Below are 111,851 nucleotides of genomic sequence, written 5' to 3'. Positions count from 1 at the left end.
TCGGAATAAGGGTTGGAGTCATACGCCAGCGCAACGATATCCAGCCCAGAGGCGAAATCTGGTGCGGGTCGAAACTGGATTGGCTGCCTGTTTTTGCAGGGGATAGGCGGGATCGCCAATAACCGAAGGAGCCGTGCCTGTGCGAGCTCTGGCTGGTACTGTCTCTTCTTCGATGGGAGGACACCTGTCGCCGCGGGCAAGGATCGGAAGCATGAATCTCAAGCAGTTGGAATATTTCATCGCGTTGGCGGAGGAACTGCATTTCGGACGCGCCGCCGAAAGGCTCGGCATGGCGCAGCCGCCCTTGTCGCGGCAGATCAAGCAGATCGAAACCGATCTCGGAGCGCTGCTGTTCATCAGGGGGCGCAGCGGAATCGCTCTCACCCAGGCCGGCGAAAGATTCTACGAACGCGGCTCGTCCCTGCTTGCGGAATTCGACGATATCAAACGTGAAGTGCAGCGCATAGGCCAGGGGGCGGAGGGCAGGCTTCGCATCGGGTTCGTCAGCTCGGCCACCTATGGCATCTTGCCAACCATCCTCAAGTCCTTCCGGGCCGCCTATCCGGAGGTCAATCTGTCGCTGGTCCCGATGAACAACGCGCTGCTGCATCGGTCGCTCATCCGGCGCGAGATCGATATAGCCATCGCCCGTCCTGCACTGGAGGACAACGAGATATTCTCGCGCAATCTGGTCACGGAACCCCTCGTTCTGGCGGCGCCGGATACGACGACCTTGCCGCCAGGCCCGGTGGAGCTGCGGTCGATGCCGGATGTCAATTTCATCCTGTATCCCGAATATCCGCGACCCTCGTTTGCCGACGTGGTCATCAAGGCCTGCGAGAGCCTGGGGGTCGAATTGCGCCGACGCGTATTCACCATGGACATTCAGACCGCGATCGCCCTGGTCGTGGTGGGGGAGGGATTTGCCCTGGTGCCCGCTTCGGTCGGCGCGGTTCAGCGCAATGGCGTTCGCTATCACGAGATCGCGCGTCTTCAGGCCACGACCGGAATCTCGGTCAATCACCGGATCGACGAGCAGAGCATTCACGTCAGGAATTTCTCCACCCTGGCGCAGAAAGTGGCCCGTAAGTTGAAGTGAGAGGCCGGAATTAAATACCGGTCAGGCCTTTGGTTCGCTGCAACCGGATTGCGCGGGTGAAGCAGGCGGCGAAACGCCGCCTCACGGCAAGCGGACAAGGTACGCGCCATCGCCACCTTTCTTCCAGGGTGTCCTGCGAGGGCCCATGGGCACGCGTTCGGACAGGCTTGTGCCGCTTGCCGCAGGGGCACGTTATTTCCTGCACCCTGGAGCTTCCGAAAGCCCGTCGGTCTTGATATGCAATAAATCACAGCTAAAATCGCTGTATTGGAATTTGCGTATCCGGACTGCCGACGATTCTTCGCGCTGGTTCGGGATCAATCGGCAGGCGGGATGAGAACCGCCCGCGCAGGTGCAACGGATTAAAAAACAAAGGGGAACGATGAGCGCAGATCAGATCGCATTGTCGCGGCAGGCCGATGTCTTCAGCCTGAAGGAGGCGTTTCCTCCCTCGACGCGTACATTTCCTCAGATGATGATCCGTCAGGCGGAACGTTTCGGCTGCCGGTCGCTGGTCACCGTGGGTGGAGCAACTCTGAGCTTCGAGGCAACGAAACGACTGGCGGCACGCGCCGGATTTGCGTTGCGCGCCGCAGGCGTCAAGCCCGGCGAAACGGTCGCTGTCATGTGCGGCAACCGGCTTGAATGTCTTCAGATCCTGCTGGGCTGCGCATGGTGCGGCGCCATTGCCGTGCCCATCAACACCGCCTCGCGCGGCGCCCAGCTCGAACATATCCTGAAGAACAGCGGGGCGAAACTCGCCGTCGTGGAGAGCACGCATCTGGCTGTCTTTCAGCGGCTGCCGCAGGAGAGCCTTTCGCTCGAGCGCATCTGGACGGTCGGGGATGTGCCGGCAGACGCCGGTCTCGGATGGCCGCATGGCCCGATACCCGATCTGGATGCCGAGATGGAGGCTCATCCGAGCCTTCCGTCCGATACGGTGGCGGTTCTCTACACATCCGGTACGACGGGCGTGTCGAAGGGGGTCTGCTGTCCGCATGCGCAGTATTTCTGGTGGGGCGTTCATACGGCGGCATTGCTCGGCGTTACCGAGGATGACGTGCTGATGACCTGCCTGCCCCTGTTCCACACCAACGCGCTGAACACATTTTTCCAGGCTCTCCTGACGGGGGCGTCGCTGGTGGTCGAGACGCGTTTCTCCGCCTCCCGCTTCTGGACGAGCCTTGCGGCGCATGGCGCGACCATCACCTACCTGCTGGGCGCGATGGTTCCGATCCTTCTTTCCAGGGATGCTTCCGATACGGATAGGCGGCATGGAGCTCGTATCGCGCTGGCTCCCGGCGTCCCGCCGCATTTTCACGCGCCTTTCACAGAACGTTTCGGCGTGTCGCTGCTCGACGGCTACGGGTCGACGGAGACCAATTTCGTCGTCGGCGCGCTGCGGCACGAACAGCGGCTTGGGGCGATGGGAAGGGCGCGACCGGGTTTTGAAATCGCCGTATTCGACGAATACGACAATCAGGTGCCGGACGGGACGGCGGGAGAGCTGGTCGTCCGGGCGTCGGAGCCGTTTTCGATCGCCACCGGTTATCTGGGCATGGCGGAAAAGACCGTCGAGGCCTGGCGGAACCTCTGGTTCCATACGGGTGACCGCGTCATCAGGGATGCCGACGGTTACGTCCAGTTTCTCGACCGCATGAAGGACGCCATCCGGCGCAGGGGCGAGAACATTTCCTCCTTCGAGGTGGAGCAGGTCCTGATTTCCCACCCGGACGTCGAGAATGCCGCGGTCTTTCCCGTCAGGTCGGAGCTTGCGGAAGACGAGGTCATGGCGTCGATCGTGCTGAAGAAGGGAGCGGTGCTGGGCGCCGCCGACCTTCTCGATTTCTGCCAGCCGCGGATGACGTATTTTTCCGTGCCGCGGTTCGTCGATTTCGTCGATGAACTGCCGCTTACCGAAAACGGCAAGGTCCAGAAGTTCAAACTGATCGAAAGGGGTGTGGCCGACACGACCTGGGATCGCGAAAAAGCCGGCTACACCCTTCTGAGATAGGCACCTGCTATGTGTCCGGGGCCTGTCGATCGGCAGCCCTGGACATGCGGATCAAGGCTTGGAGCGGCCGATGCCGAACAGCTTCCCGTATCGCACGCCATCTTGAGGCAGGCCGAGTTCGTTCAGGACATGCCAGAGCAGTGCGCTGTTGCTCGTCACCACCGGTTTGCCCGTTACCGTCTCGATCTCCGCAATGACCGGCGAAATGTAGATGCCGGCGCAACTGAACAGCAGCGCGTCGCACTGGCGGGTATCGGTCGCTTTCGCGAGATCCAGCCAGGCCTCCGGCAGCAGTGACCCTTGCGCGATCGGCTCCAGGCACTCGATATGCCCTTCGGCGACCACCTCGAATCCCTCGTTGGCGAGATAGGCCTTTTCCGCCTCGACAACGTCTTCCCGGTAGGCGGTGAACAGCGCGATCTTGCGGGCCGAAAGGGTCCGCAATGCCGCTTCCACCGCCTCGATCGTCGTGGTAGCGCGGATGCCGGTTGCCTTCTCGATGCGCGAACATACGTTCTTCGGCCCGGCGATCAGGCTGGCCGCGGTGCAATTGAAGGCGATCAGGTCCACTTTGGCATCCGCGAGCAATTGTGCGTCGCGTTCGAGATTGGCGACCAGATCGATGTCCGACTGCTTGCTTGTGTCACGAAAGGACATGCGCGTGGTGAGGAACTGCACGCCTTCCGGGGCCATGCGCTGCATTTCGAAATCACAGATCCCGCCCGACGGGTACAGCTGGCCGATCCGTGCCCGATATCCGAACCCCAGGCTCATGACCGCCACCGTTCGGGATTGCCGACCAGTTCTTCCGTCAGCATCGGAAAATGGATGTTGCTTCCGGTAAAGGGCGGAAATTTCTCGAAATCAGCCCGCATGTCATGACGCACACCCGAGTTGAGGGCGGCCTCCAAAGCAGCTGCGCTGTCGAAGATCAGGCGGTTGCGCTGCATGTAGTCGACGCGTTCCCACCGCATCCGGTCGCGCCATCCGACCCGCGTGTAGATTTCGATCTCGCGGATGCGTGGAAACGTCTTCATGATCTGCGGGTGGTGGTCGAGATAGTAGTCCAGCCAGGCGTTGAAGTCTTCGGCGGTGCCCGGGTAGTGAACCAGATAACTGCAGGGCTTCTCCGTCCCGTCCGGCCGGTGGACATCGTCCAATACGTCGTAGGGGCGGGCATACATGGCCTGGTGCGTGACCCGCAGTCCCGGAACGTCGCCCAACAACGCCGGGTCGGCCAGCTTCCGGAGGGGACCCTGCGCGGATATGGTGTGCTCGAGTGCTTCGAGCGTGTCGTAGTACAATTGCAGGGCCAGCCGCGGTGACGGACCGTCGTCCGTATAATAGTCGCGAGCCCTGGCGGGCAGGAAGAATAGCCCGCGGCGGAGGTTCGGCAAGCCTTGCACGATTGCGCGGGCCGCCTCAATCTTCTCCGGCGCGAGCTCGAATTGCGGATCGTCCGACTGGACGTAGACAAAATGGCAGAACGGCATCGGGAACTCCTTCCTCAGACGAGAGATTTCAGAGCGATGGCGGGATCTGCCAATGCTTCAGGTGAGGGGCGGGCCGCCGTTTCGACCATCTTTTCCAGAAAGCGGCGATCACGGCCGTTGTCGATCAGCACTCCGCCGGTGACGACCCCGTCTTCGAGCCAGTAGAGGCTGGAGCCCGGCTCGCCGCACGCGCCCCGGACGACCACGTCCGCGCCGGCTTGCCAGAGGCCCACGACCTGGATGTTGCGTTCATGTTGATCGCTCCACATCCACGGCACCTCGCAATGAACGGTCTCGATGCCGCAGATGGTCCTGGCGACGGCTTTGGCCTGCCTGTCGGCGTTGCGCCAGGTTTCCAGCCGCATATGCCGGCCGTAGAGCGGGTTCATGCTCTCCGCCACGTCCCCGACTGCGTATACGCCATCGTATCCGCAGACGCGGCCGTATTCATCCGTGACGATTCCCGAGGCGTGGCCGATCGTGTCCTTCGGCAGCAGTGCGGTATTGGGGGTCATCCCCACGGCCATGAGGATGATGTCGGCCTCCACGGCGAAGCCGTCCCCCAGTTGCACGGAAAAACCACCGGTGTCCCGTGGCCCGATGCGGGTTACCGCGGCGTTCGTCATGATCGTCGCACCGTGCGAACGGTGCAGGTCTTCAAGCCAGGCGGAAGCGGCGGGCGGCAGAATCCGGCCCATCACGCGCGCGCCGGCCTCGATGACCGTCACCTGCCGGCCCAGTGCCGCGGCGGTCGCCGCGACCTCCATGCCGATAACCCCGCCGCCGATGATGGCGATATGCGCGGTGCGACCCAGCTCCGCCCTCAGGACGCGGCTGTGCTCGAGGTTCCGGAGGACCTTTGCGAATTCCGCTCCGGGAATGTCCGGAATGCGAGGGCCGCCGCCTGTCGCCATGACCAGCGTGTCGTAGCGGGCGATGCGCCCGGATGCAAAGCGCGCTGCTTTCCCTCCTGTGTCGATTTCCACGACGGGGTCCGACGCGACGATCTCGATCCGCGTGTGCGCCCATTCTTCCGCGGGACACAGGAACAGGCTGTCCTCGGCGGCCGAGCCTTTCAGCACCGCTTTGGAAAGCGGCGGGCGCTCATAAGGCAGATACTCCTCGTCGCTCGCCAGAATGACGCGTCCGCTAAAACTCTCCTGCAGCAGCTGGCGGGCGAGCTGGCCGCCGGCCTGTCCGCCCCCCACGATCAAAACCGTGTCTTGTCCACCCATAACTTCGCTCCATAAAGCTATGAGATTACGTATTCCGTATACGTTGACGGATGTCAATCTTATATCGACTGGTTTGTCGCGGTCTCGAAGCCCAGGGATTCCTTCCAGTAATGCTGATAGGCCTTCCGGGCGTTGATGAGTTGCTGTTCCATCAGGCTGCGGGCCATGTCCGGCTCGCATGCCTCGATCGCGTCGGCGAGCTTCAGCATCCCTTCGTAGGAAATGCGCCGCCACGGGTCGTAACTCAGGGTCCGGATGCGCATGAAATGCACCGAATCTTCATAGCGGTTGATGGCTGCAACGAGCTGGCGATTGCGGACGTGGCTGTAGATGTCCTGGCGAACCCTGCGATGCACTTCGATATAGGCCGACGAATCGGCACTGCCGACGAGCGTCGCCTTCACCCTGGCCCCCAGTTGCTTCATGGACTGCCCGTCGTTTTCGACGATCATTCGTTCGACCGCGTAAGGCTCCAGGCGAAGGCGGATCTCAATGACGTCGACGATCTCGTCATAGGTGAAATCGGGGAAGCGGAAGCCCTTGGCGGCCTGGACGAGCAGGCCGTCCCGGACGAGCATCGCCAGCGCTTCCCGGACAGGCGTCCTCGAAACCCCGAGGTCCTGGGCGAGGTTGATTTCCTGGAACTTGGTGTCGAGAGGGAAGGCGCCGGATGTGATCCGCTCCTTGAGGGTCGTATATACCTGCTGTCGCAGGTCGGCGACGCGAACGATAGAGTTTTCCATTTTTCTTCCTGGGCATCAAGCCGGCAGCGCGGGCGCGCATTGCTGCGTACCGAATACGTACTGAAGTCAACCTTCCATTGCTCTACGACAGACGGGGCAAAAAGTCACTCTCCCGGTTGCCGCACCATCTCTCCGATCGATGTATTGCCTGCCAATTCATCAATTGTTGAGATGGATGAATATCTGGGCTTGTCATTTCTCAATTCTACGAATACCGTATACGTAAATTTGGAGGCCAAGCGATGACAGATCCCGTTCGACTACATGACCGCTATCCGGAACTCGGGAATGGCAATCTGCCTGTCGCGCCCTACATCGATCCGGCCTATTATGATCTTGAAAAGAAATATCTTTTTAAGCGGACCTGGTTGCATGTCGGACGCGTCGAGGAGATAGCCAGGGTAGGGGACTACGTGGTGCGGGAACTGCCCGTGCTGGATTCCTCGATCATCATTGCCCGGGATCGCTCCAGGCAGGTGCGCGCCTACCACAATGTCTGTTCCCATCGCCTGAACCGCGTCGCCTACGAGCCTGCGGGCAATACGCGGAAGTTCTTCTGCAAGTTTCACGGCTGGGCCTACGATCTCGACGGCAGCCTCAGCGGCGTGCCGGATGAGAAATCCTTCATCAATTTCGACAAGAAGTGCTATGGGTTGACGCCGGTTTCGGTCGATACCTGGAACGGTTTCATCTTCATCAATCTCGACCCCAATCCATCGGTTTCGCTCAAGGATTTCATGGAGCCGATGTATGCCGGCTTCGAGGATTATCCCTTCGAGAAATTCACTGCCTGTTATTCCTGGAATGCCGTGGTCGGCTGCAACTGGAAGGTGGCGCTCGATGCCTTCCAGGAGACCTACCATGTCGGCTATGTCCATGGGCGCTCGATCGCTTATGCGCTGCTCAAGGACGAGGATGGAAACCTGCATCCGATCGACGGCATCTGCGGCACGCATCACCGGCGCCTGTCGATCGCCGGCGATCCGGATACCGTCTACGGAAACCCGCAGGCCGCGACGGCTGCGGCCGATCGCGACGTGGGCCACAATCAGGTCGGCCACAAGATCGCAGCCAAGGCGCTGAAGGTCGCACAGGGCGGGACGAAGCTGGATTTCAGCGACATGAAGCTGCCGGAGAAGCTGAACTGGACGAAGCACTCGACCTGGGCCTTCGATATCAATGTCGTCTTCCCCGACTTTTACCTCTCCTGTCGGCCGAACTATTTCCAAGCGTATAATTTTCGACCGGTCGCCCACAACAAGACGCTGTTCGAGGCGCGGGTTTATTACCCGGAAATGGCGACTTCCGGAGGGCGCTTCTATCAGGAATACATGAAGACCGCGCTTCGGGACGTCCTGCTTGAGGATCTATCGACGCTGGAATCGACGCAGCGGGCTGCGGAGACGGGCGCCAAGCAGGAAATGGTCATCCAGGATTTCGAACTGATGGTGCGCCATCAGGCGGTGGTCATCGACCGCCTCATCGAGGAAGGGTTGCGCCGTGACGGTCAACTGCAGGCGGCGGAGTGATTGCGATGTCGAAGCTTCCCAGTGAATTCAGCCATCTCGAAATCTGGTCCGACTGGTGCTTGCGGACGGAGACCGAACGGAACCTGCGCCGCGTGAGCCTTGGTTTCGAGCCGATCAGCGCCTTTGCGGATGCGATGCTGCCGCATGTCGAGAAGATCTGCGAATGGATCGACGCCCACAGGGTGGAGGACGGCAGCTACGACCCGCAGACGCTGAACCTTTTCTACATGCTGCTGTCGTTGGCCGAGGTGGCGCCTGCCATCGAATCCTACGACCCGGAAGTGGAGGTCGTGGACGGTTACGATACCCGCCTCTTCGTTCCTGACGAGAAGCACAAGCTGCGGCCGGCAATCTGAGAGGGTCCCATGTCCAAGTGCCAGATGTTCTCGTTTGTCGAGAACCTGAGTGAAGTCGTTCCAGGCGGCCTCTACATGGGGTCCGTGGTCGGCGAGACCATGAGCGTCGGCGCCGTCAATTTCAGGCTGCCGAACGGCCCGTCCGTTCCCGCCAAGGCGCACACCCATGGCGAGGAGGCCTCGCTGCAGTTGCGGGGCGGCTGCACGGTCAATCTTGGCTGGAGCGTGACCGAGCCCGATGCCAGTGTCGAGATGGAGGAGGGGACCGTGATGATTATGCCTGCCGAGCAGGCGCATTCCGGGGTCAACCGGTTCGATGGCGAAGGCTCTTGCCTGCGGCTCAACGTGGTGACCCCACCACGGGCAGAATATGGCGCCAAGGGCTCTGCGAAGGTGTTCTATCCGGTAGACAACAAGGAGAACGCCGATGCCTGATGGTTGCCAGGTCTCCCAGACGGGTTTCGCTCGACAGCCGTTCCATACGGAAGGCCGTGATCTGATCGTCGACATGGTGCGCATGGCCGGGGAAAGCCGGGAGCCCGCCGGACCGGAGGAAGTCGTCGCCGTTCTGGAAGGCACCGCGCGCATCGATTGCGGTGACGAGAGCTTCCAGCTGCCGGCCGGTTCCGGCCTGCTGATCGCCGCGGGCCTGCCGCGCCGCTGGGATATCGAGGGCGAGGCGCTGGTGTACCGGGTGCGCACGCGATGACGATCGAGGAGCTTGAGGCGCGCATCGAAAAGCTCGAGGCGCGCGCCGACATGGACGCATTGATGCAGCGCTACGCTGCGGCTGCCGATCGCAAATACACGGCGCTGGGACAGAAACAGCCGCCGGAGGCGGTTGCCGCCGCCGCGCGCGACCAGGCGGAATGTTTTACGGTCGACGGCCGCTGGTCGGGCGGCGGCTTTGGCGGAGACCTGCAGGGCCGCGCGGCGATCGCTGGTTTCTTCGAAACCAGCCCTTGGTTGTTCACCGCGCATCACTATGGCGCGCCGTCGATGGACATTGCGGGCGACGGCGCGCAAGTCCGGTGGCGCCTGCTCGAAATCGGCATCCGGGAGCAGGACGGCAAGGTTCTCCTGCTGACCGGCGCCGTTTCCCAGCACTGCCGTCGGACCGGCGAGGGCTGGCGGATCGCGCAGATGGCTTTCGAGAGCCTGCATGCGATCTGCCTGGCCGAATTGCCCACGGAACTACGTTGCCTCATACCCGCTGGCGAGGTCCTTTCATGAACATCCAATCGTGCCTTCCCAAGGGGGCGGGCTTCAGCGTTGCCGAAAACAAGTGCCGGATCGTCTCCAACGAGGCCGTCAATGAGGAATACCGGCTGCTCATCGCAGAGGCCGACGACGTGGCTCTCTCGGCGCGGGCAGGGCAGTTCTTCCATCTCCTCTGTCCCTCGGTGGGTGGCGAGAAGCCGTTCCTGCGCCGGCCGATGAGCATCTACAGGGTGGACCCGGAAGCCGGCCGGATCGGCTTTCTCTACAAGGTGACGGGCAAGGGCACGCGAGCCCTTTCAAGTCTCCGGCCGGATGACACGATCGATGCGATGGGGCCGCTCGGGCAGGGGTTCTCCCTCCCGTCGGGAGTGCGGAATGTCCTGATGGTCGGCCGTGGCGTCGGGCTTGCCACACTCGCTCCGCTGGCGCGGCTCGCAACGAAATCCGAAGCGGCCGTGACCGCCGTGCTCAGCGCCAGGCGCAGGGATCTCCTGATGTCGCGTCAGGAACTCGAAAACGCCGGGGCGCGCGTGATCGAAGTGACGGACGAGGAAGGCACTAGCCAGCCCGAGACGCTGGAAGCGTTGCTCTGCGACCTGCATGCTCAGTTACCCTTCGATTTCGCCGCGACCTGCGGATCGAACCGCCTGTTCCAGCTCGTGCGGTCGCTCTGCGCGGAATGGAACATTCCCGGAGAGACCGCGCTCGAGGCGTTCATGGGATGCGGCACGGGCATGTGTTACGCCTGCGTCGTCCCGACGATGGATGCCAATGGCAAGGAACAGTACCGGCGCGTCTGCTGGGACGGTCCGGTTTTCCCCATATCGGAGGCTCTGGGATGGTAGATCTTTCCGTTTCGATCGGCTCGCTGAAGCTCGCCAACCCGATCATGCCCGGGTCTGGCACGATGGCCGAGGGACTTGCCGACATCATCGATCTCGACGGGCTCGGCGCGATCGTCCTCAAGACCATCACGCCGGATATCCGGCAGGGTACGCTGACGCCGAGGGTCGCCGAGTTCAATGATGCGACGCTGTTCTCCATCGGTATTCCGAGCAAGGGTCCCGATTACTTCCTCAACAATACGCTTCCCTTCTACGGCCGTTACAAGGCTCCGGTCGTCGCAAGCGTTTCCGCCGACACCGTCGAGGATTTCGGCACACTGGCGGCCTACATCTCGGCGCCTTCGATCGCTGCGATCGAAGCCAACATCTCCTGCCCCAACCTTCGCGCCCACGGCCGCGCCTTCGGAATGGACATCGAGGCGACGGCGGGAGTGATCGCCGCCATGAAGCGGGCGACGGACAAGCCGGTCTGGGCGAAGTTGACGCCGAATGTCGGCGACATCGCCGCCTTCGCAAAGGCCGCCGAGCAGGCGGGTGCCGACGCGATCGTCACCGGCAATGCGATTCTGGGCATGGCAGTCGATGCGGAACGCATGCGGCCGCGGCTCGGCAATGTCATCGGCGGCCTGACCGGCAGCGCGGTGAAGCCCATCCTGCTGCGCATGGTGCATCAATGTGCGCAGGCGGTGGATATCCCGATCATCGGCTGCGGCGGCATCACCAACGGCGAGGACGCCGTGGAATACATGCTGGCGGGTGCGACCGCCGTGCAGATGGGCACCGTCAATTTCGTGCATCCGGGAGCGATGCCGGAAGCCGTCGGCTGGATCGAGGGCTATTGCCGCCGGCATGGGGTCGAAAGGGTCCGGGATCTCACCGGCGCGATGAGCGATACGCATGCCGGCCAGCCGAAGTTGAAGGTGACGCAATGAACGCCATCGAGCTCAATATCTGGACCGATCTCTGTGGCATCGACGAGGTGGGGGAAGGGGAGGCCAAGGCCTTCCTCATCGGCCCGAAGCGGCTATGCGCCGTCAACGACGGACAGAATTTCTTCGTCGTCGACGACCTGTGCACCCATGGCGTGGCCTATCTTTCCGAAGGATACTGCGACACGGAGGAATGCGTGCTCGAATGTCCTCTTCACGGCGGTCTGTTCGACTACCGGGACGGCAGTGCGCAAGGCGATCCGGCCGAGAAGCCGGTCAGGTCCTATGCCGTTCTGGTCGAGGGCAATCGCGTCAAGGTGAAGCTATGACGCGCCGCATCACCATCATCGGCGCCGGGGGCACGATCGCCATGCAGGGCGCTCATGCCTTCGACTGGATCGATTATGGCGACAGCGGAATCATCAATCCGGTGGATCGCGTCGTCGCCGGAATGGATCTGGGGCTCGCGGATATCGGGATCGATCTTTTTCCTTTCCGGATGCTGCCGGGAACCGGGATGACGGCAACGGATTGGTTCGATCTCCTGGAGGCAATCAGGGAGATCGCGGCGACCGGCAAATGCGACGGGATCGTGGTCACCCACGGGACGGCGACACTGGAGGAGACCGCGTTCTTCCTCAAGCTGACGGCGCCGGGGGGCATTCCGATTGTCGTATCCGGCGCGCAGCGGCCGCCGAATACCGCATCGAGCGATGCCGTCGCCAACTTGAGGCAGGCGGTTTCAGCCGCTGCGGCGGCGCCCGGCGGCGTCTACGTGGTGATGAACGGCCAACTGTTCGATGCAAGGGATGTCACGAAGACTGCAAATCACGCGCTCGATGCGTTTGAAGCACCGGAGTTCGGCCCACTGGGTCGCATCGAGGCCGATGGGTCGCTCTCGCTACGCCGCAGGGGGGCGGGAACCGCCGTGCTGTTTCAATCGCTGACGGTCGCCCCTTCGGCGCTTCCCCGCGTCGACATCGCTTATTCCTACAGCGGGGCTGACGGCACAGCGATCGATGCGTTCGTCGAGGCCGGCGCCAAGGGCATCGTCAGCGTGGGCTTTGCACCCGGCCGGTCCACGCCGGCGGAGCGGGCCGCCTTGATCCGCGCGGTGCAAAAAGGGGTAACGGTCGTCCAGAGTTCCCGCGCGCTGCGCGGGACAGTGCCTGTCCAGCCCTATAACGTGGATGCCGGAATACTGGGAGGCGGAGACCTCTCACCGACAAAAATTCGCATTGTCCTGATGCTGGCGCGAGGCTGCGGAATGACGCACGGGGAAATTCAGGCACTCCTGCAGGGAAGGATATGAACGACATCGAACCATAGAGTAATTTTAAACTTAAAATTTGACAGGGCCGGGCATCGTGCATAGGCTTCTGTCCAATAGAAAAGCGGTGCGAAGACATCGCTGGGGACGAAATATCCGAGAGATCGAAACCCGCAGGTTCTGCCTGCGTCGTGGCGCTGGATCTTGAAACGGTTTTAAAAAGGTGAGGTCTACAATGAAGTTGAGAAGCTTGATGGCGGCTCTGGCCGTGGCCTGTTTTGCCATGGGCTCTGCGAAAGCGGAGAATTTGGTAATCGGAGTGGGAACCGACGCGGCCTATACTCCCTTCTACCTTGCGCTTGAGCGGGGCATCTTCAAGAAGCACGGCCTTGACGTGCAGTTCCTGAAATTTTCCAATGGCGGCGAAGCGGTCGATGCCGTCGTCGCCGGCCAGGCCCAGCTCTCCGGCGCCGCCGAGCAGACGACCATGATCCGCATGGCCCGCGGCGCCGACCTGCGCCCGACTGTGATCTATGAAGAATCCGGCAGCTATATCAAGCTCGTGACCAAGCCGGATATCGCCGATGTCAAGCAGATCAAGACTTTCGGTGTCGTCAAAGGCAGCGTCAGCGAATATTCCGCCAGCCTGGCGATGAGCAAGTTCGGCGTTGATCCCTCCACGGTGAAGATCGTGCCCGCGGGGCCGCCGGAACTGCCGGCTCTTCTGGCCCGTGGCGATATCGACGGGTATTTCGCATGGGAGCCATGGCCGAGCATCGGTATCCGGCAGGGCGGCAAGGCGCTGCTGACCAGTGGCGACGTCGGTTATGCCTACACCATGTGGCTGACGGCATCCGGCGCCTGGCTCGACAAGAACATGGGGACCGCGAAGTCGGTGGTCGCGGCGCTGACCGAGGTCAACGCGCAGATCACCGCGGAACCCGACAAGGCCGCGCAGGAATTCCAGGCGATCACCAAGCTTCCTGCTTCCGACACAGTCGGCTTTCTGAAGACGACGAAATGGGATGTCCGCCCGTTCACGGAGCGGGACTATGCCAGCTTCGACAAGATCGTCGACTTCATGGTCTCCCAGAAGATCTCGGCGACCAAGGTCGACTTCCGCACCGCGATGCAGAAAGGTCAGGTGAAGTGACATGGCAAAGGGTGTGGGCATAACGCTCAAGAACGTCGCAATTACCTTCGACAGCCATTGCGTGGTGGCGGGGGCGAATCTCGACATTGCGAAGGGAGAGTTCGTCTGTCTTCTGGGACCGAGCGGCTGCGGCAAATCCACCCTGCTCAACGTCATCGCGGGCTTCGTGCCCGCGACTGGCGTCGTCACGGCCGGCGGGCACCAGGTGAAAGGGCCGGGCGTCGATCGTGGCATCGTGTTCCAAAGCTCGGAAGCATTGTTTCCCTGGCTTACCGTCCGCGAGAACGTCGAATACGGCGCGCGCATCCGCAAGGTCCCCGCCCGGGAAAGGCAGGCTGCCGCCCTTGAATACCTCGCCATGGTCGGCCTTTCCCATGCAGCAGACAAACTTCCCAGCCAGTTATCGGGCGGGATGCGCCAGAGAGCGCAGATCGCCCGGGTCCTGGCGAACGAGCCCTCCGTCATCCTGATGGATGAGCCGTTCGGCGCTCTGGACGCCCAGACGCGGGAAATCCTGCAGCGCGAGGTCGCCCGTATCTGGCGGGCGACCGGCACGACCATCGTTTTCGTCACGCACGACATTTCCGAAGCCGTGCTTCTGGCGGATCGCGTCGTGACGATGACCGCGGGGCCGCGCGCGACCATCAAGAACATCGTACGCGTCGATATGGAGCACCCCCGCGACCTGGCATCGCCAAGAGCGCTGGAAATCGAAAAGGCCCTTCGCGAAGACATTTCGGCGGAGGTCGGACGGACGCTCAGGGCACAGGGACTGATCTCGGAGAACGTAGCATGAGCACCACAGAAAGCGCCTCGACGGACTTTGCCGGCAAGACGGGATACTTGACCATGATCCAGTCCGTAAAAAGCCTGTCTTCATCCTATCTGCCCGGAGCCTTGTCGGTTCTGGCCGGTATCCTGTTGTGGCAGCTTGCCAGTCTTGGCATTTCGCCGCTTTTCCTGCCTTCGCCCTCCGATACGGCGCGAGCCCTGATGGAACTGGCCGGTGACGGAACGCTGCAGACCTCGGTCGTGGCATCGGCTTTCCGTATTCTGGCGGGATGGGTCGCGGGCGTCGTCATCGGCATACCGCTTGGCATATTCATGGGGATGCTGCCGATCGTGCGCCGCATCTTCGATCCGTATATCGAGTTTTTCCGCTTCATCCCGCCGATCGCCTTCGTCACGCTCGCCGTGATCTGGCTGGGGCCGGGAGAAATCTCGAAGATCGCTCTCATTTTCTATACGACGGTCTTCATCGTGACGCTGAACACGATAGCGGGCGCCAAGGCGACCCTGGAACTGCGGCTTCAGGCTGCGTCCGCGCTGGGCGCCAATCGCTGGCAGACGCTGATGACCGTGGTGGTGCCGTCGACAGTTCCCTTCATGGTGACGGGCGCACGGATTGCGATGGGCAATTCGTTCCTGACGATCGTTTCCGCCGAGATTGTCGCGGCCCAGGAGGGGCTGGGGGCGTTGATCTGGAACGCGCGCAATTTCGGGCGCACGGACTGGGTTTTTGCCGGCATCATCGTGCTCGGCCTGCTTGGCCTGTGCTTCGACCGGATCTTGCGCTTCGCAACCGCCAGGTTCCTGAGCCGGTACCAGATCAAGCACTGACCTGACCGAATGGATTTTCGCATCCGACGAGGGATGTCACCGAGCTGCCCGGCAGTCGCCGGGCGCGTACCCGTATGGGCAGATATCAAGTACGTTGCCATTCGCCGACCCCGGAGGCGAGCATCTCGTCCACGGCATCCATCGAGGTATCGCGTCAGACCTAGCAAGTATTGGACAATGCACGTCTGGCCCGCCACGATTGCCTGACATGGCGATCAGCGCGGATGGAAATTGTGACAGCGACCATAGACCGAATCGAGACCTTCATCGTCGATATTCCAACGATCAGAGGGCACGTTCTCTCCATGGCGACGATGAAAACCCAGTCCGTGGTGCTGGCGCATGTGCGCTTTTCCGATGGCTCTGAGGGATGGGGCGAGGGGGCTTCGATCGGAGGCCTGTCCTACGGTCCCGAAAGCGTCGAGAGCATCAAGGCGGCAATCGATTCCTATGTCGCACCGGTCCTGCTCGGATTGGACGGCAATCGCATCGCGGCGGCTTCCGCCTTGACCGCGCGCATGGTGAAGGGAAATCACGCCGCCCGGGCGGCCGTGGAGACCGCGCTGTGGGACGGACTTGGCCGGCGGGCGGGGCTGTCCGTCGCGCAACTCTTCGGCGGCCGGGTCCATGATCGTCTTCCGGTGGCCTGGACGCTTGCTTCCGGCAACAGCCAGACGGATATAGACGAAGCCGAACGGATGCTCGAAAACCGCCGCCATCGGGACTTCAAACTCAAGATCGGCAAGCGCTCCGTCAAGGATGATCTCGCCCATGTCGGCCTGATCGCCCGTGCGGTCGGCGACCGCGGAACGATCCGGGTGGATGTAAACCAGGCCTGGAGCCTGTCGGACGCGCGTTATGGCGCCCGCGGCCTCCAGGAGATCGGTTGCGTTCTCCTGGAGCAGCCGGTGGTGCGCGATCGTGTCGGCGACCTCAAGGCATTGACCGACGGGTATGAGATCGCGGTCATGGCGGACGAGGTGCTGCAAGGCCCGGCCGACGCCATGCGGGTGGCTGCCGAACGCGCCGCCGATGTCTTTGCCGTCAAGGTATGCCAGTCGGGCGGGTTGGCACCGGCGGCGGAAGTCATCGCCATAGCCCGCGCCGCCGGTATCGGCCTTTACGGCGGGACGATGCTGGAAAGCGGTCTCGGCAGCGCCGCCGCCCTGCAGCTTTTCGCCACCGTGCCGGAAATGACGTGGGGCACGGAATTGTTCGGGCCTCTGCTACTGGTCGACGAAATCCTTGCCGCCCCCCTGCGGTATGACGATTTTTCAGTCTACGTTCCGGAAGGGGCCGGCATCGGCGCTGAACCGGACTCGGACAAACTCGACTTCTATCGCCGTGATCGTGCGCGTAGCGTCGGTGCTCCCATGGCCGTTTCGGTATCCCGCTAACGCTCGCGGTCCATGGTATCGGCGTTCGCCTCCAGGAGGCGAACGCACGAAGCTCCAACCATGGCTGTTTGGATTCAGTCGCGTCGGGAGATATTCCCGGACGATCCAGGGACTGCTTCCAGCTCGTTCTTTCACAAACAGAAAGGCGCCGCGCTACAGCATCGGCCCGAAAATCGGAATCGCTTTTCGGGCCGATGCGTAAATTCAATAGGTTAGAGCGCCGTGCGTCCGAAAAGACGCACGGCGCTCTAAGGCGCGACGCCGATATCCTGATCGATGAAGATTGCCGGACCGGTCACTCGGCCGCGACGGATTGCGCTTCCGATTGCCGTTTCAAGGTGAAGTCGAAGCGCACATACAGGTCCGTGTCGTCACCCGGCCGTGCGGGCAGGAACTTGGTGATCAGGCTGTCCTTGACGGCAAAGACCGAATCTTCGTTCAGCCAGGCGCTGTCCTCGTCGAAAATCTGGCTGACGAGCGTGCGGTAGCCATCCTTTGCGAGAATGAAATGCAGGTGACCGGGGCGGTTCGGGTGATGCCCCATGTAGCGCAGCAGTTCTCCGGCCGTCTCATTGTCCGGAATAGGATAGGGAACCGGCCTCAGCGCCTTCAGGGAGAAATGGCCGTTCTCGTCGGTTTCGAACCGGCCGCGCAGGTTGTAGTCCGGCTGGTCGGGATCGTGGTTCTCATAGAGGCCGTTGGGAGCGTCTTCCCAGATATCGAGGATTGCTCCGGCCAGCGGGCGGCCTTCGCCGTCGCGGACATAACCTTCCACGAGCACCGTCTCCTCGCCGTCGAAATGCTTCTGCACGGTGGAAGCGCCTTTCGGCAGCACGGGTGGATTTTCCCGGTAGAAGGGACCAAGAACCGTGGATTCGCTTTCGGTGCCCTTTACCGGGTTGGAAAGCATGTCGACAAGCACTTCGACGCCGAGGATATCGCCGAGAAGGATGAATTCCTGCCGCTTCTCGTCACAAACTTCGCCGGCGCGGGCGAGGAACTGGCAAGCGTCGATGAATTCGTGATGCTGTAGCTTCACCTCGCGACAGAAGCCATGCAGGTGCCTCAGCAGCGCGGTCATGATCTCTCGCTGCCGCTCGGTAATGGGACCGTGGCGTCCGAGTGACGCGATGACCACATCGGTGACATTTTCAATGGTGACGTTGCGCACGTTGCCTCCTCCTTCGAGATAACTGAAAGCCGTCTCCTTCGGCTTCTGATGAAAAACATTCACCCTGCCGCGGGCATCGCCAATGCTTGCTGGGGTATGGATCGATACCCGCGAGGGCGCCCGATAGCGTGGTATTGCAGAAATATGCTCCATCTGCGCGCATGCCGTCACTGGTGAACAAACCCTGACGCTGGCCGGATCGATGAAGCCCTGCCGGAGGAACCGAATGCTCGCTACCCTGCAACGGATGAAATCCCGTCTGAACGAAACCCCTCATCTTCTGCGGCTCGGCAGACTTTTCAGCGAAACCGTGCTGATCGAAATCTCCGGCGAGGAATTCTACCTCACGTTCCGGGACGGACGGCTTGAAGCCATTGTCGAAGGCCCAAGCCGCAAGACGCCCTGGCGCTTTGCCCTGCGAACGGACGCGGAAGCCCTGGCGAAATTCTGGGAGCCACGCCCGTCGCCTGGCTTCCATGACATTTTCGGGCTCGTGAAGATCGGCCGCGGACGGATCGACGGAGATATCCTCGTTCTCGTGAAGAATCTGAGGTTCTTCAAGGAATTCATGGCACTGGCGCGTGGCGGAGAGCAAGAATGACATTCGAACCGATCATCGGACGCTACCTGAACATCACGGTCGCTGGCCGGGAGCAACGCATTTACGTGGAGAGCGCCGGCGTGGGGATTCCGGTGATCTGCCTCCACACGGCCGGCGCCGATACGCGTCAATGGCGCCACATATTGAACGATGCCGACCTGGGGCAGGGATACCGGTTTTTTGCGTTCGACCTTCCATGGCACGGCAAATCATTGCCGCCCGAGGGCTTCGAGACCGAGGAATATCTTCTGAGCACCGACGTCTATCTGGAGACCGTTCTGGCGGTCGTCTCGGCATTGAACGTGACGCGCCCGATCCTTGCCGGATGTTCGATGGGCGGGCGGATCGCGCTTCAACTCGCTGCGCTTCATGCGGATCGCTTTTCTGGCTTCGTGGCCATCGAGGCTTCCGACTTCCAGCCTGCCTGGTACGATATCGACTGGTTTCATCGGCCGGATGCCCATGGCGGCGAAATGGGGGCCGCGCTCGTTTCCGCCAATATCTCACCCCATGCGCCGCCGGCCGAGCGGTGGAACACGCAGTGGATGTTCATGCAGTCCGGGCCCGGCGTCTTCCGTGGCGATCTTGCATTTTATACGCAGGACCGGAGCCTGGTCGACAGGCTGTCCCTGATCGACACGCGCGTTACGCCCGTTCACATCCTGGTCGGGGCCTACGACCTGACCTGCACGCCCGAGGATGCGCGCCGGACCGCTGACGCAATCGCCGGCGCGACGCTGACCGTGATGGATGAGCTTGGCCATTTCCCGATGTCGGAGCATCCACGCGCCTTCCGGCCCTATTTTGTCGGCGCGCTCGAGAGGACGAAGGGCACGCGCTGAGAAGCCTCAGGCGCGTTTCAGGGAGCTTCGTTCAGGGCCGTCTTCTTCGCACTTCCCTTGCTGCTGTTCCTGTCACCGGTTCCGCGCTTGAAAAATTCGGCCGGCAGGTTGTTCAGTCCGAGCAGCCAGTCGATGAAATGCCGCGTCGGCGTGGAGACGGATTTCACGGTCGGCCAGACGATATAAAAGGACGATCCTGTCCGCACGGGGCGCATGAAAGGCCGCACCAGCCGTCCGGAATCCAGTTCGTCGTGCAGGATGTCGATCTGGCCTATGGCGAGACCAAGTCCGTCGCGCGCCGCGCCATAGGCCAGCAGCGAGCTTTCGAAGATCATGCCGGGTCCGTCCGGCAGTTCCACGTCGGCGGCATCGGCCCAGAGGTTCCATTCCCGGCGACGATATTTCGCATGGAGAAGCATCGCCCGCGAAATATCCGAGGGGGTGCGAAAGCCGTTGAAACGTTCGGCATATTCCGGGCTGCAGACGACGTCGATCGTCTCGTCGAAGAGCTTGCGGCTGCGGGCATCGCCCCATTCCCCCTGGCCGAGCTGGAAGGCGAGGTCCAGATGCGTCCCACGGAAGTCCAGCGGCTGCACGGTCGTATCCAGGCGCACCGAATGACCCGGAAACGCGTCATAGAACCGGCTCAGCCGGGGCGAGAGCCAGTAATGCACAAGAGTCGGGTAGATGCGCAGATGAACGACCTGCTCGCGTTCGCTTTGCAATACTCGATGGGTGGCCAGTTCGAGATCATGGAACAGGCCGATGATCTCGCGGCTGAAGGAACGCCCCACGTCGGTCAGCTTGACCGAGCGCGCGCCTCTTTCGAACAGCTGTACGCCGAGATAGTCCTCCAGAACCGTGATCTGACGGCTGATGGCGACCTGGCTGATGCCCATGTAGTTCGCAGCGGCGGTGAACGTGTTGTATTGGGCGGCGATGGCAAAGGCCCTGAGCGGATTGAGCGGCAGGTTCCGGTACTTCTCTGCCATAACTTTTTGTTTCCCATGCTAGACTAGAGACATCATTATCGCCGCCGCCCTCTTCGGTCAAAGTGAGATTGACGAATGCGGAGGGACTGGGAAGAGATGGATTTCAAACTGACCGAGGAGCAACAGATCTTTTTCGATTCTGTCCGCAGGTTTGCTTTGTCCGAATTGGCCGAAGGAGCGGCCGAACGTGCCAATGCGAGCGAATATCCCTGGGATGTGGCGCGGCAATTCGCGGAGATGGACCTTCTGGGGATCGCCTTTCCCGAGAGTGACGGCGGCATGGGAGGTTCGCTTGTCGATGCCGTCCTGGCGATCCGCGCGGTCGCGGAGGTCTGCCCCAAATCCGGCGATGTGATCCAGGCCTGCAATTTCGGCCCGATCCGGACCTTCGTCGAATACGCCACGCCCGAGCAGAAGAAGCGGTTCCTGCCGTCTCTCCTTTCCGGCAAATCGCTGATCTCGCTTGGCATGTCCGAGCCGGGCGCCGGATCTGCGGTGACCGAGCTTACCACGTCGCTGACGCAGGATGGCGACGGCTGGCGGCTCAACGGGTCCAAGATATTCGGCACCAACAGCGTCGAGGCGGGCGTCTACCTCGTTTATGCCCGTTTCGGGGCCGGTACGCATGGCATCGGATCGGTGTTGGTCGAGCGCGGCATGGAAGGGTTTTCCATCGGCAATCCCTCCGAGTTCATGAACGGCGAATCCTGGGCGCCGCTCTTCTTCGACAATGTCTTCATTCCGAAGGAGAACATCCTGCTCGGCGAGGGCGGCTTCAAGAAGCAGATCTCCGGTTTCAACGTCGAGCGTCTTGGCAATTCGGCGCGCGCGGTGGCGGTGGGGCGTCATGCCTTCAATCTGGCGCGCGAGCATGCGCTGGTGCGCAAGCAGTTCGGCCGGCCGCTGGCCGAGTTCCAGGGGCTGCAGTGGAAGTTTGCGGACATGGAACTCAAGCTCTCGGCTGCGGAGCTCTTGCTGATGCGGGCGGCGGTGAACGCGGCGGATGCGCCGAACGGTCTGCCCTCGGCGCAGGATACCGCGCTGGCGAAGCTGGCCTGTAACGAGGCGGGTTTCTTTGCCGCGAACGAGGCGGTGCAGATCATGGGCGGGCTCGGCTTTTCCACCGAAAGCACGGCGCAATATTGTCTGCGGCGCACCCGCGGCTGGATGATCGCCGGAGGTTCGCTGGAGATCCTGCGCAACCGCATCGCCGAGGGTATTTTCGAGCGCCGTTTCGATCAGCGCGGAGACCGGAAGTGAGACGTTATGACGACGAGGCCCTGCGCAAGGCCCTGATCGCGCCGGAAAGCGTAGCGCTTGTCGGCGTGTCGGGCTCGGCGGGGAAGCTGACGGCCCGGCCGCTGGAATTCCTCCAGCGCAACGGCTGGCAGGGCCGGATTTGTCCGGTCAACCCGACGCGGGACGAGATCGCAGGGTTGAAAGCCTGGAAACGGGTCTCCGATATCGAGGGCGGGGTCGATCACGCCTATATCCTGCTCAACGCCGAGCCTGCGCTGGAGGCGCTGGAAGACTGCGCGAGCGCCGGGGTGAAGGTCGTTTCCGTTCTGGCCGACGGCTTCGCCGAGGCGGGTGAAGAGGGGCGCAAACGTCAGGAGCGTCTCGTCCGTCTCGCGGAGGAGGCGGGCATCCTGCTCGTCGGGCCGAACTCGACCGGCGTTGTGTCGACCGCGTCCGGTTTCATCTGCACGACAAATGCGGCTTTCAAGGCATCCGATATCGGTAAGGGGCGGCTTGCGGTCCTGTCCCAGAGCGGCAGCGTGATCGGAACGATGCTTTCGCGCGGCCAGGCCCAGAATACCGACTTTTCGGTGCTGATCTCCACGGGAAACGAGGCTGCAGCCGGCGTTGGCCGAATGGGCCAGCTGCTGCTCGACGATCCCGGTACCGACGGATTCATCCTGTTTCTGGAGACCATCCGTGACCGCGAGGCGTTGGAACTGTTCGCCCGGGGTGCCCATGCGCGCGGCAAGCCGGTCGTCGCCTATATGGTCGGCCGCAGCGAAGAGGGGCAGGCGCTTTCGGTCTCGCATACCGGAGCGCTGACAGGGGCGGCGCGCTCTGTTTCGGCCTTCCTGCGGTCTGTCGGCATCCGGGAGGTCGAATCCTTCGATTCGCTGATCCCCGTCGCGCGGACGCTTTCGCACAGCGCGCTCAAGCCCGGGCGGCCGCGTGCGGTGACCGTGGTCTCGACCACCGGCGGTGGCGGCGCGATGGTGCTTGACCAGATCGCGCTGCGCGGCGTGCCCATTGCGGGCCTGTCGGAGGCCTCGCGCGCTTCGCTTTCCGCACAGGGAATTCCGCTGGGACATGGGAAGCTGGTCGACGTGACACTGGCGGGCGCGCGCTACGAGCCGATGAAAGAGGTGATCCGCACGCTTTCCGCCGATCCGGCCACCGGGCTTCTGCTGGTGGTGATCGGCTCCTCGGCGCAGTTCAATCCCGAGCTTGCGGTGGCGCCCATCGTCGATGCAAAGGCAGAGGTCTCATCCGATGCCGCCCCGGTTCTGGCCTTTCCATTGCCGCATGCGCCCGAGAGCCTTGCCATGCTCGAAGCGGGCGGCATTCCCGCGTTCCGCACGGTCGAAGCCTGCGCCGAAACCATCGCGATGATGTTCGATCCGTTGCCCGCGCCTGTTGACGCGAAGGATTGCGAATTGCCGGCCGAAGCGGCGGCGCTGATCGCCACGCTGGCGCCCGGCACCCAGGATGAGGTGACCTCAGGCCGAGTAATGCAGGCACTTGGGGTTTTTGGACCGGCGTCGACGCTGCTGGACCCCGAGGCGGATCTGCCCGACGATATCGGTATCGCCTATCCCGTGGTGGCAAAGCTCGTCTCCCCCGATCTCCCGCACAAGACCGAGGCTGGAGCGATCCGTGTCGGCGTGCCCGACCGGGCGGCGCTGATCGAGGCGATCAAGGCGATGAAAGCCTCGGCGGAGGCATATCGTCCCGGCTATCGCCTGCAAGGCATTCTGATGCAGGAAATGTGCCATGGGCTGGGTGAGGCATTGATCGGCATTTCCCGCGATCCGGTGGCCGGTCCGATGCTGACGCTCGCCATGGGGGGCGTGATGACGGAGATCTATCGCGACAGCGCTGTTCGTCCGGCGCCCGTCGATCTCGCGACGGCCCGGTCGATGATTGCCGAGGTCAAGGGTTTTGCCTTGTTTTCGGGCTATCGCAACCGGACGAAAGGCGATCTGGACGCGTTGGTGCGGACGGTGGCTGCCGTTTCGAGACTTGCCGCGGCCGAACAGATCGGCGAGGCGGAGATCAATCCGATACTCGTCAGGCCGGAAGGAAAAGGCGTAGTCATGCTGGACGCTCTGCTGCATGTGGGAAAGTCCCACGCTTAAACAGGCCTGACCGATTCCGAGGAGGGAGCCGGCACGACCTTTGCAGATGGACAAAATGGGAGGGAGGAGATGGTCATCAGTGATATCCGCGATCTGCTGGGCGGGGCGCTGCTTGTCCTGATCGGCGGCGCGACTGCGATTGCTGCTCAGCAGTACGGGATCGGCAGTGCGACGAATACGGAGCCGGGCTTCTTTCCCATGATCCTGGCCTGTCTGCTGCTTTTGGTCGGTGCAGGAGTGATGCTGTCGGCGCTGGATTTTCGGGGCACGAAACCGAAGGGGGATTCCCTGCGGTTCGACCTGTGGCATCTGTGGTGCCTTGTCGTGGTTGCGGGCGGCTTCGCCCTGTTCGGCCTGCTGCTGCCGGTTGCGGGGCTGTTCGTGACCTGTTTCGTCGCCATCGCGGCGATCGGTTTCGGTTCGCGGCTGCTGACGCCGGTCGGCGCGCTGACGGTGGCGCTGGTGCTTGCGGTCGTGGCGGTCGTTCTGTTCCGTTACCTGCTGGACCTTCAGGTGCAGGCCTGGCCGTGGGGAGGTTGAACGAAAATGTGGGATAATATCGTTCTGGGTTTCAGCGCGGCTGGAACGCTTGTGAATCTTGGCTATGCGCTGGCCGGCGCGCTTCTCGGTACGCTGATCGGGATCTTGCCGGGGCTTGGTCCTCTGGCCACCATAGCGATCCTCCTGCCGTTCACCTACGGGCTTGAGCCGCTTTCGGCGCTGATCATGCTGGCCGGAATCTACTACGGCTCGGCCTATGGCGGATCGACTACAGCCATCCTGATGAGCCTGCCCGGCGAGACGGCGTCGACCGTCACGGTGCTCGATGGCTATCAGATGGCGCGCAAGGGCCGTGCCGGGGTGGCGATCTCGACGGCGGCCATCGGATCGTTCGTCGCGGGCACCATCGGCACGCTGCTGCTTGCAGCCTTTGCGACGCCTCTTACCCGGGTCGCGATCGGTTTCGGGCCCAGCGAATATTTCTCGCTGATGACGCTCGGCCTTGTCGGTGCGGTCTCGCTCGCGTCGGGCTCCATGCTGAAATCGGTGGCCATGGTGATTCTCGGCCTGCTGCTGGGGCTGGCTGGAACGGACTCCAACACGGGCGTTCAACGGTTCACCTTCGGGTTGCCGCAGCTGTGGGACGGGATCGACTTCATCGTCCTGGCGGTCGGGCTGTTCGCGTTCGGCGAGATCTATTCGACACTGGCCGACCGCAAGGTTCCCGACTCAAGTGCAAATCCGATCAACAGCCTGTGGCCGAACCGGGAGGACTTCCGCAGGATGATCGCCCCGATCCTGCGCGGCACGGGCATCGGTTCGCTTCTTGGCGTGCTGCCCGGGGCCGGCATCTCGATGTCCTCCTTCATCGCCTACAGCGTCGAAAAGAGGGTTTCGCGTCATCCCGAACAATTCGGCACCGGCGCGATCGAGGGGGTGGCGGGGCCTGAATCGGCCAACAATGCCGCCGCGCAGACCGCCTTCATTCCGACACTGACCCTCGGCATCCCGGGTAGTCCCGTGATGGCGCTGATCCTGGGCGCCTTGATGATCCACAACATTCAGCCGGGACCGAACGTCATGAGTTCCCGTCCGGAACTGTTCTGGGGGCTGGTGGCTTCGATGTGGATCGGGAACCTGATGCTGGTGCTGCTGAACCTGCCGCTGGTCGGCATCTGGGTCAAGCTGCTCAGCGTGCCTTACCGGCTGCTGTTCCCCGGCATCGTCATGTTCAGCTGCATTGGCGTCTATGCCTCGGGTTTCGCCTCGTTCGACCTCTATATGACGGCTGTTTTCGGGGTGATCGGGGTGATCCTGAAGATACTTCGCTTCGAGCCGGCGCCTCTTGTCCTGGGCTTCGTGCTCGGTCCGATGCTTGAGGAGAACTTCAATCGCGCCTTGGTCCTCTCCGACGGTTCGCTGATGACATTTGTCGATCACCCGCTGCCCGCCGCCATGCTGGGGGTCGCGGCCCTTCTGATCCTGCTGATGGTCTTGCCGAAGTTTCGCGCCAATCGCGAAACGATGTTCGCCGACGAGTGAAGGTCGCAGGACGAGTATAATGGCACGGCCCGGTTTTCCGGGCCGTGCCCGTTTCATTTCACGGTATCGAGGAAGGTGAAGGATGCATTCGTCCATTCGGTTTCTGGCTGCGGACAGACCCTGGCTTCTCCTGGTGCACGGGATGTTGACCAATGCGCGGCATTGGCTGCCGAACCGGGACAGCCTCGGCCGGGTCTTCAACCTGGTGCAGGTCGATCTGCCCGGCCATGGCCGCAGTCCGGCCCCGGCCGACCCCGCAACGATCACCGCGGCGAACCTGATCGGGCGGCTGGATGAAATTCGTGCGGGGCTTGGTATCGCCCGCTGGTATGTTTGCGGGCAGAGTTTTGGTGCGGGACTGACGCTGAACTATGCGCGGCTTTATCCCGAACGGGTGATAGCCCAGGCCTTCACCAACGCACGGGTGGTTCTGCGACAGAATGACAGCCCTGCGGAAGCCGCGGTTCGGGCCGAACGGTTGGAGCGCCTGCGTCGGGACGGCGCGGCCGCGCTCAGAAGCGAACATTTCCATCCGCGCTTCGCAAGGCGCTTTCCGCCTGATCTGCGCCTGATCTTGAGTGAGGATGCCGACAGGATCGACTTGCCGACCTATATCCGGTTGGTTGGAGAGGTGATGCCGGCGCTCTCGCTGAGAGGTGTTCCGGATTCGGCCCCCACGGTTCCGACCTTGCTGATCAATGGCCGCCATGAACGCGTCTTTCAGCCTGTCCGGGAGGAGCTTGCCGCACTCTGGCCCGATCTTTCGATCGCCGATATCGATGGCGGCCATTCCGTCAATGTTGAAAATTCGACCGGTTTCGAAAATGCCCTGCTGGATTTCTTCGTAGGCCATCTTCCGCTTGGGTCTCACCGGGGTACTCATAACAAAACATTTGGCATAGGTGATGGGAGCCGAGTTGAACCCATGCCACCAACGGGCCTATCCATGGAAGCAGAGGAGACGGGGAGGCGGGTATGGCGACCGTCCACCGATCATGGGGGGAGTATGAACAGGATCGAACGGTCACAGCTGCAGATATGGCAAGACCATCTGCGTGCGAACGAGTTGACCTATCAATTCAGCCCGGATGCCGGCAAGGCGGTCTTCTATCCGCGCCTGGTCTGCCCCCATGGCGGGACTGCTCCGCTGGAATGGCGCGTCAGTTCCGGCCGCGGCACCGTCTATTCGATCTCATGCGTGCATCCCGTGAAAGGTGATCCCTATCCGGTGGCGCTGATCGATCTCGACGAGGGTTTTCGCATGATGTCGACGATCGAAGACGCGCTCGGCGACCCGCAGGAAATCGGGCGTCGCGTTCGTGTGACCTTCCGCCCGGCCGAAGGTGATGATGCTCCGCCGCTTCCGGTTTTCGTCTGGGAGGATGCGCAATGAACGTCTTTCCGAAGCGTGGCGGCAGCGCCATTGTCGGTGTCGCCGAAAGCGATCTCGGCGTCGTTGCGCCGGGCACGACGCCTCTCGACCTGATGGGCCAGGCGATCCAGGAGGCGCTTGCCGATTGCGGTCTCAGCCTTGCCGATGTCGACGGGGTATTTTGTGCGGCGAGCCAATTGCGCATGCCGACACTGTCGCTGTGCGAATACCTCGGCATCCGGCCGCGCTATTACGACTCCAGTTATATCGGCGGCGCCTCGTTTCAGAGCCTTGCCGCCCATGCGGCGCTGGCGCTGGAGGCCGGGCTTTGCGATGTCGCGGTCATCGCCTATGGCTCGACCCAGCGCAGCGCGCGGGGCAAGTTCACGCCGCAGCGCGACATGAACGATTATGACGGGCTTTACAATCCGCGCCTGCCGGCCACCGGTTATGCGCTTGCCGCAGCCCGCCACATGCATCTTTACGGCACCACCCGCAATGATCTGGCCGATATCGCGCTGGCCGCGCGGGCCTGGGCACAGAAGAATCCGCGCGCTTTCGATCGCAGGCCGCTGACGCGGGACGATGTGCTGAATGCGCCCATGATCTCTTCGCCGCTGGGTGCGAAGGATTGCTGCCTCGTCACGGACGGCGGCGCAGCCATCGTCATGGTGCGGGCCGACCGTGCGCGCGATCTGCGCAGGAAGCCGACCTACCTGCTGGGCGCGGGCGAAGCACAGGAACATCATTCGATTACCCAGATGCCCGAGCTCACCGAGACCGGAGCGGCCCGTTCCGGCGCGCAGGCCTATGCGATGGCAGGGCTCACTCCCAAGGACATCGACGTGGTGCAGGTCTATGACGCCTTTACGATCACGACGCTGCTTTTCCTGGAGGATCTGGGCTTCTGCCCCAAGGGCGAGGGCGGCCGCTTCGTTCAGGATGGCGCCATCGCACCGGGCGGCGTGTTGCCGGTCAACACCTCCGGCGGCGGATTGTCCTACTGCCATCCCGGCATGTTCGGACTTTTCACCATGGTCGAGGCGGTTCGTCAATTGCGCGGCGAATGCGACGACCGCCAGGTTGCCCATGCCGAAACTGCAATTGCCCACGGAAACGGCGGCGTCCTGGCCGGTCAGGCCACGCTGATCCTGGGCGCCTCATCCACACTCTGACGGAATGGAAATCGACATGACTGCGAAACTACTGAAAGACAAAGTCATTCTTGTCACCGGAGCAGGCCGTGGCGTCGGCCGCGAGATCGCGCTCTGCGCCGCTCGTGCCGGGGCCAAGGTGGTGGTGAACGATCTCGGCGCCTCGCTGACCGGGGAGGGGCGGGATGCGAGCCCCGCGCAGGAAGTCGTGGATCTGGTCCGCGCCGAAGGCGGCGAAGGGGTCGTCAACGGCGACAGCGTCGCCACGGCCGAGGGCGCGCAAGGAGTGGTCGATGCCGCCATTTCGAATTTCGGCCGTATCGACGGCGCGATCCACAGCGCGGGTATCCTGCGGGACGTGATTTTCCACCGCATGACGCCCGAGGATTTCGAGGCGGTGCTGCGTGTCCACCTGTTCGGCGCCTTCAATGTCTCCCATGCCTGCGCGCCGCATTTCAGGGCGCAGGAGAGTGGTGCTTTCGTGCACATGACATCGACGTCCGGTCTGATCGGCTCGTTTGGACAGGCGAATTATGCCGCGGCCAAAATGGGTATCGTTGGCCTGTCGCGCGCAATCTCCCTCGACATGGCCAAGTTCAAGGTTCGCTCGAACTGCATCGCGCCGCATGCCTTCAGCCGGATGATCGAAGCGATCCCCGGAAAAAGCCCCGAGGAGCAGGCCCGCGAAATGGAAAAGCGCCGTACCAGGACCCGCGCCGACCAGATCGCTCCGCTGGCGGCTTTCCTCTGCTCGGATGCGGCGGCGGGGATCACCGGCCAGATTTTTGGCGCACGCGGCAACGAGGTCTATCTCTACAACCAGCCGCGTCCGATCCGCACCATGCACCGCGATGACGGATGGACTGTCGAATCGCTGGCTGAACGGCTGCCGAATGCCTGGGCATCCGCCTTTACCCCGGCCGAGCGCACCAAGGACGTTATCGGCTGGGACCCGATCTGAGGGAGGCGACCGATGGCTTTGAACGTCGATGCTTTGGAGGCCTGGGACTTCCCGCGGCTGGAGCAGGATTATGACGACAAGGACACGATGCTCTATGCCGTGTCGCTTGGCTTCGGGCAGGACCCGCTTGATCCTGCCCAACTCCCCTTCGTCTTCGAGAAAGGGTTGAGGGCGGTGCCGACCATGCCCGCGATCCTCTGCCATCCGGGGCGCTGGACGGCGGACCCCATGCTCGGCGTCACCCTCAACAAGGTGGTGCATGGCGAGCAGCGTGTCTTCCTCCATGGAGAACTGGCGCCCGAAGGACGGCTTTACGCCCGTGCGAAAGTGATGGCGGTCGAGGACAAGGGCGAGAAGGGCGCGGTGATCCATGCCGCGCGCACCATGTTCGATGCTGTCACCAACGAGCCGGTGGCCTCGGTGCTGCATTCGACCTTCTGCCGGGCCGATGGCGGTTTCGGGCGCGACTTCGGCCCTGCGCCGCAGGCAATGCCTTGCCCCGAGCGCGCACCGGACCTGGAAGTCGATGTCGGGACGCGTCCTGAACAGGCGCTGATCTACCGGCTGAACAGCGACCGTAATCCCCTGCATGCCGATCCGGCCTATGCCGCGAAGGCAGGGTTCCACCGGCCTATCCTGCACGGGCTGTGTACCTATGGCCTTGCGGCGCGAGCGCTTCTGCCCACGGTCGCCGGTGGTGACGCGGCGGCGATCCGGTCGGTCGAGTGCCGTTTCTCGCGGCCGGTCTTTCCGGGCGAGACCGTGCGTTTCCAGATCTGGTCGGAGGCCGATCGTGCCTATTTCCGAGCCCGCGTCGAGGCGCGGGACATCACCGTGCTGGATGCCGGCCGCGCGCTGCTCGGTAGCGGCCATCAGGCTCCGGACTATGCGCTGACGGAGGAAATGGCGTGAGCCTGCCCGAAGCGTTCCGCGGCCGCCTGCGGCTGCCTGTCATCGCCTCGCCGATGTTCCTTGTCTCAGGGCATGAACTGGTCGTGGCGCAGTGCAAGGCGGGGATCGTCGGCTCTTTCCCTTCGCTTAATGCGCGGCCCGAAGTCGAACTTCAGGTTTGGCTCACGACCATCCGGAAAACGCTGGCGGCGCATGATGCTGCCAATCCCCGTTCGCCGGCAGCACCCTATGCCGTCAACCTGATCTCGAACAAATCGAATGCACGCTTCGACCATGACGCAGGGGTCTGCGTCGACAACGAGGTGCCGCTGCTTTTGACTTCACTTTCGCCGCCGGGCGATCTGGTCAGGGCCGCGCATGGCTATGGCGGCCTCGTGTATCACGACGTCACCACCGTGCGTCATGCCGAGAAAGCGCTGGAGCAGGGCGTGGACGGGCTGATCCTCGTCTGCAACGGTGCGGGCGGGCATGCGGGTACGGCCAATCCCTTCGCCTTCTATTCCGAGGTCCGCAAGTTCTACGACGGCACGATCGTGCTTGCCGGCGCGATCGGCACCGGCGGCGCGCTTCATGCCGCGCTGAGCCTCGGGGCGGACATGGTCTATATGGGCAGCCGTTTCATTCCCGCAGCCGAAAGCCGCGCGCCGGACGACTATCGCGCGATGGTGGTCGATGCGACGCTGAAGGATGTGGTCTATACGCCGTTCTTCAGCGGCCTGCCTGCCAACTATCTGCGGCAAAGCATCGCCGCCGCAGGGCTCGATCCCGAAGAGGTGGCTGCCGCAAGCCGGGACAAGACGCGCTATCAGGCGGGTGCGCGGTCGGAGGCCAAGGCCTGGCGCGACATTCGCGGGGCCGGTCAGGGCGTGGGCCTGATCGACCGGGTGCAGCCGATGGCCGATATCGCCGATCAGCTTGAACGGGAATGGCTGGCCGCTCAGGCCGCCGATGACGCTGCGGGAGCCGCAAGAGCGGGCTGGCTGCGCAAGGGAGGAAAGTGATGGGCATTCATCTGGAAAAGTCGGAAGGCATCGGCCGCATCACCTTCGATACGGCGGGCCGGCGCAATGCGCTGTCGCCGGAAGAGCGTTACGAGATGGCCGGTATGGTGCGCGACTTGCGTTTCGATCCCGAGGTGCGGGTGGTTCTGCTGCGCGGCGCCGGCGAGGATTTTTGCGCCGGTGCGGATGTCTCGCGCATGGGCAAGGATGCGCAGGGCAGCGCCCGGGCTAGGATGCAGCGCGGCGTATGCGGCGTTGCGCGGGAACTCGCGGCAATGGAGAAACCGGTGATTTCCGCCGTGCGCGGGGTAGCGGTCGGCTTCGGCTGGTCGGTGGCACTGGCCTCGGACGTGGTGATCGCATCGGAGACGGCACGCTTCTCGATGATCTTCGCCAAGCGCGGGCTGGCTCCCGATGGCGGGGCCATCCACTTCCTGATCCGGCATATCGGGCAACTGCGCGCCAAGGAACTTGCCTTCTCGGCCCGCATTCTCGGCGCAGACGAGGCGCTGGGCATGGGGCTCGTCAGCCGTGTCGTCGCCGACGACCGGCTGGATGCCGAGGCGGAGGAATACTGCCGCCAGCTTCTGGCCATGCCGACGCTGGCGCTCGGCATGACGCGGCATCTATTCGAGGTGGCGACGGCGACCGATCTCGACACCTATCTGGATGTCGAGGCCTACACCCAGTCCTTCCTGAACCAGAGCGAGGACTACAAGGAGGCGATCGCGGCCTTCATGGAGAAGCGGCCCGGCGTCTATCAAGGGCGCTGAGGGCAGCGAGATGACCGATCCCGCACCCGACTGGAACGCCATGGCGGAAGAGGATTTCCGCCGGATGCTGCGCGATTTCATCGAGACCGAATGCCCGGCCGAACTGCGTCACTATCCGCACCGCTTTCCCGCCGATGTCTCCATGCCCTGGTACAGGGCGCTGCACCGGCGGAACTTCATCGCGCCCGGCTGGCCGGTGGAATATGGCGGCATGGGCCTGCGTCCCGACCGCCACCTGATCTTCATCGAGGAGATGGAGGCGGCGGGCACGCCCTGGCTGCACGATGCCGGTGTGAGGAACCTCGGCCCCGCCATCATCGCCTGGGGCACCGAGGTGCAGAAGGCGCACTACCTGCCTCTCATGCATTCGGGCGAGCATATCTGGTGCCAGGGCTATTCGGAACCTTCCGCCGGGTCGGACCTCGCTAGCCTTCAATGCGACGGGCGGATCGAAGGGGACCGCATGGTCGTCAACGGCCAGAAGATCTGGACGACCTCGGCCCATGTCGCCAACCATATCTTCGCCCTTATCCGCACCGACCGTACGGGGCCGAAGCAGGAGGGCATCAGCTTCGTGCTGATCGACATGGGCCTGCCCGGCATTACCGTGCGGCCGATCGAGAACCTCTCCGGACATCCCGACTTCTGCGAGGTGTTTTTCGACGATGTCGTGGTGGGCACCGATTGCATCCTCGGGGAGCCGAACAAGGGCTGGGCCGTCGCGCGGTCGCTTCTCGGTTTCGAGCGGATCTGGGCAGGCTCGCCGAAACGCGCCTTCAAGGTGCTCCTGGCGTTGCGCCGTCTGATGGAGGAGCGTGGGTTGCTCGCCAGCGACTATTGGCGCGACCGGCTGGCCCAGGCCATCTTCGATACGCAGGACGCGCAGGACATGTATGGCGGTTTCGCCGATCTGGTGCGCGCCGACGGCAAGGTCGGGGTCGAGATATCGGCGCTGAAAATCTGGTCCACCGGCACGTTCCAGCGTTTGTCGGAACTGCTGCTGGAAGCGGCTGGCAGCGACGCTGCGCTTGCAGGCGAGGGCGCCGCCGATCTGCTGGCGCCCTATTACGAAAGCCGCGCGCCGACGATCTTCGCCGGCACCAACGAGGTTCACCGCAACATTCTGGCGCGCTCGGTTCTGGGCCTGCCGAAGTCCGATTGAGGAGGAAGAGCGATGGCATCCATGGATGCGGATACCGCCGCCCTTCTGCGGGAGGCGGTGGGGAAACATGCGGAACGTACGGCCGATGGCCGTGCCGTCCGGGCGCGACGCAACGATCTGCCGGGTCATGCGCCGGAAACGCTGGCGGTGATGGCCGAACAGGGATGGCTTGCCCTGGCGCTGCCGGAGGATTCGGGAGGTCTGGGTCTCGGCGTGTCCGCCGCCGGTATCGTGGCCGAGGGACTTGCCGGCTGTTTCACGGCCGATCCGTTCCACTCGCTGTTTCTGGCCGGAAGGGTGCTCGTCCATGCGGGTGCTGGCGCCGAATTGCTGGCCGGGCTGGCCACCGCCGAGGCGTTGCCCGCCCTGGCCTGGCAGGAAAACCCTCAAGGGTTCCGATTGGCTCCGCCCGCCACGACTTTCGCCGCAGGCCGGGTGAGCGGACAAAAGGCATGGGTCGCGGGTGCGGCCGGAGCCAGCCATTACATCGTCAGCGCTTCCGGCCCGGATGGGCTGGCGCTCGTGCTGGTCGAGGCCGGGATTTCCGGATCGCAGCTTTCGCATGATTTCCGGGCCGATGGCTCCCCCACGGGGCGGCTGGCGCTGGATGCGGCTCCGGGTACGGTATTGGCAACAGGCAAGGTGGCGGAACGGGCATTGCGCGCCGCGCTCGATGAAACCTCGGTTCTGGTTGCGGCGGAACTCATGGGGCATGTCGACCGGATGATGGCCCTGGTCATCGAGCATCTGAAGACGCGCCGGCAGTTCGGCAAGCTGATCGGCGCCTTTCAGGCCCTGCAGCATCGCGCCGCGGACATGTTCGTGCATCAGCGGCTGGCGCGGGCGGTGCTGGATGCGGGGCTGGCGCGTTTCGACGAACTGAGGGACCCGGTCGCGCGTGGAATGCAGGCTGCCCGGTTGCGCGCCCGGCTGAACGATACCGCCCAGCTCGTCATCCGTGAAAGCATCCAGCTTTTCGGCGCGATGGGCATTACCGACGAGAACGACCTCAGCCTGCATGTGAAGCGCTGCCTCAGCCTGATTTGCTGGCTGGGCAGCAGCGTGGAGCAGCGCGGCTATTACATGGATCTGGCCGAACCTCAGGGTCAGGCGGCCGAAGGGAGAATATAGGATGAACGCAGCAGTCAATCCGGGTGGGCTCGACGCCCTGTTTCGACCGAGGAGCATCGCGGTGATCGGGGCTTCGGACGATCCGCGCAAGATCGGCGGCCGCCCGATCCGCTACATGCTCGAAGCGCAGTCGCAGGTGAAGGTCTATCCCGTTAATCCGACACGCCCGCAGGTCCAGGGGCTGACCGCCTATCCCACGGCGACGGCAATTCCCGAACGGGTCGATCAGGCGATCATCGCCGTTCCCGCCCGGCAGGCCGAAGCGGCGGTCGCCGATGCCTGTGCGGCCGGCGTGCGTTCGATCGTGATGTTCAGCGCCGGTTTTGCCGAAGCCGGGGAAGAGGGCGCGGCCGCCCAGGCGCGCATGATGAAGATGATCCGCGATGCCGGCGCGAGGTTGCTCGGCCCCAATGCCATGGGATCGTTCAATACCGCCGAGCGGATCTTCTCGACCTTTTCGACCGCCATGGATCGCGGCACGCCCGCCGTGGGGCGTGTCGGCATGGTCAGCCAGAGCGGTGCCGTCGGTTCCTATCTGCAAAATCTCGTCATCAGCCGGGGAATGGCGATTTCCAAATTCGTCGCCACGGGCAACGAGGCCGATGTGCAGGCGGCCGAGTGCCTGGAATGGATGGCGCTGGACCCGGATACCGATGTGCTGATGCTCTACATGGAGGGTTGCCGGAACGGTCCGGCGCTCATCCGGGCGCTGCGCATGGCGCGGCAGATGCGCAAGCCTGTCATCGTCTTCAAGGCCGGCCGGACCGAGGCCGGCCAGTCGGTGGCAGCCTCCCATACCGGCGCGCTGGCGGGTTCCGTGCAGGTTTTCGACACCGTGTTGCGTGAGGCGGGGGCCTGGTCATGCCAGACGCTGACCGAGATGGTGGATGTCGCCTATGCCTGCGCGCAGGGCCGCCTGCCGCCGGACAAGACGCTGGCGATCGTGACGGTCTCGGGCGGGGTCGGCGTCATGTCCACCGATGCCGCCATGGAGGCGGGGATCGAACTTCCCCCGGTCTCGGAGGCGACTCTCGCCGAAATCCAGAAGGAACTGCCGCTGGCGGTAGGGCTCAATCCGGTCGACACGACCGCCCAGACCGTGGGCGACCGGGCGATGCTGACCCGCGCGGTGGAACGCGTTCTGCGCGACCGGCCGTTCGGATCGGCGATGCTGTTTTTCGCCAACGCCGGACGCAATGCGCGCGACATGGAGATCCTCTCGGAGCCGCTGCGCGCGCTCAGGGCCGAGTTTCCGCTGACCCAGCTTGCCCTTTGCGTCCAGACCACGCCGGAGTACCGCAAGCAGCTGGAGGACCTGGGCTATCTGATATTCGAAGACCCGGTATTCTGCGTGAAAGCCCTGGCTGCGGCGGCCGAACTGTCGGCCGTGCGCAGGCGGCCGCTGATGCTGCCTGAACTGGCAAAGATCGCTCTCCTGACGTTGGCGCACAGCCCTGACGAGGCGCAATCGAAGGAAATTCTCGCCAGGGCCGGATTGCGCTTCGCCAGGGAAAGCGTCGCTGCAACCCCGGACGAGGCGGTCGCTGCCGCCGAGGCGATGGGCTATCCGGTGGTCATCAAGGTCCTTTCCGCCGAAATCGGCCACAAGTCCGAGGTGGGTGGCGTGGCGCTGAACCTGACGAATGAAGACGCCGTTCGAGCAGCCTTTGCGCGTGTCACGGACAATGCCGGCCGCGCGGTGCCCGAGGCCGAGATCAGGGGCGTCACCGTGGGGCAGATGATAACCGGCGGTATCCAGACCATCATCGGCGGTCATCGCGATCCGACGTTCGGCCCGATCGTCATGTTCGGGCTCGGCGGCATCTATACCGAGGTGCTGAAGGACACCGTGCTGCGCACGGCGCCCGTCACCCATGAGACCGCGCTGGAGATGATCCGCTCGATCCGCACTTTCGCGATCCTCGATGGAGCGCGGGGACAGGAAAGGGCCGATCTCGACGCCATCGCGGATGCCATCGTCAGCGTGTCGCAGTTCATCGCCACACAGGGCCCCGAGGTCGAAAGCGTCGAGATCAATCCGTTCATCGCCTTGTCGAAGGGCGGTTGCGGGGTGGATGCATTGATCCATGTGCGGGGCTGAGACAAGCCACTTCGAGCTTCGTTCCGGACGTATCAGGCATAACCGCAGCTCATGCATTCACAGCCTTATGTCAGTTGCCGGAAGGGCAACGGGGCGGCCTAATTCAAGCCGGTGAGGAGAAAGAGCCGGACGGTCCGGGAAGACGAGGATGCCGGCGGTCCGGCTTTGGGCCGGGCAATACCAAGAATATCAAGGCGGCCGCCCGAAGATGGACCGCAGAGGAGGAGCACTTCATGAAACTGGGATTCAAGACGCTGTTGGTGGCCTGCATATTGGCTTTCAGCGGAGCCGCGCGCGCCGATATCGCTTCGCAATCGACGATCCAGATCGTCGTCCCGTTCAATCCCGGAGGGTCGACCGATCCCTTCGTTCGCTTTCTGGCCGATGAATTGCAGGGAAAGCTGGGCAAGCCGGTGATCGTCGTCAACAAGCCCGGAGCCGGCGGAGTGGTCGGCACCGCCGAGGTCGCCCGCGGCAAGGGCGACGGTTCGACGCTGCTGTTCTCCAGCTCGTCGTTCCTGACGGCCGCTGCCTACAATCCGAAGGCTGGCTACGATCCGGTCAAGGATTTCAAGACGATTTCGGTCATGGGCTTTAACGAGTTCATGATCATCGGCTCGCCGGCAGCCGGGGTGAACTTGCTTGAGGACCTGTTCGCCAAGAACAAGGCCGGGCGCGTCGTCATGTCGACGGCGGGCGTCGGTTCCTCGACCCATTTCGTCGGCCAGATGGTGTCGAACGAACTGGCGCTGAAGCCGCGGGTTCTTCACATGAAGTCTTCGGGCGAGGCGATGATGGAAGTCATCGCGGGCCGAGCCGATTATTATGTCGGCTCCGTCGGTTCGTCGGCTCCCTATTTGAGCAACAATCAGGGCAAGGCGCTGCTCTACCTCGGCAAGGGGCGGCGGACCGAATTCCCCGACGTGCCATCGGCCGCGGAAAAGGGGTTCGAGGAGGTCGAGGCCGCCCAATGGTTCGGTTTCTTCGCACCCGCAGGGATCAGCGATGCAGATGTGACCATGCTGAACCGAGCCGTGTCGGAAATCATGAAATCCGAGAAGGGAAAGAAACTCGCGGTCGACCAGGGCGTACGCTTCGAAGACTGGGATGCGGCGCAGTTCCAAGCGTATATGAGCAAGGAATTCTCCACCTGGCAATCTCTGGTCGCGGCGGGAATGCAATGATCCGGTGGCCGGTGCGTTCCCGCAAGGGCGTGCCGGCCGTCTGCGGCCTGCAACGGCTGCGCGATTGGCGTCCTGCCGGACACCAACTCCGCTCCCGTGACGGGCGTCTTGAGGCTGACGAGGCACGAGATCAGTCTCGTCATCCGTCTCTTTGGGTGGCGTCACCTTACGGGGATGAAGCCGCAGCGCGGAAAGTCCGCCATGGGCGTCAAGCGTCGTTCCGCCGGGTAAGCTTGGGAACGTACCAGACCAGGAGGGCGGCGATCACGATCAGCACGAGGGAGACGACCATCTGGTAGACGGGGTAACTCACATCGCCTTCGGAAACAAAGAAAGCGACGATCACGCCGGCCGCCGACAATATCGCCTGGGCTAAGATTCTGAGCATCAGGTTGTCCTTCCATTCGACAAGGCCGCGAAGGGACGTTGAGGAGACATGCTCCTCCTGTCGGCTGCATCGTCTGCAATCTCCACGCCCCTTTGCGAGAAACATCGCCAGAATGCCGCTTCCGATCGGTGGAGGATTTGACGTACGTCAAGAATGTCCCGCTTTCGATGATCTCCGCGGATTGCGCCGGATCACGACGCGCCTGGAATTCTCGCCCTGGAAGGCAGTTGGACGTCGTGCGAAACGTTTCACCATATCCAGCCGCAATGTTTTCAGTCGCCTTGTCCGAGGCCTTTAGACCGGGCTCCATCGCCGGAGCCGGATTGCTTCAGACGAGTGCACATTGCGGTGTGCTCGTCGCCATCGTCACAACTTGCGGCGGACACGCGTCAGCATCGGTGCGTATTCCATCACGAACAGGCCGAATGAAAGCAGCCAGGCAAGTCCCGCCAGCGCGTAGATAGCGTTCAGATGTTCCGGGAAGAGCGGTGCGCTGGGGCGCAGGATCGCGCACAGCACCATTGCCGCGTAGGATGCGACGGTGGTGCCCGAAGCGGTCAGAACCCGTCCCGTGTGGCCGCGGCTTGCCCTTGTCATGACGGCCAGCATCATCGTCGTCACCGTTCCCACGCTCAGCACATGGATCGCCGAGGTTTCGTCGAAAAGTCCCAGCGCGGCGAGCCCGATGGCGAGGAAACCCATGGGCACGAACAGGTAGGCGACATGCAGGATCGTCACCAGCATTTCCGCAGTCGTCGTCCAGCCCCGCCAACGCACAAGCCGTGCCGCGTGCATGACCGCGGCAAGCCCGGCGATCACCGCGACGAACGATCCGTCGCCGACAACGACCCATGCCGCCAGGGCAGCCACGCCGCAGAGAATCGCGGCCGTGTCGAAGCGGTCATAGGGGGTGGGAAAGTCGGTGCGTCCCGTCTTGTTGATCCAGTTGCGGGTGAAGCTCGGGATGATCCTGCCGCCCACGACGAGGATCATGGCGATATAGGCCGACAGGGCGAGCTTGATCCCAAGGGCGGGGTGCTGGCCGGTGATCACTTCCAGATGAAACAGGGTATTCGCGGCGGACAGGGCGAGCAGGCCGCCGATGACCTTCAGATCTTTCCACTTCCTGCCTGCGATTACTTCCCGGACGCAAATGAAAAGGAGGAGTGGCAGGAATACGCTGTCGACCAGAACAGCCGTGAGATCGCCGACATAGTCGGAGAGGAGGAGGGCAAGCCTGCCGGCAATCCAGACGAGGAAAAGAAAGACGAGCGGCCATCCCGAGACGGGCAGCCGGCCGGTCCAGTTGGGCACCGCCGTCAGCAGGAAGCCCGCCAGCACCGCGCTTGCGTAACCGAACAGCATCTCGTGCGCGTGCCAATGCACGGCGCCGTAGGAATCGGCCATTTCGACCACTCCGGCCAGGCTGCCGATCCACAGGAGCATCGTCGCGATGGCCCAGAGTCCGGCGGACAGGAAGAACGGTCTGAAACCATAGGAGAAGATCACGGGAGCGGTGGGCGAGAGGCCTCTCGGGATACCGCCGCGGCGGCTCCTCTGGGAGGAAAGATCGGTCATGGCAACATTCCTTCAATCGACGCCCGATCTATCTCGCACCGTTGTTTTCCAGTCTTTGCGAAGTCGCAAGCAAACAAGGGAAAGTTTGTTGCAAGTCAAAGAAGACGGCAGGGACCCGTCATAGCTTCTCCTTCGACAGGACGGCGATTAACTCCGCCCTTTGCTTCAAAGGAGAGGCATCATGACTGACAAATTTCAAATAACCAGACGCTCGATCCTGGCCGGTGCGGCATTCGTGGGTGCCATGGCTCCGGTTGTTCAGGCATCGTTCGCCAATGCCGAAGAGGCTGCCCCGACCAAGAAGAACCCGCCGGATCTGTCGGCCCTGCGCCGGGTCAAGGTGGACCTCGTCAAGCCGCCGTTCGTACACGCCCATCCCCAGAAGGCCGACGGCCCGCCGAAGATCGTCGAGTTCACCCTGACGATCCAGGAAAAGAAGATGGTGCTCGACAAGGAAGGTACCGAAATCAACGCCATGACCTTCAACGGATCGGTTCCGGGGCCGCTGATGGTGGTGCACCAGGGCGACTATGTTGAGCTGACGCTGATCAATCCCGATACGAACGAATTGCAGCACAATATCGACTTCCATTCGGCCACCGGCGCATTGGGCGGCGGCGCGCTGACCATCGTCAACCCCGGTGAAAAGGCGGTCCTCCGCTTCAAGGCGACCAAGGCCGGTGTCTTCGTCTACCATTGCGCACCTCCCGGCATGGTGCCGTGGCATGTCACGTCGGGCATGAACGGCGCGATCATGGTGCTGCCGCGCGAAGGCCTGACCGATGGCCACGGCAAGGAGCTGGTCTACGACAAGGTCTATTACGTCGGTGAACAGGACTTCTACGTTCCGCGCGACGAAGCCGGCAAATTCAAGAAATACGACAGCGCCGGCGAAGCTTATGAAGACACGCTCAAGGTCATGCGGACCCTCACGCCGAGCCACATCGTCTTCAACGGCGCCGTTGGCGCGCTGACGGGCGAAAACGCCTTGACCGCCGCGGTCGGAGAAAAGGTTCTGATCGTCCATTCGCAGGCCAACCGTGACACACGCCCCCACCTTATCGGCGGGCATGGCGACTATGTCTGGGCAACCGGCAAGTTCAGCAACGTTCCCGACCGGGATCAGGAAACCTGGTTCATCCCGGGCGGTACGGCCGGCGCCGCGTTCTACACCTTCGAACAGCCCGGCATCTATGCCTATGTCAACCACAACCTGATCGAAGCCTTCGAACTGGGCGCGGCGGCGCACTTCAAGGTTACCGGCGACTGGAACGACGATCTGATGACTTCGGTCGTCGCTCCCACCGGAAGCTGATCAGGCATGGCGGGGCAGGGTGACACCTGCCTCGCCAGTGCCTCCCGAGGGGCGCTTTTCTTACGACGGTTTCGCCTGAGGAGGCGAAGATGCCATGTACGAACCCAAGAACAAGACTCTCGATCCTCCGTACCGCGCTTCCGATCACGCTGATCGCCGCGTTGTCCGCAGGCATCTTCCAGCAGGCGGGCCTCTTCGAACCATCCCTCCGAGAGAACGGGGCTTATGAGCCGCAAACCGTCGTCATACCGCCTCGCACCTACAAATACCGGAGTGACGGCGAGTTCCTGAAAGGTACGGTGGCAGTCGATCCGCCGATGAAGACAGTGGCCGCCGAAAGTCTCACCATTACCAAATACCAGGTCACGGCGGCGGAATATGCCAATTGCGTCATGGACGGAGCCTGCGCTGCCGCCGATGCATCCTCGACCGCCGCCGCCGATATCCCCGTTACCGGCGTCAGCTTCGACGACGCGGTGGCCTATGCCCGCTGGCTTTCGGACAAGACCGGGGATTACTGGACGCTTCCGACGGACGAACAGCTTGCCCAGGCTGCGGGCAAGGGTTTTCCCGACGATGCCCTGGGGCTCGATCCCGACAACAGGAACCCGGCGATCCGCTGGCTGGCCGATTACGAGCGCGAGGCGCGGGAGAGGTCCAAACGCGATCCGGTGCCCAGGCCGTCGGGCGGCTTCGGCGAGAACGAATATGGTCTGGCGGATTTTGGCGGCAATGTGTGGGAGTGGACATCGACCTGTCACAGGCGGGTGCATCTTTACCAGAACGGTTCGGTTCGGGCTTCGGAAGCGATCTGCGGCGTCTATGTCACGGTTGCCGGCCATCGTTCGCCGGTGAGTTCCTTCATCCGCGACCCGAAAGGGGGCGGTTGTTCGGTCGGCACTCCGCCCGACAATCTCGGTTTTCGCCTCGTGAAGTCGACAAAATGGTACGCACCGCTCTTGAAGAAGCTGCGTGAAGCCGGACGGCTGACCTGAATCCCCAGGCGCGGCATCGCCGCGCCTTCGATCTTGTCGCGCATTGTGCTATGGTCACCGCGAAATCAGGATCGGGCCTGTCGAATCCACGAAGTCCCGGTCCTTAGCGGAGAGCACATCGTTGAAGATCGATAAGAGTCTGGTCCGAACCTTTCCCCTGTTCGAGAGGATGGACGATGCCGATACCGAGGCCCTTCTTGCTCACGCGAGCTCGCGCAGGGTGCCGGTCAGTGAGGCGGTTTTCGAACAGGGTGCCGCGGCCACGCATTTCTATCTCCTCCTCCATGGCAGGCTGAAGGTCACGCAGGTCACGGAAGATGGTCAGCAGATCATCGTTCGCGTGGTCCATCCCGGTGACCTCTTCGGTTTTGCCAAGGCGCTCCAGCGCAAGGATTATCCGGGCACGGCGACCGCCGTCGCCGAAAGTATCGCGCTTTGCTGGCCGACGGAGCTCTGGCCGCAGTTCGTCGATCGAAATCCCCGTCTTGCGGTTACTGCCATGCAGACGATCGGGCAGCGCCTGGAGGAGGCCCATGCCCGTATTCGCGAGATGTCCACCCAGGAAGTGGAGCGGCGGGTGGCGCATGCCGTCCTCAGGCTGGTCAAGCAGGCGGGACGCAAGGAGGGTGACGCGGTGCGGATCGACTTTCCGATCTCCCGGCAGGACATCGCCGAGATGACCGGCACCACGCTTCATACCGTATCGAGAATCATGAGCGCGTGGGAAGCCAGGGGACTTGTCGAGGGCGGGCGCCAGAAGCTTCTCGTGAAGGATGCGGAAGGCCTGCTTGCCTTGGCCGACAGCGCCAAGGAATAGAATCTCCACGACATTTGCGGTGCGTCAAAGAACGTTTTCGCTCGCACGCTAAGTTGGCTCCAACAGAGGCTCGATGGCCTCCCCAACAGGAGCAAGACAATGAAAAAGACTTTAGCTTCCCTTCTCGGCACGGTGATCATCGTTGCCGCGTGCGGAACCGCTGCGACGGCAGCCGACTTCGAAGTTCACATGCTCAACAAGGGCAAGGACGGGGCAATGGTTTTCGAGCCGAGCTCGCTGAAGATCGCCAAGGGCGACACGGTGACCTTCGTGCCGACCGACAAGTCCCATAACGCGGAAACGATCGATGGCCTCATTCCGGACGGCGCAACGCCTTTCAAGGGCAAGATGAACGAGAGCATCAAGGTAACTTTCGACGTTGAAGGTGCCTACGCCGTCAAGTGCTCCCCGCATGTCGGCATGGGAATGATCGGCCTGGTCGTCGTGGGCGACGCTCCGGCAAATCTCGAAGCGATCAAGGCTGCCAAGCTGCCGAAGAAGGCGCGCGAGCGCCTCGATGCAGATATCGCTGCCGCCGGCGTATAAGCTGGCTGCAAACCGATGGCGGCCGCGTTCTCCTCCGCGGTCGCCGTCGTCGGTGAAAGCCGCTGGGCGTGGAATATAGAGCGCCATGCGTCCTTCCAGACGCACGAAGGACGCTCGAACCGATTGAATCGACGCATCGCGCTTTCCGAAGATCGATTCCGATTTTCGGGCCGATGCTGTAGCCGGGCACGCTGCTGGTGAGCTACATTGGCCTTTTAGAGGCAACCGGGCGGGATCTGAGCATCTCATGCTGTCGAATGAATTCTTCGGGATGCGGGATCGGGTCCTGCATTCGTTCATCAGGCGTCCGTTTCCCGACCAATATGGCTATGCCCTCGCAATCGTGACGGTATCCATAGCCTTTGCCCTGCGCCTGGCGCTGCACGGCATCCTATTCGACAGAGCCCCATTCATCCTATTCATCCTGCCGATCCTGTTTACGTCGGTGATCGCCGGATTCAAGCCGGCGCTGCTGGCGGTCATCCTTTCGGTCAGTGCGGCCGGCTATCTTACCGGTGTCGGGGAGAGGGCCGAGATCGTTCAACTGGCGATCTTCGCCGCCGTCGGTCTGGCGATAGCGCTCTCTGGCGGGTTGCTTCATTCCATCAGGCAGGCCATCGCGAACACGGAGGTGATGCTGGAGGCAAGGGAAGCGCATCTTCGATCCATTCTCGATACGGTGCTCGACGCGACGGTGGTCAGCACCCGCGACGGTACGATCGTCTCGTTCAACGCGGCAGCGGTCCGCCAGTTCGGGTATACGGAAGAAGAGGTGGTGGGCCAGAACCTGAGCATGCTGATGCCCGAACCGTATCGAAGCGAGCACGACGGCTACATCGAACGTTACCTCCAGACAGGAGAGAAGCGGATCATCGGCGTCGACCGCGTCGTCGTCGGCCGGCGCAAGGATGGTTCCACCTTTCCGATGAAGCTCGCGGTGGGAGAAATGCGTTCGGGCGGAGAAATGTTCTTCACGGGGTTCGTCCGCGACCTGACGGAGCGCGAACAGACCGCGGCCCGGCTGCAGGAAATCCAGGGCGAGCTTGCAAGGCTGGCGCGGTTGAACGAGATGGGGGAGATGGCCTCCACCCTGGCGCACGAACTGAACCAGCCGTTATCGGCCATCGCGAACTATGTCCATGGATGCATGCGCCTGCTGCAGAAGACCGCGGACCCGAATGCCCTGAAGATCAGGGATGCGCTCGACGAAGCCGCGCATCAATCCGTTCGTGCGGGGCAGATCATCAGGCATCTGCGCGAATTCGTCAGCAAGGGGGAGACGGAGAAGGCGGCCGAGAACATCAGGCAGGTCGTGGAGGAGGCGGGCGCACTCGCGCTGGCGGGTTCCAAGGAGAAGGGGGTCCGGACGCTGTTCGAGTTCGCTCCCGGCGGCGAAATGGTGATGGTGGACCGGATTCAGATACAGCAGGTCCTCATCAACCTCATGCGCAACGCCGTGGAGGCGATGAAGGATTCCCCGCGCAAGCAGCTTACCGTCAGCACCAGATCCAACGGCGCGAACGAGATCGTCGTCCAGGTGGACGACACCGGCCCGGGCATTTCGGAAGAAATCGCCTCGCAGCTCTTCAATCCCTTCGTCACGACGAAGGCGGGCGGGATGGGGATCGGTCTTTCGATCTCCAAAAGGATCATCGAGGCCCATGGCGGCGACATATCGGTCACGAAAAACAGTGCCGGAGGAGCCAGTTTCCGATTTACCCTTCCGGCCTTCGTTCCCGAAGACCAGGATGCGGACGGCTGAGGCGGCCTGTCTGCCGGGCCGGATCATGAAGCTCACGGAGACATCATCGAGGGGGTCCAAGGCGGATCGTAGGTCAGTTCGACGTCGACGCCGGTAACGCCCGGCACCGATGCCGCGCATGCCCGCACGGCCTCGGTCAGGAAGGCGGAGGCCGGGCATCCCCTTGTCGTGGTGGTCATCACGATATAAAGGCCGCCGGCAGGCCTCGCCTCGATCCGGTAGATCAGGCCCATGTCCACGATGCCGCGCCCGACCTCCGGGTCGATGACGGTCGACAGCCGCTCCCTGACCTGCTCGATCGTTTCCGCCTGCTGGTGCTGGTCAGGCATTGGCCTGCTCCTTGCCGATACGGATCATGATCCGGTAGGTGCTGCCGCTCCGGTCGAAATTGCCTACCCACTGATGCCCCCGGCGAGTGAGTTCCGGAAACAGGAAGACCGGCTCTCGCGCGAGCACGGCGAAGATCACTTCGCCCTGGCTGAGCGCCTCGGCTTCCGCGAGGATACGCTGCATGGGTTCGGGCGGGTCGAGATCGGAAAGATCGAGCTCCACGGATGGCTCTTTCCAGAGTTCAGGCGAAACCGCGTTATCGGACACGGTAACCTTCTCTTCCAGCCGCGGCGTGAAGCGCACCTCGAAGCCGCCGTTGTCGAGTTCGACGATCTCGTGGTCGAAGCCCTTGGAATCCATCACGCGAAAGAGCGGCTGTGGTTTGAAGGGAGCAAGCAACCTGAGGCCCTGACCCGGCTGCAGCGCGCTGACGGCCCTCATGATTTCCTCGAACGGTTCGCCGCCGTTCTGCAGGATGGGTCTCACATCGAGTTCTTTGAATTCCTGGGTCACCGTGGCCTCCCGTTGACGCTTGGTAGGAACAGATGATGGTCTGCAATGCCCGCTGGCAAGCCGGTCGCCGGCGGGACCGTGGCGAGACGGCGGGGCTGAACGAATTCGAAGGCGAGCGCGCAGACGGCCATGAGCTGGACCACCGTCGCCCACCTGAACATATCATGCCCATCGACGGCCAAGGCAATGGCCGCCGTTGCGGTTGCACCGAAATAGAGGGCGAACCATGCCGATGCACGACGCTCGTTGACGAGATCCTGCACGCGCGGAACAGCGATCCGGCCCAGAACGGGGCCGTAGAACTCCAGCCACGTCATGAAGGCGACGATCTTGTAGAGCTGGCCGAGGCCGAGGCCCGTCAGCCAGCCGAAGGTGAACAAATAGACGCCCGGGACGATCATGTCGCCCGCAGTGCCGGCCGCGATCGAGATGCCGAAGAGAAGGAAGCAGGCGACCAGCATGGCAATCGCCACCAGGCTCGCAAGCACGTTCATCTCCACGGCTTTTCGTTTCCGTTCGCGGAAGATGGAGTAGATGTCCACCGCATAGAAGAGGACGGCAATCCCGCCGATCGCGACAGCGAGATCGAGCGGCGGATCTGCATCCATCCCGGCGACGGCGAGAATGATGCCGACAATCGCCGCCGCGATTGCCGCCGCCGTCAGCCAGCCCACGATCCTACTTGTCGCGCGCGTCCTTTCGGGTGACAGAAGGAACATCGTCAGAAGGCGATAGCTGACGCCGATGGCGGTGACGGTCATCCATCCCACGAGGCCGAGATAGGCGTGCGCCGGACCGGCTTTCAACACCAGGTCGACGAGATGCGGATCGTCGGACAGGCCCGAAAGAGGAAGGGTGAAGAGCAGCCCGACGACGGTGAAGCCGACAAGCGGTACGCAGCCGAGCGCGACAAATTTCGATGGCACGGGAAGCGGGCGGGCTGGGGCGAGGGTGCCTATCACCATCCAGCAGAGACCTGCGAATGCAAGCGTCAGCAGCATGCCGCCGAGTGGCAGGGACCATGTCCAGAGCGGGAGGATGTCGGCCAGCCCGAGGAAGCCTGCGAGCAGGAAAAAAAGCCCAGCGACGGTTAGGAGCAGGACCGGCAGGGCGAGGAAAGCTGAGTGCAACTGCCTGGAAGCCAGGACCGGGACGAACTGAAGCAGCGATCCGGCGAACAGGAGGCCAAGCCAGCCGATCGCGACCAGATGGATGACTACGAGAGATGCCGGATCTTCGGCGGGAAGGAACGGATAGCCGAAGCCCGACGCCATCAGAGCCAGCCCGGCGACCAGACAGATCAATGCCGCCGCAAAATAGGTCATCGTCCAGCGGGAAATGGTGACGCCAGGCATGGCTTCATCTCTCAATGACCGCAGCAGCAGTCGCAGCCGGAGCTTTGGGCTCTCTGGATTTCGACACGCCAGACGCTCGGTCCCTGTTCCAGATATTGCCAGTCGAACTGTTCCGGATACCGGCTTTCGATCTGGTAATGCAGCGGCCGCGGATCGTGATCGCTCGTGACATGCATGATGCCACCGGGAGCGAGAGAGGTGAGGACGCCAAAAATCTTCGGGTGGCGTTCGGCGGGCGCCAGCGTCCTGACGTCGATGGAAGGTATCTGAATATCCGACATTCGTGTTGTCCTTGGCCTTTCAAACTGTCCTTGCTGCCGGCGGATTCCAGCCGCATTGGAGACTTATCAGGCACCGGCCGGAGCGAGTTTGTGGTGGCGCAAATATTTCAGGAAAATCGAAAGCGGCCTTGATTTCGCACAAAGATGAGGCGGCCTTTGCCCGGTAAACGCTTTCCAGAGTGATCTGGAAAGGTGCCTGAGATGTCGGAAGCGATAATCGAAAAATATGGGGATGCGCGACTTCCCCGCTATACCAGCTATCCCACGGCTCCGAATTTCACGACCGGCTTCGACGCCCGGGAGTATCCGGAGTGGCTGCGGGCCTTCCCGGAAGACCAGCCGACATCGCTTTATCTTCACATCCCGTTCTGTCGCTCGATGTGCTGGTATTGCGGCTGTCACACGACGATTACCGAGCGGGACAAGCCGATCCTCGACTATCTGGATGTGCTCCACAGGGAGGTCGAGCTGCTGGCGTCGGCCAGAGACGACAGTTTCAACGTCGGGGAAATCCATTTCGGCGGCGGCACGCCCACCATCATCAAGCCCGGCGAGTTCGTCGCCCTGATGGACGCGCTGAGAACCCGCCTCGGCTTCGCCGAGAAGATCAACGCCGCTGTCGAGATCGATCCACGCACCCTTACCGCGGAGATGGCGATGGCTCTCGGGGCGTCGGGCGTCACGCGCGCGAGCCTTGGTGTCCAGAGCTTCGATCCGAAGGTACAGAAAGCGATCAATCGCATCCAGAGCGTGGAAACGACGATGGCGACGGTGGAGCACCTTCGCCACAACGGCATCGATGCGATCAACTTCGATCTCATCTATGGTCTTCCGCACCAGACGGTCGATTCCTGCGTCGCCACGGTCGAAGCTGCCGCCCGGATGCGACCGGACCGCCTGGCGGTTTTCGGATATGCCCATATCCCGAGCTTCAAGAAGCATCAGCGTCTCATCGACGAGGCGGCTCTTCCCGATGCGCGTGAACGTGCCCTGCAGGCTGCCGCGATTGCCGAAGCTCTGGTGGATGCCGGATATGTGAGAATCGGGCTCGATCACTTCGCTCTGCCGGGAGACGACCTTGCGCAGGCGCAGGCCGGAGGCTGGCTACACCGGAATTTCCAAGGGTATACCACGGATGCCTGCCAGGCTCTTATCGGACTGGGAGCCTCCTCGATCGGCAGGCTGCCCCAGGGATACATCCAGAACGAGGTCCCGCCCGGCCTTTATGCAACCCGCGTTTCGAAGGGAGAATTGCCCGTCGCCAAGGGGTATCACCTGACCCCGGAGGACCGGCTGCGCGGCGAAATAATCGAGAGGCTGATGTGCGATTTTGCCGTGGACGTGGCTGCGCTTGCTGTGGCGCATGGTTTTGATGCCGGTCTTCTCCTGACGGGCAACGAACGCATCGACGAGCTTGAGCGGGATGGGCTGATCGAGCGTGAGGGCGGATGCATCAAGGTTTCCGACGAACACCGGTTCATCGTAAGGGCCGCCGCTTCCGCGTTCGATGCCTATCTGAACAACAGCGGCAGATCGTTCAGCAAGGCAGCGTGAGCTTTCGTCCAGTCTGGGAAAGTGGAGGTCCGGCATGTCCCCGCATGGCCGGACCTCCGTTGCGGCCGGGCTGCCTTAGCCCGTCAGGCCGCGATAGATGGCGGGCAATGCCGCCGGCAGCTTCGAGACGTTCCCGACAACCGCATAGCCATTGCGCCCGAACATCGTCGGGAGATAGGATTTCGCATCCTTGTCGACGGTGACCGCGAATACGTTCACGCCGAGGCGGCGTGCTTCCTGTACGGCGCGGCGGCTGTCCTCCAGCGCGAAACGGCCTTCGTAATGATCGATGTCGTTGGGTTTGCCGTCGGTCAGCACAAGCAGCAGCCGCGTCCGGTTGGGGCGTTTCGCCAAGCTGGACGTCGCGTGCCGCAGGGCCGCTCCGAGGCGTGTGTAATAGCCGGGTTTCAGGCCGGCGATGCGCTCTTCCACCACCGGAGAAAACCGCTCGTCGAAGCCCTTCACCGTCTCCACCCGCACCCAGGACCGGCGGCGCGAGGTGAAGGTGAGGATGGAGTGATCCGTCCCGCAGGCGGTCAAACCCTGGGAGAGGACGAGAAGGGCTTCCTTTTCGACGTCCAGAACACGCCGGTTGTCGATCCATGCGTCGGTCGAGAGGGAAACGTCGACCAGTATGGTGACGGCAAGATCGGGGGTTCGTGGCCGGCTCGTTATGTGAATGCGATCGGTCGCGTGTCCTCCGGCAACGAGATCGGTCCTGCGCCGGACAACGGCGTCAAGATCGAGCTCCATCCCGTCGATCTGCGATTTGAGCAGCTCATGGCGCGGATGCAGGATTTCGAACTGCTTGCGTACCTTCCTGACCAGCGCCTTCGTATCGTCCGACATTTCCCAGCGATCGTTTGAAGCGGACGTTGGAACGGCCAGCACCCGGCAATGATTCTTCAGATACGAAGCTCTGCGGTAATCCCATTCGGGGTAGGTGAGCTTTGCGGCGATCTCCTGCAGGTCGACCATTTCCGGGGGAAGGTCGAGATCGAAGCGGAAGCGGGATGACGGCCGTTCCCTCCGGTGCCCGAGGACCATCTCGTCGAGATCCTCGGCGGCCTTTCCGTCCTCGTCGGGTGCGTCATCCGTCGGCCGGTCGACGTTGACCATCTCGGCCATCGCCAGGATCTTTTCGAAACGGTTGAGGATGAACGGGCTGCGGTCCGAGCGTTTTTCGTCTTCCCGTTCCCGCTGGGCCGTGAAGCGCCGCCTTCCATTCGCCCCCTGGGGGTCGCCAAGCGGCGCTTCCGAATCGTCCGCCGTGGTGCGGCTTTCCTCCTGCGGGAAGAATTCCGGCCAGAGCGGCACATCCATCATCGGCTGGTAGCCCGGAGGCGCGCGGCGGGGGAAGATCGCTTTCGGCGTATCGTCCGGCAAGCCTGCTCCGGTTCGCAGCAGGCTGATGATCCTGCTTTCCACCAGCCGTTCGACTGAGGGGAGCGTGCCGCGATGGCGTTCGGCCAGGGTCGCCTTGCACAGGCGTCTGTAGACGGGACGAAGCCCGGGGAAAGCAGAGAGCGTCTTTTCCACGTTCACGATTGCCAGGTGGAGCCGCTCGAGGTCCGTGGCGAGAGGGTCTGCCGTTGCTGGGCGGTTTTCGGCCAGCATGGCGACAGCCGCGGTCAGCCAGATGAAGAGGTCCCGGTTCAGGCCACGATCCGGAAAGAAGTCGATGACCTCCGGCAGCATCGCCCTTGCGAAATCCCGGCCGGATCGCGCAATCCTCTCCTCACCCAGTCCCACGAGCTGTCGAAGCCTGAGGCGATGTTTCGAGGTGCGCTGATGGGCTGCCACGAGCTGGACGGCATGATCTCCGCCGAAGCCGCGGAAGCAGGACGCGAGGACGGATTTCATGTCGTCCAGCGCGACCGCATGATCCGGATAGCGCGGCAGACTCCGCGTCTGGCCGACCAGTCGATGCCAGGCCAGGCCGACTTTCTCTTCCAGCTCCAGGAAATCCAGCATGGCGATATCCTTTATGCGACGACTGCGTTCGCCAGTTCGGCGAGTGCCGCCCGTACGTCGGAATCGTCGGTCAGCGGTTCGATCAACGCCGCGCGGATGGCATCGCGCGGCTTGAGGCCGCTTTCGATGAGCGAGGCGCAGTAGACGAGCAGCCGTGTTGATACGCCTTCCTCGAGATCATGCCCCTTGAGCGCGCGCAGGCGGTGGGCGAGGGTGACGAGCGGCACGACCTGCCGTTCCGGAAGGCCGCTTTCAGCTGCGACGATCGCAACCTCCTGCTCGCGGGGAAGGAAGTCGAATTCGATGGCGATGAAGCGTTGCTTGGTCGAGGGCTTCAGCGTCTTGAGAATGTTCTGGTAGCCGGGATTATAGGAGACGACCAGCATGAAACCCGCCGGGGCCTCCAGCACTTCTCCCGTCCTTTCGAGCGGCAGGATGCGGCGGTCGTCGGTCAGCGGATGGATGACGACGGCGACATCCTTTCTCGCTTCGACGATTTCGTCGAGATAGCAGATGCCGCCGTTGCGCACCGATCGCGTCAGCGGCCCGTCGACCCATATGGTTTCGCCGCCCTTCAGGAGAAAGCGACCGGTCAGATCGGCCGCCGCGAGGTCGTCATGGCAGGAGACTGTGACCAGGGGCAGCCCCAGCCGCTCCGCCATATGGCTGACGAAGCGGGTCTTGCCGCATCCGGTCGGGCCTTTCAGAAGCAACGGAAGCTGCCGTTTCCAGGCCATTTCGAACAGTTCGCATTCGTTTCCCGCTGGTACGTAGTGCGGGATCAAACCCTGTTTGGCCGAGCCAATTTGAGGAATCATGCTCATCGGAATGTCCTTTTGGTGATGTGGGGAGAGTGCGGCTCCCTCAAGGGAGCCGCACTTACGCTATTCGGCCGGGAGGATGCTTGCGCTGGGTGTCGGCTGCCGCTCGCGGCCCGGTACGAACAGAGCCCAGAGGAACATCAGCGCGGAGATCAGGACGAAGACGCCGGAGCCGAGCCTGATCCAGTAGAAGATCGCCAGCTGGTCCTGGACATCCATGTAGCCTTCTCCGAGAACACGCTGCAGGTGTACCTGAAGGACGCCCGCGAAGGTCAGGGCGAAGGTCATGACCGACATGGCCGTGCACATGATCCAGAAGCTGACGATCGAGAGCCACTGGTTGTAGGGGCTGCGACCGCGCAGTTCCGGAACCGCATAGGCCATGACGGCGAGGTTCAGCATCACGTATGCGCCGAAGAAGGCGAGGTGGCCGTGGGCCGCGGTGACCTGCGTGCCGTGCGTGTAGTAGTTGACCGACGACAGCGTGTGCAGGAAGCCCCAGACACCGGCGCCGAAGAAGGCCATGACCGAGCAGCCGATCGACCAGAGGAGGGCGGCGCGGTTCGGGTGCTTGCGGCCGGCTTTCCAGGTCATCACGAAGGTGAAGATGACCATGGTGAAGAAGGGGGCCACTTCAAGCGTCGAGAAGAGCGAGCCGATCCACTGCCAGTAACCCGGAGCGCCGATCCAGTAGAAGTGGTGGCCGGTGCCGAGAATGCCCGAGAAGAGCGCAAGGCCGACGATGACATAGAGCCACTTCTCGACGACTTCGCGGTCGATGCCGTTGAGCTTGATCATCAGGAAGGCGAGGACCGACGCCATGATCAGTTCCCAGACGCCTTCGACCCAGAGATGGACGACATACCACCAGTACATCTTGTCGAGGGCGAGGTTGGCCGGGTTGTAGAAGGCGAAGAGGAAGAAGATCGCAACACCCCAGAGACCGAAGATCAGGATGTTGGTGACGACGGTTTTGCGGCCCTTGAGCACCGTGAGCGTCACGTTGAACAGGAACATGAGCGCCACGACGACGATGCCGACCTTGATCGGGAAGGGCTGTTCGAGGAATTCGCGGCCCTCGTGGATATGGAAGAGGTAGCCGACCACGGCGATCGCCGCCGCGACCAGGAAGAGCCAGAACTGCACGATTGCGATCCTGGTGCTGTACAGCTCCGTTTCCGCCTCTTCGGGCAGGAGGTAGTAGGTAGACCCCATGAAGCCCATCAGCAGCCATACGATCAGCGCATTGGTATGGATCATCCGCACGATGTTGAAGGGCAGGAGTTCCGAGAGCGTGTTCGGCAGGACATAGATCGTGCCGGCGAGAACGCCGAACAGGACCTGGGCGATGAACAGGCCGAGCGCGCCGTAAAAATACAGCATGGCGACCTTTTGCGTCTGATATTTCATGTCTTTTTCCCTTCCCGTGAGATCAGCCGGCATCGTTCGGTGGCCAGTTCTGGGTCTTGATCCTGCTGGTCCATTTGAGGAAGTCGGCCAGATCGTCCAGTTCCCGGTCCGTCAGGTTGAACTGCGGCATCTGCCGCCTGCCTTCGATGCCGCTCGGCTGTGCCGCCATCCAGGCCTTGAGCGTCGCGCGGGCGGTATCCGGATCGGTGTCGCCACCCCAGCGCTTCCACACGTTCCCCAGTTCCGGCGCGAAATAGGCGCCTTCGCCGAGAAGCGTGTGGCAGTTGATACAGGCGTTCTTCTCCCAGACGTGTTTGCCGCGCGCGACGGAATCCGTCAGCGTCGCCTCGTCGGTGGAGGTGGTTCGCATGTAGTAGTGACTGTGGGCGGTGAGCCCGAGAAAGATTGCGAAGAAGAACGCGGAGCCGCCGTAAAAGACGTTACGCGCCCCGGTCTTGGTGAGGCGTTCTGCCATCCTCATATCCCCTATGTGCGGATGCCTTGCGGCAAGTGCGGGATCTGATCCGACAAGAGCGGATGATGACCCGTGGAATTTCTATGCGGGGATTCCGGGAAGCGTTCTTTGCGTTTTACCAAACAAAAAGGAGGACCCTGCCGGGTCCTCATTGCATGATGGATGCAAGCACCATTTTCGCCAGGGAAATGGCGGCGAAGAAGACGGGCCAGATCAACAGCGCCCTGGCGAGGTTCGGGCGGGAACCTCTCAGATGCATGAAGTCCAGCACGATGAGGCGTATCTTGGCAACCGTCATCGCCAGAATGGCGGTAAGGGCGATCACGGGGATCGCCTCCTGTTTCCATTGCGCTGCGATCAGTGCCGAGACCACGCCCAGCGCCATGATCCAGTTCGCGCTGCCGAAGAGTCTGGAATCGTTCATTCCGGCGCTCCTAGCTCAGGTAGATCAGGGGAAACATCACGAGCCACACGATATCGATGACGTGCCACACGGTCGTCAGCATGACGACCGTCGAACGTTCGAGGCGGATGGAGGCCAGTACGAAAAGTGCGGCGACAAAGGCCACATGGGCGAGATGAAATCCGGTGATGAGGAAATAGAGTTCGAAGAAGGTCTGCAGGCTCGCGTCACCCGCAGCGGTCCATTCGGAGCTGTATTCCATGATTTTCAGCACGACGAAAAGGAAGCCAAGCGCCGCCGCAAGCAAGAGGAAGAGACGCTGGAGCTTCGGCTTGCCCTCCGAACGGGCCGCGAGGGCTGCCTGCCATCCGCTCGTCAGCAGGACGATCGTGTTGAAACCGGCAAGGCGGGGCGCGAGATGCAGTTTCGCGAGCGCGAAGCTCTCCGGATGCAGCACGGACATCACCACGTAGCCGAGCAGCAGAATTCCAAAGGCCGCGAGCTCGCCCCAAACCAGCACCCAGAGGAGGAGGTCCCCACCTTCATCCGGCTCGTCGGTTGTCGAGATCGCCGCCATTTTCCGTATCTCCGATTTCAGTCGGCTGGAAATTGCAGGCATTTCAATATCCGCTCTTTGTCAAATCGCAAAGAAACGGCAGATGGCGCGCGTAGGATGGCACAAACGAAGGATTTGCCATGTCTGATGCACAGATCGGCCTTCTGATGGCCACCCCGATCATCGTCGTATTTGCGTTCGCCCTGAAAAGGATGGGTGTCCTTCAGGGGTACAGCTCGCTGGCAGCGGTGATTTTCTCCGTTGCCATTGCGGGTGTCCTTTTCCTGCAGCAATAGTGAAGCCGAGATGTCCCAGTTCCTGTTGGCATTCACGCTCTTCCTCGTCCTGCATTCGGTTCCGGCCGTGCCGCGGGTGCGCGGGGCGCTGATCGGCACGTTGGGGCATGCAACCTATATCGCTTCCTACTCCGTCGTCTCGACCGTGGCGCTGGCGTGGCTGTTCCTCTCGACGCTGAACCTCGATTATATCGAGATCTGGCAGTTTCGGCCGTGGCAGGCCTGGTGCACATTCATTCTTGCGCCGATCGGTCTTTTTCTTGTCCTTGCCGGGCTCCTCAGTCGAAATCCCTTCTCGATCTCCTTCCGCAAGAAGGGCGAGCCGGATGCGATCGTGACGGTAACGCGCCACCCGGTCCTGTGGGGCTTTCTCGCCTGGTCGGTGGGACATATCGCGCCGAACGGTGACCTGCGCTTCCTCCTGCTCTTCGGAGGGTTCGCGCTGTTTTCGGTGGGGGGCTTCTTCATGCTCGACAGGAGGGCGCGTCGCGCGCTCGGTCCCTCGTGGGCGACGGCCTCTTCACGGACCTCCATCATACCGTTTGCCGCGGTCGTCCGGGGGCAGGCCCGATTGAGGATCGACTGGCCGATGGTTGCGGCCATCCTATGCACCGCGGTTCTGGTTATCTGGCTGCTCGGAGGCGGGCATGCCGCGCTTGTGGGCGCCGATCCGCTGGCTCTTCTCACGGGGTGGCGTTGACATCTTCCTGTCGCGGCATTTTACCACGGCATCGTCTGCGCCGTTGCGCTGTATCAAGGGCACCCGGACCGCGAGCCCGAAAACTGCCGCAGCCGATGGAATGGAAACAAACGGATACGAGAATTCCCTGATGCGTCATCCTCTTCTTCGTACGGCGGTCCTGGCAGGTTCGATCCTGGCTTTCTGGCCTTCGGGGGGCTCTTTCGCGGACGGCGGCGAGGCCTATCCAAGCAAGGCGGTGCTTGGCGAGGCCCTGTTCCATGATCCCAATCTTTCCAGGAACAGGAGCCAGTCCTGCTCCACCTGCCATGCGCCGGGCGCGGGTTTCGCGGATGTGCGCCAGACGGAGCCCGTCGGCAACGATGTCTCCCTCGGGGACGACGGGCGGTCGCTCGGAGGCAGGAACGCGCCGACCGCCGGATATGCGGCCCAGACGCCTCCCTTTTCCAAGGGGAGCGACGGGGCATATCGAGGCGGGTTCTTCTGGGACGGCCGTGCGCGGACGCTGGAGGATCAGGCCGGCGGCCCACCTCTCAACCCGGTCGAGATGGGGATGCCGGACAAGGCCGCCGTGGTCTCCCGGCTGCGCGAGGAACCCGCATACGATCGGGCGTTTCGCGTGCTCTACGGCGAGGGCGTGTTCCGGGATGACGAAACCGCCTATTCCGCCATGGTCAACGCGCTTGCCGAATATGAGCGGGGACCGGAATTCAGTTCCTTCGATTCCAGATACGATCGTTATCTCAGGGGAGAGGAAAAGCTGACCGACCAGGAAGAACTGGGCCGCGTCCTGTTTTTCTCGCAGCAATTCACGAATTGCAGCATCTGCCACGAGGTGCGAGGCCCCAAGGGGCTCGAAGACGCGGTCTTCACGAACCACAAGTATTTCAATATCGGCGTGCCGGCCAATCCTCGCCTTGCCGCCGGCGCGGTCGGCCCCGATACGGGGCTTGCCCAGAACCCGGCGGTTGCGGGAAACCCGACGGCCCGCGGGAAGTTCAAGATCCCGGGCCTGCGGAACGTGGCGGTCACCGGACCGTACATGCACAACGGCGTCTTCAAGGACCTTCGGACCGTCGTTCTCTTCTATGTGAAGTACAACAGCATCAAGAAGAGCCGGCAGATCGATCCGGAGACCGGACGGGAATGGGGTGCGCCCGAGGTGCCGGACAACCTGGCCATGGAGCAGCTGACGGCCGGCCCGGCGCTGGATGACAAGCGGGTCGATGCGATCGTCGCATTCTTGAAAACCCTGACGGACAGGCGCTACGAAGGATTTCTCACGCAGGACAAGGCTTCCCGATGACGATGGGCCGCCGATCGCAGGGCGGCGGATCAGCCGGATGCGGGGCCGCTCGAGCCGGTCATCTCAGCCTGTGTTCCAGCCGGCTGATGATGCGCACGAGTGGCCATAACACGACGAGATAGATCGCGGCAGCCAGGATCAAGGGCGAGGAATTGTAGGTCAGCGACCGGGCAAGATCGGCCGAATGCAGGAGTTCCGGCACGGAGACCACGCTTGCGAGAGTGGTCAGCTTGACCAGTTCGATCGTATTGGAGAGCAGGTCCGGCAGCACGTTGCGCACCGCCTGCGGGAACGTGACGTAGAGGAAGGCCTGGGCCGCCGTCATGCCGGTGGAGCGGGCGGCTTCCATCTGTCCCTTCGGCACGCTTTTCATGCCCGCACGGAAAATCTCGCCGAAATAGCTCGATGCGTTCAGGAAGAAGGCGAGGCTGATGGCCGCGGGCGCCGGCACTTGCAGACCCAGGAAGGGGATGCCGGCGTAGACGAAGATGATCAGCACCAGCGGCGGGAAAGAACGGAAGAAATCGATCGCCACGATCGTCGGCCAGCGAAGCCCGCGGTGGCGGGAGGTGGCCAGTACCATGGTGCCGATGCCGCCGGCAATTCCGATCGGGATCAGCACGGCGCAAAGCAGCGCCGTCTGGTAGAGACCGGCGAGGATCATCGGCCAGACGCGGGCCATGATCTCGAAATTGAAGAATTCCTGGACCAGCATCTCCATCTCAGTGGCCTCCCCACTGGTAACGCCGTTCGAGCAGCCGCGAGGCGACGATCAGCGGTGCGAAGACGAGCACATAGAGGAATGCGCCCATGGTCAGCGGCGTGGCGTTCGAGGACATGGAAAGCGCCGAGTTTGCCTGCCCCAGAATCTCGTTGACCCCGATCGCGCTGCCGAGCGCGAGGTTCTTGGTGATCGAGATCGTCCGGTTGGTGAGCGGCGGAATGGCAAGCCGCACAGCCTGCGGCAGGATGACGGAGAACAGCGTCTGGCCGAAGGTCATGCCGGTAGATTGGGCCGCCATCCACTGGCCAGGCGGGACCGACGTGATGCCGGCCCAGAAGACTTCTTCCGAAAAGGCGGCGAGCACCAGCCCGAGCGAAATCCACAGAACCACGAGGCTCGGCAGCACGATGCCGACATTCGGCAGGCCGAAGAAGATCACCAGGATGATCGCGAGGGGTGGCAAGGCGCGGAAAATGTCGACGAAGAAAATGATCGGGATGTCGATCGCCCGGACGCCGAGCGTCCTCAGCGAAGCAAGCAGCATGCCGGCGACGATGCCGGTCACCACCACCGCAAGGCCTGCGAGGATCGTCACCCACAGGCCGTCAAGGATCATCGGCCAATAGCGCGAGGCGATATCCGCGTTGAAGAAGGTGAAGACGAAGCGGTCCCAGGCCCCCATGAAGCGCTCCTAGTGCCGTACCTGCCGGAGGAATTGGCGGGTGCGTTCGTGCCGAGCATTCGTGAATATCTGTTCGGCGGTGCCGGATTCAACCACGAGGCCGTTTTCGAGGAAGACGACGCGATCGGCGGCACTGCGGGCGAAATTCATCTCGTGGCTGGCGATCACCATCGTCATGCCGCGGTTGCGCAGGGATTTGATGACTTCCAGCACGCTGTCCACCAGTTCGGGGTCAAGCGCCGACGTCGGCTCGTCCATGAGGATCAGCATCGGTTCGAGCGCCAGCGAGCGGGCAATTCCGACGCGCTGCTGCTGTCCGCCGGAAAGCTGGGAGGGAAAGGAATTCGCCTTCTCGGCCATGCCGACAAGCCCGAGATTCTCCATCGCCCTTGCTTCCGCTTCCGCCTTCGTCATTTTCATCACCTTGCGGAGCGCAAGCGTGACATTTCCCATGGCGGTCAGATGCGGATAGAGGTTGAACCCTTGGAAGACCATGCCGATCTTGCGGCGCATCTGGTTTATGTCGGTCGTGTTCGCCAGCAGGTCGACGCCATCGAGCCTGAGCGTGCCGCCGGTCGGCTCCTCCAGCCGGTTGCAGCAGCGCAGCAGCGTGCTCTTGCCGGAGCCGGAAGGGCCGATGAGGAAGACGAGTTCGCCCGGCCTGACCTGTAGATCGACACCTTTCAGGACTTCGGTCTGGCCAAAGGTCTTGCGGATCTGCAGGGCCTCCAGAAGGAAGCCCTGCGAGGTGTCGTTCGCGGTCGAATGCCGGCTCAGCATTTCGGCTCGTGCGCGGTGGGATCGTAGCCCTGGACTCCCGGCGCGCCATAACCCGGATAGATCGTCGTGGTGGAGGAACCAGGCTTCGGCTCGACTTCGAACCACTTGACGTAGAGCTTGGTCAGGGTGCCGTCCTTCTTCATGCATTCCAGCGCGTTTTCGAGCGTGTCGCGCAGTTCGATGCGATCGTTGCGGGTCGGCATCGACCAGGTGAGGCCTGTTTCGTAGAGATAGGCATTCTTGAGGCGCGGGTTGTTCTTCACCACCCAGGCAACCACCGTCGCGGCGGAAACATTCGTATAGGCGCGGCCGGCGAGAACCGCCTGCACAGCGTCCGTGCTGGTCGCGAAGGACTGTGCGGTCCAGCCATACTTGGCGGCGTTGTCGTTGACCCACTTCTCGTAAATCGAGCCCTTCTGGACGGCGATGACCTTGTCCTTCAGGTCTTCGAGCCTGGTGATGTCGGGTTTGTCCTTGAGCGTCAGGAAGCGGTAGTCGGCGTCTACGAAACCTTCCATGAAGAGCATTTGCTGGGCGCGTTCCGGCGTTATCGTCACGACGGCGGTGAGAAAGTCGTAGGTGCCGGCCTGGAGCGCCGGGATGAGGCCTGCAAACTGCGTGCCTTCGACCTCGATCTTGCGGCCGATCCGTTTGGATATCTCGTCGACGACATCGATGTTGAAACCTTCAAGGCCGCCGGAAACCTTCGGCATGGCGTGCGGCGCGAAGGTGGCGTCGATGGCGGATTTGAGCGGTGACTGATCCTGCGCGGCGGCCGGAACGGCAATACCGATCGCAGTGGCGGTCAGAAACAACGCGAGTGTCTTTTGAAGCATGTCCTACCCCTCGTTCCCAGATGAAAAGCGTCATACGCTATGCTGCGCATTGAACGCTTCCAAGCATTCCCATTCGCCTTCGAACGCAAAACGTAGAAAATCCAGAAGGTCGATAGAAAGCTATCGCAATCGCCCAGGTTGGACATATCCCAAATCTCGAACAACGGATGCCTCGGCCCGAGGCGGCTTCCGCCTTCGCCTAATAAATCATCAGGCTCCCATGAGCTTGCCGCCGACCAGTATGCGTTGGACGATATCCGCAACCGTGTCCGACCGTGTGTCCTTCTTCCAGGCGAGGGAGAGCTGCATGTCGTAGGCTTCCGCCAGCGGAATGGCCGCCATCTTGTCGTCGAGGCCGAGGATCGCCCATTGCGGCAGGAGCGCGATATAACCGTGCTCGATCACGAGATTGGCGATAACAGGGATGGAGTCGATCTCTACGAAGGAGATCTTCGCCTGTTCCTCGGGCGTCAATATGTCTGCCGCCAATGTCACGAATTTCTGCCTGAGGCCGCTTTTCAGGCTTGGTAGCGCAAGCGGCGCGTTCATCAGCAGGCGTCTCGGGTCGCGCCGATGCGTGGCGATCAGCTCGGAAGAGCCCACCAATGCAAGGCTCGAGCGCGAGACTGTGCGATGATCGATGCCGGAGGGAACCTCCGGCGTGTCCAGCAATACGATGTCGTAGAGCCGGTTGTTCAATCCCGACAGCAACTCCTCCGCGTTCGTGCTGGAGATGTAGAGCGGATTATGCGGCTGCCGCAACGGCCATTCGGCTGCGAGCAGGGCCAGGATCTTGGCGATCCGGCTTTCGCGGCCGAGCGGCGCGACCGAGCCGAGGTTGATCATCCGGCTGGCCCGGCGGAAGCGATCCCCGGCGTGACCGGAGATCCTGAGCCAGATCGTCTCCAGCTCTTCGGACAGCGCCAGAAACCCCTTGCCTGTTTCGGTCGGGGTGGCGCCTGAGGCGGTGCGATCGAGAAGCGCGGTGCCGAGTTCCTGCTCCAGGCTTTTCAGCTGGCGCGTCAATTGCGGCTGGCCGATGCCGATCTCGATGGCTGCGCTGCGGATGCTGCCTGTCCGCGCCACCACGAGGAGACGCGAGAGCGCCAGCAGCGAAACCGACATGCGGGCCGCATGGCGCTCCGCCGGCATGGGTTCGGGCACTTTCGAAAGCGCGGCAAGTTCCAGAACGAGATCGGCGATGCGTCTCAGGTCTCCGGCAAGGCGGCGGCCTTCCAGCGTCGGCAGAATGCGGTTGCCGGTGGTCGTCGTCAACGGAGTTGCTATATGTGACTGCAGACGCGCGAGGGCTGCCGAAACGCTGGCGACGGGCCGCCCCAGCGCCCGCGCCGCGCCCCTCAGGCTGCCGAGCGAAAGTGCGTAGTGGGCCATCAGAAGAGTGGCGATGTCCATTGCTCAGACTTTCCGCAGGTATCCGGCCGGAGGGGCAGTCAGGTATAATTCGTTCACGATATGGGATATCCCTCGGTTCTGTAAATTCCCCTATCGTGGCTTCGTCGCAGGCCGGACGCCGAGGCGATGCATCGATTGGGGAGAAATGGTCCATGGCGGATTTCGATCTTGTTCTGAAGGGGACGCTGGTCCTTCCGGATCGCATCGTCCCGGAGGGCCATGTCGCCGTTCGCGACGGGTTGGTGGCGTCGCTCGGACAGGGCGAGATGCCGGCGGCGAAGGAGCGTCACGATCTGAAGGATGCGCTGATCCTGCCGGGCGCCATCGATGCGCAGGTTCATTCGCTTTCCCAGAGGGACCAGGAGGATTTCGTCTGGTCGACCCGTTCGGCCGCGGCGGGCGGCGTGACGACCATTGTCGACATGCCTTACGATGAGGGCAACCTGATCTCTTCGGCGGAGGCGGTGCGCGGCAAGGTGCTGCACGGCGAAAGCCAGGCACGCGTCGATTTCGCGCTTTACGGCACGATCGATCCGGAGGAGGGGGCCACGCGAATCCGCGAGCAGGTGGACGCCGGTGTCGCGGCATTCAAGTTCTCCACCTTCGGCACCGACCCGAAGCGTTTTCCGCGCATCCCCGCGCCGCTGATGGCGGAATGCTTTGCCGCGATCGCGCCCACAGGTCTGGCGGCGGGCGTCCATAACGAGAACGACGAATATGTGCGTGCGGCGATGGCGAAGGTGAAAGCTTCGGGCATCACCGACTATCGCGCCCATGAAATGTCCCGCCCACCGCTCACCGAACTGCTTGCGATGGCTGAGATCTACGAGATCGGCGCAGCCACCGGCTGCCCGGCGCATGTGGTGCATTGCTCGCTGGGGCGCGGTTACGAAATCGCCGCCGCATATCGTGCGCAGGGCCATCGGGCGACTGTGGAATGCCTTATCCATTATCTGACGCTCGACAGCGAGACGGATGCAAAGAGGCTCGGCGGACGTTCCAAGTGCAATCCTCCGATCCGGCCGCGGGCGGAGGTGGAAAAGCTCTGGCGCCATGTGGCTGCCGGCAACGTGACGCTGCTTTCGACCGACCATGTCAGCTGGTCGCTGGATCGCAAGACCAACCCGGATATGCTGGCCAATGCCTCGGGCCTGCCCGGCCTGGAAGCCATGATGCCGCTTTTCGTGAAAGGTGCCCTGGAGCGCGGCGTGCCGCTTACATGGGCCGCAAGGCTGATGGCGCTCAATCCGGCGCGGCATTTCCGGATCGACCATATCAAGGGCGCACTCGAAATCGGCAAGCATGCGGATATTGCCGTCCTGACGCCCCAAGAGCATGTCTTCGACGCTTCGAAGACGGGAAACAACATCGTTGGCTGGTCGCCCTATGACGGGATGACGCTGCCCTACAAGGTCGCTGCGGCCTATCTGCGGGGCGAGCTTGCCTATGACGGATCGAAAGTTCTGGTCCAGCCGGGCAACGGTCGGTTCGTTCGGCCGTTGAAGGGCCTGCCACTTCAAGGGCTTGCGGCATGACGCGCAACCTTTCCATCAAGGCGGAGCGGATCGCGGCGGATATCGGCGAGCTTGCCGCGATCACCGAGCCGGACAGCCCCTGGACGCGGCGTGCTTTCACGCCGATGTTCCTAAAGGGGCGGGCCTATCTTGAAAGGCGCTTCAGGGAGGCCGGTCTCCGGACGCATGTCGACGCGGCCGGCAATCTCGTCGGCGCTCGCAAGGGTGGTGGCTCGCAAGGCGTGATCATGCTCGGCTCGCATTCGGACACGGTGCCGAACGGCGGCCGGTTCGACGGGATCGCCGGCGTGGCCGCGGCTCTGGAAGTGGCGCGTGCGCTGGACGAGGCCGGGATCGTACTCGACCATGATCTGGAGATCGTCGATTTTCTTGCGGAGGAAGTGTCGATCTTCGGCGTGTCCTGCATCGGCAGCCGCGGCATGCTGGGTCTTCGTCCCGCCGAATGGCTGGAACGGCAGGCGGACGGCATGAGCCTTGCGGACGGCATCTGCATGGTCGGGGGCGATCCGTCAGCGATCGGCGGCCGCAACGACATCAAGGCTTTTCTGGAACTGCATATCGAGCAGGGGCCGGTGCTTGAAAGGGACGGGATGGACATCGGCGCGGTGACCGCGATCGCCGGCATCACCCGGATCGAGATCGTGATCGAGGGCCGGGCCGACCACGCCGGTACGACGCCGATGGGGTTGCGGCGCGACGCACTGACTTCGGCCTCGCGCGTCGTGCTCGGTATCGAGCGGATCGCCTCGGAGATCGCCCGGGGGCCGAGCCATTTTGCGGCCACCGTTGGGGAATTTTCGATGGAGCCCAATGCTGCCAACGTCGTCCCGTCCCATGTTCGCATGCTGATCGATGCGCGGGCGGAAGATCCGGCGGTCATGGATCAATTCCAAGACGCCGTAGTGGCCTTGACCGCACAAACGGCGGAGAAGAGCGGAGTGACTATTCCTGCACCCCGCCGGATATCGAACAATCCGGCGACGCCGATGGCGGAGCCCGTGGTTGCGTTGATCGAGGAGAGTGCGAAGGGGCTGGGAGCGTCGAGCCGCCGCATGGTGTCCGGCGCCGGCCATGATGCCGCTTTCCTTGCCAAGGCGGCTCCTGCGGCGATGATCTTCATTCCCTGCCGCGACGGGCGCAGCCATGCGCCGGAGGAATGGGCGGAAAACGATGATATCGCGCTCGGCGCTGCAGTTCTCTACGAAACGGTCTTGAAGCTGGACAAGCAATAAAGGAGCAAGGGCATGGGGCGGATTCTGACCGAAAAGGATGTCGAGGCGGCGGTGCGCGGCGGCTCCGTCTATGCTGCGGGCGGCGGCGGCTGGGCCGACCACGGCCGGATGCTGGGGTATGCGGCGGTCAGCATAGGCAGGCCGGAGCTGATCACCATCGATGAACTCGGCGATGACGACTGGGTGGCGACCGCCGCCGCGATCGGCGCGCCGGCCTCCACCACTAATTGGGAAATGCAGGGCATCGACTATGTGAAGGCCGTGCAGCTTCTGCAGGATGCGCTTGGCGAAAAGATCGCAGCCCTGATGATCGGCCAGAACGGCAAATCCTCGACGCTGAACGGCTGGCTGCCGTCCGCCATTCTCGGCACCAAGGTGCTCGACGCCGTCGGCGACGTGCGCGCTCATCCGACCGGCGACATGGGCTCGATCGGCATGGCGAATTCCCCCGAGCAGATGATCCAGACCGCCGTCGGCGGCAACCGCGCCGAGAACCGCTATATCGAACTGGTCATCCGCGGCGCGACCGCCAAGGTCTCGCCCGTGCTGCGCACCGCCTCCGACATGTCCGGCGGCTTCATCGCCTCCTGCCGCAATCCGCTGCGCGCATCCTACGTTCGGAACAACGCAGCACTCGGCGGCATCAGCCTGGCGCTGAAGCTCGGCGAGGCGATCATCGCCGCCGACGGCAAGGGTGGCCACGCGATCATCGATGCGATCGTCAGGACGACCGGCGGCTCGATCCTCACCGACGCGGAAGTGACCGCCAAGTCGGTCGTCTACACCAACGAGGCCTTCGATGTGGGCACACTGACGCTCGGCAGCGGCGACAAGGCGCTGACCATGCATGTGATGAACGAATACATGGCGGTGGACGATGCCGGCGGCAATCGGCTGGCCACCTTCCCGGATATCATCGCGACGCTCTCGCCCGAAGGCGAACCGATGAGCGTCGGCCAGCTGAAAGCCGGCATGCGGGTGTTCCTTCTGCATGTGCCGAAGACGCTCATCCCGCTTGCCTCCAGCGTCAAGGACCCGTCCGTCTATCCGATCTGCGAGAAGGCCTTGGGGATCAGCATCGCGGATTATGCATTGGCCTAAAGAGGGCTGTTCCGGTGTGGTTTTCCCTTCTCCCTACTGGGGAGAGGTGAAGCAGACCGCCCGGTTTGAATTCGTCCAAATGCGATTTCCCCGCCGTAAGGGAAAACCTTAGGGTGAGGTCAACCCCTCACGACACCGGAGAAACCACCATGCCCAAGCCCAATGCGCGTCACCCGAATTTCCCGATCCCCGGCGGTCCGGAACTCCGCGCCAAGGGCTGGCGGCAGGAGGCGTTGCTGCGCCTCCTCGAAAACGTGCTGTCCGTCGGCGAAGACCCGGACAATCTCGTCGTCTATGCCGCGCTCGGCAAGGCCGCGCGCAACTGGCCGGCCCATGATGCGATCGTCCGGACGCTGAAGGAGATGGACGAGGACCAGACGCTGGTCATCCAGTCCGGCAAACCGGTAGGGCTCCTGAAGACCCATGACAAGGCGCCGCTCGTCATCATGGCGAACTGCAACATCGTCGGGCAGTGGGCCAAGGCCGAATATTTCTATGAGCTGCAGGAAAAAGGGCTGATCTGCTGGGGCGGGCTCACTGCCGGCGCCTGGCAATATATCGGCAGCCAGGGCGTCATCCAGGGCACCTACGAGATCTTCATGCGGATCGCCGAAAAGCGTTTCGGCGGCACGCTGTCCGGCCGTTTCGTGCTGACCGCCGGCCTCGGCGGCATGGGTGGCGCGCAGCCGCTGGCCGGCCGCATGGCCGGCGCCGCGATCCTTGTCGTCGACATCGATCCGGAACGGGTCGCCAAACGCAAGTCGATCGGATTCCTTGACGAGGTGGCGCCCGATCTCGATGCTGCGCTCGCGATGGTCGATGCAGCGGTGACGGAAAAGCTGGCCGTCTCGATCGGCCTGGTCGGTAATGCGGCGGATATCTATCCGCAGATCGTCAGGCGCGGCGTTGTGCCGGATGTCGTCTCCGACCAGACCTCGGCGCATGATCTCGTCTACGGCTACGTGCCGAAGGGCATGAGCCTCGACGAGGTGCGGCGTTTGCGCAAGGAAGGCCAGGGTCAGCTGATGGCGGCGAGCCGTGCCTCGATCGCCGATCATGTCCGCGCCATGCTGGACTTCCAGGCCCGGGGCTCGGAAGTCTTCGACAACGGCAACCTGATCCGCACCCAGGCCAGGCAAGGCGGCGTGGAAAACGCCTTCGACATCCCGATCTTCACCGAAGCTTACCTCCGGCCGCTGTTCTGCCGGGCGATCGGGCCGTTCCGCTGGATGGCGCTGTCGGGCGAGGAGAGCGATATCGCCCGTATCGATGACCTGGTTCTGGAGCTCTTCCCGGACAACCATATCGTCACGAACTGGATCAGGCTGGCGCGCGAGAACGTGCCGTTCGAAGGCCTGCCGGCGCGCATCGCCTGGCTCGGCCATGGCGAACGCACCGAGCTTGCGCTGGCGGTCAACGATCTGGTGGCGAAGGGCGAACTGAGAGGACCGATCGCCTTCTCGCGCGACCATCTCGATGCCGGCGCCATGGCGCATCCGAACATCATGACGGAGCATATGAAAGACGGTTCCGACGCGATCGCCGACTGGCCGCTGATCAACGCGATGACGCTGTGCTCGTCGATGGCCGACCTCGTGGTGATCCATTCCGGCGGCGGCGGTTATGCGGGCTATATGACTAGCGCCGGTGTGACGATCGTCGCGGACGGCACGGCTGCGGCGGCAGAGCGCATCTCGCATGCGATCACGAACGATACGTCACTCGGCATCATCCGATATGCCGATGCAGGTTATGCGGAAGCAATGGATGCCGCGGAAGCTGCAGGTCTTGTGCTGCGATAGGGGAGGCGTCATCCTCTGGAGAGGACTGTGCCGGGCGGCAGGATTTTCAGCCGGCATGTCATCAGGCAGGGCGGCGCGGCGAGCGCGAGGCGCAAGATCAGCGCCGCCCATGCCTCGAATACGCCGGCGCGGCCGGTGAACCTGACGTCCGGGTGAGCAGGATCAGGTCCAAGCGAGTCATCAATCGGCAGACGGACGTTGTTCACGGGCCGCCGACCTGTGCCGCGTGCAATCTGTTATAGGCGCCCTGCCTGGCGATCAGGTCCTGGTGGGTGCCCTGCTCGATGATACCGCTGCCGTCGATGACGACGATGCGGTCGGCGCTCTGGATCGTCGCGAGCCGATGAGCGATGATCAGCGTCGTGCGGCCCTGCGAGAGTTCGCCGAGCGAGCGCTGGATCGCCCGTTCCGTTTCCGTATCGAGCGCCGAGGTCGCTTCGTCCAGAATGAGGATGGGCGGGTTCTTGAGGAACATGCGGGCGATCGCCACGCGCTGCTTCTGGCCGCCGGACAATTTCACGCCGCGTTCGCCGATCATGGTGTCGAGCCCGTCCGGCAGGCCGGCGAGCATTTCTTCGAGGCGCGCGCGCCGTGCGGCTTCGACGATTTCCTTTTCGCTGGCGCCCAGCCGTCCATAGGTGATGTTGTCGCGGATCGTGCCGCCGAACAGGAAGACGTCCTGCTGCACGATGCCGATCTGCTGGCGCAGCGACACCTTGGTCATCTTGCGAATGTCCATGCCGTCGATGGTGATGCGGCCGCTGCCGATTTCGTAGAAACGAGGCAGCAGCGAGCAGATCGTCGTCTTGCCGGCGCCGGACGGTCCGACGAAAGCGATGGTTTCACCGGCGCGGATCGTGAGGTTGACGTCTTTCAGAACCGGCTTTTTCGGATCGTAGCCGAAGGAGACATCGTCATAGGCGATCTCGCCCCTCAGGTGCTGGATATCGACCGCGTCAGGGGCATCGGCGATGTCGGGTTCGGTATCGATGAGTTCCGTAAAGCGGCGGAAGCCCGCAATGCCTTTCGGATAGGTCTCAATGACCGAATTGATCTTCTCCACCGGGCGGAAGAAGACGCCGACCAGAAGGAGGAAGCCGATGAAGCCTCCGGCCGTCAGTTCGCCCGAAAGGACGAAATAGGAACCGGCGATCATCACCACCATCTGGGTCAACCGCATGCTCATGTAACTCAGCGAACTGCTCGCCGCCATGAGCTTGTAGGCCTCCAGCTTGACGCGCCGGTAATTCTGGTTGTCCTGTTCGAAAAGCGTGCGCTCGTGCTGTTCGTTGGCGAAGGCTTGGACGACGCGGATGCCGCCGACATTTTCCTCGATGCGCGTGTTGAAGTCCCCGACCCGGCTGAAGAGGCGGCGGAAATTGTCGGTCATGCGGCTGCCGAAATGGCTGGTGACCCAGGCCGTCAGCGGCACGACGATCGCGGTGATCAATGCAAGCTGCCAGTTCACCGAGAACATCAGCACGAGCGCGCCGGCAAAGGTCATCAGCGCGATGAAAAGATCCTCCGGTCCGTGATGGGCGACCTCGCCGATCTCTTCCAGATCCTTGGTGAGGCGGCCGACGATATGGCCGGTCTTCTGGTTGTCGAAATAGCTGAAGGAGAGCTTTTGCAGATGGTTGAAGGCCGCACGGCGCATATCCGTCTCGATATTGATGCCGAGCATATGTCCCCAATAGGTGACGACCGCCATCAGGCCGGTATTGATCGCATAGACAACCAGAAGTGCTGCAGAGGCAAGCAGGATCAGCAGCCATTCCTGGCTCAGGAGCAGCCGGTCGACAAACAGTTTCACGGCCATCGGAAAGCCGAGTTCAAGGATGCCCGAGAGGATCGCGCAAGCGAAATCGAGGATGAAAAGACCTCGATACGGCCGGTAATAGGAAAAGAAACGACGTAACATTCAGGTTCTCGAATTGGATTCCATGCGGGTGCGCGGTTGGCCGGCGGAAGGAAACTGGCGAAACATGACCCGATTTCTCCATATTCGAAAATCAGCCCGGACGGATAGTGTTTTATGTCGCTGAATGCAAATCAGCGAGGGCTTGCAGCCCGCGATATTCCTCTTCTGTCACTCGAACATGTAAGTTGTGAGATAGACGCCGGGTCCTTCTCCATCCGTTTGCTCTCGGTCGCCAGCAGGCGCTGGGGCGGCGGTCGGCTCGGGCGGGCGGGATCGACTTTGCCGAGCGGTTTCCTATATCGCTTTCAGGCGGCGGGATGGGAGCTGGAGAGGAGTAGGACATGTCAATGACGTCAGAAGATGTCATCGCCGTGCTTGGGCCTGTCGACGACGTGCTTGTCGCGGATGTCATTGCAACCGGTGCGACGGCTGGCGAGCTTGCGGAAGCCTGGGCATGGATCAACAGCGAAGAGGCGCTGATCGGCGAGGGTCGTCGGCTTCCGACCGGGAAGGTGGCCGAGCTGGTCGATCTTCTGAGCGCCGATCAGGATGGGTGGGAGGAATAAATTCCCGACCTTGAGACCGGCGGCACGCCGGGGGCTTTCCTTCGACAGGAACGCTTCTTTTGAAGTATCCTGACAGTCGATTTGGCTGAGTGCCAATTTTTCGTTCCTTCCTCTTGAAACTGCGGTTTACCAAACCAAATCGCTCTCGCCCGCTCGCAGAGGAAGGGCGGGCGCCTGTCCGGACTGGCCATCCGGTCCGGGTGAGCTTTGATCATCATCGCTTGTCCAGGAGGAAAACATGACATTCCGACCGCTTCACGACCGTATTCTCGTCCGCCGGGTCGAATCCGAGGAAAAGACCAAGGGCGGCATCATCATTCCCGACACCGCCAGGGAAAAACCGCAGGAAGGCGAAGTGATCGCCGTGGGTCCCGGCGCGCGCAACGAGCAGGGGCAGCTTCAGCCGCTCGACGTGACGGTGGGCAACCGCATCCTGTTCGGAAAATGGTCCGGAACCGAGATCAAGATCGACGGCGAAGACCTTCTGATCATGAAGGAAAGCGATGTCATGGGCATCATCGAAGACCAGGCTGCGGAAAAGAAGGTCGCCTGACCATCTCTCACGCCGCTCAAAATCAGCTGTCTATCAGGAGTGAAGACAATGGCTGCGAAAGAAGTCAAATTTCATGCCGATGCCCGTGACCGCATGCTGCGCGGCGTCGATATCCTTGCCGATGCGGTCAAGGTGACGCTCGGGCCGAAGGGGCGCAACGTCGTCATCGACAAGTCCTTCGGCGCGCCGCGCATCACCAAGGACGGCGTGTCCGTCGCCAAGGAGATCGAACTGGAAGACAAGTTCGAGAACATGGGCGCCCAGATGCTGCGCGAAGTGGCGTCGAAGACGAGCGATGTTGCAGGCGACGGCACGACGACTGCAACCGTTCTCGCCCAGGCCATCGTCAGGGAGGGCGCCAAGGCCGTTGCCGCCGGCATGAACCCGATGGACCTGAAGCGCGGCATCGACCTTGCCGTCGAAGCGGTCGTTGCCGAACTCAAGCACAATGCCCGCAAGATCTCCAACAATTCCGAGATTGCCCAGGTCGGCACCATTTCCGCAAACGGCGATACCGAGATCGGCCGCTATCTTGCCGAGGCGATGAACAGGGTCGGCAACGAGGGCGTCATCACCGTCGAGGAAGCCAAGACCGCCGAGACCGAACTCGAAGTCGTCGAGGGCATGCAGTTCGACCGCGGTTATCTCAGTCCTTATTTCGTCACCAACCAGGACAAGATGCGGGTTGAACTCGAAGACCCGTATATTCTGATCCATGAGAAGAAGCTCTCGAACCTGCAGAGCATGCTGCCGGTCCTCGAAGCCGTCGTGCAGTCCGGCAAGCCGCTTCTCATCATCGCCGAGGACGTCGAGGGCGAGGCCCTTGCGACGCTCGTCGTCAACAAGCTGCGTGGCGGCCTCAAGGTCGCTGCCGTCAAGGCTCCGGGCTTCGGCGACCGCCGCAAGGCCATGCTGGAAGACATCGCCATCCTGACCGGCGGCACCGTCATCTCCGAGGACCTCGGCATCAAGCTCGAGAACGTCACCCTCGACATGCTCGGCCGCTCCAAGAGGGTGCTCATCGAAAAAGAGAACACGACCATCATCGACGGTGCCGGCTCCAAGGCCGATATCGAGGGGCGGACCGCCCAGATCCGCGCCCAGATCGAGGAAACCACTTCCGACTACGACCGTGAGAAGCTCCAGGAACGCCTTGCCAAGCTCGCGGGCGGCGTTGCCGTCATCCGCGTCGGCGGCTCGACGGAAATCGAGGTGAAGGAGAGGAAAGACCGCGTCGACGACGCGTTGCATGCCACCCGCGCGGCCGTCGAGGAGGGCATCCTGCCGGGCGGCGGTGTCGCGCTGCTGCGGGCAATCAGATCCTTCGACGGCATCAGGACAGCCAACGACGATCAGCGGGTCGGTGTCGATATCGTCCGCCGGGCGATCGAGGCGCCGGTTCGCCAGATTGCCGAGAATGCAGGCGCCGAAGGATCGATCGTGGTCGGCAAACTGCGGGAGAAAACGGAATTCCACTATGGCTGGAATGCGCAGACCGGCGAATACGGCGATCTTTATTCCATGGGGGTCATCGATCCGGTCAAGGTGGTCCGCGCGGCGCTTCAGGACGCAGCCTCGGTTGCCGGTCTTCTGGTGACGACCGAAGCGATGATCGCGGAAAAGCCGAGGAAGGAAGCCGCAGGGCCGGCCATGCCGCCTGGCGGAATGGACTTCTGAGGAACTGAAAAGGTTCGCTCCGGGGTTTGATGTCGAAGGATGCGGGTGATTTCGGCGTTGGACTTCGGGGCGGGCCGATCATCGTGCGCGCTTTGGCGCCGGGACCGCCCTTGCCTTTGTTCTTGCCTGGAAAGGCATCATTCCCTTACATCCTTCGTCACCGCGCCCGTCACGATGAGGAGAACAGCGACCTATGACGACCACCACAACCGAAAAACCTGTCGAGAACCATGCTTTCGAGGCCGATGTCGCGCGCCTTCTGCACATGATGGTTCACTCGGTCTATTCGGATCGCGACGTCTTTCTCCGCGAGTTGATCTCGAATGCCGCCGACGCCTGCGAGAAGCTTCGTTACGAGGCGATCGCGAACCCGGCGCTGATGGCGAGCGATCCGGCAAGCCGCATCACCATCGTGCTGGATGAGGAGGGGGGCAGGCTCGTCATCGAGGACAACGGCATCGGCATGAGCCGCGACGAGATGATCGAGGCATTGGGCACGATTGCCCGCTCCGGTACCCGGGCTTTCATGGAGCGTATCGAGGCCGCGAAGGCGGGCGAAGGAACTCAGCTGATCGGCCAGTTCGGCGTCGGCTTCTATTCGTGTTTCATGGTGGCGGACAGGGTGGATGTCGTTTCCCGCCGCGCCGGTTCGAAGGACGCGTGGTTATGGTCTTCCGACGGCAAGGGCAGTTACGATATCAGGCCCGTGGATCTGGCGGAGGCTCCGGCCCGCGGGACCCGCATCAGTCTTTACCTGATGGAGGATGCCAGGAGCTACGCGTCGCGCTGGACTGTCGAGCGTATCGTCAAGGAGCAGTCCGGCCATGTGCCGGTGCCGATCCTGATCGCCGGGACGGCCGATGCGGAACCGAGCCAGCTGACGGACGGCAGCGCGCTCTGGACCAAGTCCAGGAACGATATTTCCAAGGAGGAATATGCGGATTTCTATCGCGGCATCTCCGGTCAGTACGACGAGCCGGCCCTGACGGTGCATTTTCGCGCCGAGGGACGGCATGAATACACCGCGCTCGCTTTCGTTCCGAGCTCCCAGCCGTTCGACATGTTCGATCCCGACCGCAAGGGCCGGACGAAGCTCTATGTGAAGCGCGTTTTCATCACCGACGATGCGGAACTGCTGCCCCGTTATCTCCGGTTTGTCTGCGGGCTTGTCGATACCGCCGATCTTCCGCTCAACGTTTCGCGCGAGATGATCCAGGAAAGTCCCATTCTTGCGGCGATCCGCAAGGGGGTCTCCAGCAGGGTCCTTTCAGCGCTCGAAAAGCTGGCGGAAAGCGATGGCGACGCCTTCCTGAAAGTGTGGGAGAGTTTCGGCGCGGTCATCAAGGAGGGGATCTATGAGGACTTCGAACGGCGTGAACAGCTCATGGCGCTGTCGCGGTTCCGGACGTCGGCCTTCGGCGACGGCTATCGTTCCCTGGCCGATTACGTGAAGGATGCCAAGGAAGCGCAGTCAGCCATCTATTATCTGGCGGGGGGCAATCCGGAGCAGTTGAAGGCATCGCCGCAGCTCGAAGGTTTTCGCGCGCGCGGCATCGAGGTCCTGTTGCTGAGTGATTCCATCGACAGTTTCTGGGTCATGAACGCCCCCGAATTCGAAGGCAAGGCATTCAGATCGATCACCCAGGGAGCGGCCGACCTCGCCTTGTTCCCGAAGACCGACGGGGGCGCATCGGCGTCTGCGGAAGCTCCCGCCCATCTGGCGGACTTCATTGCCTTCGCCAAGGAAAAGCTTGGCGATCAGGTCGCCGACATTCGCGTTTCCGATCGGCTGACCGAAAGCGCCGTCTGTCTTGTCGCCTCGGAGCAGGGTTACGACCGGCAGCTCGAGAGAATTCTGCAGAGTGCCGGGCGGCTGGAGACGGCGGCAAAGCCGGTGATGGAAATCAATGCGGCCCATCCGGTGATCAGGGCCATCGCGGCGAAGACGGAGCCGTCGTTCCAGGAGGATGCGACATTCCTGCTACTCGATCAGGCGCGCATTCTCGACGGCGACAAACCTGCTGACCCGCGAGCCTTTGCGGAACGGCTGCAGCGGATTTTCGAAAGGCTGGCTTGAGGCGCGGCGGCGGCGTTCACTTGCGGATGGCGCCGAGCCTTGCAAGCACTTCATTCGGGATTCCGTACCTCGTAATGACATCCCGGGTGTTGCGCAGGCCACAGATTTCCCTCTGGATGAAAAATGCCCAGACGGCTTGCGATGCCGCGTCTACCAAGGTCTCACGGTCGATCCTGGCCGCATCGTCGGCTTTCCAGGCAGCAAGCCCTGTAAGAGCGGTTTCGACCTTGCGGCCGTGGCGGCCAAGTGCGTCGGCCCGTTCGGACGCCAGCTCGTATTCGAGGACGCCGAAACCGGTATCAGACTGATTTCGGAAGGAACCCGGCGGACGAAGGCTCAAGGTCGACCTCGCTGGTTATCCCGATGCAATGGCAGCCCCGACCCTAGCCGACCCGGGTGTCTATATCCAGTGACATTGTTCAACCGGGCCTCAAGACTTCCGCTGCCCGATCGTTTTCGTGTCCCTTCGTTCCGGCTTGGTCTCCTGTGTGGCCCTGGCAGAGAAAAGGGCTTCGTCGCTCCGGGGACCGCGATGCGAAAAAATTGCGTCTGCATCGCAATTCGCAACTCGCAGATTCTGAAGTCCGCCCTAGATAGGGAGGATTTTGTCTGTTCCCGTTTCAAAATCCGTGCGAGCGTGAGGCTGCGATCAGGAGGGAGTTCCGTCATGTCTTTCAAGAAGAAGCTGTTGGGTATCGCGTTTGCGCTTGGTGTCTCGGCCACAATGGCCCATGCGCAGGTCGTCGTCTCCTCGAAGATCGATACGGAAGGCGGCGTGCTCGGCAATATCATCCTTGCCGTCCTGAAAGCCAACAATATCCAGACGACCGACCGCATCCAGCTCGGCGCCACGCCGGTGGTTCGCAAGGCGATCGCCGCCGGTGAGATCGACATCTATCCCGAATATACGGGCAACGGCGCCTTCTTCTTCGAAAAGGGTGACGATCCGGTCTGGAAGGACCCGAAGAAGGCGTACGAGGCGGTGAAGAAGCTCGATTACGACGCCAACAAGGTCGTCTGGCTGACCCCGTCGCCAGCCAACAACACCTGGGCGATCGCCTTGCGCAAGGACGTGGCGGATGCGAACAAGCTGAAGACATTCAGCGAATTCGGCAAGTATGTCGCCGGCGGCGGCAAGATCGTGCTGGCGGCTTCTTCCGAATTCGTCAATTCCGCCGCAGCATTGCCCGCCTTCCAGACGACGTATGGCTTCAAGCTGAAGCCGGAGCAGCTCATCACGCTTTCGGGCGGGGATACCGCTGCGACGATCGCCGCTGCCGCCAACCAGACGAATGGGGCAAACGCGGCGATGGTCTATGGCACCGATGGCGGCATCGCGCCGTCCGGGCTGGTGGTGCTCGAAGACGACAAGGGCGTGCAGCCGGTCTACCAGCCCGCACCGATCATCCGCGAGGAAGCCCTCAAGAAGAATCCGCAGGTCGAAAGCCTCCTGAAGCCGGTTTTCGAGAAGCTCGACCTCGTCACCCTGCAGGACCTCAATGGCCGCGTGCAGGTGGGCGGCGAGCTGGCCAAGGCGGTCGCCGAGGATTTCCTGAAGAAAAACGGCTTTCTCAAGTAGTTCCTTTTCGGCCGGATTTCATGACAGAATAAGCCGGGCGCATTTGGTGCAGCATCCGGCTTTTTCGTCAACAGTGAGCAAGGGAACGGCTTGACTATTCGGTTCGACAAGCTCGGCCTCATCATCGCTTTTCTTGCCGCCTACGGGGCGGCGTGGATGCCTTTCGCGGTGCTCAAACCAAACCGCATCGTGCAGGGGCAGGCGAGGTCGATCCTGGATGCGCTGCCGGCCTGGGCGGGGTCGGGGCTGCTCGTGCTGCTCCTTCTTGCCGCTGTGGCCGCCCTTTTGCGGTTTTCGCCTTGGATCAAGTTGGTGGCGGCGACCGCTGCGCTTTTGGCTCTGGCACTGGCGATCGGCGCTGCGGCAGGTTTCCTCACCCCGGCGGGCAATACGTATGCGCGCGTTGCACCGGCCGCCGGCTTCTGGATTCTCCTCTTCGCATTTGCGCTCCTGGCTGCCGATGCGGTCACGCGGCTGGGTCCTCCGCCGTGGTTGCGTGTGCTGTTCCTCATCCTTGCCTCAGGCGGGGCTGGCGCGATCCTGATGTCCGGAAGCTGGGACGGACTTTCGATCATGAAGGAATATGCCGGTCGCTCCGACGTCTTCTGGGGCGAGGCGGGCAAGCATGTGATGCTGGCGCTCGGTTCCCTGTTCGCCGCCGTCCTGGTCGGTTTGCCGCTCGGCATTCTCTGCCATCGGGTGGACGCCCTCAGGGCAGGGGTCCTGAACACGCTGAATCTCATTCAGACGATCCCGTCGATCGCGCTGTTCGGCATTCTCATCGGGCCGCTGGCATGGATTGCGGCGACCGTACCGGGCGCTGCGGAAATCGGCATTCGGGGGATCGGGGCGGTGCCCGCCTTCGTCGCTCTCTTTCTTTATTCGCTGCTGCCGGTGGTGGCCAATACGGTCGTCGGGCTCGCGGGCGTGCCGCGCGAGGCCAACGATGCTGCCCGCGGCATCGGCATGACGGATCGGCAGCGTCTCCTCAAGGTGGAGTTCCCGCTGGCGCTGCCCGTCGTCCTTACCGGCATTCGCATCGTACTGGTCCAGAATATCGGATTGGCGACGATCGCGGCGTTGATCGGCGGGGGCGGTTTTGGCGTTTTCGTCTTCCAGGGGATCGGGCAGACGGCCATGGATCTCGTGTTGCTCGGCGCCGTGCCGACCGTCGCGCTTGCCTTTGCCGCAGCTGTCATCCTCGATGCGCTGATCGAAATGAATTCCCGCATTCCGAATGGAGCAAGATCCGCATGATCGAGATCGACGCCATCATCAAGCGCTATGACGACAGCACCGTCGTGGACAACGTCTCGATGGTCGTCGAGCCGCGCACGGTCACGGTGATCGTCGGCACATCCGGTTCCGGCAAGACGACGCTTCTCAGGATGATCAACCGGCTGGTGGAGCCGACTTCGGGCATGATCCGGCTGGATGGTGAGGACAATCGTTCGATCCCCGGCCATGAGCTTCGCCGGCGGATAGGCTATGCCATCCAGGGCCACGGTCTTTTCCCGCACCGTACGGTGGCGCAGAACATAGCGACCGTCCCGGCCCTGCTGGGCTGGGAGAAGTCACGTATCGACGCCAAGGTCGAGGAGCTGCTGACGCTCTTCCAGCTTGAGCCGAAAATGTTCGCGTCCCGTTATCCGCATGAGCTTTCCGGCGGGCAGCAGCAGCGTGTCGGTGTCGCGCGGGCGCTCGCCGCCGAGCCGAAGGTGCTTCTGATGGACGAGCCCTTCGGAGCGCTCGACCCTATTATCCGGGCCAAGGCGCAGGACGATCTGCTGGCGATCCAGAGACATTTCGGTACGACCATCGTGCTGGTCACGCATGACATGGACGAGGCGTTTCATCTGGCGAACAAGATCGCCGTGATGGACAAGGGCAGGGTGCTGCAATACGGGCAGCCCGCCGAACTGGTGCGCGCGCCCGCGACCCCCTTCGTGGAAACACTGATCGGTGATGCCGAACGGCCGTTCCGCCTGCTTTCGATTGCGAGGGCCGGTGCTGCGGTGGAACCGGGGGAGGCGGAAGGTGCGCCAATCAGCGAGGACAGGACCCAACGGGAAGCGCTTGCGGAACTTCTATGGACCGGACGGGATGCGGTTTCCGTCATTTCCGCGAGCGGCGCGCGTATCGGGCGGGTCACGCTCGATACGCTCCTGAAACGCGCTGCGAGGCCGCGATGAAGGGCTGGCTGCCGACGATTCTCAGGGGAATGCTGCTCCTGGTGCTGATCGCCTTCCTCGTCGCGCCTGAAAGTTTCGAGCCGCTTCTGAAGCCGCTCGTGCAGCCGGGCGCGCCTGTGATCTACAACCAGGGAAGCCTGCTTGACCTGACGATCCTCCATCTGCGGACGGTCTTCATCGCGACCTTGGTTGCCACCGTCGTCGCCGTATTCCTCGCCATTCTCGTCACCCGGCCGTTTGGATTGGAGTTCCTGCCGCTTTCCCGCAGTCTCGTGAATATCGGCCAGACCTTTCCGCCGGTGGCGGTGCTGGCGCTCGCCGTGCCGGCGGTCGGTTTCGGGGAGAAACCGACGCTGATCGCGCTCTTCCTCTACGGCCTGCTGCCGATCTTTGAAAATACGCTGACCGCGCTCACCAATCTGCCGCGTTCAGTCATGGAGGCGGCGCGCGGGGCCGGCATGACCGGTTTCCAGCGGCTCGTCCAGGTCGAGCTTCCGCTGTCCCTGCCGGTCGTCGTTGCAGGCATCCGGCTCTCCACGGTCATCAGTCTTTCCACCGCGACGATCGGTTCCACGGTGGCGGCAAGGACGCTCGGCGAGGTGATCATCGCCGGCCTGCAGTCGAACAACCTTGCTTTCGTGTTGCAAGGCGGGCTGATTGTCGGCGCCCTGGCGGTGCTGATCTATGACGGGCTTGTGGCTGTTGAAGCCATTCTGACGCGCCGGGTGCACTCCATCTGAATTCGTCGCTTAACCGTGGCTGGAATCGAGAGGCACGGTGGCTTCCGCATCCTGCTTGAGGTTGCCGCGATGGAAGATGAACAGCCCCGCAAGCACGATGACGCCTGCGCCGACCAGGGTCTGCGCATCCGGCAGATCCCCGAAGAATATCCAGCCGAGCACGATCGCCCAGATAAGCAACGTATATTGCAGGGGCGCCAGGACCGATGCCGGTGCGAGTTTCAGCGAACGGGTGATCAGCAGATGGGCAATGCAGGCGACGATGCCAAGCAGAAGCAGGGCCAGCAGTTGGCCGAAACTGAACGGGCTCCAGTGGCCGATGCTGAGGAAAATGCCGGCGATGAGGCCTGCGACAGTCTGCCAGGTAACGAGCGTGGCATCCGGTGTCGCGCGCAGCCATCGGTTCAGGACGAGGGTCAGGGCGAAGGAGAAACTGCCGACAAGACCGAAGATGGAAGGCCAGGACAGCATCTCGGAGGAGGGACGCAGCGCGATCACGACGCCGACGAAACCGAGGAGCACGGCCAGCCAGCGCCGCCAGCCGATCCGTTCTCCAAGCAGGAAATGCGAGAGGGCGGCGACATAGATCGGCCCGGCCATATAAAAAGTCATGACGTCGGCGAGCGGCAGATAGATGACGGCTGCGTAGAAAAGCGCGAGGTCGCCGGTGGCGAAGATGACGCGCAACACCTGGAGCACGGGTCGTTCCACGACATAAAGGGCGGATAACGGCTGGCGAGCGAGCATCGGGCCCAGAATGAACGCCGCGCCGAGCGAGCGGATGACCAGAACCTGTCCCACAGAGAAGCTCGCGACCAGCCATTTGCCCATGGCGTCGTTCAGCGAGAACATGAAGTCGCCGAGCAGCATGAGCAGCACGCCGACAAGCATCGCATTGCCGCCCAAAACGGAAATCGCCCTTTTGCTCATGATCTTGGGGCGCTCCCGACGCCGATATCTGAAAGGTGCGGCTTACCCTGCCAGCCGGCCACCTTGCAAGGGCTTCGGTGCTCCCGTGGTCGTCGGGAAGCTGATCGGTAGCCCGCGCAGCACGCGCACCGCGAGAAAGGCAAAACATTCCGCCTCGACCGCGTCGCCGCGCCAACCGAGCGTATCGGCGGAAACGGCGTTCACATCTGCCCGGCTTTCAAGCATCGACATGATTGTCGGATTGTGGCGGCCTCCGCCGCTGACGATCAGCCGTTTCGGCCGGTGCGGCAGGAGATCGAGCGCCTTGCCGACGGCAGACGCGGTAAATGCGGAAAGGGTCGCCGCGCCGGCCGAGTCGTCGAGGCCGTCAGCCATGGCGGACGTGAAATCGAAACGGTCGAGCGACTTCGGGTAGGGAGCGGTGAGATAGGGATATTGCAGCAGCCTGGCAAGGCGTTCCTCATCCACCTTGCCGGATGCGCCGAGCGCACCGTTCCTGTCCATATCGCCAAGGCCGCGCGCCTTCATGAAATCGTTGAGCGGTGCGTTGGCCGGGCCGGTGTCGAAGGCGATCACCAGACCCTTGCCGTCCCACCATGTGATGTTGGCGACGCCACCGAGATTGAGAACGGCCGTATCGCCCGAAGCATCCAGTCCGCGCAGGAGAGCCGCATGGTAGGCCGCGGCCAGCGGAGCGCCCTGACCACCCGCGCGGACATCGGCCGAGCGGAAATCATAGGCGACCCTGGTGCCGAGGATTGAGGCCATCAACTCGCCGTCTCCGAGCTGGCGCGTGTCGCCGAGCCGCTCCCTGGTCGGTGCGCGATGCAACACGGTCTGGCCGTGGAAGCCGACGATGCCGATATCGGCCATGGTCAGGCCATGGCTCTCGACAAGGTCCTTCACGGCCTTTGATTGCGCGTGCGTCAACGCCTCCTCGGCCTCGCGGAAGATCGCGGGCTCGGGACCTTCGAAATTCCAGGCGCGGGCCTGGCGGAGCGTTTCTTCCAGCAGTGCGCGGATTTCCGGCGGGTAGGGGGCGAGCGTATAGGCGCCGAACGTATCGATCGTCTCGCCGTCGGTCTTCAGCAGCGCGACATCGATATTGCCGTCCAGAACGGTTCCGGTCATCAGGCCGACGGCCCAGATTGGTTCCATCGCAAGTATCCTCAACTCTGATTGATAAGATTGCCGACAGTCGGGCGCAAGGCGAAGATGCCGCTGTCGAAATGACGGGTCGGATGAACGCGGTTGGTAAGCAGCGTCCAGGCCCGGCCCCTGTCGAAATCGATCCAGAGACCAGTGCCGGTAAAGCCGGTATGCCCGATCGTTCCCGGGCTGCATCTCTCCCCGCCCGACCAGCCTTCGTACGGCTTCTCCCAGCCATGGGTGCGTCTGGCCGAGAGCGGCGTGCGGATGAGCGAGATCGTGCCGGCGGAAGCTCCGGTGCCGTCGAGGAGGCCCTGGGCAAAGTCGAGGACGGATGTCACGGTGCCGAACAGGCCGGCATGGCCGGCACCCTGCAGGGCGGAGCAGTTGTCGTCATGGACCTCGCCGCAGAGCACGCGGTGGCGCCAGGTGCAGTCCTCCGTCGCGGCCGAGTTTTGCGGATCGGCGGACCAGGCAAAGCCGGGCCCGGGGTCGAGGTCGCGCAGCGTCTTTTTCGCCAGCCGTTCCAGCACGAAGCCGAGCAGGATGAAGTTGATGTCGGAATAGACCGGCGGGCCGGCGCGCCATTCCCGTTGCAGGATGAAGGTGCGCAACAGGTCCGGGTCGCGCCCGTAGGTATAGATTGGCTCGACGGCCGGAAAGGGCGTCTGATGCCCAAGGCACTGGCGGAACGAGATCTTTCGTTCCCAGGCCTCCGCATTGTATTGGCGAAGATCCGGCAGAACGCTTGTCAGGGGCGCGTCGAGATCGATGACGCCTTCGTCGGCGAGTTTCAGGATGCGCGTGGTGGTGAAGATGACCTTGCTGACCGAGGCGAGATCGAACCAGGTGCCGGTTGTCATCGGCCGCGCTGCCGGGACGATCTGCGCCGAGCCGATCGCACGCGTCATGCGCCCATGTTTCAGATCGACGATGCCGAGCACGCCGCCGGGAATGCGTTTTTCCGCGACCGATCTTTCCAGCGGTGCGAAGGCGCGTTCGAAAACGGCTGCCAGTTCGGCATCTGCATCGGTCTTTTCATCCATGTTCGACATCCTCAAGCTTCCGCTCGCGCCCGATGGTCCGGCCCGAAGGTCCGCCATTGCGCTTCCGGCGGCTCGAAACCCGGTGGCCTGACAAGCGACGGGACCTGACGCGTATCGAGTTCGAAATGCTGGTTGCGCCGGTCGATGCTCGGCACGGCGGAGATCAGTCGCCTTGTATAGGAATGCTGCGGATTGGAAAGAACCGAGGAAGCATCGCCAATCTCGACGATCTGGCCGGCATACAGAACGGCGATGCGATGGGCGATACGCTCCACGACTGCCATGTCGTGGGAGACGAAGAGATAGGCAAGCCCATATTCTCGCTGAAGGTCGATCAGCAATTCCAATACCTTGGCCTGCACGGAGACATCGAGCGCCGAGACCGCTTCGTCCAGAACCATGACCGAGGGGTTGAGCATCAGCGCGCGAGCGATGCAGAGCCGCTGCCGCTGGCCGCCGGAGAACTGGTGGGGATAACGCTCTAGGCTGTTTTCCGGCAGGCCGACGCGCATCAGCAGCGCCTTCATCCTTTCCAGGGTTTCGGCGTTTATACGGCCTCCGGCGGCGATCACCGGTTCGGCAAGGATGCTGTCGACGCGAAGTCTCGGGTTGAGCGAAGCGTAGGGATTCTGGAATACCATCTGCACGCCAGGGTTCGCCGCATCTGCGGCCTTGCCGGAAGACGTCGAGAAACTGCCACGGGTCGGGTGGACAAGACCGAGAATGGCGCGCGCCGTGGTCGATTTGCCGGAACCGCTTTCTCCCACGATTGCGAGTGTTTCGCCGGGCATCAGGTCGAAGCCGACGTTTTCCACCGCATGGACCGATCCCGGCGAGCGGTTGAACAGGCTGCCGGAAACCTTGAAGCGCACCGTCAGGCCCTCGACCGCAAGTGCCAGGGATTTGGCTTTCGACGGCTCGCGATGGAAGTCGGACCGGGTGGCGCGGCCCGATTCGAAATGCGGCACGGCGCCGAGCAGATGTCGCGTATAGGGATGCTGCGGACGGTCGAGGATTTCGTCGAGCCGTCCCTGTTCGACCGCCTGGCCGGCCTGCATGACCATGACCTTGTCGGCAATGCCGGCGACAAGGCCGATGTCATGGGTGATGAAGATCATCGCCATGCCGGTTTCGTGTTTCAGTTGGCCGAGCAGGGCCATGATCTGGGCCTGCACGGTCACGTCAAGAGCGGTGGTCGGCTCGTCGGCGATGAGCAGGCGCGGATTGCAGGCCAGGGCGGTTGCAATCATGACGCGCTGCAACATGCCGCCGGACAACTGGTTCGGAGCATATTTCAGCCGGCGTGCCGCGTCGGGAATGCGCACGCGGTCGAGCGCGTCCTTGGCGGCCGCGGTCGCCTGCCTGCCGGTGAGGCCACGATGCAGGCGGAAGGACTCCTCGATCTGCGTGCCGATCGACAGCACCGGGTTCAGCGAGGTCATCGGCTCCTGAAAGATCATGCCGATCTCGGCGCCGCGGATCTTTTCGAGCACGGGCTCGGCGGCCTGGGCGAGGTCGAGAATATTGCCGTCGGCGCGTTTCAGCCGGATTGAGCCGTCGATGATGCGGCCACCGCCAAAATCGACGAGGCGATTGATGGAAAGCGCCGTCACCGACTTGCCCGAGCCGCTTTCGCCGACGATCGCCAGCGTCTCGCCCGCTTCCAGATCGAAGGTTACACCCTTGACGATCTCGTTCTGTCTCGGGTCGCGTCCGAAGCCAACGCGGAGATCGGATACGGAAAGGAGCGGTGCCATCATGCGGTCCTGCTGCGGGTCTTGGGGTCGAGAATGTCGCGCAGCGCGTCTCCGAGCAGATTGAAGCCCAGGATGCTGATCATGATCGCCAGCGCGGGGAAGATCAGCAGCCAGGGCGCCGTCTCCATCAGGTTGCGGCTGTCGGCCAGCATCAGGCCGAGCGAGGATGCCGGCGGCTGGGTGCCGAGGCCGAGGAAGGAGAGGCCCGCTTCGGTCAGCAGCGCCCAGGCCAGCGCCAGTGTCACCTGCACTGTCAGCGGCGCGACGAGATTCAGGAGGAGGTGGCGGGTCAGGATATAGCGCCGGCTCGAGCCGAAGGTGCGGGCGGCATCGACGAATTCGCGGGCCTTGATGGAAAGCGCCGGGCCGCGCACCACGCGGGTGAAGATCGGCGTATAGACGATGGCGATCGCCGCGACGCTGGTCCAGGTTCCGGGGCCTGCGACCGCGATGATGAGGAGTGCGAGCAGGATGGCGGGGAAGGCGAGCAAAACGTCCATGACGCGCATCACCAGTCCGTCCCAGGTCTTGCCGAACCAGGCGGCCGTCAGGCCAAGAAGCGTTCCGGTGAAGCTGGCAAGCGTCACGGCGCAGAACCCGACAAGGAAAGACTGGCCGATGCCCTTCATGAGCCGGCTTGCCACGTCGCGGCCGAAGAGATCGGTACCCATCCAGTAGACTGCGTTCGGAGCATGCAGCCGGTCTATGCGGAACTGCTGCAGGGGATCGTGCGGGGTTATGCCGAACATGCCGAGCAACGCCACGACGACATAGATCACGACGATCGTGCCGCCGATCCTGCCGCTCGGATGGGAAAAGATTGCACGCAACATGGACATCAGCTGCCTTCTCCGAGACGAATGCGCGGATCGAGCGCGACATAGGCGAGGTCGACGATGAGATTGACCACCAGGAAGTTGAAGGCGATGAACAGGACGCAGCCCTGCACCAGCGCGTAGTCGCGCTGCAGGATCGCTTCCAGAACAAGGCGGCCGAGGCCCGGCAGGGCATAGATCTGTTCCACCAGCACGGCTCCGCCGAGCAGATATCCGAATTCGACGCCGCTGAGCGTCACGACCGGGATCAGCGCATTCGGAAGCGCGTGGCGCCAGATGACGTTGCGCTTCGGTACACCCTTGGCGCGTGCGGTACGGACGTAGTCGTCACTCAGCACGTCGAGCATCGCGGATCGGGAAATGCGTGTGACCGAGGCCGCGAAGGCAAAGCCGAGCGTCACGGCCGGCAGGATCATCTGGCCCAGGTTGCGAAGCGGATCGGTGAGGAACGGTGTGAACTCACCCATGGCGGGCAGGATGCCGAACCCGGCCGAGAGTGCGTAGATGAGAAGAAGGCCGACGACAAAATTGGGCGTCGACTGGCCGATCATCGCGAAGATGCGGACACCGAGATCGGATAGTTTCTCGTTGCGGGTCGCGGCGAACACGCCGGCCGGGAGGCCGATGATCAGCGCCACGCACATGGACATCAGGGCAAGCTGCAGCGTGAGCGGGAAGCGCTCCAGGATGATGTCGAGCACCGGCTTGCCGTGGGTGACGGAAATGCCGAGATCACCCTGGAACACGCCGACAAGCCAGTTCCAGTATTGCACCAGGATCGGCTTGTCGATGCCGAAATAGGCCGCCAGAGCCTGTCGTTGCGCCGGCGTCAGCAGGCCGGCTTCGGTGCCGAGCATCGCGGTAATCGCGTCGCCCGGCACCATGCGGATGGCGAAGAACACGAGGATGGAGACTCCGAGCATGACGAGTGGGAACGTCAGGAGCCGTCGCGTCAGATAACTCATCGGTCAAGCAACCTCATATGCGCCAAAGGCAGGCGTCACTGCTGCAGGGTGACCTTGCTCAGGCCGAACAGCGAACCTTCCGGCGTCGGTGTGAAGCCCTGAACATTCTTCTGCTGCGCGGTGTAGCTGTAGGACGTGTAGAGCCAGACCCAGGGCGAGACTTCGACGATGTGTTTTTCGAAATCGGAGAAGATCGCCTTCCGCTTGGCGGGATCGGTCTCGACGCGGCCCTTCTGCATCAGGCTGTCGAGCGTGTCGTCGATATAGTTCGCGACCTTCTGGAGGTTGCCGGTCTTGGTCCAGTAGCGGTTATACATGGAGTAGGGGTCGGCACGGCCGCCGTTCAGCGCCACCGCCATGTCGAAATCGCCCTTCAGCCAGGCGTCCACATAGACGTTCAGCTCCATCATCTTGATGTCGAGCTTGACGCCGATTTCGGCGAGCTGCGACTGGATGACCTGCGCTTCGGCCGCAGCGGTCGCCGGTTCGCCGTTGGCGGCGATGACGGTGGCCGAGAAGCTGTTCGCGAAGCCCGCATCCGCCATCAGCTTCTTCGCCTTGGCGACATCGCGTTTGTAGCAGAAGAGGGTGCCGGCGTCGTTCGTATAGCCGGGCATGGTGAGAGGGCCGGTGACCTTGCCTTCGCCGACCGAGGCCGTGTCCAGCACGTCCTGACGATCGATGGCGCAGGAGATCGCCTGGCGTACGGCGAGATTGTCCATCGGCTTGCGGGAAGGGTTCATCTGCAGAACATGGTAGGCGAGAACCGGCGTGCGGTTGAGCACGAGACTTGCTTCCCTGGGGACGAGCGTGGCGACCAGCGGATCGTTGATGAGTGCGAAATCGATCTGCTTGGTGCGCAGGGCGGCCAGGATAGCGGTCTCGTCGGGCAGGACGCTGATGTCTATGCCGTCAACCGCGATCTTGCCGCCCGCCCAGTCCTTGTTGGCGGAGAGGACCTCCTTGGAGTTCGGCTCCCACTTGTCGAGCTTGAAGGGCCCTGAACCGAGCGCCTTGGTGCCGACCGTGCCGGCGGCGATTTCCGCCGCCGGGACGATTGCGGCGTTGATGCTCGCCATGGCCGTCAGAAGCGGCACGTCCGGCTGCGACAGCTTGAAGACGACGGTCTTGTCGTCCGGCGTTTCGATCGAAGCGATCGAAAGGAAGTTGGCGCGCGCTGCTGCTGCCGTCTTTTCGTCGAGAATGCGCTCGAAGGACGCCTTGACGTCGGCCGGCGTCACCGGTTTGCCGTCCTGGAACTTGGCATTCGGGTTGAGCTTGAAGGTCAGCTGCTTGGCGTCGGCGGAAAATTCCCACGATGCCGCGACGGCCGGGGTGATCTGCAGGTCCTTGTCGAACCGGACGAGCGGCTCATAGACCAGTTCCAGCAGCCGGATCGAGGAAAACGCCGTCTGCTTGTGCGGATCGAGGCCGGTGGCGTCCTGTTTCCAGGCCATGCGCAGCGTGGCTGCCGAAGCCGGGGCGGCGATGATTGCGGTGCCGAGAGCCGCAGCAAGCGTAATCCCGGTCACGAACCTTGTCGAAAAATGCCTTCCCATTTCAATTCTCCCTCTGATTGATATCCGTTTGCCCTTCGATCCGGCCGCTTTGGCGGGGCCTGGACCGGTCATTCCGCAGCTTTACGCTGTCTTCCCACTAATCGCTTTCCGAAGGAAGCCTCCGGCATTGTCGAGCGCGGTGCGTGCGGCGTCGACATCCATTCCGGTCAGCCCGACCAGGATAGCAAGCTTGACGTAGTTGTCCGTCAGGTCGAGCAGGCGCCGTGCCTCTTCGGCGTTGCAGCCGGTCGCCTGCATGATGATCCGGGCGGAGCGGGCGAGGAGTTTCTGGTTGCTCACATGCAGATCCACCATCAGGTTCTGGTAGGTCTTGCCGATGCGGATCATGCTTGCCGTCGTCAGCATGTTGAGCACGAGTTTCTGCGCCGTGCCGGATTTCAGCCGGGTCGAGCCGGTCAGGATTTCCGGGCCGACAACCGGCGAAATGGCGATATCGGCAATCGCCGCGATGACCGATTCCGGATTGCAGGAGAGGGCGACGGTCTTCGCTCCGGTTTCCCTCGCATAGTTGAGCGCGCCGATGACATAGGGCGTGCGGCCGCTCACGGCGATGCCGACGACGACATCATCCGCCGTCAGCCCGATATCGACCAGCGCCTGTCGCCCCTGTTGCGGATCGTCCTCCGCACCTTCGATCGCATGCATCAGGGCATCGGTGCCGCCGGCGATCAGGCCGACCACCATGCCTTCCGGCACGCTGAAGGTCGGCGGGCATTCGGATGCGTCGAGCACGCCGAGCCGTCCGCTGGTGCCGGCGCCGATATAGATCAGCCGCGCGCCTTTCCGGAATGCCGCTACGATCCCTTCCACCGCTTGCGCGATTGCGGGAATTACCTTTTCGACGGCGGCAGGGACGCCCTTGTCTTCCTCGTTGATCTCGCGAAGCACATCGATCGCCGGCAGGAGGTCGATATCCATGGAACGGGGATTGCGACCTTCCGAGACGAGTCTCTCCAGTTCCGATATCAGTCGTGCGTCCGTCATCGCCCTGCTTTCGAAATCGGGCTAAGGCGCAGCTTCGACGATCTTTGCATCACGCGACCTCCTCCTTGCCATCCGTTATGTGTTTGCAAAAGGGTTAGGATTATCCATTCCAGGAGTCAACCCATATTTGGAATATATTATTCCAAACTGGGTGGCAGAACTTGCTGTCCTATCCTGGAGGATCAACGCGTTGCGGCAGCCTTGCGGGCAAGAATGATCGCGCCTGATACCGCATCGCCATCCGCGGGTTTCAGGCGGCGGCGGACATCGGGGGCGAGCCAAGGTTCGAGCGGGGAGGAGAGCCCTCCGAGAAGCGTCACACGGGGAGCGCCCTGATCGAAAAGCGTGCGTACCAGTGTGTCTATCTGCTCGGCTGCCGCCTGGACGATACGGCGGCCGACGGAATCGCCCTGATCCGCATGGCGCATCACCATCGGGGCAAGCGCCGCATAATCCGTCGCCGAGGATCGGTCCATCCAGGCGACCGCTTCCATCGGATCGTTCTGGAAGCGTTGCATGACCTCGGTCAGGAGGGCCGTCTTTTCCATGCGGCCGTCATTGGCACGAAGCGCCAGCTGGACCGCCTTCAACCCCAGATCGGCGCCGCTGCCTTCGTCCGAAATGGGGAAGCCATAACCGCCGATGCGCAGGTCTTTGCCTTCCACAAAGCCCAATCCGATCGAGCCGGTGCCGGCGATGACAATCGCGCCGTCCCGGCCCGAATGAGCTCCGAGGCACGCGCTCATGCCATCGTTTACGAAATTCAGGCTGGCAAAGGGATGCGGGATCGCTTTCAGGGCCTCGAACGCGGCCTTGCGGCTGGCGCCGGCAAGGCCGATGCCCACATGGACGCGGCCGATGTCATCGGGCTTCAATCCGGCCTCGTCGAGTGCGGCGTTGAAGGCGCGCGAGATGGAGGCCCAGGCTTCTTCTATGCCCAGCCGCGTGGTGGCGGGGCCGGAAAGACCCTGTCCCAGCACCGCGCCGGGACCATCTTCGATACGGGCGCGGCATCCCGTGCCGCCGCCGTCCACGCCCAGGAAGAATTGCGGGCTGCCCGTCGTCATTCGCTCAACCGTTCGATATTCGCGCCGCAAAGGCGGAGTTTGCGGTCGAGCTGCTCGTAACCCCGGTCGAGATGATAGACCCGGTTGACGACCGTCTCGCCCCTGGCCGCGAGCCCTGCCAGGACGAGGGAAACGGACGCGCGCAGATCGGTCGCCATCACTTGAGCGCCTTTCAGGGGCGCGCCGCCGCGCACCAGCGCGGTCGTGCCCTGCAGCGAAATATTGGCGCCGAGCCGCATCAGTTCCGGCACATGCATGAAACGGCTTTCGAACACGGTCTCGCGGATCAGCGAAGCGCCTTCCGCGCAGGCTGCCAGCGCCGTGAACTGCGCCTGCAGGTCGGTCGGAAAGCCCGGATAAGGTTCGGTGGTGATATCGGCGGCCTTCAACGGGCCGTCGCGCGAAACGACGAGGCCGCGATCGCTCGGCCAGACGCTGACGCCCATGGCCTCCAATACCTGCACGACGGAAGCCATGTTCTCCAGCCGGGCATTGGTGAGTTCCAGCATGCCGCCGGTCATCGCCGCCGCGACCGCGTAGGTGCCTGCTTCGATACGGTCCGGAATGCCATGGTGTTTCGCCGGCTTCCAGGTCGTAGAACCCTCCACGAGGATGCGATGCGTACCGGCACCCTCGATCTGTGCGCCCATGGCCGTAAGGCAGGCCGCCAGGTCGGCGACCTCCGGCTCGCGCGCGGCATTCAGGATTTCCGTCTCGCCCTTGGCGGCGGTCGCCGCCATCATCGCAGTTTCCGTGGCGCCGACGGACGGCGAGGCGAGCACGACGCGCGCGCCCCGCAGGCCGTGCGGCGCCGCGGCAACGATCAGTCCGTTTTCGATCCCGATATCCGCGCCAAGCGCCGCAAGCGCCTTGATATGCATGTCGACGGGGCGCGCACCGATGGCGCATCCGCCGGGCAGCGAGACGCGGGCGTGGCCGAAACGGGCAAGCAGCGGCGCGAGCACCAGCACCGTGGCACGCATCTTGCGCACCGTATCGTAAGACGTTTCCTTGGAAACGATGGCTTTCGGGTCAATAATGGTGGCGTGGGTCGAGCGGGTGATTTCCGCGCCATGCAGACTGACGACCCCCAGCATGTTTTCGACATCGCTCACCTGGGGCAGATTGGTAAGCTCGACGGGATGGGGGCTGAGCAGTGTGGCCGCGATCTGCGGCAGGGCCGCATTCTTGGCGCCGGCAATGCTCACGGCGCCCTGGAGGCGGTGACCGCCGACGATTCGCAATCTGTCCATGACGAAAACCTGCCGAAAAGACGCGTGAACCCGATTCACATCGTATTCCTGCCAAAACTAAACTTCCCGAGGTTTCTGTCAATCATTTGGAATTTTTTATTCCCAAAAATGACATGATCCGTGGTAATTCATGATGTGAGGGGTGGAGGGGTGTTGCAGCAGAACGTCGCGATGATATCCTCCGCAGCCTGATGAAGTCGGGTCGGTATCGCGGAACTTCCGAAGGAACGCATGTCAGTCTTAAAGAAGATCAACGCGCAGCTTGAGGCCATGGCGCCTGCCGACCGGCAGATCGGCCAGTTCATTCTTGACAATCCGGACCAGATGCTGCGGCTTTCCTCCGCCGCGCTTGCCGCCGAGACGGGCCGCAGCCAGTCGAGCGTGGTGAAATTCAGCCAGAAGCTCGGTTTTGCCGGATATCAGGAGCTGAAGCTCGCGGTCAGCGAGGCGAAAGCGCAGGAATGGCATGCGCCACCCGGGATGATCCACGGAACGATCGAGGTGGGCGACAGCTATCTGACCATCCTGCAAAAGCTGATCGGCAGCAAGATGCAGTCGATGCAGCAGACGCTGGCGGTCAACAACGAGCCGGAGATCGAACGGGCGCTGACGGCGCTCGATGATGCGCGCCGCATCCATATGGCGGGCGTCGGCGCGTCTTCGCTGGTCGCGCGCGACTTTTCCTACAAGCTGATGAAGCTCGGTCGCAACGTATTGCACGATAGCGACAGCCATGTGCAGATGGCGAATGTCTCGACGCTCGGCAAGGACGACGTGCTTTTTGCGCTTTCCTATTCCGGCACCAGTATCGAGACCTTGCGGATCGCGGAGCTGGCGAAGGAGCGGGGGGCGACGGTGATCGCCGTGACGGGGCTCAACGGCAATCCCCTGATGCAGGCCGCGAATATCCGGCTCTATACTGTCGCGGACGAGGAGCGTGTCCGCTCCTCTTCGATTACGGTGCGCGACGCCCAGTTGATGCTGACGGACCTCCTGTTCATCCTGCTCGTCCAGCGCCAGCCGGACGCCAACGAATATGTCCATAACAGCGAGCTCGCAGTCTCGGTATTGAAGGCCAGGTGAGATCGATTCTCTCGCGTCCGTCTCGTCAGGAAGCCACGCGGTGGAAGCCGGTCGCGATATCGGGTAGAACTTGTGCGGCTTCTACCCCGAAAAGTTCGAGGGCGATCCGATATTTCCCGGCGAGCGCCGTATGGCCGATGATGTGGATCTGAGGGGATTCGCGGTCGCTCAGGGCCTCGCGTATCTCCGCGCCGATCATCAGGCCGGCAAGGTAATCGGCAATCTCTTCGGCTTGAAGCCGATCGAAAAGCACGAGGCTGCGGGCGGAAAATATGCGGGCGAGAATGCCGCCGGGCAGGCCGCTTTCGTCATAAGCCGTCAGGACGCCGCGGCGGAAGGCTGAGGGCCTTTCCTCGTAATCTGCCGGAATGAGCCGCGCAACAAGCGAATCCTTCTTGAGAAGGTTGAGGATTTCACCGGACATGTAGGTGGTAATGGCCGTGATGCTGCCAGCCTGCATCGTCACCCATTTCGCATGCGGACCGGGGAGGATGAAGAGACCGTCGGTTTCAGTCAGCCCGAAGAGCGACATTTCCTCGCCGCGCATCACGTCCGGCAGCGGTTTCGTCTGGGCGATGCCGGGCAGGAAGACCAGAGGCGGCAGGCCGTCGATCCGGTGCGTGACTGCCTGCGCGGCAAGGTCCCCGGGGCCGGCCGGCACCGGCGCAAAGGGGCTTTCAATCCAACCGTTGCGGCTGGTGATCATGCCCGAAAACAGGATTTTTCCGGCCTTTTCCGTCCAGTCGCCGAGTTCTTCGCGCAACGCCGCTTCGAAAGCGCCATTCGCAACCTTCGTCGTGCCGCGGTCGCTTCTTTTTTCTCCGAGTACTTTCTTTCCGTCCAGCAGGAGCGCGCGGAAGGCGGCGGAGGTCCATTCGATCGCAATATACATGGGAGAAACATCCTAGTAGGCGGGCTTGGTGGGGAACCAGTCGTCGCGTTCGGCATCGAGATAGGCTCCGGCGATGCGGTCGACCCGATATTGTTCGAGCCGCTCCAGGTCCACCTCGACGCCGAGGCCGGGACCTTCGGGCACCTGGAACCGTCCGTCTTTCAGGATAGGGGCATTGGGAGAGATATCGCCACCGAGATAGGCGCGCTCGGTGTCGATGGCGATCGACATATTGGGCAGCGAGGCGGCAAGGTGGATATAGGCCGATTGCGAAAGCGCCAGTTCGGCGCCGGAATGCAGCGTCACGGACATGCCGACCGCCTCGCAGATCGCCGCAGCCTTGATCGTCTGCCACAGCCCGCCCGCTTCATGCGGATCGAGCAGAACGACATCCGCCGCCTGGGCGCGAACGATATTGCCGACATCGGAAAGCGTATAGGCGCTTTCGTCCAGTGCGATCGGCACCGCGGAACGGGCGACCAGAGCCGCGTGACCGACGAGGTCGTCGAGCTCCAGCGGCTGCTCCACATAGGCGGGATCGAAGGGTTTCAGCTTTTCGAGCTGCCGCTTTGCGGTCGCCGGGTTCCAGGCGCCGTTGACGTCGAGCCGTAGCGGATGGTCGCCGATCACCTTGCGCGATGTTTCCGCCAGCGTGATATCGCTTCGTTCGTCGAAACCGATCTTCACCTTGAAGGTCGTGTAGCCGAGATCGAGGAACCGCCTGAGCCGTTCCGACAGGCCCTCCGGATCGTTGGTGAAGAGATAGGCGGCAGCCTCCACGTCGCTTCGCCAGCGTCCGCCCCATAGCGCGTAAAGCGGCAGGCAGGCCTGTTTGCCGAGCGCATCCCACATGGCCATCTCCAGGGCGCAGATCGCCATCACGGCGGCGCGCTTGTGATGATAGAAGCCCGCGCCGAGCACATGACGATGGAATCGCTCGGCATCCGCGACCGGATAGCCGATCGCGAGCGGCGCGACGATATCGGTGAACACCGCCGGCACGTTGGCGATCAGCGAGATCGTTTCGCCCCAGCCGATGATCCCCGCATCCGTCTCGATCCGGCAGATGAGTCGCGTCGTGCCGATCCGGCGGCCCGAACCCCATAAGATATCCTCGGTAAAGGGCATGCGGACCAGCCAATGATCCACTTTGGTAATACGCAAGATGTCCTCCCATGGGCGGCCCCGTGATTGGCCGCCTCAGTTTCACAGTTGACATGGAACTTAGTTCCAAGATAACTCTCTTGGCAAGAGCGGGGCGGCATGCTGCGGAGCAGCGACGAAAACAGCCGTCAGGGAGAGGTCATGGTCAAGGTGCAGTTGGAGACGCTCGACAAGGAGGTCGCGAACGATACGGGCGGAGTGCCCGGGGTTCAGGCGCTGACGCGCGGCATCCAGATCGTCGATGCGGTGGCGGCCGAAGCCCGGGGCCTGCGCTTCACCGAACTGCTCGACCAGACGCAATTGCCGAAGGGGACACTGCACCGCCTGCTGCAGGCGCTGGTGGACGAACGGCTGCTCGCCTTCGACATGCGCGATCAGGTCTACCGGCTGGCGCCGCGGCTTTTCCAGTGGGCGCACAAGGTCTGGGACAATTTCGACCTGCGCGGCGCGGCGGAGCCCGAATTGGCGCGGCTCCGAGACCTGACGGGCGAAGCGATCCGTCTCGGTGTGCTCGACGGCGACAGCATTCTTTATATCGACCAGCGGGAAGTGCCGCAGCCGCTTCGCCTCAACAACGGCGTCGGCTCGCGCGCCGCACCCCATGCGAGCGGCCTCGGCAAGGCGATCCTGGCGCATCTGCCGCTCGAAAAACGGCGGGCTTTGCTCGACGGCGCCGAACTGGAGCGCCTGACGCCCAATACGATCGTCAATCCGGAGGAGTTGGGCCGTCAGCTCGATCTTACCAAGGCGCGCGGCTACGCGGTCTCGGTGGATGAGCAGCATATCGGCATCTCCTCGGTCGCGGCCCCCGTCCTCAACCATCGCGGCGAGCCGATCGGTGCGATCGGCATCATCGGCCCGTCCTTCCGCCTGCCTGTCGACCGGTTGCACGCCTTCGGCCGCGACGTCATCGAAGCCGCGCGCCGTACCTCCGGCAATTATGGAGAATTCGCCATGTCGCTTGCGGTCAAGCCGCGTCCCCTCGGCCCCGATCGCGCCGACGTGCGTTGCGTCATACCGGCCAGCACCTTCCTCGGCGAGGGGCCGCACTGGTCGCCGGAGCACAGGAAGCTCTATTTCGTCGACATCCTGGCGCCGGCGGTTCATACCGGCGATCCGGTGCGGGGGACCTATGCCTCCATGCAGGTGCCGGAGCTGATCAGCTTCATCGTGCCGCGCTCCCGTGGCGGTTTCGTCGCTGCCATGCATGGGGAAATCCGTGGCATCGACCTTTCGAACGGCGATATCACGACGATTGCCCGTCCCGAGGCGGACCGTCCGGGCAACCGTTTCAACGACGGAAAATGCGACCGCCGTGGACGGCTTTGGGCCGGCACCCTGGCAATCGACACGACGCCGGACCAGGGACGGCTGTGGCGGATCGACCCCGATGGACGCGCGCGAGAGATGGATCGCGGTTTCCACGTTTCGAACGGTCTCGGCTGGAGCCCGGACGACCGCATCATGTATTTCATCGATACCAACCGCCAGACCATCTATGCCTATGATTTCGATATCGAAAGCGGCGAGATCGCCAACCGGCGGGCATTCATCGCCGTGCCGGAGGCGGAAGGCAAGCCGGACGGCATGACCGTCGACGTGGAAGGGTTCCTCTGGATCGCCCATTGGGACGGCTGGTGCGTCACCCGCTACGATCCCGAGGGCAAGGTCGAGCGCGTCGTGCACCTGCCGGTGCCGCGTCCGACGAGCTGCGTCTTCGGCGGGCCGGATATGCAGACACTGTTCGTCACCTCGGCGCGCATCCGGCTGTCGGCCGCGCAGCTTGGCGAAGCGCCGCTTTCCGGCAGCGTGTTTGCCATCGATACCGGCATCAGGGGGCTGCCTGCGCAGATGTTCGCAGGCTGAGGAGGATGACATGGGAAGGAATTTGGGAAGAGGAGCCCATGGCAAAGCTTGAGCTGAAAGACATCCGCAAATCCTTCGGCTCCGCCGAGGTGCTGAAAGGGATCGACCTGACGGTGGAGGACGGCGAATTCGTCGCCTTCGTCGGCCCGTCCGGCTGCGGAAAATCCACGCTTTTGCGTTTGATCTGCGGCCTTGACGAAATCACGTCCGGCCAGATGGCGATCGACGGAGAACTGGTCAACGACGTGCCGCCGGCCAAGCGCGGCATCGCCATGGTTTTCCAGTCCTATGCGCTTTATCCGCATATGACGGTCGCGGAAAACATGGGGTATGCCCTGCGTCTTGCCGGAACTCCGAAGGAGGAGATCGCTTCGCGCGTCGCGAAAGCCGCGGAGAAGCTGCGCATAGACGCCTATCTGGAGCGCAAGCCGCGTCAGCTTTCCGGCGGGCAGCGCCAGCGCGTCGCGATCGGCCGCGCCATCGTGCGCGAACCGCGTATCTTTCTGTTCGACGAGCCGCTGTCGAACCTCGATGCGGCCTTGCGCGTCGAGATGCGGATCGAGATCGCCCGCATGAAGGAGACGCTCGGCACGACGATGATCTACGTCACTCACGACCAGATCGAGGCGATGACGCTTGCCGACAAGATCGTCGTGCTGAATGCCGGCAAGGTCGAGCAGATCGGCTCGCCGCTTGATCTTTATAACAAGCCGGTCAACCGCTTCGTCGCAGGCTTTATCGGTTCGCCGAAGATGAACTTCCTGAAACTCGGTGCCAGGAAAGGCGAAGGCGTCTTCGCCGTGCCCGGCGGAGAGGTGCGTTTGCCACGCAATCTCTCCGCCGCACCGGCTGAGATCGGCATCCGGCCCGAGCATGTGGAACTCGTCAATCGCGGCGCTCCGGATTCTCTCGCCGGCATTGTCACCATCACCGAACACCTGGGCAGCGACACCTATGCCTATGTGGTGCTCGAAGGCTCCGAAGAGATGGTCGTCGTGCGGCTTTCCGGCGACCGGGCCGTCAGGCGCAACGAACCGATCGGCGTCCATGTCGATCCGGCCATGATCCATGTCTTTTCTGCCGATGGCTTGTCGCTGGCTTCCGCGCGCCCCGTCGCCCTGGAGGCCGCATGACCATCCATCCGGAACTCATCGAGAAGGTCCATGTCGAGGTCGCAAGATATCCGAGCCTCAGGGGCAAGGGCGTGCTGATCACCGGCGGCGGTTCCGGCATCGGCGCTTCGCTGGTCGAGCATTTTTGTGCGCAGGGCTGCAAGGTCGGTTTTCTCGAACTCAACGCCGATGCGGCGGACGAAACGGCTGAGGCCATCAGCGAAAGGACAGGTAACCGGCCATTTTGTCGTGCCGCCGACCTGCGCGATATCGACGCGCTGAAGGCCGGTATCGAGGCCTTGCGGTCCGAGATCGGGCCGATCCGGGTGCTGGTCAACAATGCGGGCAATGACGACCGCAGGCCGATCGAAGAGGTGACGCCGGACTATTGGGACGAGCGGTTCCAGACGAACCTGCGCCATCAATTCTTTGCGGTACAGGCGGTCGTGGCCGAGATGGCGGAGGCCGGCGGCGGGGCGATCATCAATATGGGGTCGATCTCCTGGATGCGCGGCGCGGCCGGCCTGATCTTCTACACGACCGCAAAATCCGCCGTCATGGGCATGACCAAGTCGCTTGCCCGCGAGCTTGGCGAACGGAACATCCGCGTCAACTCGATCGCGCCCGGCTGGGTGCTGACAGAACGTCAGGTGGAGCGGGCAAAACGCATCTATCAGGGCAAGTTTTCCGAATACCTCGAGGTGCAGTGCCTCAAGGAACATCTGCTGCCGCCCGATATCGCCCGCATGGCGCTCTTCCTGGCGGCGGATGATTCCCGCCTCGTCACGGCGCAGACATTCATCGTGGACGGAGGCGTCGTTTAAGGGAGTGAAAGCGGATCTGGCACTCGCCGCTTAACCTTTTCCGGTTTGAAACAGAGTTCCATCATCGTTTCGTTGGGAGGATATGATGAACAGCATAACCAGAATGATCGGGACTGCGGCCGTTGCGCTGGCCCTCGGTTCGGGCGGAGCCAAGGCTGCCGATTTGAGCTTCATGAGCTTCACCTATGCGGAAGAGGCCAACAAGGCGATCGTCCAGACGACCCTCGACGGCTTCAGCAAGGCTGAGGGGCTGACGGTCGAACCGCTTGGCTTCGCCTGGGGCGACATGCAGAAGAACATCTTCCTGCGCGCCCGGTCGAAAACCCTTCCGGATATCGCCCAGCTTTCCGAACGCTGGCTGCCGACCTTCGCGAGCCTCGACAGTCTCGTCGATCTGAATGCGGTCTATGGCAAGGACAAGCTCGAAGCGACCTTCGCGCCGGATGCGCTCGCCATGGGCAATATCAACGGCAAACAGCTCGCGCTGCCGCTGATCTCCGGCTCGATCGGCATGGTCGCCAACAAGGAAGTGCTGGCCAAGGCCGGTATCGCCGACGCGCCGAAGACTGTCGACGACTTCAGGAAAGCGCTCATTGCCGTGCGCGACAAGGTGCCGAATTCCGTTCCCTATACAATGGCCACCAAGAACAACGGTTCTATTCTGATCGACTTCATGGTCTGGAACTGGGTCCATGGCGGCCGGATCATCGATGATGGCGGCAAGGTCGTGGTCGACAGCCAACAGAGCCGTGACGCGCTGAATTTCATGGTGGGGCTGATGAAGGATCGCCTGGCGGCACCGGAAATCGACCGCCCGGATTCGCGCCGGCTGATGGGGCAGGGCGCCTCCGCCTTCTATCTCGACGCTCCGCAGACCCGCACCTTCCTGCGCGACTTTTCCGGCAAGGGGGAAGCCTTCGACGCCAACGTGCTGCCCATGCCGACCCCCGTGCTGAAGGCGGGCGACAAGCCGGTTTCGGTGCAGTGGGGCCATCTTCTGGTGCAGTTTTCCACCGGTGGCAAGGCCAAGGCGGCCGATCCGGCCGACAAGTTCCTGTCCTACATCACGTCGGATAAGGTGCAGACGGATTTTCCGTTGAAAATGAGTGCATTGCCGGTCACCAGATCCGCGCGCGAGGCGGTCGCCAGCGACGCCTATCTGAGGAACTGGTCGGCAGCGACGGGCGATTCACGCCGCAACGAGGTCGGCATCTGGTCGAACGCAGCCGAGCTGACGACGATTATCGGCGAGGAAGTACAGGGCGCGCTGCTCGGCCAGAAGTCGGCCGATGATGCGATCAAGTCCATGCAGGCGCGTCTGACGACCAGCATGGAGAAGGCGAAGAAGTCGGAATAGTGGGGCGCTGCCCGCTCATCCGCCTGCCGGCACCTTCTCCGCGAGGAGAGAAGAAGACCTGCCGCAATGTCTCAGATTCTCCTCTCCCCTTGGGGAGAGGGTGGCCGAGCGCAGCGGAGGCCGGGTGAGGGGGCACTCCTCGAACGCCAGCTTGCTTTGATACCAACAGGAATAACCCATGGCCGTGATCGAAAACAACATGCTCGCCTATCCGGCCTCGCCGCATGCGAACCGGGGCGGGCTGAAGGCGGGGCAGAACCGTATCGGGTTGCTGCTGCTCCTGCCGGCGGCGGTCGCGTTCTGCGCGGTCATCCTCTATCCGTTCCTCTCGGCGCTTGGCCTGTCGCTGTTCGAATATACCGTCGAGATGATGGAGCCGCGTTATATCGGCTTTGAGAATTTTTCTAGGATCGCTTCCGATCCGGATGTCTGGGCAGCCTTCACAACCACTGCCATCTACGTGGCGCTGACGACGGTCGGGACGCTGGTGGTTGGCCTTGGCTGGGCGTTGATCATGAACCAGCCGTTTGCCGGGCGCGGTGTGCTGCGTTCGCTGTCGCTTTTGCCTTGGGTGCTGCCGTCGACGGTGAGCGCCTTCATCTGGGGCTGGATCTTCAATTCCCGTTACGGCGTGCTGAATGCCTTCCTGATGGAACTCGGCCTCATCGACTTCCCGCAGGCCTGGCTTTCGACGCCGGAGGGGGCGATGCTCGCCGTGGTGCTCACCAAGATCTGGCTCTCCATCCCGCTTTTCATGTCCTTCTTCCTCGCCGGGTTGCAGAGCCTCGACAAGGAGCAGATCGATGCGGCCCGCGTCGATGGCGCCGGCAACTGGGCGGTACTGCGCGACCATATCCTGCCGCATCTGCGCCCGGTCCTGATCATCGTCGTGGTGCTCGGAGTGATCGGCAACCTGCAACAGTTCGACACGATCTATGCGCTGACCGGCGGCGGGCCGGTGCGGGCGACGACGGTGCTGTCCGTCGAGGTCTATCGGCGGGCTTTCGAACAGTGGGATATCGGTTTTGCGTCCGCAGTCGGCGTGCTCTGGGTCTGCTCGCTGCTGCCGCCCGCCTTCCTCTATCTGCGCATACTGGTGAAGGGTAACTGACCATGTTCGATCTGTCTTCAAAACAAGCGAAGATCGTCTTCGGCCTCGCCACCCTCGTGATCGGTTTCTTCCTGTTCTTCCCGCTCTACTGGCTGGCGATCTCGTCGCTGAAGGCGAATGCCGAGCTCTACCGGGTTGTGCCGACGCCATTTCCGACCGTGCCGAGTCTCGAACATTTCATCAGGGCGCTGACCACCGGCAAGCTGCCGATGTATCTGATGAACAGCCTAATCACCTCGACCTGCAGTGCCGCGCTCGTCACTCTACTGGCGCTTTATGCCGGCTTCAGCTTCGCGAAATACCGCTATATCGGACGCCAGCCGGTGATGCTGTTCATGCTGTCGGCGCAGATGTTCCCGTTCGGCCTGCTGCTGATCTCGATCTATCCGCTGATGAGCGAACTGAACCTGCTCGATACGCGGCTGGGGCTGATCCTCAGCTATATCGTCTTCGCGCTGCCGGTCTCGACCTACATGCTTTACAGCTATTTTTCGCAGGTGCCGGACGAGCTGATCGATGCGGCACGGGCCGATGGTGCAAGCGATCTCAGGATCTTCCACACGATCGTCATTCCGATCTCGATCCCGCCGATCGTGACCGTCTTCCTCTATTCCTTCATGTGGTCCTGGAACGACCTTCTTTATTCCATGACGCTGATCGTTTCGGACGAGAAGCGCACGATCGGGCCGGGCCTGCTTCTCACCTATCTCAATGAGGTCAATTCCGACTGGGGCGGCGCCATGGCGGCATCGCTGATCGCATCCACTCCCATCGTCGTGGCCTTCATGTTCCTCCAACGTTACTTCATTCAGGGCGTCACCGCCGGAGCAGTCAAATGACCAAAACCTTAGCCGGAGCTTTTCCCGTTCTTCCCACGCCGTTTCGCGACGACGGCTCGATCGACGAACAGGATTTCCTGTCGATCATCGACTTCGCCCTGGAAAGCAAGGTGGACGGCGTCGTCTATCCGGGCGTGGCGAGCGAGGTGGATACGCTGAGCTGGCAAGAACGCAAGCGGCAGGTGGAACTGCTGGCGGACCGTATCGGCGGGCGTATCCCGATCATCATCGGCGCCAGCGATCCGGACCCGAAGGCCGCGGCGAAGCATGTGGCGCAGGCGGCCGAGATCGGGGCAGGGGCGGCGATGGTGATGGCGCCCTTGTCACTGGGCAATGACATTGCGGCGCAGACCGCCTATTTCAGGCAGGTAGCGGCCAACGCGGGCGTGCCGATCATGCTGCAGAACCAGCCGAAGCCGATCGGCGCGGGGCTGACACCGGAAGAGGTCGCTGCCGTCGCCAATGCGGTTCCGGAGATCCGTTACGTCAAGGAGGAGACCGCGCCCTGCGGCCAGCACCTCACCCGCATCAAGGCTGCTGCCAACGGTTCGCTGGACGCGATCTTCGGCGGGGCCGGCGGGCGCTACATTACAGACGAACTGTCGCGGGGCGCTGCTGGCACAATGCCGGCCGCCGAGCTTGCCGATATCCATGCGCAGATGATCCATGCATGGCAGAGGGGCGACGTGGCGACGACGCGAAAACTCTACAATGTCTCGCTGCCGCTCCTGAATTTCCAGGCCATCTTCCGCATGCACATGACCAAGGAAGTGCTGCGCCGCCGCGGCGTCATCAGGAATACGTTCGTGCGCGGCAAGGGGCCGAAATTCGATGATGGCGACCGCAAGGAGCTGGCATTGCTTCTGGCCGAGGCCGATCTGCCCTATACCAACCACAAGCCGAACTGAGCCGGAGTCCCATGTCAAAATCCGGGCCGAAAAACGTCGTCGATGCGATCGTCTCTGTCGAGACCTTCATCATCTCCATTCCGCGCGAGGTGCCCTATCTCGGGCCTCTCAGGCAAGGCGAGGCGATCAACGAGCGCGGTTACCTGATCCGCAAGGGCAACCGCACCATCTATCCCTCGACCGATATGACGCTGCTGATCAAGGCGACGGGCGAAAGCGGCAAGGTGGGCTGGGGCGAGTGCTACGGCATTGTCGCGCCGGAGGCGACAAAGGCGATCATCGACGATGTGCTCGGTCCGGTCATCATCGGCCGCGATCCGGGCGATGCGGCCGTCATCCACGAAGACCTCTACGATCTGATGCGGGTGCGCGGTTTCTTCGGCGGTTATTATCTCGATGCACTGGCGGGCGTCGATATCGCCCTCTGGGACCTTGCCGGGAAGAATCTCGGCGTACCGGTCTCGACGCTGCTCGGCGGGCGGCGGCACGACACGATCCGCGCCTATGTCTCCGGCTTGCCGAAGGCGACGCTGAAGGAGCGCTGCGACCTTGCCGTCTACTGGGTCGGCAAGGGTTACAAGGGCATCAAGTTCGCGGCGGTGGTCTCCGAAGAGGATATCGTCAAGGAGATGGCGGCGCTCCGCGAAGCCGTCGGCCCGGATATCGACCTGATGGTCGACCTGCACTGGAAGTTCGAGGCGGGCGAGGCGATCCGCATCATCCGCCGGCTCGAACCCTATAATCTCTATTTCGCCGAAGCGCCGGTGCAGCCGGAAAACCTCGAAGGCCAGGCGCGGGTGGCGGCGGGCATCGGCGTGCCGCTGGCGCTCGGCGAGGAGTTGCGCACCACCTACGAATACCGGCCGCGCTTCGAGGCGCGGGCGATGAGCATCGTGCAGCCGGAAATGGGGCATACGGGCGTCACGGAATTCATCCGCATCGGCCAGATGGCGCAGGCCTTCCACATGAACATCATGCCGCATGCCTCGATCAGCGTCGGCATCTTCATGGCTGCCAGCCTGCAGGCGTCGTCGGCGCTGCAGAACGTGCCCTATCACGAATACCAGCACTCGATCTTCGACCGGAACCTCACCCATACGAAGGGCGACATGGCGTCCGGCGAGGGGAGCTATGTGGTGCCGACCGGCGCCGGCCTCGGCGTCGAGCCGAAGGAGGAGGTCTTCCAATTCGCCATCCGGCGCTAAGCGACTGCCGTCTCCTGGCGGATTTCCGCGTCCCGGAACGCTTCGAAAATGACACGATGGCCGGCATCGTTCGGGTGGGTCAGATCGGGTGAGGCGAGCACGCCATCTCCTTCGGCCTTCATGCGTTCGTAGACAGGCGCGTAGAAGATCGAGAAGCTTTGCGCCAGTTTGCGCACGGCCTCGGCATAGTCCTCGAAGCCGGATCGCGTCTGGCCGCTGAAGCCGGTGCTGCCGACTGAAAAACCTGCATCGGGAATATAGGGCGGGCTGCCGATCGCCAGCCTTTTCGCGTGGCCGGCCCTGACCAGTTCCTCCAGCATTTGCGCGTAGTCGCGACTGAAGTTCCGGACGTTCATCGTCTCGGGCGCCGACGTGTAGCGGGCGTCGTTATAGCCGTACAGGATCAGGATCGCATCATGATGCGGTGGTGTGTCCACGAGAGCCTGTCTGAAGCGGCCGATGCCATTGTCCGGTCGCGGCTTGCCGTCGGCAAGGCGTGAGCCCTGCAGCACAGTGCCGGGGATTGCGTGGTTGCGGATCGGGAAGCCGTCGACCTCGGCTGCAAACAGGGCCGGCCAGGCCAGATGCGGCTGGTTGGCATTGAAGCCTGCGGTGATGCTGTCGCCGAAGACGCGCGTGCCGGAAATTTCCAACGATTTCAAATGCTCCGCGAACTTCATCGACGGTTCCCCATTTTCCGGCTTGACAGCAGGTGGCCCGATCCTGTTTATACGTATTAGCTGCTAATACGCATTAGCAGTCAAGGGGAGATCAGGAGGATGTCGCGTGGCGGGCACTAAGCGCTTGACCCAGCACGATATTGCGAAACTGGCCGGCGTCAGTCAGGCGACCGTTTCGCTTGTGTTGAACGGTGCTCCTACAGCTCTGGCACGTATCCCGCAGGAAACCCGCGAACGTGTTCAGCATGTCATTCGCACGACGGGTTACGTTGCCGATCCGATCGCCCGGCGCATGGCCAAGGGGCTCAACCGCATTCTCGGCGTCTTTACCTACGAGCCTGCTTTCCCGAGCGAGCAGGCGGATTTCTTCACGCCCTTCCTGCTCGGCATCGAGGAGGAGGCGCAGGCGCAGAATTATGATCTTTTGCTCCTGACCGGCGCCGGTGTCGGCAGGGGACGCAAGATATTTGCCGATGGCAACCGGCTTCGGATCGCCGATGGCTGCCTCGTGCTCGGCCGCGAATTCGACCGGGCCGAACTGAAACGGCTGGTTCTGGGCGATTATCCCTTCGTGGCGATCGGTCGACGGGAGGATGCCGGCGGACCCGTTCCCTATGTCGGCGGCGACTATACGAACGGTACGCTGGCGCTAGTCGAGAAGGCGAAGGCCCTCGGGCACGAGAAACTGGCCTATATTGGCCCGTCGGGACCAGCCGAATCCACCGTCGATCGCTGGAGCGGATTTTCGGCGGCGTTACTTGATGATGTCGAGCTGGTTCTCCGTGTCGACGATGCCGGCCGGCCGGCCGGGGAGATCCTCGACGCGCTTTTGTCCTGTGGCGCCACGGTCGTCTTTTTTGTCGAACTCGCCGATGCCGTGCGCGTGGAAGTGGCTGCCCGCGAGCGGGGCCTGTCCTTGCCCGGCGATTTTTCAGCCGTTGTGCTCGGCAGCCATATTCGCGCTGAACGCAGCCATGTGCAGTTCACCTCTTTCAATATTCCTCGCGAGGAGATGGGACGGCAGGCGACCGCCATGCTGGTGCGTCGCATCGAGGGGGCGGCGGCTATCGAACAAATTCTTCTGACCTGTGAACCGGTCGAGGGTGAAACCCTCGGGCCAGCAAAGAGACGAGTGTGAAAGACATGTCTGCAAAAGAGATGCGAGCGGATATTCTGGTGGTGGGCAGCGGCCTCGGCGGCGTGGCGGCGGCGCTTGGCGCCTGCCGGGCCGGCAAAAGCGTGATCATGACCGAGGAGTTCGACTGGATCGGCGGTCAGTCGACCAGCCAGGCCGTGCCCTCCGACGAGCATACCTGGGTCGAGCAGTTCGGCATTACCCGCTCTTATCGCAGGCTGCGCAACGGCATCCGCCAGTATTACCGCGACAACTATCCGCTGACCGAAGGCGCCCGCGCATGGGGTGACCTCAATCCGGGCGGCGGCTGGGTGAGCCGCATCTGCGCCGAGCCTCGCGTCAGCCTCGCGGTCATGGAAGCGATGCTGATGCCGTATCGCGGCGCCGGCCGGCTCAAGGTGCTGCAGCCTTACCGGCCGGTTGCGGCGGATGTCGAAGGCGATGTCGTGCGCTCCGTCGTCGTTCGTCATCGCGACACGGGCAGGGAGATCGTCATCTCCGCGGACTATATCCTCGATGCGACCGAACTCGGCGATCTCCTGCCGATGACCGGCACGGAATATATGAAGGGTTTCGAGGCGCAGTCCGATACCGGCGAGCCGAGCGCGCCGGCTGAGGCGCAGCCGGACAACGTCCAGGCCGTGTCGATCTGCTTTGCAGTCGATTGCGTCGATGGCGACCAGACGATCGACAAGCCGGAGAACTACGACTACTGGCGCAAGTACCAGCCGCGTTTCTGGGGCGGGCCGCTGCTCGGCTTCACCGCGCCGCATCCGCGTACGCTGGAATTCACCACGCGCTCGTTTACGCCCAATGTCGACGACGACCCGCTGCTGGTCGATGCCGACCAGCGCAAGGGTGGCGGCGACGAGAACCTCTGGCTTTTCCGCCGCATCGCGGCGCGGCGCAATTTCCAGCCCGGCTTCTACCAGTCCGACATCTGCTTCGTGAACTGGCCGATGATCGACTACATGGACGGCACGATCATCGACGTCTCGGAGGAGGAAAAGGCGCAGCACCTGAAATCGGCGGCCGATCTTTCCTACTCGGTTTTCTACTGGCTGCAGACGGAAGCACCGCGCCTAGATGGCGGGCAGGGCTATCGCGGCCTGCGCCTGCGCGGTGACATCACCGGCACCGAACATGGCCTCGCCATGGCGCCCTATATCCGCGAAAGTCGCCGCCTGAAGCCTGTCACCCGCATTGTCGAACAGGATCTTTCCTATTCGGTACGCGGAGAGAAAGGCGCGGTGAACTATCGCGACAGCATCGGCATCGGCATGTACCGCATCGACCTGCATCCCTCGACCGGCGGCGACAACTATATCGACGTGCCGTCCTGCCCGTTCGAGATACCGCTCGGCTCGCTTCTGCCGCAGCGGATGAAGAACCTCATCGCGGCCGGCAAGAACATCGGCACCACCCACATCACCAATGGCTGCTACCGCCTGCATCCGGTCGAATGGAATGTCGGCGAAGCCGCCGGCATGCTCGCGGCCTATTGCCTGGAGAAGGGGGTGAAGCCGCATCAGGTGCAGGCAGACGACGGGCATCTGGCCGATTTCCAGCGAGAGCTTACCCGCGAAGGCATCGAAATCCGCTGGCCGGACATCTCGGCATACTGACCAAGAAACCAATCTTTGGAGGAGGAACGGGAATGAACTATCACAAGACCCTGAAATCGGCGGTGGCGGCGCTTGCCGTCGCCGTGCCGCTCGCCTGGGGCGGCAACGCCAGCGCGCAGGATGCCATCAACCTGCGCATGACCATCTGGAGCGCCAACGAGGCGCATCTGAAGCTCTTCAACGAGATCGCCGCGGGCTTCAGCAAGGATCATCCGAACGTGAAGGTGACCTACGAGTCGCTGCCGTTCGAGACCTATACCACCGCGCTCACCACCCAGATTGCCGGCGGCAATGCGCCGGACATGGCCTGGATATTCGAGACGGCGGCCTATGACTTCGTCAATTCCGGCGCGCTTTATCCGCTCACCGATACGCTGAAGGCGGCAAAGGGCTACAATCTCGACGAAGTAAGCGCTTCTGCCGCCGAGCGCTGGTCGAAGGACGGCAAGCTCTACGCCTATCCCTTCTCGACCTCGCCGTTTGCGATGTTCGTCAACAACGACGTCATCAAGGCCGCCGGTACCAAGACGCCTGCCGAATTGATCGCCGCCGGCCAATGGACCTGGGACAATGCCATCGCAACCGCTTCGGCTGTCGGCCAAGGCGGCAAGGGCGGCCTGATCGTCCGCGACTTCAATTACCAGATGTGGCAGAATCTCTCCTCCATCTGGAATGGTTGGGGTGCCGCTCCCTGGAGCGCCGACGGCAAGACCTGCACGATGACCGAAAAGCCGATGGTCGACGCGCTCACCACCATTCACGACGCCATCTTCAAGAAGAAGGCGATGCCGGGCCCCGGCGAGAATGTCGACTTCTTCGCCGGCAATGCGGCAATGACGATCACCCAGATCAGCCGCGCGTCGCTGCTGCCGAAGGACAAGCCGTTCGCCTGGGATCTGGTGCCGCTGCCGAAGGGACCGGCCGGCGACTACGCGTTGATCGGCCAGGCCGGCATCGGCGTGATGCAGAGTGGCAAGAACGCCAGGACGGCCGCCGAATTCGTCGCCTACATGACGAACCCGGAAAACTCGGCCAGGCTCGGCCAGTTCTTCCCCTCGGCCCGCAAGTCGCTGCTGAACGCCGAGGTGCTGAAGAAAACCAACCCGCTGTTGAGCCAGGAGCAGATCGACAAGGTCGTGATCTCCGGCATCGCGACCGGCAAGGTCATCCCGGGCCATACCGGCTTTGCGCAGATCCAGCAGGCGGTGCGTTCCGGCCTCGATGCGGTCTGGCAGCCGGATGCGGATATCCCGGGAACGCTCCAGAAGATCTGCGGCCAGATCGGCCCGCTCCTGAAGCGCTAAAGGGGTAACCAGATGGCTGTCGCGCAGGACCATGCAACCCGGGAAGGCCGTTCCTCATCGCCGTTCTGGACGATTGCGCGGCGCGACAGCCTCGCCGGTTTCCTCTTCATCGCCCCGCAGTTGATCGGCATCGTCGTCTTCGTGCTGATCCCGCTGGGGCTGGTCTTCTGGTATTCGCTGCACGAGTGGAACGTGCTGGCGAACACCTTCACCTACACGGGCGCGCAGAACTACCGGATGCTGGTCGAGGATACGAACCTCCTCGAAGTGCTGGGCGCGACCGGCATCTTTTCAGCCGGGCTCGTCGTCTTCAACCTGTCGCTGGCTCTACTGCTGGCAGTATTGCTCAATCAGAAACTCGCCGGCATCACCATCTTCCGCACGCTGTTCTTCTCGCCGGTCGTCGTGTCGCTCGTCGCCTGGACGATCGTCTGGGGATTCCTGCTGCAGAAGAACGGCGGCATCAACGGCATGCTGCAGGTCTTCGGCATCGAGGGGCCGAACTGGCTGCGTGAGGAGACGACCGCGATGATCTCGGTCATCGTCGTGCAGGTCTTCAAGAATGTCGGCCTCAACATGATCTTGTTCCTCGCCGCGCTGCAGGGCGTGCCGAACGAGCTTTATGAAGCCGCCCGTATCGACGGTGCGCCGCGCTTCAAGCAGTTCCGCCGCATCACCCTGCCGCTGATCAGTCCGACGATCCTGCTCACCTCGATCATCACCATCGTCGGGTCGCTGCAGGTCTTCGCCCAGATCGCGGTGCTGACGCAGGGCGGGCCGGGGCTTTCGACCACCGTGCTTGTCTACTACCTCTATCAGCAGGCCTTCCAGTTCCATTTCTTCGGCTATGGCTCGACACTGTCGATCCTGCTCTTCGTGATCGTCGCCGTTCTGACCTTCGCCCAATGGCAGATGCGCAAGAGGATCGTCTTTTATGAAAGCTGAGCTGTCTCCGCGCCTGAAGGTGTTCCTCTACGGGGCGATGTGCGTGCTGCTCATCCCCTTCGTCTTCCCGACCTGGTGGATGGTGACGTCCTCGGTGAAGCCGATTAACGACATCTTCGCCTTTCCGCCGCAGTTCATCCCGCAGAGCTATGACTGGACGACCTATTCCAAGGTCTTCGAACTGCAGCCCTTCGTGCAGCAGTACTGGAACTCGGCCTATATCGCCGCCGTGGTCACGGTCGGCACGATGGTCGTGTCCTCCATGGCAGGTTATGCATTCGCGCGGATCAAGTTCCCCTTCGCCAATGCGATCTTCATGGTGGTGCTGCTCGGGTTGCTGATCCCGTCGGAAGTGACGATCGTGCCGCTCTTCCAGATGTTCCTGAAGGCCGGCATGGTGAACACCCATTGGCCGCTCATCCTGGTGCCGATCTTCGGCGCGCCAAGCGTCTTTGCCACCTTCGTCATGCGGCAGTTCTTCGTGACGCTGCCGAGCGAACTGGAGGAGGCGGCGCGCGTCGACGGCCTCGGACGCTTCAAGATATTCCGCAAGATCGCACTACCGCTCGCCAAGCCTGCGCTCGCCTCGGTCGCGATCTTCACCTTCCTGCATTCCTGGAACCTGTTCCTGGAGCCGATCGTCTTCCTGTCGAGCGCGGAAAAATTCACGCTGCCGCAGGCGCTGACCCAGTATACCGACGCTTATGGCGGGCCGATGTGGAACATTCAGCTCGCCGCAGCGACGCTGACCGCGCTGCCGGTCCTCATCGTCTTCATCATCGCGCAGAAGCAATTCGTCGAAGGGCTCGCGCATACCGGCCTCAAAGGTTGAACAACGGGGCTGAAGAACTGGAAATCTGATTGATGGCTGAAGTTACCCTTTCCCGTGTCCGCAAGAGTTATGGCGCCGTCGACATCATCCATGGCGTCGATCTCGATATCCGCGACGGCGAATTCGTCGTGCTGGTCGGTCCGTCCGGCTGCGGCAAGTCCACGCTTCTGAGGATGATCGCGGGCCTCGAAACCATCACCGGCGGGGATATCAGGATCGGCGGCCGGGTGGTCAACGACCTCGATCCCAAGGATCGCGACATCGCCATGGTGTTCCAGAACTATGCGCTTTATCCACATATGACGGTCGCGACGAACATGGGCTTTTCGCTGGAGCACCGCGGCACCAGCAAGGCGGAGATCGCGGGACGGGTGAAATGGGCGGCAGACATCCTCGGGCTTTCGCATCTGCTGGATCGCTATCCGCGCCAGCTTTCCGGCGGCCAGCGGCAGCGCGTCGCGATGGGTCGGGCGATCGTGCGCAATCCGCAGGTGTTTCTTTTCGATGAACCGCTGTCGAACCTCGACGCGAAGCTGCGCGTCGTGATGCGCGGCGAGATCAAGAGCCTGCACCAGAAGCTCAGGACGACCACCATCTATGTCACCCACGATCAGGTAGAGGCCATGACGATGGCCGACAAGATCGTTGTGCTGAATGGCGGAAGGGTGGAGCAGATCGGCGCGCCGCTCGACCTTTACGATAAGCCGGCGAACCAGTTCGTGGCGGGTTTCATCGGTTCCCCGGCGATGAACTTTCTCAGTGGGACGATCACTGCGGAGGGGTTTTCGGCACCGGGCATTCTGTTGCCCTTGCCGGAATCCGCGCATGAGTTTCGCGACCGCGAGGCGGTTTATGGCATCCGGCCGGAGCATTTTGCGCTCGATGACAATGGCGTGCCGGCGGAGATCATCCTCGTCGAACCGATGGGTTCCGAAACCCAGGTGACGATGAAGCTCGGCGAGACGCAGGTCACGGGCGTCTTCCGCGAGCGTGTATCGCTTTCTCTCGGCGCCACGATCCGCGTCCGGCCGGAACTCGCCAATCTTCACCTCTTCGCTGCCGATGGCGGTCAACGTTTGAACTGAGGTTTCCCCGATGCCGATCTATCCCGAGACCAGGCTTACCAAGGCGCTGCGCGGCGGCGAATTTCCGGTCATCGTCTCGCTTGCCCGGCATGACATCGATCTTGCCAAGGCCGCGCTCGGAGCGGGGGCCTTCGCCATCAAGGTGCATCTCAACGCCTACCACCGTGCGACGGGCACGACTTTCGGCAGCTTTGGCGAGGAGCGGCCTTTCTACGAGAAGCTTGCGACTTTGGGCGCACCGCTGCTTGTGATGGCGGGTCAGGAGAAGGTGCCGAGTCCCCCGGAGATGGATGCACTCGCCGAGCTCGGCTTCGAGGGCTTCAACATCTATTTCAGCGACATGCAGCCTCACCTGCTGGAGTCGAGGCTTCGCCCGATGCCGGCGCTTGGCGAAAAGAGCACCGACGAGGACCTGAGGAAGATCCTCGAAATCCCCGGCGCGATGATGGAGGCTTCGGTCGCGTCCTTTGCCGATTATGGCAAGCCGCTCGACGAGACCGATATCGTCCGCTATGGGGACATTACGGCCAAGGCCGGCATTCCGGTCATCGCGCCGAGCCAGAAGCGCTTTGTGCCCGATGACATGCCGAAGCTGAAGGAGGTTGGCATCGCCGCGCCGCTGCTCGGCGTCATTGTCACGGGCACGACACGGCACAGCATGGAGGCAGCCGTTCGGCCGATTGTCGATGCCGCCGGATAGGGCGAGAAACGGCCCGACGTTGAATTTTCTTCCCGGGGTCGCCATTTAAGTGGCAAATCCAGAACCGAAGGAGGAAAGCATGACGACGACTACCGAACGGGCCGTCCTGGCGGGCGGTTGTTTCTGGGGCATGCAGGACCTGATCCGGCGTCTTCCGGGTGTGATTTCCACCCGCGTCGGTTATAGCGGCGGCGATGTTGCGAACGCCACCTATCGCAATCACGGCACGCACGCCGAAGCGATCGAGATCGTCTTCGACCCGTCGAAGACCAGCTACCGCGACCTTCTGGAATTCTTCTTCCAGATCCACGACCCGAGCACGAGGAACCGGCAGGGCAACGATATCGGCACGAGCTACCGGTCGGCGATCTTTTACGAAAACGATGTTCAGAAGCGGGTTGCCGAAGATACGATTGCCGATGTGGATGCATCGGGCCTGTGGCCGGGCAAGGTGGTGACGGAAGTGGCTCCGGTTGGTGACTTCTGGGAAGCGGAGCCGGAGCACCAGGATTATCTGGAACGCTACCCGAATGGCTATACCTGCCACTTTCCGCGCCCGAACTGGAGGCTGCCGAAGCGCTCCGGCGTTGCCGCCGAATAACCGCTTCGATTGAATGAAAAAAGCGCTGCCATCCCGGGACGGCAGCGCTTTTTTTGTTAGGACCGGGTTCTATCAGGCCAGGGTGTATGCGGTCTTCACGACGGTGAAGAACTCGGCGGCATACTTGCCCTGTTCGCGCGGCCCGAAGGAGGAGGCCTTGCGGCCGCCGAACGGGACGTGGAAGTCGACGCCGGCGGTCGGCAGGTTGACCATCACCATGCCGGCTTCCGAGTTGCGCTTGAAGTGCGTCGCATGCTTCAGGCTCGTCGTCGCGATGCCGGCCGAAAGCCCGAACGGCGTATCGTTGGCCACGGCAAGAGCCTCTTCGTAGTCCTTGACGCGGATGACCGATGCGACCGGCCCGAAGATCTCTTCGCGCGAGATGCGCATCTGGTTGGTCGCCTCGGTGAAGAGGGTGGGCTGGAGGTAGAAGCCGGGGGTGCCGCGCTTCACGAGTTCGCCGCCGAAGGCAAGCCGGGCGCCTTCCTGCCTGCCGATCTCGATGTAGTCGGTGTCCTGCTTCAACTGCTTGTCGTCGACGACCGGGCCG

Annotated in this window: 110 protein-coding genes (1 of these 110 running past the window's edge); 70 read left to right on the top strand and 40 right to left on the bottom strand. The window is 62.7% G+C overall.

Features of this window, described 5'->3' with window-relative positions:
- The 3 genes from ACFFP0_RS03935 to ACFFP0_RS03925 form a co-directional block, all read left to right on the top strand.
- Positions 1-122, top strand: partial view of a GFA family protein gene (locus tag ACFFP0_RS03935; RefSeq protein ID WP_377256533.1) — the 3' end only. 592 nt of this gene lie to the left of the window's left edge; only the last 122 of its 714 coding nucleotides appear in the window; the start codon falls outside the window, past its left edge; the stop codon is at positions 120-122.
- Between the two features lie 89 nt (positions 123-211).
- The gene (locus ACFFP0_RS03930; RefSeq protein WP_377256530.1) at positions 212-1,099 is read left to right on the top strand and encodes a LysR family transcriptional regulator; all 888 of its coding nucleotides are present in this window, start codon (positions 212-214) and stop codon (positions 1,097-1,099) included.
- Positions 1,100-1,481: 382 nt separating this feature from the next.
- On the top strand, positions 1,482-3,113 hold the full coding sequence (locus ACFFP0_RS03925; RefSeq protein ID WP_377256527.1) for an ATP-dependent acyl-CoA ligase: 1,632 nt from the start codon (positions 1,482-1,484) through the stop codon (positions 3,111-3,113).
- Between the two features lie 51 nt (positions 3,114-3,164).
- Here ACFFP0_RS03925 and ACFFP0_RS03920 read toward each other — a convergent pair whose 3' ends face one another.
- Genes ACFFP0_RS03920 through ACFFP0_RS03905 form a run of 4 tightly spaced genes read right to left on the bottom strand, consistent with a single transcriptional unit; the run spans position 3,165 to position 6,584 of the window.
- Positions 3,165-3,887, bottom strand: a complete 723-nt coding sequence (locus tag ACFFP0_RS03920; RefSeq protein ID WP_377256524.1) for a maleate cis-trans isomerase family protein — start codon at positions 3,885-3,887, stop codon at positions 3,165-3,167.
- A complete protein-coding gene (locus ACFFP0_RS03915) occupies positions 3,884-4,606 on the bottom strand; it encodes a hypothetical protein (protein WP_377256521.1) in 723 nt (240 codons plus the stop codon). The genes ACFFP0_RS03920 and ACFFP0_RS03915 overlap by 4 nt, the downstream gene beginning before the upstream one ends.
- Before the next feature lie 14 nt (positions 4,607-4,620).
- On the bottom strand, positions 4,621-5,841 hold the full coding sequence (locus tag ACFFP0_RS03910; RefSeq protein ID WP_377256518.1) for an NAD(P)/FAD-dependent oxidoreductase: 1,221 nt from the start codon (positions 5,839-5,841) through the stop codon (positions 4,621-4,623).
- A 59-nt stretch (positions 5,842-5,900) separates the two neighbouring features.
- Positions 5,901-6,584, bottom strand: a complete 684-nt coding sequence (locus ACFFP0_RS03905; protein WP_377256516.1) for a GntR family transcriptional regulator — start codon at positions 6,582-6,584, stop codon at positions 5,901-5,903.
- A gap of 242 nt (positions 6,585-6,826) precedes the next feature.
- Here ACFFP0_RS03905 and ACFFP0_RS03900 point away from each other — a divergent pair, with 242 nt between their 5' ends.
- From ACFFP0_RS03900 to ACFFP0_RS03840, 13 genes are all read left to right on the top strand, one after another.
- Positions 6,827-8,113 (top strand): aromatic ring-hydroxylating oxygenase subunit alpha, encoded by a 1,287-nt coding sequence (locus tag ACFFP0_RS03900; RefSeq protein WP_377256513.1) that lies wholly within the window; start codon positions 6,827-6,829, stop codon positions 8,111-8,113.
- A 5-nt stretch (positions 8,114-8,118) separates the two neighbouring features.
- Positions 8,119-8,469 (top strand): hypothetical protein, encoded by a 351-nt coding sequence (locus ACFFP0_RS03895; RefSeq protein WP_377256510.1) that lies wholly within the window; start codon positions 8,119-8,121, stop codon positions 8,467-8,469.
- A 9-nt stretch (positions 8,470-8,478) separates the two neighbouring features.
- A complete protein-coding gene (locus ACFFP0_RS03890) occupies positions 8,479-8,904 on the top strand; it encodes a cupin domain-containing protein (protein WP_377256507.1) in 426 nt (141 codons plus the stop codon).
- A complete protein-coding gene (locus ACFFP0_RS03885; protein WP_377256504.1) occupies positions 8,897-9,178 on the top strand; it encodes a cupin domain-containing protein in 282 nt (93 codons plus the stop codon). The genes ACFFP0_RS03890 and ACFFP0_RS03885 overlap by 8 nt, the downstream gene beginning before the upstream one ends.
- Positions 9,175-9,702 carry a nuclear transport factor 2 family protein gene (locus ACFFP0_RS03880; protein WP_377256501.1) on the top strand — a complete coding sequence of 176 codons (528 nt, stop codon included), beginning with the start codon at positions 9,175-9,177 and terminating at the stop codon, positions 9,700-9,702. The genes ACFFP0_RS03885 and ACFFP0_RS03880 overlap by 4 nt, the downstream gene beginning before the upstream one ends.
- Positions 9,699-10,535, top strand: a complete 837-nt coding sequence (locus ACFFP0_RS03875; RefSeq protein ID WP_377256498.1) for a dihydroorotate dehydrogenase electron transfer subunit — start codon at positions 9,699-9,701, stop codon at positions 10,533-10,535. The genes ACFFP0_RS03880 and ACFFP0_RS03875 overlap by 4 nt, the downstream gene beginning before the upstream one ends.
- Positions 10,529-11,467, top strand: a complete 939-nt coding sequence (locus ACFFP0_RS03870) for a dihydroorotate dehydrogenase (protein WP_377256495.1) — start codon at positions 10,529-10,531, stop codon at positions 11,465-11,467. The genes ACFFP0_RS03875 and ACFFP0_RS03870 overlap by 7 nt, the downstream gene beginning before the upstream one ends.
- Positions 11,464-11,793 carry a non-heme iron oxygenase ferredoxin subunit gene (locus tag ACFFP0_RS03865; RefSeq protein WP_377256492.1) on the top strand — a complete coding sequence of 110 codons (330 nt, stop codon included), beginning with the start codon at positions 11,464-11,466 and terminating at the stop codon, positions 11,791-11,793. Before ACFFP0_RS03870 ends, ACFFP0_RS03865 begins: the two co-directional genes overlap by 4 nt.
- Entirely contained in the window at positions 11,790-12,776 is a 987-nt protein-coding gene (locus ACFFP0_RS03860) for an asparaginase (protein ID WP_377256489.1), read from the top strand. Before ACFFP0_RS03865 ends, ACFFP0_RS03860 begins: the two co-directional genes overlap by 4 nt.
- A 193-nt stretch (positions 12,777-12,969) precedes the next feature.
- Positions 12,970-13,887, top strand: coding sequence for an ABC transporter substrate-binding protein (locus ACFFP0_RS03855; protein ID WP_377256486.1), 918 nt, complete (start codon positions 12,970-12,972; stop codon positions 13,885-13,887).
- A 1-nt stretch (position 13,888) separates the two neighbouring features.
- Positions 13,889-14,683 (top strand): ABC transporter ATP-binding protein, encoded by a 795-nt coding sequence (locus ACFFP0_RS03850; protein WP_377256484.1) that lies wholly within the window; start codon positions 13,889-13,891, stop codon positions 14,681-14,683.
- Positions 14,680-15,507 carry an ABC transporter permease gene (locus tag ACFFP0_RS03845; protein WP_377256481.1) on the top strand — a complete coding sequence of 276 codons (828 nt, stop codon included), beginning with the start codon at positions 14,680-14,682 and terminating at the stop codon, positions 15,505-15,507. The genes ACFFP0_RS03850 and ACFFP0_RS03845 overlap by 4 nt, the downstream gene beginning before the upstream one ends.
- Positions 15,508-15,740: 233 nt before the next feature.
- Positions 15,741-16,904, top strand: a complete 1,164-nt coding sequence (locus tag ACFFP0_RS03840; RefSeq protein ID WP_377256478.1) for a muconate cycloisomerase family protein — start codon at positions 15,741-15,743, stop codon at positions 16,902-16,904.
- Between the two features lie 295 nt (positions 16,905-17,199).
- Here the strand turns inward: ACFFP0_RS03840 and ACFFP0_RS03835 are convergent, their stop codons facing one another.
- Positions 17,200-18,075, bottom strand: coding sequence for a dioxygenase family protein (locus tag ACFFP0_RS03835; RefSeq protein WP_377256475.1), 876 nt, complete (start codon positions 18,073-18,075; stop codon positions 17,200-17,202).
- Positions 18,076-18,301: 226 nt separating this feature from the next.
- Between ACFFP0_RS03835 and ACFFP0_RS03830 the strand changes: the two genes are divergently transcribed.
- Together ACFFP0_RS03830 and ACFFP0_RS03825 are read left to right on the top strand one after the other, a co-directional pair.
- The gene (locus ACFFP0_RS03830) at positions 18,302-18,676 is read left to right on the top strand and encodes a hypothetical protein (RefSeq protein WP_377256472.1); all 375 of its coding nucleotides are present in this window, start codon (positions 18,302-18,304) and stop codon (positions 18,674-18,676) included.
- Positions 18,673-19,518 carry an alpha/beta fold hydrolase gene (locus tag ACFFP0_RS03825; protein WP_377256470.1) on the top strand — a complete coding sequence of 282 codons (846 nt, stop codon included), beginning with the start codon at positions 18,673-18,675 and terminating at the stop codon, positions 19,516-19,518. Before ACFFP0_RS03830 ends, ACFFP0_RS03825 begins: the two co-directional genes overlap by 4 nt.
- 17 nt (positions 19,519-19,535) lie before the next feature.
- Here ACFFP0_RS03825 and ACFFP0_RS03820 read toward each other — a convergent pair whose 3' ends face one another.
- Positions 19,536-20,510, bottom strand: a complete 975-nt coding sequence (locus ACFFP0_RS03820; RefSeq protein ID WP_377256467.1) for a LysR substrate-binding domain-containing protein — start codon at positions 20,508-20,510, stop codon at positions 19,536-19,538.
- 75 nt (positions 20,511-20,585) lie between these two features.
- On the opposite strand from ACFFP0_RS03820, the gene ACFFP0_RS03815 reads away from it, so the two are divergent.
- From ACFFP0_RS03815 to ACFFP0_RS03750, 14 genes are all read left to right on the top strand, one after another.
- Positions 20,586-21,770, top strand: coding sequence for an acyl-CoA dehydrogenase family protein (locus ACFFP0_RS03815; RefSeq protein WP_377256464.1), 1,185 nt, complete (start codon positions 20,586-20,588; stop codon positions 21,768-21,770).
- Complete coding sequence (locus ACFFP0_RS03810; protein ID WP_377256461.1) at positions 21,767-23,887, top strand: acetate--CoA ligase family protein; 2,121 nt, start codon at positions 21,767-21,769, stop codon at positions 23,885-23,887. The genes ACFFP0_RS03815 and ACFFP0_RS03810 overlap by 4 nt, the downstream gene beginning before the upstream one ends.
- A gap of 69 nt (positions 23,888-23,956) precedes the next feature.
- Complete coding sequence (locus tag ACFFP0_RS03805; protein WP_377256458.1) at positions 23,957-24,427, top strand: tripartite tricarboxylate transporter TctB family protein; 471 nt, start codon at positions 23,957-23,959, stop codon at positions 24,425-24,427.
- A 6-nt stretch (positions 24,428-24,433) separates the two neighbouring features.
- Entirely contained in the window at positions 24,434-25,930 is a 1,497-nt protein-coding gene (locus ACFFP0_RS03800) for a tripartite tricarboxylate transporter permease (protein ID WP_377256455.1), read from the top strand.
- Positions 25,931-26,012: 82 nt separating this feature from the next.
- Complete coding sequence (locus ACFFP0_RS03795) at positions 26,013-27,323, top strand: alpha/beta fold hydrolase (protein ID WP_377256452.1); 1,311 nt, start codon at positions 26,013-26,015, stop codon at positions 27,321-27,323.
- Positions 27,320-28,477, top strand: a complete 1,158-nt coding sequence (locus ACFFP0_RS03790; protein ID WP_377256450.1) for an acetyl-CoA acetyltransferase — start codon at positions 27,320-27,322, stop codon at positions 28,475-28,477. The genes ACFFP0_RS03795 and ACFFP0_RS03790 overlap by 4 nt, the downstream gene beginning before the upstream one ends.
- A gap of 16 nt (positions 28,478-28,493) precedes the next feature.
- Entirely contained in the window at positions 28,494-29,417 is a 924-nt protein-coding gene (locus ACFFP0_RS03785) for an SDR family oxidoreductase (protein WP_377256447.1), read from the top strand.
- A 12-nt stretch (positions 29,418-29,429) separates the two neighbouring features.
- Complete coding sequence (locus ACFFP0_RS03780; protein WP_377256445.1) at positions 29,430-30,329, top strand: MaoC family dehydratase; 900 nt, start codon at positions 29,430-29,432, stop codon at positions 30,327-30,329.
- Positions 30,326-31,330 carry an NAD(P)H-dependent flavin oxidoreductase gene (locus tag ACFFP0_RS03775; RefSeq protein WP_377256442.1) on the top strand — a complete coding sequence of 335 codons (1,005 nt, stop codon included), beginning with the start codon at positions 30,326-30,328 and terminating at the stop codon, positions 31,328-31,330. The genes ACFFP0_RS03780 and ACFFP0_RS03775 overlap by 4 nt, the downstream gene beginning before the upstream one ends.
- A complete protein-coding gene (locus tag ACFFP0_RS03770; RefSeq protein WP_377256439.1) occupies positions 31,330-32,103 on the top strand; it encodes an enoyl-CoA hydratase/isomerase family protein in 774 nt (257 codons plus the stop codon). Before ACFFP0_RS03775 ends, ACFFP0_RS03770 begins: the two co-directional genes overlap by 1 nt.
- A gap of 10 nt (positions 32,104-32,113) precedes the next feature.
- Complete coding sequence (locus tag ACFFP0_RS03765; protein ID WP_377256436.1) at positions 32,114-33,265, top strand: acyl-CoA dehydrogenase family protein; 1,152 nt, start codon at positions 32,114-32,116, stop codon at positions 33,263-33,265.
- A 12-nt stretch (positions 33,266-33,277) separates the two neighbouring features.
- Positions 33,278-34,396 (top strand): acyl-CoA dehydrogenase family protein, encoded by a 1,119-nt coding sequence (locus ACFFP0_RS03760; protein ID WP_377256433.1) that lies wholly within the window; start codon positions 33,278-33,280, stop codon positions 34,394-34,396.
- A gap of 1 nt (position 34,397) precedes the next feature.
- Positions 34,398-36,497 carry an acetate--CoA ligase family protein gene (locus ACFFP0_RS03755; protein ID WP_377256430.1) on the top strand — a complete coding sequence of 700 codons (2,100 nt, stop codon included), beginning with the start codon at positions 34,398-34,400 and terminating at the stop codon, positions 36,495-36,497.
- Between the two features lie 233 nt (positions 36,498-36,730).
- Positions 36,731-37,681 carry a Bug family tripartite tricarboxylate transporter substrate binding protein gene (locus tag ACFFP0_RS03750; protein ID WP_377256427.1) on the top strand — a complete coding sequence of 317 codons (951 nt, stop codon included), beginning with the start codon at positions 36,731-36,733 and terminating at the stop codon, positions 37,679-37,681.
- A gap of 208 nt (positions 37,682-37,889) precedes the next feature.
- Here the strand turns inward: ACFFP0_RS03750 and ACFFP0_RS03745 are convergent, their stop codons facing one another.
- Together ACFFP0_RS03745 and ACFFP0_RS03740 are read right to left on the bottom strand one after the other, a co-directional pair.
- Positions 37,890-38,069, bottom strand: coding sequence for a hypothetical protein (locus ACFFP0_RS03745; RefSeq protein ID WP_377256425.1), 180 nt, complete (start codon positions 38,067-38,069; stop codon positions 37,890-37,892).
- 366 nt (positions 38,070-38,435) lie between these two features.
- Complete coding sequence (locus tag ACFFP0_RS03740; RefSeq protein ID WP_377256423.1) at positions 38,436-39,647, bottom strand: NnrS family protein; 1,212 nt, start codon at positions 39,645-39,647, stop codon at positions 38,436-38,438.
- 181 nt (positions 39,648-39,828) lie between these two features.
- Between ACFFP0_RS03740 and nirK the strand changes: the two genes are divergently transcribed.
- From nirK to ACFFP0_RS03715, 5 genes are all read left to right on the top strand, one after another.
- Positions 39,829-40,962 (top strand): copper-containing nitrite reductase, encoded by a 1,134-nt coding sequence (gene nirK, locus ACFFP0_RS03735; RefSeq protein ID WP_377256420.1) that lies wholly within the window; start codon positions 39,829-39,831, stop codon positions 40,960-40,962.
- Positions 40,963-41,051: 89 nt separating this feature from the next.
- Positions 41,052-41,957 carry an SUMF1/EgtB/PvdO family nonheme iron enzyme gene (locus tag ACFFP0_RS03730; RefSeq protein ID WP_377256417.1) on the top strand — a complete coding sequence of 302 codons (906 nt, stop codon included), beginning with the start codon at positions 41,052-41,054 and terminating at the stop codon, positions 41,955-41,957.
- 121 nt (positions 41,958-42,078) lie between these two features.
- Complete coding sequence (locus tag ACFFP0_RS03725) at positions 42,079-42,774, top strand: Crp/Fnr family transcriptional regulator (protein WP_377256413.1); 696 nt, start codon at positions 42,079-42,081, stop codon at positions 42,772-42,774.
- Positions 42,775-42,873: 99 nt separating this feature from the next.
- Entirely contained in the window at positions 42,874-43,320 is a 447-nt protein-coding gene (locus tag ACFFP0_RS03720; protein ID WP_377256410.1) for a pseudoazurin, read from the top strand.
- 271 nt (positions 43,321-43,591) lie between these two features.
- Positions 43,592-45,082, top strand: coding sequence for a PAS domain S-box protein (locus tag ACFFP0_RS03715; protein WP_377257038.1), 1,491 nt, complete (start codon positions 43,592-43,594; stop codon positions 45,080-45,082).
- Between the two features lie 32 nt (positions 45,083-45,114).
- On the opposite strand, the gene ACFFP0_RS03710 is transcribed toward ACFFP0_RS03715, so the two are convergent.
- Genes ACFFP0_RS03710 through ACFFP0_RS03695 form a run of 4 tightly spaced genes read right to left on the bottom strand, consistent with a single transcriptional unit; the run spans position 45,115 to position 47,561 of the window.
- A complete protein-coding gene (locus tag ACFFP0_RS03710) occupies positions 45,115-45,411 on the bottom strand; it encodes a metal-sulfur cluster assembly factor (protein WP_377256407.1) in 297 nt (98 codons plus the stop codon).
- On the bottom strand, positions 45,404-45,925 hold the full coding sequence (locus ACFFP0_RS03705; RefSeq protein ID WP_377256404.1) for a DUF2249 domain-containing protein: 522 nt from the start codon (positions 45,923-45,925) through the stop codon (positions 45,404-45,406). Before ACFFP0_RS03705 ends, ACFFP0_RS03710 begins: the two co-directional genes overlap by 8 nt.
- Positions 45,922-47,280, bottom strand: a complete 1,359-nt coding sequence (locus tag ACFFP0_RS03700; protein ID WP_377256401.1) for a hypothetical protein — start codon at positions 47,278-47,280, stop codon at positions 45,922-45,924. Before ACFFP0_RS03700 ends, ACFFP0_RS03705 begins: the two co-directional genes overlap by 4 nt.
- A gap of 11 nt (positions 47,281-47,291) precedes the next feature.
- Positions 47,292-47,561: a DUF2249 domain-containing protein gene (locus ACFFP0_RS03695; RefSeq protein WP_377256398.1), complete on the bottom strand. Its 270-nt coding sequence runs from the start codon at positions 47,559-47,561 to the stop codon at positions 47,292-47,294.
- Positions 47,562-47,762: 201 nt separating this feature from the next.
- Here ACFFP0_RS03695 and hemN point away from each other — a divergent pair, with 201 nt between their 5' ends.
- Positions 47,763-49,115: an oxygen-independent coproporphyrinogen III oxidase gene (hemN, locus tag ACFFP0_RS03690; protein ID WP_377256395.1), complete on the top strand. Its 1,353-nt coding sequence runs from the start codon at positions 47,763-47,765 to the stop codon at positions 49,113-49,115.
- A gap of 75 nt (positions 49,116-49,190) precedes the next feature.
- Here the strand turns inward: hemN and ACFFP0_RS03685 are convergent, their stop codons facing one another.
- The 6 genes from ACFFP0_RS03685 to ACFFP0_RS03660 all read right to left on the bottom strand — a co-directional run bounded on the left by ACFFP0_RS03685 (position 49,191) and on the right by ACFFP0_RS03660 (position 54,775).
- Positions 49,191-51,089: a nitric oxide reductase activation protein NorD gene (locus ACFFP0_RS03685; RefSeq protein ID WP_377256392.1), complete on the bottom strand. Its 1,899-nt coding sequence runs from the start codon at positions 51,087-51,089 to the stop codon at positions 49,191-49,193.
- 11 nt (positions 51,090-51,100) lie between these two features.
- Positions 51,101-51,913: a CbbQ/NirQ/NorQ/GpvN family protein gene (locus ACFFP0_RS03680; RefSeq protein WP_377256390.1), complete on the bottom strand. Its 813-nt coding sequence runs from the start codon at positions 51,911-51,913 to the stop codon at positions 51,101-51,103.
- A 60-nt stretch (positions 51,914-51,973) separates the two neighbouring features.
- On the bottom strand, positions 51,974-53,320 hold the full coding sequence (locus tag ACFFP0_RS03675; protein WP_377256387.1) for a cbb3-type cytochrome c oxidase subunit I: 1,347 nt from the start codon (positions 53,318-53,320) through the stop codon (positions 51,974-51,976).
- Between the two features lie 22 nt (positions 53,321-53,342).
- Positions 53,343-53,795 (bottom strand): c-type cytochrome, encoded by a 453-nt coding sequence (locus tag ACFFP0_RS03670; protein WP_377256384.1) that lies wholly within the window; start codon positions 53,793-53,795, stop codon positions 53,343-53,345.
- Between the two features lie 148 nt (positions 53,796-53,943).
- Positions 53,944-54,219, bottom strand: coding sequence for a cytochrome C oxidase subunit IV family protein (locus ACFFP0_RS03665; RefSeq protein ID WP_377256381.1), 276 nt, complete (start codon positions 54,217-54,219; stop codon positions 53,944-53,946).
- A 10-nt stretch (positions 54,220-54,229) separates the two neighbouring features.
- Positions 54,230-54,775 carry a cytochrome c oxidase subunit 3 gene (locus ACFFP0_RS03660; RefSeq protein ID WP_377256378.1) on the bottom strand — a complete coding sequence of 182 codons (546 nt, stop codon included), beginning with the start codon at positions 54,773-54,775 and terminating at the stop codon, positions 54,230-54,232.
- 119 nt (positions 54,776-54,894) lie between these two features.
- On the opposite strand from ACFFP0_RS03660, the gene ACFFP0_RS03655 reads away from it, so the two are divergent.
- From ACFFP0_RS03655 to ACFFP0_RS03645, 3 genes are all read left to right on the top strand, one after another.
- On the top strand, positions 54,895-55,050 hold the full coding sequence (locus ACFFP0_RS03655) for a hypothetical protein (protein WP_377256375.1): 156 nt from the start codon (positions 54,895-54,897) through the stop codon (positions 55,048-55,050).
- A gap of 10 nt (positions 55,051-55,060) precedes the next feature.
- On the top strand, positions 55,061-55,750 hold the full coding sequence (locus ACFFP0_RS03650; protein WP_377256373.1) for an NnrU family protein: 690 nt from the start codon (positions 55,061-55,063) through the stop codon (positions 55,748-55,750).
- Positions 55,751-55,880: 130 nt separating this feature from the next.
- Positions 55,881-57,056 carry a cytochrome-c peroxidase gene (locus ACFFP0_RS03645; protein ID WP_377256370.1) on the top strand — a complete coding sequence of 392 codons (1,176 nt, stop codon included), beginning with the start codon at positions 55,881-55,883 and terminating at the stop codon, positions 57,054-57,056.
- Positions 57,057-57,114: 58 nt separating this feature from the next.
- On the opposite strand, the gene ACFFP0_RS03640 is transcribed toward ACFFP0_RS03645, so the two are convergent.
- From ACFFP0_RS03640 to ACFFP0_RS03620, 5 genes are all read right to left on the bottom strand, one after another.
- Complete coding sequence (locus ACFFP0_RS03640; RefSeq protein WP_377256368.1) at positions 57,115-57,777, bottom strand: amino acid ABC transporter permease; 663 nt, start codon at positions 57,775-57,777, stop codon at positions 57,115-57,117.
- Between the two features lies 1 nt (position 57,778).
- Positions 57,779-58,462: an amino acid ABC transporter permease gene (locus ACFFP0_RS03635; RefSeq protein ID WP_377256365.1), complete on the bottom strand. Its 684-nt coding sequence runs from the start codon at positions 58,460-58,462 to the stop codon at positions 57,779-57,781.
- Positions 58,463-58,471: 9 nt separating this feature from the next.
- A complete protein-coding gene (locus ACFFP0_RS03630) occupies positions 58,472-59,242 on the bottom strand; it encodes an amino acid ABC transporter ATP-binding protein (RefSeq protein ID WP_377256362.1) in 771 nt (256 codons plus the stop codon).
- Entirely contained in the window at positions 59,236-60,078 is an 843-nt protein-coding gene (locus ACFFP0_RS03625; protein WP_377256359.1) for a transporter substrate-binding domain-containing protein, read from the bottom strand. The genes ACFFP0_RS03630 and ACFFP0_RS03625 overlap by 7 nt, the downstream gene beginning before the upstream one ends.
- A 210-nt stretch (positions 60,079-60,288) precedes the next feature.
- On the bottom strand, positions 60,289-61,491 hold the full coding sequence (locus tag ACFFP0_RS03620) for a LysR family transcriptional regulator (protein ID WP_377256356.1): 1,203 nt from the start codon (positions 61,489-61,491) through the stop codon (positions 60,289-60,291).
- A gap of 152 nt (positions 61,492-61,643) precedes the next feature.
- Between ACFFP0_RS03620 and ertD the strand changes: the two genes are divergently transcribed.
- From ertD to ertB, 4 genes are all read left to right on the top strand, one after another.
- A complete protein-coding gene (ertD, locus tag ACFFP0_RS03615; protein ID WP_377256353.1) occupies positions 61,644-63,026 on the top strand; it encodes a hydantoin-5-propionate amidohydrolase in 1,383 nt (460 codons plus the stop codon).
- The gene (locus ACFFP0_RS03610; RefSeq protein ID WP_377256350.1) at positions 63,023-64,258 is read left to right on the top strand and encodes a Zn-dependent hydrolase; all 1,236 of its coding nucleotides are present in this window, start codon (positions 63,023-63,025) and stop codon (positions 64,256-64,258) included. The genes ertD and ACFFP0_RS03610 overlap by 4 nt, the downstream gene beginning before the upstream one ends.
- A 12-nt stretch (positions 64,259-64,270) precedes the next feature.
- Positions 64,271-65,359: a thiohydantoin desulfurase gene (gene ertC / locus ACFFP0_RS03605; RefSeq protein ID WP_377256347.1), complete on the top strand. Its 1,089-nt coding sequence runs from the start codon at positions 64,271-64,273 to the stop codon at positions 65,357-65,359.
- Positions 65,360-65,508: 149 nt separating this feature from the next.
- Positions 65,509-67,161, top strand: a complete 1,653-nt coding sequence (gene ertB, locus ACFFP0_RS03600) for a thiourocanate hydratase (RefSeq protein WP_377256344.1) — start codon at positions 65,509-65,511, stop codon at positions 67,159-67,161.
- An 8-nt stretch (positions 67,162-67,169) separates the two neighbouring features.
- Here the strand turns inward: ertB and ACFFP0_RS03595 are convergent, their stop codons facing one another.
- Entirely contained in the window at positions 67,170-67,367 is a 198-nt protein-coding gene (locus ACFFP0_RS03595; protein ID WP_377256342.1) for a hypothetical protein, read from the bottom strand.
- A complete protein-coding gene (locus ACFFP0_RS03590; RefSeq protein WP_377256339.1) occupies positions 67,364-69,082 on the bottom strand; it encodes an ABC transporter ATP-binding protein in 1,719 nt (572 codons plus the stop codon). The genes ACFFP0_RS03595 and ACFFP0_RS03590 overlap by 4 nt, the downstream gene beginning before the upstream one ends.
- A gap of 341 nt (positions 69,083-69,423) precedes the next feature.
- On the opposite strand from ACFFP0_RS03590, the gene ACFFP0_RS03585 reads away from it, so the two are divergent.
- From ACFFP0_RS03585 to htpG, 4 genes are all read left to right on the top strand, one after another.
- Positions 69,424-69,648, top strand: coding sequence for a hypothetical protein (locus ACFFP0_RS03585; protein WP_377256336.1), 225 nt, complete (start codon positions 69,424-69,426; stop codon positions 69,646-69,648).
- Positions 69,649-69,886: 238 nt separating this feature from the next.
- Positions 69,887-70,201, top strand: a complete 315-nt coding sequence (locus ACFFP0_RS03580; protein WP_377256333.1) for a co-chaperone GroES — start codon at positions 69,887-69,889, stop codon at positions 70,199-70,201.
- Between the two features lie 48 nt (positions 70,202-70,249).
- Positions 70,250-71,878 carry a chaperonin GroEL gene (gene groL / locus ACFFP0_RS03575; RefSeq protein WP_377256330.1) on the top strand — a complete coding sequence of 543 codons (1,629 nt, stop codon included), beginning with the start codon at positions 70,250-70,252 and terminating at the stop codon, positions 71,876-71,878.
- Positions 71,879-72,071: 193 nt separating this feature from the next.
- Entirely contained in the window at positions 72,072-73,955 is a 1,884-nt protein-coding gene (htpG, locus tag ACFFP0_RS03570; RefSeq protein ID WP_377256327.1) for a molecular chaperone HtpG, read from the top strand.
- Between the two features lie 16 nt (positions 73,956-73,971).
- On the opposite strand, the gene ACFFP0_RS03565 is transcribed toward htpG, so the two are convergent.
- Positions 73,972-74,295, bottom strand: coding sequence for a DUF6665 family protein (locus ACFFP0_RS03565; RefSeq protein WP_377256324.1), 324 nt, complete (start codon positions 74,293-74,295; stop codon positions 73,972-73,974).
- A gap of 327 nt (positions 74,296-74,622) precedes the next feature.
- Between ACFFP0_RS03565 and osmF the strand changes: the two genes are divergently transcribed.
- From osmF to ACFFP0_RS03545, 4 genes are all read left to right on the top strand, one after another.
- On the top strand, positions 74,623-75,534 hold the full coding sequence (gene osmF / locus ACFFP0_RS03560; RefSeq protein WP_377256321.1) for a glycine betaine ABC transporter substrate-binding protein OsmF: 912 nt from the start codon (positions 74,623-74,625) through the stop codon (positions 75,532-75,534).
- Between the two features lie 90 nt (positions 75,535-75,624).
- Complete coding sequence (locus tag ACFFP0_RS03555; RefSeq protein WP_377256318.1) at positions 75,625-76,791, top strand: ABC transporter permease; 1,167 nt, start codon at positions 75,625-75,627, stop codon at positions 76,789-76,791.
- Positions 76,788-77,726 (top strand): ABC transporter ATP-binding protein, encoded by a 939-nt coding sequence (locus ACFFP0_RS03550; RefSeq protein WP_377256315.1) that lies wholly within the window; start codon positions 76,788-76,790, stop codon positions 77,724-77,726. Before ACFFP0_RS03555 ends, ACFFP0_RS03550 begins: the two co-directional genes overlap by 4 nt.
- Complete coding sequence (locus tag ACFFP0_RS03545) at positions 77,723-78,466, top strand: ABC transporter permease (RefSeq protein WP_377256312.1); 744 nt, start codon at positions 77,723-77,725, stop codon at positions 78,464-78,466. The genes ACFFP0_RS03550 and ACFFP0_RS03545 overlap by 4 nt, the downstream gene beginning before the upstream one ends.
- Positions 78,467-78,475: 9 nt before the next feature.
- Here ACFFP0_RS03545 and ACFFP0_RS03540 read toward each other — a convergent pair whose 3' ends face one another.
- The 10 genes from ACFFP0_RS03540 to murA all read right to left on the bottom strand — a co-directional run bounded on the left by ACFFP0_RS03540 (position 78,476) and on the right by murA (position 90,033).
- The gene (locus tag ACFFP0_RS03540; RefSeq protein ID WP_377256310.1) at positions 78,476-79,396 is read right to left on the bottom strand and encodes a DMT family transporter; all 921 of its coding nucleotides are present in this window, start codon (positions 79,394-79,396) and stop codon (positions 78,476-78,478) included.
- A gap of 42 nt (positions 79,397-79,438) precedes the next feature.
- Positions 79,439-80,554 carry an anhydro-N-acetylmuramic acid kinase gene (locus tag ACFFP0_RS03535; protein ID WP_377256307.1) on the bottom strand — a complete coding sequence of 372 codons (1,116 nt, stop codon included), beginning with the start codon at positions 80,552-80,554 and terminating at the stop codon, positions 79,439-79,441.
- 11 nt (positions 80,555-80,565) lie between these two features.
- Entirely contained in the window at positions 80,566-81,591 is a 1,026-nt protein-coding gene (locus tag ACFFP0_RS03530) for a serine hydrolase domain-containing protein (protein ID WP_377256304.1), read from the bottom strand.
- A gap of 11 nt (positions 81,592-81,602) precedes the next feature.
- Positions 81,603-83,348 (bottom strand): ABC transporter ATP-binding protein, encoded by a 1,746-nt coding sequence (locus ACFFP0_RS03525; RefSeq protein WP_377257035.1) that lies wholly within the window; start codon positions 83,346-83,348, stop codon positions 81,603-81,605.
- Complete coding sequence (locus ACFFP0_RS03520; RefSeq protein WP_377256301.1) at positions 83,348-84,187, bottom strand: ABC transporter permease; 840 nt, start codon at positions 84,185-84,187, stop codon at positions 83,348-83,350. Before ACFFP0_RS03520 ends, ACFFP0_RS03525 begins: the two co-directional genes overlap by 1 nt.
- On the bottom strand, positions 84,187-85,149 hold the full coding sequence (locus tag ACFFP0_RS03515; RefSeq protein ID WP_377256298.1) for an ABC transporter permease: 963 nt from the start codon (positions 85,147-85,149) through the stop codon (positions 84,187-84,189). The genes ACFFP0_RS03520 and ACFFP0_RS03515 overlap by 1 nt, the downstream gene beginning before the upstream one ends.
- 35 nt (positions 85,150-85,184) lie before the next feature.
- Entirely contained in the window at positions 85,185-86,708 is a 1,524-nt protein-coding gene (locus ACFFP0_RS03510; RefSeq protein ID WP_377256296.1) for an ABC transporter substrate-binding protein, read from the bottom strand.
- 81 nt (positions 86,709-86,789) lie between these two features.
- Entirely contained in the window at positions 86,790-87,713 is a 924-nt protein-coding gene (gene murQ / locus ACFFP0_RS03505) for an N-acetylmuramic acid 6-phosphate etherase (protein WP_377256294.1), read from the bottom strand.
- 182 nt (positions 87,714-87,895) lie between these two features.
- Positions 87,896-88,780, bottom strand: a complete 885-nt coding sequence (locus ACFFP0_RS03500; protein WP_377256291.1) for a glucosamine kinase nucleotide-binding domain-containing protein — start codon at positions 88,778-88,780, stop codon at positions 87,896-87,898.
- A complete protein-coding gene (gene murA, locus ACFFP0_RS03495) occupies positions 88,777-90,033 on the bottom strand; it encodes a UDP-N-acetylglucosamine 1-carboxyvinyltransferase (RefSeq protein WP_377256287.1) in 1,257 nt (418 codons plus the stop codon). The genes ACFFP0_RS03500 and murA overlap by 4 nt, the downstream gene beginning before the upstream one ends.
- Before the next feature lie 231 nt (positions 90,034-90,264).
- Between murA and ACFFP0_RS03490 the strand changes: the two genes are divergently transcribed.
- Positions 90,265-91,116, top strand: coding sequence for a MurR/RpiR family transcriptional regulator (locus tag ACFFP0_RS03490; protein WP_377256283.1), 852 nt, complete (start codon positions 90,265-90,267; stop codon positions 91,114-91,116).
- Between the two features lie 25 nt (positions 91,117-91,141).
- Here ACFFP0_RS03490 and ACFFP0_RS03485 read toward each other — a convergent pair whose 3' ends face one another.
- Positions 91,142-92,008: a 2-dehydro-3-deoxygalactonokinase gene (locus ACFFP0_RS03485; RefSeq protein WP_377256281.1), complete on the bottom strand. Its 867-nt coding sequence runs from the start codon at positions 92,006-92,008 to the stop codon at positions 91,142-91,144.
- Between the two features lie 12 nt (positions 92,009-92,020).
- The gene (locus ACFFP0_RS03480) at positions 92,021-93,172 is read right to left on the bottom strand and encodes a mandelate racemase/muconate lactonizing enzyme family protein (RefSeq protein ID WP_377256278.1); all 1,152 of its coding nucleotides are present in this window, start codon (positions 93,170-93,172) and stop codon (positions 92,021-92,023) included.
- A gap of 99 nt (positions 93,173-93,271) precedes the next feature.
- On the opposite strand from ACFFP0_RS03480, the gene ACFFP0_RS03475 reads away from it, so the two are divergent.
- From ACFFP0_RS03475 to ACFFP0_RS03440, 8 genes are all read left to right on the top strand, one after another.
- Positions 93,272-95,038 (top strand): SMP-30/gluconolactonase/LRE family protein, encoded by a 1,767-nt coding sequence (locus ACFFP0_RS03475; protein WP_377256275.1) that lies wholly within the window; start codon positions 93,272-93,274, stop codon positions 95,036-95,038.
- Between the two features lie 38 nt (positions 95,039-95,076).
- A complete protein-coding gene (locus ACFFP0_RS03470) occupies positions 95,077-96,171 on the top strand; it encodes an ABC transporter ATP-binding protein (RefSeq protein ID WP_377256272.1) in 1,095 nt (364 codons plus the stop codon).
- Positions 96,168-96,974, top strand: a complete 807-nt coding sequence (locus ACFFP0_RS03465; RefSeq protein ID WP_377256269.1) for an SDR family NAD(P)-dependent oxidoreductase — start codon at positions 96,168-96,170, stop codon at positions 96,972-96,974. The genes ACFFP0_RS03470 and ACFFP0_RS03465 overlap by 4 nt, the downstream gene beginning before the upstream one ends.
- A gap of 85 nt (positions 96,975-97,059) precedes the next feature.
- Positions 97,060-98,331, top strand: coding sequence for an ABC transporter substrate-binding protein (locus ACFFP0_RS03460; RefSeq protein WP_377256266.1), 1,272 nt, complete (start codon positions 97,060-97,062; stop codon positions 98,329-98,331).
- A 178-nt stretch (positions 98,332-98,509) separates the two neighbouring features.
- Positions 98,510-99,442 carry a carbohydrate ABC transporter permease gene (locus ACFFP0_RS03455; RefSeq protein WP_377256263.1) on the top strand — a complete coding sequence of 311 codons (933 nt, stop codon included), beginning with the start codon at positions 98,510-98,512 and terminating at the stop codon, positions 99,440-99,442.
- 2 nt (positions 99,443-99,444) lie between these two features.
- Positions 99,445-100,281 carry a carbohydrate ABC transporter permease gene (locus tag ACFFP0_RS03450; RefSeq protein ID WP_377256260.1) on the top strand — a complete coding sequence of 279 codons (837 nt, stop codon included), beginning with the start codon at positions 99,445-99,447 and terminating at the stop codon, positions 100,279-100,281.
- Positions 100,278-101,189, top strand: a complete 912-nt coding sequence (locus ACFFP0_RS03445; protein WP_377256257.1) for a dihydrodipicolinate synthase family protein — start codon at positions 100,278-100,280, stop codon at positions 101,187-101,189. Before ACFFP0_RS03450 ends, ACFFP0_RS03445 begins: the two co-directional genes overlap by 4 nt.
- A gap of 11 nt (positions 101,190-101,200) precedes the next feature.
- Positions 101,201-102,394, top strand: coding sequence for a mandelate racemase/muconate lactonizing enzyme family protein (locus tag ACFFP0_RS03440; protein ID WP_377256254.1), 1,194 nt, complete (start codon positions 101,201-101,203; stop codon positions 102,392-102,394).
- On the opposite strand, the gene ACFFP0_RS03435 is transcribed toward ACFFP0_RS03440, so the two are convergent.
- A complete protein-coding gene (locus tag ACFFP0_RS03435; protein WP_377256251.1) occupies positions 102,391-103,074 on the bottom strand; it encodes an SGNH/GDSL hydrolase family protein in 684 nt (227 codons plus the stop codon). The two genes, ACFFP0_RS03440 and ACFFP0_RS03435, sit on opposite strands and share 4 nt — an antisense overlap.
- Positions 103,075-103,180: 106 nt before the next feature.
- On the opposite strand from ACFFP0_RS03435, the gene ACFFP0_RS03430 reads away from it, so the two are divergent.
- The 8 genes from ACFFP0_RS03430 (at position 103,181) to msrA (ending at position 111,301) form a co-directional block, all read left to right on the top strand.
- On the top strand, positions 103,181-104,212 hold the full coding sequence (locus tag ACFFP0_RS03430; RefSeq protein WP_377256249.1) for a LacI family DNA-binding transcriptional regulator: 1,032 nt from the start codon (positions 103,181-103,183) through the stop codon (positions 104,210-104,212).
- Between the two features lie 20 nt (positions 104,213-104,232).
- Positions 104,233-105,834 (top strand): FAD-dependent oxidoreductase, encoded by a 1,602-nt coding sequence (locus ACFFP0_RS03425; RefSeq protein WP_377257032.1) that lies wholly within the window; start codon positions 104,233-104,235, stop codon positions 105,832-105,834.
- A 32-nt stretch (positions 105,835-105,866) separates the two neighbouring features.
- Complete coding sequence (locus tag ACFFP0_RS03420) at positions 105,867-107,138, top strand: ABC transporter substrate-binding protein (protein WP_377256246.1); 1,272 nt, start codon at positions 105,867-105,869, stop codon at positions 107,136-107,138.
- A 12-nt stretch (positions 107,139-107,150) separates the two neighbouring features.
- Positions 107,151-108,083 carry a carbohydrate ABC transporter permease gene (locus tag ACFFP0_RS03415; RefSeq protein ID WP_377256243.1) on the top strand — a complete coding sequence of 311 codons (933 nt, stop codon included), beginning with the start codon at positions 107,151-107,153 and terminating at the stop codon, positions 108,081-108,083.
- Positions 108,073-108,915: a carbohydrate ABC transporter permease gene (locus ACFFP0_RS03410; protein ID WP_377256239.1), complete on the top strand. Its 843-nt coding sequence runs from the start codon at positions 108,073-108,075 to the stop codon at positions 108,913-108,915. Before ACFFP0_RS03415 ends, ACFFP0_RS03410 begins: the two co-directional genes overlap by 11 nt.
- Before the next feature lie 32 nt (positions 108,916-108,947).
- Positions 108,948-110,000 carry an ABC transporter ATP-binding protein gene (locus ACFFP0_RS03405; protein ID WP_377256236.1) on the top strand — a complete coding sequence of 351 codons (1,053 nt, stop codon included), beginning with the start codon at positions 108,948-108,950 and terminating at the stop codon, positions 109,998-110,000.
- A 10-nt stretch (positions 110,001-110,010) separates the two neighbouring features.
- The gene (locus ACFFP0_RS03400; RefSeq protein WP_377256233.1) at positions 110,011-110,700 is read left to right on the top strand and encodes a hypothetical protein; all 690 of its coding nucleotides are present in this window, start codon (positions 110,011-110,013) and stop codon (positions 110,698-110,700) included.
- A 79-nt stretch (positions 110,701-110,779) separates the two neighbouring features.
- Positions 110,780-111,301, top strand: coding sequence for a peptide-methionine (S)-S-oxide reductase MsrA (gene msrA, locus ACFFP0_RS03395; protein ID WP_377256230.1), 522 nt, complete (start codon positions 110,780-110,782; stop codon positions 111,299-111,301).
- A 72-nt stretch (positions 111,302-111,373) separates the two neighbouring features.
- Here msrA and ACFFP0_RS03390 read toward each other — a convergent pair.
- A partial coding sequence (locus ACFFP0_RS03390; protein ID WP_377256227.1) for an aldehyde dehydrogenase family protein occupies positions 111,374-111,851 on the bottom strand: 478 nt, incomplete at its 5' end.

It is taken from the genome of Neorhizobium puerariae, assembly GCF_042429745.1.
In the GTDB taxonomy this organism is placed as follows: domain Bacteria; phylum Pseudomonadota; class Alphaproteobacteria; order Rhizobiales; family Rhizobiaceae; genus Neorhizobium; species Neorhizobium puerariae.
The sequence above is the reverse complement of the archived record's forward strand: the minus strand, read 5'-3'. Positions and strand labels throughout refer to the sequence as shown.

What these genes read in the sequence shown, in the direction of transcription:
- msrA (WP_377256230.1), top strand. Translation starts at nt 110,780, where the DNA reads ATGACGACGACTACCGAACGGGCCGTCCTGGCGGGCGGTTGTTTCTGG.
- ACFFP0_RS03920 (WP_377256524.1), bottom strand. Translation starts at nt 3,887, where the DNA reads ATGAGCCTGGGGTTCGGATATCGGGCACGGATCGGCCAGCTGTACCCG.
- ACFFP0_RS03585 (WP_377256336.1), top strand. Translation starts at nt 69,424, where the DNA reads ATGTCAATGACGTCAGAAGATGTCATCGCCGTGCTTGGGCCTGTCGAC.
- ertB (WP_377256344.1), top strand. Translation starts at nt 65,509, where the DNA reads ATGCCCAAGCCCAATGCGCGTCACCCGAATTTCCCGATCCCCGGCGGT.
- ACFFP0_RS03870 (WP_377256495.1), top strand. Translation starts at nt 10,529, where the DNA reads ATGGTAGATCTTTCCGTTTCGATCGGCTCGCTGAAGCTCGCCAACCCG.
- groL (WP_377256330.1), top strand. Translation starts at nt 70,250, where the DNA reads ATGGCTGCGAAAGAAGTCAAATTTCATGCCGATGCCCGTGACCGCATG.
- ACFFP0_RS03540 (WP_377256310.1), bottom strand. Translation starts at nt 79,396, where the DNA reads ATGAGCAAAAGGGCGATTTCCGTTTTGGGCGGCAATGCGATGCTTGTC.
- ACFFP0_RS03485 (WP_377256281.1), bottom strand. Translation starts at nt 92,008, where the DNA reads ATGTATATTGCGATCGAATGGACCTCCGCCGCCTTCCGCGCGCTCCTG.
- ACFFP0_RS03850 (WP_377256484.1), top strand. Translation starts at nt 13,889, where the DNA reads ATGGCAAAGGGTGTGGGCATAACGCTCAAGAACGTCGCAATTACCTTC.
- ACFFP0_RS03490 (WP_377256283.1), top strand. Translation starts at nt 90,265, where the DNA reads ATGTCAGTCTTAAAGAAGATCAACGCGCAGCTTGAGGCCATGGCGCCT.
- ACFFP0_RS03435 (WP_377256251.1), bottom strand. Translation starts at nt 103,074, where the DNA reads ATGAAGTTCGCGGAGCATTTGAAATCGTTGGAAATTTCCGGCACGCGC.
- ACFFP0_RS03745 (WP_377256425.1), bottom strand. Translation starts at nt 38,069, where the DNA reads ATGCTCAGAATCTTAGCCCAGGCGATATTGTCGGCGGCCGGCGTGATC.
- ACFFP0_RS03525 (WP_377257035.1), bottom strand. Translation starts at nt 83,348, where the DNA reads ATGGCACCGCTCCTTTCCGTATCCGATCTCCGCGTTGGCTTCGGACGC.
- ACFFP0_RS03695 (WP_377256398.1), bottom strand. Translation starts at nt 47,561, where the DNA reads ATGTCGGATATTCAGATACCTTCCATCGACGTCAGGACGCTGGCGCCC.
- ertD (WP_377256353.1), top strand. Translation starts at nt 61,644, where the DNA reads ATGGCGGATTTCGATCTTGTTCTGAAGGGGACGCTGGTCCTTCCGGAT.
- ACFFP0_RS03625 (WP_377256359.1), bottom strand. Translation starts at nt 60,078, where the DNA reads ATGCTTCAAAAGACACTCGCGTTGTTTCTGACCGCCACTGCGATCGGT.
- ACFFP0_RS03520 (WP_377256301.1), bottom strand. Translation starts at nt 84,187, where the DNA reads ATGTCCATGTTGCGTGCAATCTTTTCCCATCCGAGCGGCAGGATCGGC.
- ACFFP0_RS03630 (WP_377256362.1), bottom strand. Translation starts at nt 59,242, where the DNA reads ATGCTGAGCCGGCATTCGACCGCGAACGACACCTCGCAGGGCTTCCTT.
- ACFFP0_RS03610 (WP_377256350.1), top strand. Translation starts at nt 63,023, where the DNA reads ATGACGCGCAACCTTTCCATCAAGGCGGAGCGGATCGCGGCGGATATC.
- ACFFP0_RS03885 (WP_377256504.1), top strand. Translation starts at nt 8,897, where the DNA reads ATGCCTGATGGTTGCCAGGTCTCCCAGACGGGTTTCGCTCGACAGCCG.
- ACFFP0_RS03740 (WP_377256423.1), bottom strand. Translation starts at nt 39,647, where the DNA reads ATGACCGATCTTTCCTCCCAGAGGAGCCGCCGCGGCGGTATCCCGAGA.
- ACFFP0_RS03860 (WP_377256489.1), top strand. Translation starts at nt 11,790, where the DNA reads ATGACGCGCCGCATCACCATCATCGGCGCCGGGGGCACGATCGCCATG.
- ACFFP0_RS03900 (WP_377256513.1), top strand. Translation starts at nt 6,827, where the DNA reads ATGACAGATCCCGTTCGACTACATGACCGCTATCCGGAACTCGGGAAT.
- ACFFP0_RS03750 (WP_377256427.1), top strand. Translation starts at nt 36,731, where the DNA reads ATGAAACTGGGATTCAAGACGCTGTTGGTGGCCTGCATATTGGCTTTC.
- ACFFP0_RS03925 (WP_377256527.1), top strand. Translation starts at nt 1,482, where the DNA reads ATGAGCGCAGATCAGATCGCATTGTCGCGGCAGGCCGATGTCTTCAGC.
- ACFFP0_RS03405 (WP_377256236.1), top strand. Translation starts at nt 108,948, where the DNA reads ATGGCTGAAGTTACCCTTTCCCGTGTCCGCAAGAGTTATGGCGCCGTC.
- ACFFP0_RS03825 (WP_377256470.1), top strand. Translation starts at nt 18,673, where the DNA reads ATGACATTCGAACCGATCATCGGACGCTACCTGAACATCACGGTCGCT.
- ACFFP0_RS03820 (WP_377256467.1), bottom strand. Translation starts at nt 20,510, where the DNA reads ATGGCAGAGAAGTACCGGAACCTGCCGCTCAATCCGCTCAGGGCCTTT.
- ACFFP0_RS03420 (WP_377256246.1), top strand. Translation starts at nt 105,867, where the DNA reads ATGAACTATCACAAGACCCTGAAATCGGCGGTGGCGGCGCTTGCCGTC.
- ACFFP0_RS03545 (WP_377256312.1), top strand. Translation starts at nt 77,723, where the DNA reads ATGAAGGGCTGGCTGCCGACGATTCTCAGGGGAATGCTGCTCCTGGTG.
- ACFFP0_RS03895 (WP_377256510.1), top strand. Translation starts at nt 8,119, where the DNA reads ATGTCGAAGCTTCCCAGTGAATTCAGCCATCTCGAAATCTGGTCCGAC.
- ACFFP0_RS03400 (WP_377256233.1), top strand. Translation starts at nt 110,011, where the DNA reads ATGCCGATCTATCCCGAGACCAGGCTTACCAAGGCGCTGCGCGGCGGC.
- ACFFP0_RS03715 (WP_377257038.1), top strand. Translation starts at nt 43,592, where the DNA reads ATGCGGGATCGGGTCCTGCATTCGTTCATCAGGCGTCCGTTTCCCGAC.
- ACFFP0_RS03665 (WP_377256381.1), bottom strand. Translation starts at nt 54,219, where the DNA reads ATGAACGATTCCAGACTCTTCGGCAGCGCGAACTGGATCATGGCGCTG.
- ACFFP0_RS03905 (WP_377256516.1), bottom strand. Translation starts at nt 6,584, where the DNA reads ATGGAAAACTCTATCGTTCGCGTCGCCGACCTGCGACAGCAGGTATAT.
- ACFFP0_RS03500 (WP_377256291.1), bottom strand. Translation starts at nt 88,780, where the DNA reads ATGACGACGGGCAGCCCGCAATTCTTCCTGGGCGTGGACGGCGGCGGC.
- ACFFP0_RS03855 (WP_377256486.1), top strand. Translation starts at nt 12,970, where the DNA reads ATGAAGTTGAGAAGCTTGATGGCGGCTCTGGCCGTGGCCTGTTTTGCC.
- ACFFP0_RS03790 (WP_377256450.1), top strand. Translation starts at nt 27,320, where the DNA reads ATGAACGTCTTTCCGAAGCGTGGCGGCAGCGCCATTGTCGGTGTCGCC.
- ACFFP0_RS03640 (WP_377256368.1), bottom strand. Translation starts at nt 57,777, where the DNA reads ATGGAGATGCTGGTCCAGGAATTCTTCAATTTCGAGATCATGGCCCGC.
- ACFFP0_RS03650 (WP_377256373.1), top strand. Translation starts at nt 55,061, where the DNA reads ATGTCCCAGTTCCTGTTGGCATTCACGCTCTTCCTCGTCCTGCATTCG.
- ACFFP0_RS03590 (WP_377256339.1), bottom strand. Translation starts at nt 69,082, where the DNA reads ATGTTACGTCGTTTCTTTTCCTATTACCGGCCGTATCGAGGTCTTTTC.
- ACFFP0_RS03830 (WP_377256472.1), top strand. Translation starts at nt 18,302, where the DNA reads ATGCTCGCTACCCTGCAACGGATGAAATCCCGTCTGAACGAAACCCCT.
- murA (WP_377256287.1), bottom strand. Translation starts at nt 90,033, where the DNA reads ATGGACAGATTGCGAATCGTCGGCGGTCACCGCCTCCAGGGCGCCGTG.
- htpG (WP_377256327.1), top strand. Translation starts at nt 72,072, where the DNA reads ATGACGACCACCACAACCGAAAAACCTGTCGAGAACCATGCTTTCGAG.
- ACFFP0_RS03460 (WP_377256266.1), top strand. Translation starts at nt 97,060, where the DNA reads ATGAACAGCATAACCAGAATGATCGGGACTGCGGCCGTTGCGCTGGCC.
- ACFFP0_RS03655 (WP_377256375.1), top strand. Translation starts at nt 54,895, where the DNA reads ATGTCTGATGCACAGATCGGCCTTCTGATGGCCACCCCGATCATCGTC.
- ACFFP0_RS03685 (WP_377256392.1), bottom strand. Translation starts at nt 51,089, where the DNA reads ATGCTGGATTTCCTGGAGCTGGAAGAGAAAGTCGGCCTGGCCTGGCAT.
- ACFFP0_RS03720 (WP_377256410.1), top strand. Translation starts at nt 42,874, where the DNA reads ATGAAAAAGACTTTAGCTTCCCTTCTCGGCACGGTGATCATCGTTGCC.
- hemN (WP_377256395.1), top strand. Translation starts at nt 47,763, where the DNA reads ATGTCGGAAGCGATAATCGAAAAATATGGGGATGCGCGACTTCCCCGC.
- ACFFP0_RS03930 (WP_377256530.1), top strand. Translation starts at nt 212, where the DNA reads ATGAATCTCAAGCAGTTGGAATATTTCATCGCGTTGGCGGAGGAACTG.
- ACFFP0_RS03785 (WP_377256447.1), top strand. Translation starts at nt 28,494, where the DNA reads ATGACTGCGAAACTACTGAAAGACAAAGTCATTCTTGTCACCGGAGCA.
- ACFFP0_RS03815 (WP_377256464.1), top strand. Translation starts at nt 20,586, where the DNA reads ATGCGGAGGGACTGGGAAGAGATGGATTTCAAACTGACCGAGGAGCAA.
- ACFFP0_RS03765 (WP_377256436.1), top strand. Translation starts at nt 32,114, where the DNA reads ATGACCGATCCCGCACCCGACTGGAACGCCATGGCGGAAGAGGATTTC.
- nirK (WP_377256420.1), top strand. Translation starts at nt 39,829, where the DNA reads ATGACTGACAAATTTCAAATAACCAGACGCTCGATCCTGGCCGGTGCG.
- ACFFP0_RS03795 (WP_377256452.1), top strand. Translation starts at nt 26,013, where the DNA reads ATGCATTCGTCCATTCGGTTTCTGGCTGCGGACAGACCCTGGCTTCTC.
- ACFFP0_RS03770 (WP_377256439.1), top strand. Translation starts at nt 31,330, where the DNA reads ATGGGCATTCATCTGGAAAAGTCGGAAGGCATCGGCCGCATCACCTTC.
- ACFFP0_RS03710 (WP_377256407.1), bottom strand. Translation starts at nt 45,411, where the DNA reads ATGCCTGACCAGCACCAGCAGGCGGAAACGATCGAGCAGGTCAGGGAG.
- ACFFP0_RS03755 (WP_377256430.1), top strand. Translation starts at nt 34,398, where the DNA reads ATGAACGCAGCAGTCAATCCGGGTGGGCTCGACGCCCTGTTTCGACCG.
- ACFFP0_RS03880 (WP_377256501.1), top strand. Translation starts at nt 9,175, where the DNA reads ATGACGATCGAGGAGCTTGAGGCGCGCATCGAAAAGCTCGAGGCGCGC.
- osmF (WP_377256321.1), top strand. Translation starts at nt 74,623, where the DNA reads ATGTCTTTCAAGAAGAAGCTGTTGGGTATCGCGTTTGCGCTTGGTGTC.
- ACFFP0_RS03675 (WP_377256387.1), bottom strand. Translation starts at nt 53,320, where the DNA reads ATGAAATATCAGACGCAAAAGGTCGCCATGCTGTATTTTTACGGCGCG.
- ACFFP0_RS03440 (WP_377256254.1), top strand. Translation starts at nt 101,201, where the DNA reads ATGTCAAAATCCGGGCCGAAAAACGTCGTCGATGCGATCGTCTCTGTC.
- ACFFP0_RS03670 (WP_377256384.1), bottom strand. Translation starts at nt 53,795, where the DNA reads ATGGCAGAACGCCTCACCAAGACCGGGGCGCGTAACGTCTTTTACGGC.
- ACFFP0_RS03915 (WP_377256521.1), bottom strand. Translation starts at nt 4,606, where the DNA reads ATGCCGTTCTGCCATTTTGTCTACGTCCAGTCGGACGATCCGCAATTC.
- ACFFP0_RS03890 (WP_377256507.1), top strand. Translation starts at nt 8,479, where the DNA reads ATGTCCAAGTGCCAGATGTTCTCGTTTGTCGAGAACCTGAGTGAAGTC.
- ACFFP0_RS03410 (WP_377256239.1), top strand. Translation starts at nt 108,073, where the DNA reads ATGAAAGCTGAGCTGTCTCCGCGCCTGAAGGTGTTCCTCTACGGGGCG.
- ACFFP0_RS03470 (WP_377256272.1), top strand. Translation starts at nt 95,077, where the DNA reads ATGGCAAAGCTTGAGCTGAAAGACATCCGCAAATCCTTCGGCTCCGCC.
- ACFFP0_RS03660 (WP_377256378.1), bottom strand. Translation starts at nt 54,775, where the DNA reads ATGGCGGCGATCTCGACAACCGACGAGCCGGATGAAGGTGGGGACCTC.
- ACFFP0_RS03535 (WP_377256307.1), bottom strand. Translation starts at nt 80,554, where the DNA reads ATGGAACCAATCTGGGCCGTCGGCCTGATGACCGGAACCGTTCTGGAC.
- ACFFP0_RS03415 (WP_377256243.1), top strand. Translation starts at nt 107,151, where the DNA reads ATGGCTGTCGCGCAGGACCATGCAACCCGGGAAGGCCGTTCCTCATCG.
- ACFFP0_RS03645 (WP_377256370.1), top strand. Translation starts at nt 55,881, where the DNA reads ATGCGTCATCCTCTTCTTCGTACGGCGGTCCTGGCAGGTTCGATCCTG.
- ACFFP0_RS03805 (WP_377256458.1), top strand. Translation starts at nt 23,957, where the DNA reads ATGGTCATCAGTGATATCCGCGATCTGCTGGGCGGGGCGCTGCTTGTC.
- ACFFP0_RS03450 (WP_377256260.1), top strand. Translation starts at nt 99,445, where the DNA reads ATGTTCGATCTGTCTTCAAAACAAGCGAAGATCGTCTTCGGCCTCGCC.
- ACFFP0_RS03455 (WP_377256263.1), top strand. Translation starts at nt 98,510, where the DNA reads ATGGCCGTGATCGAAAACAACATGCTCGCCTATCCGGCCTCGCCGCAT.
- ACFFP0_RS03800 (WP_377256455.1), top strand. Translation starts at nt 24,434, where the DNA reads ATGTGGGATAATATCGTTCTGGGTTTCAGCGCGGCTGGAACGCTTGTG.
- ACFFP0_RS03445 (WP_377256257.1), top strand. Translation starts at nt 100,278, where the DNA reads ATGACCAAAACCTTAGCCGGAGCTTTTCCCGTTCTTCCCACGCCGTTT.
- ACFFP0_RS03475 (WP_377256275.1), top strand. Translation starts at nt 93,272, where the DNA reads ATGCTGCGGAGCAGCGACGAAAACAGCCGTCAGGGAGAGGTCATGGTC.
- ACFFP0_RS03465 (WP_377256269.1), top strand. Translation starts at nt 96,168, where the DNA reads ATGACCATCCATCCGGAACTCATCGAGAAGGTCCATGTCGAGGTCGCA.
- ACFFP0_RS03530 (WP_377256304.1), bottom strand. Translation starts at nt 81,591, where the DNA reads ATGGATGAAAAGACCGATGCAGATGCCGAACTGGCAGCCGTTTTCGAA.
- ACFFP0_RS03700 (WP_377256401.1), bottom strand. Translation starts at nt 47,280, where the DNA reads ATGCCTGGCGTCACCATTTCCCGCTGGACGATGACCTATTTTGCGGCG.
- murQ (WP_377256294.1), bottom strand. Translation starts at nt 87,713, where the DNA reads ATGACGGACGCACGACTGATATCGGAACTGGAGAGACTCGTCTCGGAA.
- ACFFP0_RS03635 (WP_377256365.1), bottom strand. Translation starts at nt 58,462, where the DNA reads ATGGGGGCCTGGGACCGCTTCGTCTTCACCTTCTTCAACGCGGATATC.
- ACFFP0_RS03865 (WP_377256492.1), top strand. Translation starts at nt 11,464, where the DNA reads ATGAACGCCATCGAGCTCAATATCTGGACCGATCTCTGTGGCATCGAC.
- ACFFP0_RS03910 (WP_377256518.1), bottom strand. Translation starts at nt 5,841, where the DNA reads ATGGGTGGACAAGACACGGTTTTGATCGTGGGGGGCGGACAGGCCGGC.
- ertC (WP_377256347.1), top strand. Translation starts at nt 64,271, where the DNA reads ATGGGGCGGATTCTGACCGAAAAGGATGTCGAGGCGGCGGTGCGCGGC.
- ACFFP0_RS03510 (WP_377256296.1), bottom strand. Translation starts at nt 86,708, where the DNA reads ATGGGAAGGCATTTTTCGACAAGGTTCGTGACCGGGATTACGCTTGCT.
- ACFFP0_RS03780 (WP_377256445.1), top strand. Translation starts at nt 29,430, where the DNA reads ATGGCTTTGAACGTCGATGCTTTGGAGGCCTGGGACTTCCCGCGGCTG.
- ACFFP0_RS03550 (WP_377256315.1), top strand. Translation starts at nt 76,788, where the DNA reads ATGATCGAGATCGACGCCATCATCAAGCGCTATGACGACAGCACCGTC.
- ACFFP0_RS03515 (WP_377256298.1), bottom strand. Translation starts at nt 85,149, where the DNA reads ATGAGTTATCTGACGCGACGGCTCCTGACGTTCCCACTCGTCATGCTC.
- ACFFP0_RS03760 (WP_377256433.1), top strand. Translation starts at nt 33,278, where the DNA reads ATGGCATCCATGGATGCGGATACCGCCGCCCTTCTGCGGGAGGCGGTG.
- ACFFP0_RS03425 (WP_377257032.1), top strand. Translation starts at nt 104,233, where the DNA reads ATGCGAGCGGATATTCTGGTGGTGGGCAGCGGCCTCGGCGGCGTGGCG.
- ACFFP0_RS03845 (WP_377256481.1), top strand. Translation starts at nt 14,680, where the DNA reads ATGAGCACCACAGAAAGCGCCTCGACGGACTTTGCCGGCAAGACGGGA.
- ACFFP0_RS03680 (WP_377256390.1), bottom strand. Translation starts at nt 51,913, where the DNA reads ATGAGCATGATTCCTCAAATTGGCTCGGCCAAACAGGGTTTGATCCCG.
- ACFFP0_RS03620 (WP_377256356.1), bottom strand. Translation starts at nt 61,491, where the DNA reads ATGGACATCGCCACTCTTCTGATGGCCCACTACGCACTTTCGCTCGGC.
- ACFFP0_RS03730 (WP_377256417.1), top strand. Translation starts at nt 41,052, where the DNA reads ATGCCATGTACGAACCCAAGAACAAGACTCTCGATCCTCCGTACCGCG.
- ACFFP0_RS03875 (WP_377256498.1), top strand. Translation starts at nt 9,699, where the DNA reads ATGAACATCCAATCGTGCCTTCCCAAGGGGGCGGGCTTCAGCGTTGCC.
- ACFFP0_RS03580 (WP_377256333.1), top strand. Translation starts at nt 69,887, where the DNA reads ATGACATTCCGACCGCTTCACGACCGTATTCTCGTCCGCCGGGTCGAA.